Source organism: Bdellovibrio bacteriovorus, from assembly GCF_041888015.1.
In the GTDB taxonomy this organism is placed as follows: Bacteria; Bdellovibrionota; Bdellovibrionia; order Bdellovibrionales; family Bdellovibrionaceae; genus Bdellovibrio.
In genome coordinates, this window is the sequence record NZ_CP168968.1 from 171,099 (window position 1) to 284,378 (window position 113,280).

The window sequence follows — 113,280 nt, forward strand, 5'->3', positions numbered from 1 at the left end:
CAAAAGACGGCGTCTGAGGACGAGCTTTTGACTGTGATCTGGTCTAAAATTTTGAAGATTCATGATGATGATATTTCTGCCGGTTTGGGAATCACCGCAGGCACCATTCGCTATCGTTTGGGCCGGGCGCTTCGCAAACTGGGAAGTATGACCCAAGGTGTGAGTAAAATAAAAAATGGCTCAGCAGGAAAATAAGATTCCTCTTTCAAAAAAGAACAAAAGAGAAATGTCCCCGTTTATCGGGCATGAACTCTTATATGACTTCCTGACTGACAGTTTGGATCCGGAACGTCGCGCTGCCGTGGCGGATCATGTGAAGTTTTCGCGGGATGCGCAACTGGATCTCAGCAAGATTGAAAACGGTCAGAAGTATGCTGAGCGCCTTGCAGACACACGGGTTTCAGAGCCTATCATCGAACAAATCAATGCGCCGTCCAGCTATCTGACGGTTCTGATGCAAAAATCCAATTTCGACAAATGGCCCCAGGGTTTGAAGTGGGGATTGGAAGCTTTGGTTGTTGTGGGTGTTATTGTGACCTTGCTGTCGGTGACCCCATGGCAAAAGGTTATGCAATTGGGAACTTTGGGCGGATCTAAAGACGTTATCCTGGCTGAAGTTTCCAAAACCGAAACGACGACTGTGGTTGAAGAAAAGCCCGAGTTCGTGGATGAGGGAGTAAAAGAAGCTCCAACGGTAGCGGCAAAAAATCCGGAAAAGACGCCAACGACTCCAGAAGTGAAGACCTCTCCAGCTCCAGTGCCGACGCCAACGACGGTGGCAGCCAAAGCTCCTGAAAAGGCGGCAGATGTTCCCGCAGCCAGTGGTGGCGGTGGCTTCCTTTATCGTGGAGAAATCGAAGCCACGAATATCGATACGATTGGACCGAAATTCTCGGACAAAATCATTGAGTTGGGTGGTCGTAAAGCCGGATCTGTGGAGTTGGGTTGGAAGAAGACTCCGACTTCCATGTACTATCACTTTACAATTCCTGAGGCGAAGTATCAGGACCTGATGAATTATATGGCGGCTTACGGGAAGCCTAAATTTTCCAAAGAAAAACACCCGCGTGTGATGCCAGATGGAATCATCCGTTTGATCTTTACGCTGGATGAATCGAAAAAGTGAAAACACTCAGAAAGAAACCTAAACGATCACTGCGCACGATCTTGATTGTCTGGTTTGTTCTGTTTTCTGTTGTGCCCCTGGCTTTCGTCACGGGCTATTCCATGATCAAGTACGAAAAAGCCATCGATCACGAGTTGTCCCAACGCCTCAGTGGCAATGCCCGGGAAATTGATCTGATGCTGAATGATCTGCGTTCCAGCCTTGCGCAAAAACGAGATCGCTATGTTCGTGATCCCAGTCTGATCTATCACATGTCCGAAGGGGACAGTGGCACCATTCGTAATATTTCATCTCAATGGATCAAGTCGGACAGCCTGTCCAGCCTGACGTTCTTCAATCGTGAGGGGCGTATGTTGGCATCTGTCTTCAAAGACGAAAAAGACAATGTGCGAAGCTTTGTTCCGGTTCAAGATGCGGTCTTTCTTTCTGCGAAATACATGGCGCAGGTAAAAGATGAAAAAGAGATCGCCCTGGCTGAATTCGGCGACAAACAGAAGGTGAATCTGATCCTGATTTCCAAAGTCACAGGGGCCGGCGGGCGCCTTGTGGGCTACATGGAACAGATCGTGGATTTGAACAAAGCATTTGTTGGAAAGATCAAAAGCCGTTTGAAATTGGAGCTGATCGTTTTCTCTGACAACGGTCAGGTGGTGGTGGCCAGTCATCCAGACTTCCACCTTTATAAAAAAGATTTCTTTAAGCCTTATTTCCGTCCGGGTGTTGAGCCCTTCTTTGACCTGAATGTGCGCAGCAACCCTTATGGCTTCCTGATCTACCCAATTGACTGGGGTATCACAAAGTTCTATGTGGCTTTGGGAGCATCCAAGATTGAAGCCAAAGCGGTCTTAAAGAACGTAAACTATGCCTTCATCAGCGTCGTGGGCGCGGTCATTATTCTTCTGATTCTGACAATTCTGGTTACCTCCAGTTGGGTGCTAAAACCTTTGTATGATCTGGTGGAAGCTTTGCAGTCGTTTGAATCCCAAGAACAGGCCGTGACCATTCCCGTTAAGAACGACACTGAAATCGGTCTTCTGACTGAGTCTTTCAATGAGATGAGTAAGAAGATCTGGGTGGCGCGTTCGGACTTGCGAAAAAAGATCACCGAACTTGAAGCGGCCAATAAAGAACTGAAAGACACACAAACCAAGCTGGTTCATTCGGCGAAGATGGTCAGCCTGGGGCAACTGGTGGCGGGTGTCGCACACGAACTGAATAATCCCATTGGCTTTATCTACAGCAACATGACTCATCTTAAAGAGTATTCCGAAAAGCTGATCGAACTTGCCGAGGTCGCAGAAAAAGATCCGCCAAAACTTCCGGCCCTTAAAGAAGAGTACGAGTTTGACTATATTGTGAAGGACTTGCCGAAGCTGGTGGCATCTTGCCAGGATGGGGCTCGCCGCACTCGCGATATTGTTTTGGGCCTGCGCAACTTCTCTCGTTTGGAAGAGGCGAAGCTCCAGGAAATCGACGTCCATCAGAGTTTGGATACGACTTTGAATCTTCTGCAGGGGGAAATCAAAAACCGCATCGAGATTCACAGGCAGTATGAACCAACTCCGTTGATTCACTGTTATGCCAGCCAGATCAATCAGGTGTTCATGAACATCCTTTCCAATGCCGTGCAGGCCATCGAAGGGGGCGGTCACATCTGGATTTCCACGACAGCGCTGAAGGATTTCAAAGGATCTAAAGACAAGCGTGGCTGGGTGCAAGTCTCAATTCAAGACAGCGGCAAAGGAATGTCTGCGGATGTTCTGGAAAAGATCTTCGATCCATTCTTTACCACTAAGGGTGTGGGGCAGGGAACGGGCTTGGGCTTGAGTATTTCCTATGGCATCGTTCAGAATCACGGCGGGGAAATTCAAGCGCGCTCTGAAGTGGGCGTAGGCACTGAGTTTATCGTTGTCATTCCGGTTTATCCTCCCATTCAGGAAAAGAATCCCCAACTATTGTCCTAAAGCTTTAGTCCAGCTTCACCGACAAGAAGAGTATGAAACTTCTTGTCGCAACTGCAATTCTGACATTGTCCTGCTCGCTGGCTTGGGCGGGTGGTGGAAAGATCCGCCTCAGTGGAAAGGTTCCTGAAAAAGTGGACGTTAAAGCCGAGAATGGAAAGTTGCGCATCTCAAAAAATTCTCCTCACCTGAAAGTCGTAGTGGATAAGCGTGCCCCGGCTTCTGTGGTGCGGGTTGAAGCGCCTTAAGACCAGTTGTTAAAATCTGATTGATGAGTTCTTCATCGCATTGAAAACACCTCCTATTATTAAGAGGTATGACAAAAATCATTCTTCGTTCGGTCGTTGCATTCCTTCTGCTTCCTTCTTTGGCTGCTTGGGCCTTTCGCTTTTCACCCATGGTTGTGGAGTTCGCTCCTTCCGGTCCGCGTTCCACACAAGTGCTGATAATTGAAAATCCGGGTGACGAAAAGTTGCCTGTGCAGATTGAGGCCTTTGCACGTTCAACCAATAAAAAAGGCGAAGAGATCCGAACCAAAACCGAAGACTTTGCCATTTATCCAGAGCAAGTCGTACTGCTGCCGAAAGAAAAAAGAAATGTGCGCGTGTCTTGGTCCGGAAAAATTACGGACGGAAAAGAAAAAGCTTATCGGCTGGTCGCCTCACAGCTTCCTGTGGATTTCCGCGAGAAAAATTCTGCACCGAAAAAGACCTCTGTAAATTTGAAATTTCTTTTGCAATATGTGGCGTCCGCCTATGTGACTCCGGAAGGGGCGCAGGCCCAAGTGGTAGTCAAACAGGTGAAGAGGATTGGACCTAAAAAAGTCTCTGTCACTTTTGCAAATGAAGGCAAAGCTCACCGGGTTTTGCTTTTTAAGAGCTTCCGAATCAAGGCGGCAGACACAGTTTTACTGGATCTGACCAGTAAGAAGGAAATTGAATCCATCAATCTTCTTCCGGGTGATGTGGCTTCTGTTGAGATGGAGACCGTCAAAGAGGTTCCTGCCAATCAAGAGCTGAAAGCGGAACTGACTCTCAAGGAATCAGATAATTGACGAGATTTTTGTACGTTCTTATTCTGTTGATGGTTTGGGCGTTTGGAAATGCCGCTCAGGCACGCCCGAATCTGGGAAAGCCATTTTTGATGGCGCCTTTGGTGTTGGACGGACGATCACTTTCTGAGGCCTGGCTATTCCCCCGTGATGAGGCCGATAAGTTCTCTGTTGAAGCAGCTCCACTTCTGGAATCGGTGAAACCCATCTTGAAGGATGATCTGTTCTTAAGACTGCAACAAAGTGTGAAGCCCGAAGGGGTTCTGACTATGAAAGATCTGGAGGCTGCTGGCTTCACAGTTTCTTTTGATCCTCCCAGTTTGGAACTGCGTTTGGGACTGCCTTCAAAATACCGCAAACCACAAACCGTGGATTTGAATTTTGTCGAGTTCGAGAATCAGAAATACCTGCGCCCGCATGAGCACAGTGGATACTTGAATCTGCGTACTCAACAATCCTGGCAGTATGGCAGTGATATAGAAAATAAAAGACGTGGCATGACCGGAAATGTGGAGCTGGTGGAGAACGTGCGAGGTTTCGTACTGGAATCCAGTGCGGATTTTCAAGAGGACGGCACAGACAAATGGCGCCGTCAGGACACACGACTTCGCCATGATGACGAAGAGAATATGATTCGTTATACGTTAGGGGATCTGACTCTTCGTTCGGTCGGTTTTCAGATTTCACCTTCTCTGGCGGGCATGGCCGGCAGCAGAGAGTTTTCTATTCAGCCCTACAAGACGCTGACCCCATTAAGCAGCACGGAAATTATTATCAAAAGATCTTCCATCGTTGAGATTTATGTGAACGGACTTCTTTTCAGTCAGTTGCGCCTCAGTCCCGGTGTTTTCAATATCCGTGATTTCCCTTTGGCAAGCGGCCAAAGCAGCGTGCGTATCAAGGTGAAAGACGATCTGGGCCAGGAGGAAGTTTATGACTTTTCGCTGCTTTATGAAAACAGTCTTTTAGCCAAAGGAATGCAGGAGTTTTCATATGCCGCAGGTTTGCCATGGCAGGTGTCCGGCGAGGACAGGGCTTATGATGACAAGGCTGTCTTTGTCAGCCTTTTCCATCGTCATGGAATAAGTGATCAGCTGACTCTGGGATTGAACTATCAAAGCTATTATTCTCAGCTTTTATTGGGGGGAGAAGTCTCGGGCGTAAGTCCTTGGGGCTATCTGTCGTTGCAAGTGGCGCAGGGGTCGGAGTCGTCACAGAATGTGGGCTATGCCCAACGTTTGACCTACAGATCTTTGGACAAGATTATGGGTCATCAGATGCCCGTGCTGTTTATGCTTGAAGCTGAAAATCAGGATCGTGATTTCCGTCCCGTGGTGGCAGGAATGTCCTCTTTAGACCCTCAGAGATATCTAAGACGCTATGATGGTCAGGCGAACTATCGCTTTGCTTCGTCCTGGTTGTTGGGGATTGGAGCTGGAACCTTGCAGTTCGCTAATCAGGAAGATCAAAGAATCTATCGTGGCAATCTGATGATTCCACTGCGCCGACAAATGCGTGTGGAGATCGCTTACAACAAAACTGTGCAGAGCGAAGAAGAAGACCGGGTCCTGTTGTCCTTCTTCTGGAACGAATCACAGGGTTTGCACAGTGCCAGCGCCTATCATGATTCGCTGGAGAAAACGACCAATCTGACGGTTCATCGGAACAATCGCTATCAGTATGATGACTATCGCTGGAATGCCTCGGTACAGAACAGTGACAGCCGAAATTTTCGCAGTATTTCCGGGGAATACCTGACCCAGCCTGCCAGTGTACGGCTGGATCACTTCAACTATGATCAGAATGGACAGCAGTCCAATGTGACTTCGTTAGGGCTCAACACCGGAATTGCATGGGTGGGCACGCGAGCGGCATTCACTCAACCTGTTAGTGATAGTTTTGTGCTGATTCACTCGGATCATTTGGACAAGGGCCAGGCCTTGATGATCAATCCGACAGGAGATCGTGGGCAGGCTCAGTTAGGTCCGCGAAAAACAGTGGTGTTGCGTGATCAATCGGCCTATTACCGCAACACGCTGAACGTGGATTCAACATCTTTGCCGGTAGGATATCTGATGGATCAGGAGTTCTATGGCACTCAGTTGACCTATCGAAGTGGCTTGCTGTTAGATCTGAAGATCACCAAAAAAGTCATGGTAAAAGGTCAGGTTCTTTTGCCATCCGGAGATCCACTGATTTATGCGGCCGGGGATGTTTTCGATGTTCAGGGAAATCTGGTGGATAACTCGTTCTTTACGAATAAGGAAGGCCGCTTCCTGATAGAGGGACTGGCGCCAGGCACATATAAAGTCATGACCGATCGGACGGGGTTGGGAGGCTTTGTGTTCGAAGTACCTTCTCAGGCTGAAAAGATGATAGTGATTGAAGCTGTGAAGTTGCAACCGCAGGAGAATCAATGATGAAGAAGTATATTCTTTCCCTGTTCATGCCTCTGCTGTTTGCTGGTGAAGTTACACAGGCTTGTTCCGACATGGGTTTTTATCTGACTCAGCCTGCGCCCTACTTTCAAACTGGTGGCAGTATGAAGGAAACATTTGGTATTGTTGTAAATGGCAATACCACTCAAGGGGCCTGCAATTATTTTTTAACTTTTGATTATGGTTCCTCGACTTCTTATACGACACGGTCGATGAAATTTGGATCTAATACCTGGCCCTATCAAGTCTCCCAAGATGCCGCTGGAATGCAGATCCTGAAGAAGTTTCCGGAAGGGGCTTCTTGTAATGACTTTATCTGTGACAAACTTCAGGGAAATAACTCGTACAATACCAAGTCCCATTCCTACACGATTTCAATAGACACCACCAATGACTGGCGAGCTGCTGGCACCTATGTCGATACCCTGACAGTGCGCCTGTATCGGGGGCCTGTGAATAATGCGACTTTGGTGACGTCACATACGCAGACGCTCACTTTCGATTCTCATCGTAAAGCTGATATCTCGGTGGTTTCTTCCGGTGGATCTTTTGACATTAGTAAGACCACGCACACGATGAATTTTGCCAGTGGGCTGACCACGGGGGCCAAGGGAACGGCGGATATCATCCTGAAGTATAATGCGGGATACTCTTTGTATGCCTGGACAGATAATGGTGGAAAATTGAAGAAGGTCGGTGGTACAGACACCATTGATTACACCTTTAAGATCAATGGCAATGTAATCGCCATTCCGTGGTGGACCCTGATTGCCTCGGGCTCGGGAGCGTCCCCGGCAAGTGGCCGGGTGAATCCGGTGGAAATCACTATCGGCAACACCACTGGAAAGTCGCAAGGGTCCTATCAAGATACAATCAATCTGACTATTCAATCCAACCAATAAAAAAAAGCCGATCTAAAAAGATCGGCTTTTTGCGTAGTCAGATTATTCAAAGCTGATTAAAGAGCTTCGATCGTCACAGTCACAGTGTCAGAGTAAACACCGGATTGCAAAGCTGCGATTTCAGACGCAGTAGAAGTGGCTTTCACATTCACAGAAACAGCGCTGCTTGTTTTTGCAGTCAAAGCACCAGAAGATGCCGTGCAATCAGCAGTTAGAGCACAGTTAGAGATACCGATTTTCGCAGAAGTATAATCCAAAGAGTATTTTACCTTGCTTGTTCCAGGACCTTGCAATTCACCCGCGTTTACAGAAGACAAAGTAATCTTGTAACCCGCTGTTGAGTTTGAAATCTCATGCATGATATTTGCGAACGACAACTGAGTTGCTGCACCACTTACGATGTCGTCAACATTCAAGGTTTGATCTACGTTCTCAAGAGGATCTGTGCCCGTTGCCGTCAAAGACAGATAGGTCGTTTCGGCAACCGTACCGGTAATAAGAAGCTGACCGGAGCTTGCCGCAAACGCGTTTGCAGAAACAACCAGAGCACTGACAGCAGCCAAAGTTTTAAACATTTTCATGGTGGGGGATCCTTTCGATATATTGGGGGGGGGACTAGTCTTATTGACAGTTTCTTTACTTCACGTTCCATGCCTGACATGGCTTCAAGGTAATTTGATTAATAGGTCACAATTACTGTCTAAAATTTTGACGTCTGTGCCATTATTCCAAATCACCTGTTCGGGTTAGCCATAAATCTGCACTGCTTTTGGACTTTCTTATGTAATGAGAACTCGTATTTTAACCGAGTCTTGATATAGAGAAACCGGAAGACACTGGAACGGTTAGAAAAAAAGTGTTTCAGATTGAGATGCGGGGATCTTTAGATTTGTGGTCAGAACTCCGATAAGGTTTTTATGGAATCGCAGAAGCCTCAAAAAGAAAACTCTATGTTTTTGGCTTTGCTGCTCTTTGTTGGAGCGGCGGCGATGATTTTTGTTTATTTAGGAACATCCGATCCCCCCAAAAAAGTTGCAGGCGCACCAGCGGCTGCGAAATCCGAAAAATTTGAAAAGTCCGTGAATAGGCATCTGATGTTGACCAACGAAAAAATGGAGATGGCTCGTCAGCGTATGCAGGTTGAAAATGCACGACTGATGAACAGTGACTTCAGTGAAACCAAAGCGCAGGCCGCTTACGAAAATGATCGCCGTCTGGATCTTTCAACGGACACCCGGGCCCAGGAGTTGGCAGAAGAATTGGGTCGTGGGTCCCGTCGTGAAGAAGCCATGTCACCCCATGATATTGTTCAAAAAGAATTGTTCAATGCAGAGCAGGCTCAGGAATACTCACAAGCCTATAAAGAAGAATATGCACGGCAGTTTATCGAAAATGCCCGCCGCGGGGGCTATAACATTATTCTCAGTGAAGACCTGTCCCGCGTTCTTTCGGTGACGCCGATTCGCAATCCAAGCAACAGTCAGTATCAGAGCACTCTCGAGGCTATTCAGTAAAATCTTTGAGAGCTTCGGCCTCGTTTCCACTTCTTAAAATAGCCATGATCAGCCATGCTGAAATAGCTATCTGTGCAGATCACCAGGTGATCATTCAAAGGGATTTCAAATAACATAGAAAGCTGATGAATTTTGCGGGTCAGGATCAGATCTTGTTCTGATGGTGTGGAGCTGTTGCTGGGATGATTGTGCGCCAGAATAAAAGAACTCGCGTTGGATGTGATCAGAACACGGAAAATATCCCGTGGATGAATAAGGCAAAAGTCGGCAGTGCCTCGAAACACCATTTCTTTTCGGATCAAATTCATTTGTGAGTCCAAAGCGAGAAGCCAAAGTTCCTCGGCATAGGGATTGATGTGGGTCCGGAGAGATTCATAGGCTTGCAGACTCGTGGAGACTTCTTTCATATTTGGCCTGTATTGCAATATACAAGGGAAGCAGGGCGTAAGTAGGAGTAAAATGAGGGTCGGATTTTGGACAGCCGTCCTGAAACGGAGGGGCATGACTTGCGTCTGAAAATCCCCGAGCATAGACTTTTGATGTGTCCTTAAGGGACAGGAAGGTAATATGAAAAAGAATCTGACTTTTGCAGCTGTGGCTCTTTCTTTCTTGGCGGTGACCAGTTGTGGTCCTAAAGCCTTCGTTAAAGGCCAGTATGATGATGTGAACCGCGAAAATCTGTTGAATGATCAATGGTCTGAAACAGATATGCAAAAAGCTGTTCAGGATCTGGTTGGCAGCCTGATGAGTTCTCCTGCTATCAACAGCGCAAAAAAAATGCCGGTTGTGATGGTGACAAATCTTCAGAATAAAACCAGCGAACACATCGACACTCAAAGCATTATGGATATGGTGCGCGTGGAATTGATGAAATCCGGCAAAGTAGGCTTCATTGATAAAGAAGCTCGTCAGGACATCGCTGATGAATATAACTACCAAAATTCAGGCATGGTTGAAGAAACCAGCAAAAAGGGCCCGGGCGGCCAGGTGGGTGCGGACTTCATCATCAACGGTCGTTTGGATTCCATCGTTCAGGAAGTGGGTAAAGACAAGTCTGTGTACTACAAACTGACTTTGAACCTGACGAATCTGAAAAGCAGCATGATCACTTGGTCTGATCAAAAACAGATTCGTAAAACCTTCAAGAAGAAATCCATCGGTCTTTAATTGATGAATCGGATTGCTCAAAGACTCACGCCTGTCGTGGGTCTTTTTTTAGTTTTGCCGTTAATGGGTTGCGCCACTTATCAAAGTAAGGTGCAGCCTGCCCGCGAAGCATTGGTTCGACACGAATACACCAAAGCCATTGAAGATCTAAAACCGCTAGCGGAAAAATCCAGTGATGATCAGTTGGTGTATCTGCTGGATTATGCGGTGGCTTTGCAGGTGGCGGGGCAGCTAAAAGAAAGCAGTCAGGTCTTCATGCAGGCAGACCGCTTGGCGGAGCTGATTGATTATCAGTCTATCTCCCGTATCGCAGGGTCTTTGGCATTGAGCGAGGAAATGGTTCAGTACAAAGGCGATACCTTTGAAAAGATCTTCATCAATGCTTATCTGGCGATGAACTTTCTGCAGATGGGTCAACTGGATGACGCTTTGGTTGAAGCCCGTCGTATCAATGAAAAATACCTGAAATACCGAGCGGACGAAAAGCAAGCCTTTGAACTGAATTCGTTCAGTAAATACCTGTCCGCTGTAATCTGGGAAGCCAGTCGCAGTTACGATGACGCCTATATCGCGTATGCTGAAGCCTATAAAATTGATCCGACGATCTCGACGATTCGTGAGGACCTGATTCGCTCTGCGAAGCTGGCTCGACGTATGGATTCCTATCAGGATTGGAAAAAGAAATTTCCGGACGTGGTTGAAAAGAAGGAATGGTACGAGCGTGGACTGGGAGAGCTGGTCATTATCTATCAGCAGGGTTGGGGGCCACGTAAAGCACCAAGCCCGAACGGACAAAGTCTTCCGACTTTGTATCCGGTACGCAGTGAAACTCAGCAGGCGCGACTGTATCTTTCGGACAACTTGAACTATCTAAGTCATCAGGTTTATGACGTGCAGTCCGCGGCGATCAAAACCCTGCAAGAGGACTACGGAATTCTTCTGGCGAAACGTGTGACGGGGATTGCAACCAAAGCCGTTTTGGCAGATCAAATTCGACAGAAGAATCAAGCCTTGGGTGACTTGGCCTATATTGCCATGCTGGTTTCGGATCGTGCCGATGTCAGACAGTGGTCTTTCCTGCCACAAACAATTCAAATCATTCGTGTACCGCTGACTCCGGGAAAATATCAGTTCCGCCTGGAGGGCTTAGATTATGGTCAGTCTCCAACGGGGGAAGGGCTGGATCAGCGCGAAGTGGAAATCAAATCCGGCCAGAAGAAATTCGTGATCTGGAGATCTTTGAAGTAATTCCGGAAATAAAAAAGGCCCCGCATTGCGGAGCCTTTCTTTGAAACCCGATTTTCGAGGTCTTCTTAGTTGTTCAACAAAGAAGTGCCTGGAAGATTTGGAGTTTCGTCGTCTTGTTGAAGACCAGGAAGAACAGTCGCTTTTTCAGCAGCTACTTTAGCAGTAGTGTCTGTGTTGTAGCGAGTTGCTGCAGTTGCAACGCGGTTTTCCAAGTTTTGTTTTACGCTGTCAGTAGAAGCGTTTTCAACAACAGTGTTAACTTGTTGCTTAGTCATGTAATCCTGAGGGAACGCGCCAAGCTTAGCCAAGTAACCAGAGATGCTTCCGTTACCGTTTTGGATGATTTCGCGAAGAGTGAAAAGAGGAGCGTATTGAGATGCTTTCTTTTCAGCTTCGAAAATGATCTGAGTCAAAGTCGCAGCAGTGATATCGTTTTTAGACTTATTATCGATAACCATTACTTCTTCGTTTGTGCGGATCATTTTAGCGATATCGTCCAAAGTCACGTAGCAGCTTTGTTGAGTGTCGTAGAGTTTGCGGTTCTGATAGCGCTTGATGATTTTAACTTTAGAATTTGGCTTCGATGTCATTGTTTCGTTTTGGTTGATCAAAAGTGCCTCCCAATTTGAAATTTCCCCAAAGTCTCAAGGGGTTAACAGTGCCTTATGATTCAGCGTCCCCTTGCAGATGGGCGCAACCTATCCCTGCCGCCACCCCTTGTCAAGGGGTCCTCAAATCAAAAGAAAAGACTCCAGGCGTTATTTTTTACGCAAATAGGCATTCGTTTTTTCGAATTTTACCGACCTTTGTCTAAAGTTTTCTCTAAAGGACGCCGAAATGTTAAAGGACGACCCTTATTTTCGGAAAGAAAATTAATGAAAAACGAGCAAAAACAAGAGTTTAAGTCCTCTGGAGTCTTGGCCCTACTGGGCCTGGTGGGCTTTTCCACGGCGATCATCGCGACCCCTTGGAACCGCCAGATTCAGGACTCTCGAAGTGAGAACGCTCGTCAAAAAGCAGAGGTCGTTGGTTACCAAGTTGTACAAATTTACCGCGAAGCATCAAAAACTCAGGCTTCTGGGGATAAGTCTTCAGGACGGCTTCCAGCTTCGGTTTCCGGGGAGCACGGCCTATCCGCAGAGAATCTACGCAGCACAGGAACGATGGGTATGGACCCCTGGGGTCAACCCTATCGCTACCGCATTCTGTCTACGGAAGCAGCAACAGGAAAGATCCGCATCTTGGTGTGGTCAACCGGACCGAACCAAAAGATCGAAACCGCGTCTTTGGATGATGAGGATAAACCTCTGGAGAATCAGCCCCTTTATGAAGGGGACGACGTAGGGGTTCTTTTGAGTGTGTCTCATAACTAGACAGCGGGTGGAGCGCGATCTTAGTCGTGATTCCTGTCTGCTCGTTTAAGTTGCATCAAGCAAATCTCATAAAAAGCCGATCAGCCTAGTGACCAAGGAGATCTAATGTTTCCACACACTAGGATTGCGATAATCGCCCCGCTTCTACTTTCCCTTACGGCTTGCGCGACATTCACTTCGAATGAATCTGAAAAAGCACCGTATTACGAAGCCTCCTTCGATGATAAAAACCGGGCTCCCGCTTCCTTCGCTCCTGCTGTGCTTTCCTTGGATGGCGGCAGCACTTTGGATCCACTCTACATGCGCACTCAGGCGGATTACTACTTCGCGATGGGTGAGGCTTATGCCTTGGAAGGTAATTCTCAGAAAGCGATTGAATCCTTCAAGCTGGTTTTGGTCTATGATGCAAATTCTCCAGCCGTGAATATGCGCCTTGCTGCTGAATACCTGAAGCAGGGCATGATCACAGAGTCTTTGGCTCAGGCGGAAGAGGCTGTGAAGAAAGATCCGAAGAATGTGGATGCACACCTGTTGTTGGGTGGTTTGTATTCTTCTTTGAAAGTATATCCGAAAGCGATGGAGCAATATCACACTGTGATGAAGCTTCAGCCGGAAAACACAGAAGCTCCGCTTTACATTGGTGCTTTGTATTCCGAGCAGAAACAGTCTGACAAAGCCGTGAAGTACTTTGAGACTTTGTTGAAAAATCCGGAATACACAACGCCGTACCTGGCTCATTACTATATCGGCCGTGTTCGTATGGAACAGTCCGAAACGAAATATGGCAAGGTGGCTGAGGCTTCTTTCAAGAAAGCGTTGGATCTGAAGTCGGACTTTGCAGATGCGGTCTTGTCCTTGGGTGTCTTGTATTCCAAACAGAAAAATGAAGATAAGGCGATCAGCTTGTATCGTGCGTTCCAGAAAGAAAACACTCCAAGTCCACGCGTGGCCGAAGTTCTGGCGCAGATCTATATCGAGCGCGGGGACTATGAAAATGCCTATGCACAACTGGAAGTGATGGAAAACGATTCTGACGAGCCACTGAATGTGCGCATGAAGATGGCTTTGATCCTGATCGAACAGAAACGCTATGAGACGGCTGTGCAAAAGTTGGAAGAGATTCTGAAGGATGCTCCAGAGTCTGACAAAGTACGCTTCTATCTGGCCGCGGTTTACGAGGAAACTCGTCAGCATGAAAAGGCTGTGAAAGAGTATCGCAAAATTCCGACTTCCAGTACTTACTATGGTGAAGCTGTGGTGCACGCGGCTTATCTGCTAAAAGGCTTGGGTCGCTTGGATGAAGGTATCGAAGTGGCGGCAGCAGGTTTGAAGACTCGTCAGGATCAGCCGCAAGTTTTTGCAATGTATGCATCTTTGCTGGATGAAAAAGGCGACTACAAAAATGCCTCCAAAACTTTGGAGCAAGGCCTGCAGAAGTTCCCGGATAATGCGCAATTAAGATTCTACTATGGAACGATCAACGACCGTATGGGTAATAAAGATGTGGTTGTGAATGAAATGCAAAAGGTTCTGGAGCTTGATCCGAACCATGTGCAGGGCATGAACTATCTGGCATTCACTTGGGCCGAGATGGGCGTGAAACTGCCAGAAGCTGAACAGCTGGCTCGCCGCGCTTTGGAGTTGGAACCGACGGATGGCTATATCCTGGATACGTTGGGCTGGATTTTGTACAAACAAAGCAAGTTTTCAGAATCCATCAAATTCCTGGAAGCGGCTCACAAACATCAGTCCACAGTGAGCATTATTGCTGAGCACTTGGGTGATGCTTACTACAAGCAGTCCATGGTGGATAAAGCCAAGAAGATGTACAAGAAGGCGGCTGATCTTGAAACTGACACTAGAAAAGTTCAAGAGATCCGCAGCAAAATCACAGCGATTGAAAAACAAGAGTTGAATGGTACGCCTCGTTTGCCGGCGTCTGTTGACAAGCCGATTGCTGAGCACGCTGAAAAATAAGCATTGAAATACAATCAAACTAAAAAGCCCGCAGGACAGCGGGCTTTTTGTTTTAGGCATTGGCCTTCTTATCCAGAGAGCCTGATTCCTTGATATGTCTATATATATAGTTAGTGGCGAAAAAGACAAAGGGCAGGGTGACAATAAAACCAAGTCCCCCCAACAATCCTGACACCAAAATGGCGATGCTCAGATAGAAGCTGACCAGAAAGTATTCTTTGAAATTCTTCATAGATCCGAGGGCGACGATATCAATAGCCTTGGCCAAGGACGTTCCGCTTTCCATATTCAATCGCAAAGCGTGATTGAGGATCAGATAGAAATATAAAGCTAAAATTAAAAGCCCTAAAGAAAGCGGGATTGTTTGCAGGAAATCCTGAGGGCTTTGCAGCAGGCCCATCGCGGAACCCAGCAGGGCGCTGGTGGGTAAAAGAATCAAAGCGGTGACCACAAAGGACAGCAGATGTTGTTTAAAGAAGGCAAACTGCTGGGGCCATTTACGGTTTTGAGAATACTGATTGCTGACTTCCTGGAGGAACAAAAGTCCCAAAGAAATGAAGAAGGCGCTCAGATAGGGAACAAAACGCACCAGCAGAACGAATATGGTGGCAATACACCCCAAAAGAAGGCTGTTGCGCCAGTCTTCTTTTAATTGAATCAAGGCTTGTTTAAGGGAATTCATTTCTCTATGCTAAGGCAATGATGAACAGGTTCAATGCTTTTTTCATGATCGTATTAACCCTTTTCCTTTCCGGCTGTGTCACAAAGACGGTGAAGGAGGGTTCTTTCCAGAAAGCGCAGTGGGAAACCAAGGCGTTGATCAAAAATCAGAAAGAAAACAAAACCCAGTCTCTGAATATAGATATCTTTGCGATTAAGAACGAAAGAGCACGTTTTGAAATCACAGCGCTGCTGGGATTTCAGGTTGCCAGCCTCGTGATGAGTCCGTCTGAGATCTCTTATGCTGTTTATCCTCAGAAGGCCTTTTACTATGGCCGCAATTCCGAACGTGCTTTCCTGAATGTGGTGGGCATGCCTTTGCATCCTATGAATCTGACAAATATCGCATTTGACGAACCTGTGCGCGGTCCCGGATGGAAATGTGGATTGGACCCTGCGGGTTTGATTTATCAATGTGAGAATCTGGCAAAGAAAACCCGTGTCGAGTGGTTAGATCGAAAAGAAGGACAAAAGAAGGTTGTGATTACGGCACCGCAATTTGAAATGCAGTGGCTTTTCTCTGCGCCCAGGACTGAGGTCCAGTTCAAATCGGACCTTTTCACCTTGAGACAACCTCAAGGGTTCAAAGCAATACAACTAAATTAAAAAACTCGTTAACCGTCTAGTAATGAGGCATACTCTAACAGAGTAGGTGTGTCACCAATCACCTTGGGGAGAGAATATGGCCTCTAAGTTTGATCTGCATTCACTGGTCGCCAACTGGCAAAACTCAAGCACTCATGCCAAAGAGCATTGGAGTGGCACCTTCGAGGAATATCTCGACCTGGTAAAACAAAATCCCAAAATTACGCGAAATGCCTATCAGCGCATGTATGACATGATCGTTGAGGAAGGCACTGAAAACTATATCGATTTCAAAAAAGAAGTCATTCGCTACAAGTTCTTCGACGACGTTCACAACAACGGCAAAGACGCGGTCTTCGGTCTTGATGTGCAGTTGATGAAATTGGTGAATGTTCTGAAGGCGGCGGCTCTTGGTTACGGAACCGAGAAGCGTGTGATTCTGTTGCACGGCCCGGTGGGAAGTGCGAAGTCCACAATCTGCCGCATGCTGAAAAAAGGCCTTGAGCGCTACTCGCACACGAAGCAAGGTGCCGTGTACACCTTCGAGTGGATTGATGAAAAACTCGAGCTGGATGGTTTGTTAGGAAAAGGTGTAAAGGTCTTCCATTCGCCAATGAATGAAGAACCTCTGCTTTTGATTCCGGAAGAATTGCGTGGCTCTGTATATGATTCCATCAACAAAGGCCAGGAAGGCAGCTTCCGGGTGCATGTGGATGGAGAACTCAGTCCGCCTTCACGCTTTATCTTTAAAGCTTTGATGGAAAAGTATGACGGCAACCTGATGCAGGTTCTGTCGCACGTGCGTGTGAAACGCCTGTTCATCTCTGAAGCGGACCGTGTGGGTATTGGCACCTTCCAACCTAAAGACGAAAAGAATCAGGACTCCACAGAGCTTACTGGTGACATCAACTACCGTAAGATTGCTGAATACGGATCGGATTCCGACCCTCGTGCGTTCAACTTTGACGGGGAGTTCAACGTTGCCAACCGCGGTATGATTGAATTCGTCGAGGTTCTGAAGCTGGATGTGGCCTTCTTGTACGATCTGTTGGGTGCTTCGCAAGAGCACCGCGTGAAACCGAAGAAATTTGCACAGACCCATATCGATGAAGTGATCATCGGTCACACGAATGAACCGGAGTACCGTCGTTTGCAAGACAACGAATTCATGGAAGCTCTTCGTGACCGTACCGTGAAGATCGACATTCCGTACATCACTCGCTGGAGAGATGAAATAAACATCTATAAACGTGATTTCAATTCCCAGAAAGTGCGTGGAATCAGTATTGCTCCGCACACGGTTGAAATGGCCGCGATGTGGGCGATTCTGACTCGTCTGGAAAAACCGAAGAAGGCCAATTTGACTCGTTTGCAAAAACTGAAACTGTATAACGGCAAAACATTGCCTAACTATACTGAAGACAACGTGCGTGAGCTTCGTAAAGAAACTCAGCGCGAGGGTCTTGAAGGTATTTCTGCTCGTTATATCCAGGATAAACTTTCCAACGCCCTGGTGGCGGCACAGCAGTCCAACAAAGGATCTGTGAATCCGTTCATGGTGTTTAAGGAGCTGGAGTCCGGTCTTAAGAGTCACTCGTTGATTGCCAACGAAGAGCTAAAGACCGAATTCAAAGAGCTTCTGGGCGTGGTTATGCAGGAGTACGAGGAAATCATCAAAGCTGAGGTGCAAAGAGCCATCAGCGCCGATGAAAGTGCTATGCAGCGCCTGTGTGCTAATTATATTGATAACGTCAAAGCCTATACGCAAAGAGAACGAGTTCGCAATCAGTTCACTGGAAATGACGAGGAACCCGATGAGCGTCTGATGAGATCCATCGAGGAGAAAATCGAGATTCCAGAGTCCCGTAAGGATGATTTCCGTCGCGAGATCATGAACTATATCGGGGCCCTGGCTTTGGAAGGCAAGAAGTTCAATTACAAGATGAACGAACGCCTGCATAAAGCCATCGAGTTGAAACTCTTTGAGGATCAGAAAGACAGCATCAAGTTGACCACTTTGGTGAGCAACGTCGCTGACAAAGACACTCAAGAGAAGATTGATATCGTTAAAACCCGTCTCATCAAGGACTTCGGTTACGATGAGATCTCTGCGACGGATGTATTGCATTACGTGGCAAGTATCTTCGCCCGAGGGGACGTAAAGAATAAATAATGTCGATACGTGAAGACCATAATAGATTTAGAGAGATCGTTAAGGGCAAGGTTAAAGAGGACCTGCGCAAGTATGTCTCTCAGGGTGAGATGATCGGGAAGCGTGAAGATGAATTCGTAAAGATTCCGCTTCCTCGTATCGATATTCCCAATTTCCGTTACGGCCCCAAACAACAAGGTGGGGTCGGCCAAGGGGAAGGACAGCCTGGTCAGGATGTCGGAGACCCGGGTGAAGGCGGACAGGGACAAGCTGGCGAAGCTCCAGGAGAACATCTTGTCGAAGTCGAGATGTCGATGGAAGAGCTTGCCAACATTCTGGGTGAAAAGCTGGAACTTCCTTTGATTCAGCCCAAGGGTTCCAAAAATATCGATTCCTTAAAAACCAAGTTCACAGGCTTGGCTCCGGTGGGGCCGGAAGGTCTTCGTCACTTCAAGTCTTCTTATAAAAGAGCTTTGAAGCGTATGGTAGGTTCCGGAACTTATGATGCTGAAGAGCCGTTGGTTCTGCCAATTCGCCGGGACATGCAATACAAGTCCTTTAAGCGTGTGGAAAAGCCCCAAACTCAGGCGGTGGTCATCTATATGATGGACGTCTCGGGAAGTATGGGTGACGAACAAAAAGAAATCGTTCGTCTGGAAAGCTTCTGGATCAACACGTGGTTGCGCAAGCACTATAAGGGTCTGGAAACACGCTTTATTATTCACGATGCTGCTGCCAAAGAGGTGGACGAAGACACCTTCTTTAGAACGAGTGAATCGGGTGGAACCCTGATCAGTTCAGCCTATAAGCTTTGTCAGGAAATCATCCAGACGGACTATCCCACGAATGAATGGAACATTTATCCGTTCCATTTTTCAGATGGCGATAACTGGTCGGGCGAGGATACGCGTCTATGTGTTAAGATGCTGCAGGAATTCTTCCTGCCGAACTGTAACGTTTTCAGTTATGGCCAGGTGGAAAGCAAATACGGCAGCGGGCAGTTCTTAAAAGACCTGCAAAAGGAATTTGGCGAGGACGAACGACTGACGCTAAGTCAGATCGAAAACCGCGACAAGATCCTGGATTCAATCAAAGACTTCCTTGGCAAGGGGCGCTAATGGCTAATCTGACACCCGAACTTGAAGCCGAAAGAAAAAGAATCTGCCAGATCGCGAAAGACGCGGGCCTTGATTTCTTTGAGACGATCTTTGAGCTGATCACCTACGATCAGATCAATCAGTTCGCCGCTTACGGTGGATTCCCGGTGCGCTACCCGCATTGGAAGTTCGGGATGGAGTACGAGCATCTTTCCAAGAGCTATGAATACGGCCTTTCCAAGATCTATGAAATGGTGATTAACACCGACCCGTGCTACGCGTATCTGATGGAAGGTAACGCCATGATGGACCAGAAGCTGGTGATGGCGCACGTTTACGGGCACTGTGATTTCTTTAAGAACAATATCTGGTTTTCAAAAACAAACCGTAAAATGATGGATCAGATGGCCAATCATGCCACCCGCATCCGTCGTTATATGGATCGCCATGGGCAGGATGTGGTGGAAAACTTCATCGACGTCTGTTTGTCTTTGGAAAATCTGATCGACCGCTACAGTCCATATGTGGAAAAGTCTGTGGTTAAGCCGCAAGAGTCGCGCCCACAGCAGGAAACAAATTATCTGTTAAGAGTGGACCGCTCCTACATGCGCGACTATATCAATCCGCCGTCCTTTGTGGAGGAACAACGTCGTAAAGCCGATCAGGAGGCTCAGGCCAAAGCGCAAAGATTCCCTAGCGAGCCTGAAAAAGACGTTTTGAACTTCTTTATTCACCATGCGCCGCTGACAGACTGGCAGCAGGACGTATTGTCGATCATTCGAGATGAAGCTTACTACTTCTCTCCGCAGGGCATGACGAAGACGATGAATGAAGGCTGGGCTTCGTACTGGCACTCCAAGCTGATGACGACCAAGATTTTGGATGATTCCGAGATCATCGACTTTGCGGATCACCATGCCGGAACGATGGCGATGGCCCCGAACGGATACAATCCCTACAAGGTCGGCATCGAACTAATGCGCGATATTGAAGACCGTTGGAACAAGGGTCAGTTCGGCCGCGAATGGGAAGAGTGCGACGATGTGCGCGAAAGAAAGCACTGGGATCGCAAGTTGGGCCTGGGGCGTGAAAAAATCTTTGAGGTTCGTAAGGTCTGCAATGATGTGACCTTCATTGATCAGTTCCTAACTGAGGACTTCTGCGTTCGTAACAAAATGTTTGTCTATAAATTTAATAAGAAGACCCAGAAGTTTGAGGTGGATACCAAAGACTTTAAGGCGATCAAGGCTCAGTTGTTGTTCCACATGACCAACTTTGGCCAGCCGATTATTCGCATTGAAGATGCGAACTTTGAAAATAGGGGCGAGTTACTTCTAACTCATTTGCACGAAGGCATTGATATGCAGCCGGACTTTATGAGCGAGACGCTGAAAAACGTTTTCAAACTCTGGAAAAGACCGGTGAACATCGCGACAGTGATGGATGAAACTCCGCAGCTTTTTAGATTCGACGGAAAAGAGTACACTCAGCATAAGTTGGGTGAGGAGCCCAGCCCTAATCCATCCAATCAAGAGAGCTCAGGTTCGTGAAAAATACTCGCTTAGTTTTTAGTACTGATCCCCGGGACAATGTCATTTGTCCCGATTGCAAAGAGTTGAAGGCTGAATGCCGCTGCCAGCCTGAAGAAGCTGTGCAGGATGGTCAATTTACTGTGATTTTTCGTATGGAAAAAAGCGGGCGGGGCGGTAAGATTGTCACGGTGTTGGATGGATTTCCCAGAAATGAGACCTATCTAAAGACCTTGGCAAAAGAACTAAAGGCCAAATGCGGAGTTGGTGGAACCCACATCCTGGGCGAGAAATCCGGGATGATCGAAATTCAGGGTGACAAACGTGATCAATTGAAGAAAATCCTAGAGAGTAAGCGCATCAAATTTAAGGGAATGTAAAACTGGACCCTGAGCCGCTTGCACTTTTCACCTGAACGGGGGATGCTTCAAATATGAACATGTTTACAACCTCCACTCCTTTAAGGGGAACGGACTTGGGCGCAAAAAAAATCGTAATTGTAGATGACTATGAAGAGAGCTGTAAGCTTCTCGCAGAGATTCTCAGCTCCACCTACGAATGTTCCTACACTTCGGACAGCACTTCTGCGTTTCGTTTGATCAATGAAAAGCGTCCTGACCTGATTCTGCTGGATTATAAAATGCCGGGTGTGATGGGTGTTGATGTGTGCCGTATGGTGCGCGAAAGCGACTCTACAAAAAACACACCGATCATCTTTGTATCTGGTGCGGCGACCATTGATGAACGTATCAAGGCTTTTGAAACAGGTGCGGATGACTTCATTTCCAAGCCTTTCCATGTCAAAGAACTGATTTTGCGAATTAAAGCTCGTCTTTCTGAGAAAGAGACAGAGACTGCCTCTGAATTGAATGCGGCGAACCTGAAGATGAACCTTCTTTCCCGCCAGGTCTTTGTTGACGGTGCTGAAGTGAATCTGACGCCGAAGCAATTCGATATTCTGAAGCTGTTGGTGGCTGGCAAAAACAATCTTGTCACTCGTGAAAAATGTCTTTCTGAAATCTGGGGAGATACAGAAGTGACATCTCGTAACGTGGACTCTCAAATCAACTATTTGAAACGAAAAATTCAAAAGTTTAATGGCCGAATCGTGGCAGTGCCGTCTCTAGGTTACCGTTTGGAAGCTCAAGAATAGAGCATGGCCTGAGGTCGTAAAATGTCTGCGATCGGACAAAGTCTATCGACTTCAATTCTTTTTGGGTCCACACTTAGAGTGTGGACGCAGTAAAACCTTTACTCATTGGTCTTTCTCCTCGTCTTTTGCACAAGACGCCTGATGGTTTTGAAATTAAAAGCAAAACCATTCAGTATCTGGAACAAAGCTTGGCGCACTTGATTGCCAAGCATGGCGGCCTTGTCTTTATGGTTCCCTCTTTGGAATCCTCCGGTCTTTTGGAAAAAGATGATCTGAATGTGCATCAGTATGCGGAAATACTGGATGGCTTGGTCTTGCAGGGCGGGGTGGATATTTCTCCGACTGTTTACGGGGAAGAACCTATCGAAATCATGGCGAAGCATCAGATTGATCCCATTCGTGATCGCTATGAGTTGAAACTTCTAAAAGCCTTTGTGACCCGCAATAAGCCGGTGCTGGGAATCTGCAGGGGCTTCCAGCTGATGAACGTCTTTAAAGGTGGCACTTTATTCCAAGATCTGCCGACTCAGCTTCCCAGCAATCTGTCGCATTTCAAATCTGAGCTTTATGAAAAGCTGACTCACACCGTGGATATTGAGCCGGGTGGAATGTTGCAAAATATGTATTCGTCCGGCGGAGAAATCGTCTCTATTCATCACCAAGGGGTGAAAAAGCTGGGGCACGGATTGCGTGTGGAAGCGCGTTCTCCAGATGGCCTGGTCGAAGCTTTCAGTTCAACGGAAGATGGGTTCTTTGTAGGAGTGCAGTGGCATCCAGAATTTCATATTGATGATGAGGCTCGCTTCTTGTCGTCAGAGCCTTTGGTGAAAAAGTTCCTGGAGGCCTGCCGAGGTCTCCAGAAACCGGTCGAAAAATCTTACGATCTTTAACTTTTTTGCTGCTTCTTTTTGGCAAGCTCGGTGCACAGGGCTTTCATACGATCAAATTCCTTGGTCGATGTGATAGCGCGTGGGTTGCGGGTTTGCTCGGAAGCCATTTGATTCATCTGAGTCACACGTTCACGACTTGGTGGATGGGTGCTCATCGCGTCCGCCAGTGAAGTCATCATGGCGTTTTGTTGCCCTTTGTTCTGCTCTTCCATTTTTAGAAGTTTGTCATAGAAAAGGCCGACTTTGTCTTTGTCATATCCGGCAGCCACGGAAGTTCTGAAGCCGATACGATCTGCTTCCATTTCATCTTCACGTGAATTGGCCATGAAAGCATATTTTTGAATCAGCAAACCACCGCCAGCTCCGGCAGCAGCTCCATACAAGGTGGCTTTCTGCATACATTCATCATCGCCCTGCTTGCACAGCATTTTGCCCAGGCCATATCCCAAAGCACCGCCCAGCAGGCCGCCGCCCGCCGCGTACATCCAGGATTTGCCTTCGGCTTTTTTAGCGGCATCCATGCGAATGGCTGTATGACGAGCTTTAATGTGGCCGACTTCATGGCCGATCACCCCAGCTAATTCCGCCTCGGAATCAGCCATGGCAATCAGAGGAGCTGTGACAAAGACAGTTCCTGCCGGCAATGCAAAGGCATTCACGTAGCCCACATCCACAGCTGTGAAGTTGTAGTTGTAGGGTTGGCCTTCAAGCTGATTGGCTGTCACGATCCTGCGACCCAGCTGGCTGATATAAGATTGAAGTTGGGGGTTTTGAATGGCGGGATAGTCTTTGCGCATTTGCGGAAGAACTTCCGAAGTCATGCGCTTTTCATCAGCCACGGTCAAAGAGGTTTCGTCCCCGCGCAGATTTCCTTCACGTTGGCGGTGCTGTTCAGTTGCACAGGCCGCCATCAGAAGTGGGAGCGAAGCCAAGAAAGTTCTTCGTCCCATCGGGGTGCTGGTCCATTGTTTCAATACATCGTCTAATTTTTGGATCGCTTCCTTTTGTGCCATGGAGTCGATTTTACGCGAGGGCCTTCGCCTTTGGCAACAGGGCGTTTGTTCCCACCGGAAGGTCTGTGTTTTGCCTTGTTTTGCAAACGCTGACCTTCCAAAATCGCTTTGGCTTTTCCAACCGTCATAACGGCAGCATTGGCGGCGTCATCAGAATGGAAAGGCTGATCTTCCACTACGGTGACTTTAGTGCGGGTTGTTTTTTCAATCGCGAACAGGAAGGACTTTTCTTCTGCGGTACAGAAGGAAATGGAAATACCCTCGGCGCCAGCGCGGGCCGTTCTGCCGATACGATGCACATAGCTTTCAGGAATGTGTGGCAACTCCATATTGATAACGTGAGTGATGCCGTCGATGTCGATTCCGCGGGCAGCGATATCCGTAGCGACCAGGACACGCACATCTCCGTTTTTAAAATCCTCTAAAGCTCTTTGGCGTGCGTTTTGAGATTTGTCGCCGTGAATTCCGGCCGCTGTGACGCCAGCCTTAGTCAGTTTATCCACAACTTTATTGGCGCCAAACTTCATCGCAGAGAACACCAGAACTTTGTAGAGTGCTGGATCTTTCAAAAGATGCAGCAACAGATCCAGCTTTTGAGGTTTTTCCACGAACATCACACGCTGCTCGACTTTTTCTGCGGTTGAGGAAACCGGAGTCACTTCCACTTTTCTGGGATTCACCAGAATACGATTGGCCAAGGTCTGAATTTCATGCGGCATCGTCGCAGAGAAGAAAAGGTTGTGACGTTTCTGTGGCAGCAGAGGAAGGATTTTTTTAATATCCTGCATGAAGCCCATGTCCAGCATGCGGTCAGCTTCATCCAGGACAAAGATTTCCACACGATCCAGCTTCAGATGTTTTTGCTCGTGCAGATCCATCAGACGACCTGGGGTTGCCACCAGAATATCCACGCCACCCTGCAGGGCGCGCACTTGCGGGCTTTGTCCGACACCACCAAAGATCACAGCGTGCTTCATTTTCAGATGCTTGCTGTAGGCCTCGATGTTTTCATGAATCTGAATCGCCAGCTCGCGAGTGGGTGTCAGAATCAGGCAGCGCGGAGACTTGGGTTCAATCTTGCGTGTATACTTGGAAAGGTTTTGCAAAATCGGCAGTGAAAACGCGGCCGTCTTGCCTGTGCCGGTTTGGGCGATCCCCAGCAGATCGTGCCCTTCAAGAATAACAGGAATAGCCGCCAACTGAATCGGAGTTGGGGTTTCGTAACCTGCTTCTTTTAAAGAAAATTGAAGAGGGGCAATTAGGGGAAGATCAGTAAATTTTGTAGTAGTCATTGGATCAGACTTCTAACAGGGGGCCTGCGCCCTGTAAATTTAATTCTGGTTTCGAGGGGTTATCGTCGGGATTGATTTTTCTTTTTGGCGGTTTTCAGAAGTTTTTGCACAGCCCAAAGGATGTCTTTGTTGTAGGAAAAGACCTGTGAAGCGGTCTTTTCGTCAATCCACTCCACACCCCGATGATAAGAGGCATCCTCAACTTGTGTGGGGGCAACCCACTCCTGATCCAGAACACCCACGAAGAAGGTGGTTTTGCAGGCGTGAACTTTTCCATCCCAGGGGAAGTCGTACTTTCTTTCAAAAGCTGTTTCTTCCAGGATGCGCACACGATAGCCGGTTTCTTCCAGGCATTCGCGCGCTGCCGATGCGGCAGGCGTTTCGCCTTCTTCAATCGCTCCACCAGGAAGGAAGAAATAAGGAACTTCCGAGGTGGGATCAACGGCATGAAAACCAAGAACTTGATTCTTGTGCAGAACCACCGCAGAAGATCTTTCGCGGTAAATTTTCTGGGTCTTGTCGATCTTCTTTTCGTCGCGACGGTCTTTAAAAAAGCTTTGCAGCAGATCGCTGCATTCATTTTCCAGAATGCCGCCAGTGACCTCCACCTGATGATTCAGGCGGGAGTCATTCAAGATTTGATAGAGGCTGTCAACGCCACCCGCTTTGGGGTCGGTGGCGCCGTAAACCACGCGTGCAATGCGGGACTGTTGAAGGGCCCCTGCGCACATGATGCAAGGTTCAAGAGTGACATACAAAGTACAATCACTCAGTCGCCAACTTCCGCGTTTTTGTGAGGCTTTGTGCAGAGCCAGAATTTCAGCATGTCCCAGTGGGGTCTGCTGGCGTTCGCGCGTGTTGATGGCGTAAGAGATCAAACCTTCAGGTCCCACGACAATGGCGGCAACGGGAACTTCATCCCGTGAGGCGGCTTTGCGGGCCAGTTGCAAAGCCTTTTTCATCCATTTTTCGTGGTGGGCTGAGTTCACTATGCTTCCTCGGCAATTCTTTCGCGCAGTTTGACGGGTTCTTTTGGTTTCTTGCGACGCATACGAATGTTAAGCATCTCCACGCCGACAGAGAAGGCCATCGCGAAGTAAACATATCCTTTCGGGATATGAACTTCCAGAGCTTCAACGATCAAAGTAAAGCCGATCATCAGAAGGAAGCTCAAGGCCAGGATCTTCAAGGAAGGGTGTGAGTCCACAAAGTTGCTGATGGTTTTAGCTGAGACGATCATAACGGCCGCTGACAAGATGACGGCGGCCACCATCACAGCAATTTCATTTACCATACCCACGGCAGTGATGACAGAATCCAGGGAGAACACGACGTCCAAAAGCAGAATCTGCACAATCACAGCACTAAAGGAGTGAGCGACAGCATTGGATTGGCTGCCTTCGGCGCCTTCGAGTTTGTGATTAATTTCCATGGTGCTTTTCACGATCAGGAACAGACCGCCTAGCAACAAGATGAGATCGCGTCCGGAAATTTCCTGACCGAAAACCTCAAACATGGGCTCGGTAAGTCCGATGATCCAGGACAGGGAGAAGAGCAGAATCACACGAGTGATAACCGCCAGTCCCAACCCCACCATGCGGGCTTTGTTTTGCTGCTCTTGGGGGAGCTTGCCAGCCAGAATGGAGATAAAGATGACGTTGTCGATACCCAGAACAAGTTCCAGGGCAAAAAGGGTGAAGAAGGCGATCCAGATTTGTGGGTTCGCAAGCATTTCGGTCATAAAAAAAGAGAACTCCTGTTAAGTCGTTCTCCTTTTTGTAAACTATTTCATCGGGCTTGGGTATTTCAGATCGCGGTTCAGGAAGTCCTGCATCCAGATTTTTTTAGGCCCGATCTCCCGCCATTTGGTTTCAAGGGAATAGGACGCATAGGGGGTTTGGATCTGATACTGGAAGTCGCTGTGTTCGGCCATCACAGCAAAGGTCAGACTTTCGGCAAAGTCTTCAAAAGGGCTGACCGCAGCGTAAGTGGATACGAAATTTGTAGGATGCAGCTGGTGATAGAAGGCCTCAATATCCTCCAGGCCCAGTCGTTCCGAGCAGCCATAAAAACAAAGCTTGCTCCACAGCGGAAATTTTTGTTCCGGGAGGGGAGCCAGGGGGCTTTCCCAGCTCAGTGCGCCCCAAGAACCTTCTTTTGGAACCAGCTTTTTGAATTCTTCCGGGTTCCAATCAGAGAGGTCGCAAGTGACGCCTTCCGGGCAGATAAAATGATTGGCCGAGTTTGAGAAATCCAGAATATGCGCAAATTCATGCACGATAATATAGTGAAGTGCAGAGAGTGAAATCGGCAGGGTGACATCCACGCGAGGCCCTTCTGGCAGGTGAACGAATGGAGGTGCCTTGATGCCGAAGGCTTTTTGTTCTTTCCAGCCAAAGACGGAAGTGGCGTCATAGTTTTGCTCAATGAGAGAGCGGCGAATTCCCATGAAAGACCCCCGCACATTTCCTTGGGCATCGGCTTGGATGACTCCGGCATAGGCCAAAGACTCCAGTTCGTTTTCGATGTAAATCACATCCAACCCGCAGAAGACCTTTTGCAGTTTCGGCGGCAGAATATCGTAGATTTTTTCCAGGGTCGGAGCGGCAGCAGGGCTGTCGGCCTGACACTGGCGGGATTCCTGAGGATTCTGAGAGGGATTCACGATGCAGGTGATTTGCTGGATGCGAGAGCGGCAGTCAGACTGGGAAAAGTGGGAGAATTTTTGGGAGGGGGCGCGTTCAAAGCGCAGTTGTCCGGGTTTTAGGATGTAAAAGTCCTCCCAGGCGTGGGCGTGACTAGTTCCGACGAATATTAGTGATATCAAATAGATAAGTAATTTCATAGGGTCCCCTCTGTTGCAATTTCCGCATTCCTTTGGGGGTGTTTCAATCAAATTGTGCAAAGGCGTGAATAATTCTCTGCGTCAGGACCCCGAGACTTGCCCCTTTTGTGCTGCTTTGTTATACACTCTTTCTCTCAAATTCATAATTCCACACGGGAAGGAAGGTGATTGTCGTGGCAATGGTTAAGATCAAAGACGGTGAGTCTTTTGAATCTGCGTTCAGAAAATTCAAAAAGTCTTGCGAAAAAGCAGGTATTCTTTCTGAAGTTAAAAAACGCGAAAACTTTGAAAAGCCTTCTGTAAGACTTAAAAAGAAGTCTCTCGCGGCTCGTAAGCGCGCTGTAAAAAAATCTAGAAAAGGTTGGAACGACTAGTTCCCTTTTTGAAAGTTTGTTTTTTCAAGAGGCGACCACTGGTCGCCTCTGTTTTATGACCGAATCTCTTCTTAAGTCCCTTTGGAGGCGCTATGGAACTCAGAGATAAAATCGCTGCAGATGTTAAAGCTGCAATGATCGCAAAAGAATCAGCAAAGTTGGGAGCTCTTCGTATGCTCCAGGCTGCGATCAAAAATCGCGAAATCGATATGAGACCAGATCCTATCACTCCAGACGAAGTGATGAATGTGGTAAAAAAGCTTGTTAAGCAACGTAAAGAATCCATCGAGCAGTTTCAGGCCGCAGGCCGTACGGATCTGGTTGATCAGGAAACAGCGGAACTGAAAGTTCTGGAAGTTTATCTTCCAGCACAAATGGGCCGTGAACAAATCGAAGCTCTCGTTACTGAAGTCATTGCAGCATTGGGTGCTAAAACCGTGAAGGACATGGGTCCAGTGATGAAAGAAGTCATCGCGAAATCCGGCGGCGCCGCAGACAACAAAGTAGTGAGCGAAGTTATTAAATCTAAGCTTTCTTAATTTGTTGGAGAGGCATGCGATTTTCTCAAGACTTTATCGAGAAGGTGCAAGAGGGTAACAACCTCGTTGACATCATCTCTCAATATACTCAGTTGAAACCTAGTGGTAGCGGCCTTATGGGCCGCTGTCCGTTTCCTGATCACGCCGAAAAAACGGCGTCGTTCTCCGTTTCTGAAACCAAACAGGTCTATCACTGTTTCGGTTGTCACAAGAGTGGCAACCTGTTTTCGTTTTTGCGTGACTATCAGGGGATGAGTTTCCCCGAGGCCGTGGAATACCTTGCGGACCGCGCAAGTATCCCGATGCCAGCGCCGGAAAAAGAAGATGCACAACGAGACCAGGCACACGACAAAAAGAAGTTGTTGTTAAAAGTAAATAAGCTCGCGGCTGATTATTTTTCAGAGCAACTTAAACGCGTTCCCCATGATCACCCGGTGAAAAAGTACATTGCCAGTCGTGGTTTGTCTCAAGAAGTGATTGAGGCTTTCGGTGTGGGTTATGCCCAGCCTGAGTGGGACGGGTTGGAACAATACCTACTGAGCAAAAATGTTCCGATGGCCCTGGCGGAAGAAGCGCGTCTGGTGAAGGCTCGCAACAACAAGTCCGGGCATTTTGATATTTTCCGTGATCGTTTGATGTTCCCGATTTTCTCTGCGATGGGGGAACCCATTGCATTCGGTGGACGTTATTTAGAGAAAAAAGAAAACGAGCCGAAGTATTTGAACTCTCCGGAAACGCCGGTGTTCGTTAAAGGCCGCGTGTTGTACGGTCTGTCGCAAACTGCGCGTTACATTCGCAGTGAAGACATGGCATTGATCGTGGAAGGGTACATGGATCTCGTGTCCTTGTATCAGGCTGACATTCGTAACGTGGTTGCCACGATGGGTACGGCTTTGACGCCGGATCATGGCAAGATGCTAAAGCGTATGACCAAGAACGTGGTTGCCCTGTTTGACGGGGATCCTGCGGGAATGGAAGCGGCCGAGCGCAGTTTGCCGATTTTGCTGGCGGCGGATTTATATCCAAAAGGCCTCACATTGCCGAATGGCATGGATCCTGACGATTATGTGAAAAAATACGGATCTGAAGCTCTGAAAATCGAGCTGGATCGCGCTCCGGATCTATTTGTGATGATTCTGTCGCGTTGGATGGAAGGATACCGTGGCGAGGCTTCGGAAAAAGTAAAATTGGCCGATAAGTTAAAGCCATTGTTTGAGTCCATTCCTGACCTTCGTTTGCGGGATTTGTACTTGGCAGAGGCCGCTCAGAAAATGGGCGTAGGCCTTCCTTGGCTGCGTCAGGCTGTGGGAATACAGGGCAGTGGCCCTGTAAATTCACAAAGTCGCCCGGGAATGACTAGGACGGTGCAGCCAAACCCTTCTGCGGGCGCAGCTAACCCAAAAGCCTCTTCCGAGGTGTCCCAGTCAGTGGATGGAGGTAAAATCAGCCTTCAGGGAGCCTCTAAAGCGGAGCTGATGCTGTTGGGATTGGTACTCAAAAGTCGTGCCAATTTCGAGTCGTTTGTGAGTGAAAATCTCCTCGAGAGCACGGCCCATGAAGGAGTGAAAAAGATCCTCGAAAAAGCCACGGATGTGTATAGACAAGATCTTAGTAAGTTTGATAAATTGACCAGTCTCCTTGTCTCTTACGTCGATCAGCCTGAATATTTATTCCAAGTGAGCCCAGCGAATGAGGGCGATCCAGGGTACGACGAAGAGGCAGAATTGAAACTCCTGCGCGATTGCTTTAAGCGCGTAAAAGAAAATTTCCTGCGCGATCAAGCAAAGCGCCTGGCACGAGATCTTAAAAACGAACCTAGTTCGGAAAAGTTGGAACAGATTATGAATATTCAGAGAAACCGAATCTCTCTGAATAAAGGGTAAAAGGCGGGGTATTGATGAAACCGAACCTACCAAATAAACAAGAGAAAGAACCTGTAAAGGTGCTTTCTTTGCAGGAACAGGAAGCTCTGATTAAAGAAGAAATCCAGAGATTCCTGAAGCTTGCAAAGGAGAAGGGTGCACTCACGATCGAAGAGATCAATGAGCTCCTTCCCCCTGAAATTATCGCTCCGTCTGTCCTGGACATGTTCATGCATGGCCTTGAGGGCGGTGGTGTAGTTATTTCAGACTTGTCTGAAAGTTCGAAAGAGGAAGAAGGCGAAGGCGCCTTCCTTGAAAACGTCGATTCTGAAGACGAAGAAATTGATGATGAAGAAAAAGCGGAAAGTGAAGACGTTAAGGGGAACGACCCTGTACGCCTTTACCTGCGCAAAATGGGTAGCGTTTCCCTACTGACTCGTGAAGGGGAAGTGGAAATTGCTCGTCGTATTGAAAAAGGGGAGCGCGAGATCGTTCGTGCGATCCTTTTGTCCCCATTGGGTACCTACGAGATCATCCAGCTTGGTAAGCGTCTTGATGAAGGCCGTATCAAAGTTAAATCGATCTTCCGTGGTCTTGAGGACGAGGACACTCAATACGACGAAAAGGAATACATCGATAAGATCCATGAGCTTATCGGTCGTGTGACTGAGTACCAAAAAGCGGCGGAAAAGCTGTTCCTGACTCTTCGTAAAGAAGAGACGAACACTCCGGCTCGTCAGGCTGCCATGAAAGAACTTGTTGTGATGAACGACAAGTTGATGGCGAACTTCGAGTCCGTGAACTTCAACCGTAAGACAATCAACCGTATCGTGATCAAGTTCAAAAACTTGGTGAGCCGTATCGGAACTCTTCGTCGTCGTATCAAAGACGGTGTGGAGCGTACGTTCTCTAAAGACGTTGCTGCAATGGCAGAGCGTATGAAACTGATCGATGCGAACGAAAAAGAACTGACCCGTATGACCCGCGATACTGGTTTGAACTATCAGAAGTTCAAATCCTACGTATTGCAGGCTCAGGAAGCAGAAAAGCGTATCAGCCGTTTGGATTCAGAAACAGAAATGAATCACAACTGGGTTAAAGAAACCTACACAGCCATCTGGAAAGGTGAGCGTGAGGCCGATGCTGCGAAATCCGAGTTGGTTGAAGCCAATCTTCGTCTGGTTGTATCCATCGCAAAGAAGTACACCAACCGCGGTCTGCAATTCCTGGATCTGATCCAGGAAGGTAACATCGGTTTGATGAAAGCCGTTGATAAGTTCGAATACCGTCGTGGTTACAAATTCTCGACTTATGCGACTTGGTGGATCCGTCAGGCGATCACTCGTGCTATTGCCGATCAGGCGCGCACGATCCGTATCCCTGTTCACATGATCGAAACCATCAACAAACTTGTTCGTACATCTCGTTATCTGATCCAGGAACTTGGCCGTGAGCCGACCCCTGAAGAGATCGCAGATAAAATGGACATGCCAGTTGATAAGGTTCGTAAAGTTCTGAAAATCGCGAAAGAGCCTATCTCTTTGGAAACTCCAGTGGGTGAAGAAGAAGATTCGCACTTGGGCGACTTTATCGAAGACAAAAAGGTTATCAATCCTGCAGAAGCGATTGTGAACCTGAACTTGGCTGAACAAACTCGCCGTGTGCTTTCGACATTGACTCCAAGAGAAGAAAAAGTTCTTCGTATGCGTTTCGGTATCGGTGAAGAATCAGATCATACTCTTGAAGAGGTGGGTCAGGACTTCAACGTGACTCGTGAGCGTATCCGTCAGATCGAAGCGAAGGCGTTGCGCAAGCTTCGTCATCCGTCTCGCAGCAACAAACTGAAAGCGTTTGTTGATTCCTAGTCCGCGGACGCGGGCAGAGCGCAGCCGCCCACCGGGCGGCGTAGCTGAAGCAGCAAATTTCAAAGGCTCCCTTCGGGGAGCCTTTTTTCGTTTAAGGCCTAATGCGATGTGCGTTTGCCAAGGTGGGGGAGGTTTGATAGGCTTTTCCCATTCCAGATCGTGGGGGGCTAGCTTAGTTGGTTAAAGCACGGTGCTCATAACACTGGGATCGGGGGTTCAAGTCCCTCGCCCCCTACCATTCCCTCTGTTTCTTCTTTATTGCCGATAGTTTTGATTTTTAAATGAGTTTGGTGCTGGCTTTGTCGGGACGCGAAAGCCGAGGCATCGAGCCTCGTCTTTCTAAGCGTTCGGCATTTGCGGCCTTCGCCGCAAGAGCCTCACGCATGCTCCACACTAAAAAGTGCTACTAGCACTTTTTAGCGCGGGCACAACCTCGCCCCCTACCATTTTTGCCAAGCAAAAATCCGTTAGTCTCCAATTTCCAATATCTCTGCCGGTTTGCCAGTGTTAAAAATGTAAATGGGGGCACTCATGAAACTACTAACTATGTTTTTTGTATTAATTCTTGGCGGCGCAGCGCAGGCGATGACGGCAAAGGTTGTGAATTCAACGGACGTGCGATTTATGGCTGACTTGATTTTAACTCGAACGAGCGGAGGGGCTCCGCTCAGTGTTGTGGACGACAAGATCTTGGCGCCCGGTGAAGCCTTCGAGAAAAGCTACGGGGTGTTGGATACCAACGAACTTGTTCTTAGATACGAAATCATCTCCACCGACAATAAACCCATCTGTTTGGGCAAAGTGGATGTGACCTCTAAAAGCAACTTCAAGCTGGTCGTCGATGGCCACCCTGGGATGGCTCCTGTGGATTGCAAAGTCACCCAATAAGGGTGTCGCAACAACAAGACCCGCAGAGCTTTTATTGGGCGACGAACTCAATGGGCTGCGTGTTCCCAATAACTTTTCCTTCGGAACCCAAGTCATAGCCATAACGAAATGCTGCCGGGAATTTCACCTTTATCAGAGCCAACGAAGTTGGCACTGATGACCAGAAAACTCAGGTAATTACAGGAACAAGAATCCCGCCGAGATCACAAGGCCTGAGTACAAAAGGACGATCAAACAAAAGCCCATGATGTCGCGGGCGCCAAGGCCTGCGATTCCCAAGGCTGGCAAGGCCCAGAAGGGCTGGATCATGTTTGTCCATGCGTCACCCCAGGCAATCGCCATCGAGGTCTTGGCTACGGACACGCCCAGCTCTTGCGCCGCAGGCAGCATGATCGGAGCTTGTACGGCCCACTGACCACCGCCGGAGGGCACAAAGAAGTTCACAATACCCGCGCTGATAAAGGTAAAGAACGGGAATGTTGTGACGGTGGAGATGTTCACAAACACATTGGACAGGGCTCCGGCCAGCGAAACACCGCTGCTGCCGCTGGCCACCATCAGACCCATGATTCCCGCATAGAACGGGAATTGCAGGATGATCCCGCTGGAGCTGATCACGGCAGAACGAATCGCCAGAATGTAGCGACGTGGAGTCCCGTGCAACAGAATGCCCAGGAACAGGAATATGAAATTCACAATGTTCAGATTCAGATCCAAACCTTTTTTGAAGAAATAGTTTACGATGTACACGCTGGCAAGGGCGCACAAGATCAAAGAAACCCATCTGCTGTTTTCAATGCGATCTGCCCACGTCCTGTTGCCGTTTTCCGTGTCTGAAACTTCGTCATTTAGCAAAGCCGGATCCACAGTCACGGTTTCTTCCGGACGTGGGTGCATGAACATGTTCAGCAGGGGCACTGTCACCAAAAGGACTATCACGATGGCCAGGTTGTAGGTTGAAAACAGGGTTTCAGATACCGGGATCATTCCGGTGACGACATTGTTAGAGGCCTTGGCCAGATTCCCGTCCGTGGCAATCGTCAAAGGAATAGATCCGGAAAGACCGCCGTGCCAGATTAGAAAGCCGGAATAAGCAGAAGCGATCAGCAGGCGGTAGTCGACAGTTTTTACTTTTTTCGCGATCTCTTTGGCAAAAAGAGCACCGATCACCAGGCCAAAACCCCAGTTGAACCAGGAACCCAGCAGCGAGACCAAAGAAACGACAACGATCGCCTGACCAGGGGTGCGCAGGTGGGAGGCCAAAGATGACAACAAGCTGGAGCAGGGGCGCGAGTTCGCCAACGCATGGCCGAGCACGAGCACCAGGACCATCTGCATCGAGAATCCCAACAAGCCCCAGAAGCCTTCATACCAACCGTTCACAGTTTCAAGGAAGCTCATGCCAGTTACGGGCATTGCCGCGGCAAATACGATAAAAGTCAAAAGCGCGCAGAAGATAAAGGGATCAGGCAGGTATTCATTGACGAGCTTCACACTGAATCGAATGAGTTTTTGAAAGGCATTGTCGCGGGCTGGGTTCATTGCTGCTCCTTGGTGAAGACTAAATTAGAGCGGCAAAGGTCGTGGTTGTCATCTTAAGAAGAGCTAAATGGGGCACTGGCGAACGTGTGCCCCCGGGCATGCAGCCTTTGATGTTTTCGTCCCAAGAGCAGCAAATCGCAGCTGGGGTTAAACGCTGGCTTCGGGCTCTGTGGTTTTTTCAGTTTCTTGGGTCCACTCCAATAGCGACAATTCTGAGGTTTTGGACCAATCAACCTGTTTGCGGTTGATGATGCGGATAGAGACCTCGTTCCCATTCACGGTCCACAACAAGGTGTCGCCTTTGGCGATTCCTAGGGCTTGGCGGACGCGGGCGGGGATGGTGGTTTGGTTCTTGCGGGAAGCTTTGGATGTTGCACCTGATTTGCTCATGCTGTTGGATCTCCGTAAGTCTATCTTAAAGGCTAAACGGGCGTTTTGTCCCCATTCCGACTGCCATAAGGCTCTACAAACAATCCTTCGTCCAGTTAGGGCTTTGAAGGGCCTGCCTTTCTGATAAGTAACAGACCTGAACTCTTCGCAACTGGCGTTCGGCAGTGGAATTCACTAGAAAGTGACCTTTAACAATTCGCAGGTGAATGTCATGAATCGCTTTTTGTCCCTTTTAATCCTTGTCCTTTCCGTACCCCTGTCTGTCCTGGCGACAAGCCCGTACTCTCCGTCAGAGGGTGTCCTTGAAAAAGGCCATGATCCGGCCCTGCAGCTTTATCGCAATAAATTCTTTTACAATTCAGACGGCGCCTTATCCCCGCGCAAGCTCGAATCTTTGGTGCAGTTTCTGGAGTTTCAAAAGTCCCTTTTGATGGATTCAGCCAAGATGAACCGCAAGACCAATTTGATTTTGGTGCATGGCTATGAAAACGACAAGGCCGAGAAAGAGGGCCTAGAAGCCCAAAGCAGCGAGTCCGAAACCATTGCGCCTTTGATCTTTGCCCTAGAGCACACACGGGATCTGCAGGCGCGCTCTTCGAGGATGAGCCCCAATGAAATCCATGAAAAAGTCGAACTGATTCTTCTTTTTATTGCCGCTGGTTACACCCCTTATCCGATGACGATCTTTACATCTCTGGTCGAGAGAGTGAAAAATCTGGCAGAAAATTTCTTTGAGTTTTCCATAGATGATTCGGCCAAAACCCAAGCCAGCAATTTACTTTTAAACGGACACTTCGCAAATCAAAAAGAACTGCGAGCCTATCAGCAAGCGGGGAATGATCTTTCAAAGCTGGATCCCCCCTCCTCGGCGATCTGGACGGACAACGATATCGCCGCGTACGATCCTTATTTAGAAATCTATTGGAAAAGAAAGTTCTTTCCTCCTAGGAATAATCCGCTTCCGGTCTTTCGCTATGAGCGCATGGGGAATGGAACGATCAAGTTCAAAACCCACTGGTTTGACGATCAGGAGCTAAATAAAAAAGGCCTTCCTAAAAAGAAAGACGTCACCTTGCGTGTGGGCTTTGAAGCCTACAATGCCTCTGTGGTGAATCATCTGGCGCGTATCGTTGGATATCCTGCCAATCCCACAGCATTTCGACCGGCGATCAAGCTGGAACTGGGGGATTCCTCGTTTGAAGAGTTCTTGACTCAGTGGCGCAGTGTGCACGGTCTGGAAATGGGTTCGGCGATGACTCATGTGGAACGAATTCCAGGCGAAAATGCCGTCATCATGAAGAACGTGACCTTGGAAGCTTATCCAGACAAGGACGACTATCGTCGCATGGGTCCGTTCCGTATGGGGGACAATGGTTTGCGCAACCGCCGCGAGTACCGGGCCATGGTTCTTTATAATGCTTTGATCTCGTTGCAAGATCAGTTTGAATACCAAGCCCGTGTGGACGCCGTTCGCGACGAGCAGCGAGGCTGGCTTCCGATCTTTTTCCTGTCCGACACCAGCTCGGCCCTGGGGTTGCCAGCGATGCTTGGAAATGTGGGGGCCGTGAATGAGTTCACGTGGGAGTTCACAAAAAGAAACAACGGAGAGGTTCGTCTGTTCTGGTTCTCGGTCTTTAATTCGCGAACCTGGAAGGACACCACTTACAGTGATGTGAAGTGGCTGGCCCGTCGTATGGCGCAGATTCGCACGGATCAAATTGACGGGATCATGCAAACTTCGGGATTCCCCGCGCCCGCACAAAGATTGTATGCAGAAAAGTTCAAGTCTCGTCTGAATAAGATGATGGTGGACTTTGACTTGCTCAAAGAGGGTTTTAAGATTCATCCGGTGCAGTCAAAGCAGGACCTGGCGTCGGCTTATCCAGAATACATCAACGAGCACGGCTTTCTGAAAGAAGGCGCGCAAGAGTATCCCGGCAACACGTTACCGATTTTGGGAAATCGTTTTACTCCTTTTCAAGGGGCGATAGTTCTTACTATTAATGCTCTTCAAAATAAATTTTTGTCGCTGTTTAATCCAGCAAACTATGGCAAGGCGGACTTCATCGTTGATTTGGGTAACGGGACTTTGGATGGCGGAATTGGCTTTGAGGCTTCCAGGGGCGTGAGCGTGAATCCCGAGCTGGGGCCCGGCCAGAAGCGGTATCTTTTGAACGACAAGCTGAGTATCAGTCTGCCAGTAGGTATCTTTAACGATCGAATCACAGCGCCAGTGGGGCTTTACTACACCTACACTTTCGAATACCTTCACAGTGTTTCCACAATGAAGGAAGTCGGCACCAGTCGCTTCTTTAGTCTGCTGAATCCATTTAGTATTCGCGAGATTCGAAGATCTTTGGCTATCGGCGAACAACTGCGAGTCAGCCATTCCTTTGGTGCTTCGGTCGGCAAGACCAAGTTGAAAGTAATTGAGGACGTGCAGATCGAAGCGGCCTTGATTGGTCTGGGGTATGCCTCAGTTAAAACAGTGTATTATTCCAAACCTCATCCGACGCTTTTTGAAATCAGCACGGATCATGTGGACGTGGCTTCTGCGTACAGCGGCATTGATATACGAACCTATCTTCGTTTGGCCGCCAATGTGCGGGCCGAGCGAACGAAGAAGGTCTATCGCATGTACCGGGTGGATTTGCTGAATGAGTCATTAGAAAAACAGCTCCAGTTGCAGGATGCCGTGGAAGCCGCTTTGGTGGACACGGATTTTACATCCCTTGCCAAGGTGGTCAAACCCCATGAGTGGATTGAGTCAGCGAAAACCAAAAGTTTCAACTTGGCCTTTATGGTCTGGAAGCGATCTTCAAATACGGGAGTCAGTGATCTTTTGGTGGATGGAAAGAAACTGGTGCTGGGGCATAAGTCACGATCTTATGATCGGGCGCTAAGTCGTCTGTGGGACGATAAGCTTGATATTGGATTCTTTAAACCAGCGACAGATGTCGTTACCAGCTTCTGGGGCGAAGGCATACAGATTGGTACGGTTCTGGAGGCTGTCGTGGATGATAAGGCAAAGCGTTTTTCTGAAATCGAAGTGACGCTGACCCAATCCATTTTTGACAACTATTGCACTCGCAAAGAATTTGAAAAGACCTTTAAGAAGTTCTTTAACAAACGGGCGGGGCTGGACGGGTACATTCGCTTCCAGATGCCTGAAGAACTGGACGCCTATCCCGAACTTGTGGGGACCATGCGCTGGCAAATCTCCAAAGCAGCTCTGCGCGATATTCTGACGGCGGCCACGAATATCAATAATCTGGATTACCTTGTTCCTGGCGCTCGTTACGGCGACGACTCTGTCGGCAGCGATCCGCGTGAGAGCATCAGTCAGAAAGCGCAAAAACTTCTGAAGGCTATGGATCGCGAGGTGACGACATTCGGCAAGCTCTATACGTTGGAAGCGCAAGCCAAAGATCTTCTCAGTCTTTTCGAGGATCTGACCGGAAAGAAAGGCGAGATGGTGTCTTATCTGCGCAAGTTTACACGCGATGAAAACATCTGGCTGACCACTAATATTGCGAACATGCTTGAGCTCAGTCATCCGACATTCCGCAAACAGAAAAATGGAGAGTTCTGGGCTCGAGAGATTGGCAAATATCAAGGCCACAGCTATCTGGACCGGTTCCGCCGGGCTAATCTGTTGCAACCCGTTTACTGAGCTTGCTGCTGTATTCAAACATATTCCCTTGGGCTGGTCGTCAGTTCAGTATTGAGTCCAGCAACCTTTAAGGAGGAAAGATGGAGACACAATCGGAAGCCCTGAAAGTGGGACAAAAGCTGGTGGAGTTATGCAAAAAAGGTGAGAACCTGCGGGCTGTAGATCAGCTTTATTCTGATAGAATCGAAAGCCATGAGGCGGTATCAATGCCGGGAATGCCCGAGGGTGTGAATGGCATCGAAGCCATTCGCAAGAAAAACCGAGAGTGGGACAAAACCATGGATGTTCATTCGATGGAGGTGGATGGCCCGTTCCCTTGCGGAGACCGTTTCGCGGTTTATTTCAAAATCGATGCGACTGATAAAAAAACGCAAAAACGCATGAAGATGAACGAAGTGGGTCTTTACACTGTTCACAACGGAAAGATCATTAAAGAAGAATTCTTCTATGCTATGTAAATAAACCGGGGACTCTTCTGAAAGAATGCGGGAGAGTCTCTGAGCGGAAGACTTTTTAACAACAATTCAGTTGGTAGTGTCCCTTTTTGGACTTCACACGGTCTAATTCGGACAGCAGAACCGCCATACGGTCATATGTGACGACAGAAGAGTCCCGCCAGCGAGGGGATGCAATTATTGTTTCTAACGGCAGATCTTCCATCTGCTGACCGTTTCTAAAATACAGAGTGAAGCGGGGGCCCTTGCTGGAAAGGGCATACTCGATATCCGTGTTCAGTAACTTTGTTAACTTGCGTGCTCGCAAATAAGCCTGCGCCGCTCGTTTGAAATGCCGCTCGAACTTATCGGCAATGTCTTCAGCAGTCAGCTCGACTTCGATTTCCTCTTCCTCTGAAATTTCAACATCGGACTCAAGTTCTTCCAGGGCCTCTTCCTCTTCCGGGGGAGCATTTTTCACAAAATACAAACCCAGTGCAAAGATGGAACGCATGGAAGTGAATGTTTCCATACGTTCTTGATGACGGTTACAGAAGATTTCAAATCCGGCTTTAAGAAGTTCTGAATCCAAAGGCTCGTAGAACATGTTGGGATCAAAAGTCTGTTCTTCAGATCGCAAAGATTCATTGAGTTTTAAAATGGAATCAAAGACCAGAGCATTCGAGAAAGGACCAATTGAATGTTCCTCGTCCTGCTCAGGGCTCATGGAAAGGAAATCACGACTAAAGAAGATGAGGCTGCGTTCCCCGGCCTTTAAGCTGATATTATAGCGAGGGTTGTGCTTTTTGATTTCATCTGTTTCCAGCAAGGCCGCTTCCAAAGGCGTGCGACAAGGGGTCACCACCAAGTCATAAGCCTGAGTCAGCATTTCAAGCTTAAAGGAATCCCGCCCCTTTTGCCCACGGAAGTAACTATTCACACGATCGTGCAGGGACGTGGCTTTGCCGACATAAAGGATCTCACCCCATTGGGAAATATAGCGATAGACTCCGGGAACCTTGGGAAGATTCAGGCGCTTTTCCTTGGGCATGGGATATTCGTATTTGGTTTTCTTCGGAGCTTCCTGATTCAGCCAGATATTTAAGTCTTCCAGCGTTTCAACCTGCTGTTTCTCAAGTTCATTTAAAAGCTGATTCCAAATCACTTGAGTTGCTTCGACATGACTGAAGCCGCGCTTAAATTCACCTGACGCGTGACCAAAATAGCCAGCCAGCCCCTTGATGCCTTTGGCCGGAAGATTCGGGAAGAGCCTTTTCGCAATCGCATGGGTACAGATCACCGGGAACTCACGAAGCTTTAAGGCTTCAAAACTGGAAGCCAGAAACGGTCTTTCAAACTGAGCAAAGTGAATTACCGCTGGGCGGTCCGAGATCTCTCGGTAAAGGATTTCAAATATTTGATCCAAGGGTTTTGCGTCTTCAAGCTCTTCACTGCGGATGCCGGTCAAAGACAGAATTCTTTTCGGGACCGGCTGATCTTCCGGCTGCGCAACCAAATGGCTGCGAACGTCGGGAACATCTGACAAAGCCCAGGCGATTTCCAAAATATTAGCCGTGCCTGGCTTGGCTCCGGTAGTTTGCAAATCCAGAAAGAAAACTTGCAGGTCCTTTAATCGCACGAAGATTTCTCCGCACTTTTCCAGAAGGATTCAAGGTCGGATATAATCTTCTGTGACACCAGCTCTTTCGGACTTTCCTTGAACCAGCCGCCGGGCATGGCTTCCGCATAGACGGGATTTAAGAAGCGCGAATCCATCAGAATAATCACACCCTTGTCTGTTTCAGAGCGGATCACACGACCCGCGGACTGAATGGCCTTCGCCATGGCCGGGTACACATAGGTGTAATTAAAGCCGTGTTCTTTTCCATAGCGACTATCGAAATAGGAACGGATTTGCTCGCGCTCAAAATCAAAGCTGGGTAAAGCCGGACCGATAACAAAGGCACCAATCAGCATATCCCCAGGGAAGTCCACGCCTTCTGAGAAAACTCCGCCCTGTACACCCAAAAGCAAAATGGGCTCAGTCGCGGATTTCAATTCCTCCAGATAGATCTGCACATCAAGTTGTTTCATGTCGCGCTCTTGGCGCAGAACCCGCAGGTGCGGGACTTGCAACAGCTTTTCAACTTGGGCCAGAAATTCAAAGCTTGGGAAAAGGGCAATGTAGTTTCCGGGCTTCACACGAGTGACTCGGGCAATGACTTCCGCGACTTTGCCTGAGTTCAATGCCCGATCATTCAGTTTGGTGGAAATCTGCGGGATGATCATCAGTTGACGGTTTTCAGTTTTGAACGGGGACTGGAATTCCAGTGTCTGACTTTCATCCGGGAATCCTAAGAGTTCCTGATAGTAGGCAAAAGGTTTTAAGGTCGCAGAGAAAGCCACGACGTTTTTAAATTCTTTATAGGCCAGCTTCAATTGTTCAGAAGCATCACAACAAGTCACCTTCAGCATTTCGCTGAAGCGGGTGTTCTGATAGGTCGTGAAGAACTCCGGTCCGTGATAGTCTAAGGCCGCAATGAAATCGCTCCACATATTCATCATGCGCAACATCGGATCACGCTGAATAATCTCGGTTTCGCTGTCTAGATATTCGGTGGTCAAAGCCCGGATGGATCTTTCCAGATCCAAAAAAGGTTCAATATCAATATCGACTTTGCGGGAACCACCATCTTCACCGTATTCCTGAATCAAAGATTTGGCTTTGCGAATCAGGGTTCCGGCTTGCAGTGAAAAAGTCGCAGGCAACTTGGTAAAGTCTGACTCCAGAATATCCAGGTCCTGCACACTCAAGGAAGGGGAAAAATAATCCTGCGCACGGCTGGGTAGGTTGTGAGCCTCATCGATCACCAGATTGGGCTTTTCAGCGGACTCTAAAAGGGGTTCTGAAAGCCGCCCCAGCAGACTGCGTGGAGAAAAGGCATAGTTGTAATCGCCAATCACCACGTCGGCCTGTTCAATGGCTTCGACCGAAAGCTCAAAAGGGCAGACTTCGTATTCTTTCCCCATCTCGATCAGCTTTTCTTGAGTCAGCTTGCGTTTTTTACTGAGTTTGTTGACCACATCGTGATCGGCAAGTTTGGTGTAATAGCCCCGGGCAAATTCGCAGTAACCGGGATTGCACAGGGTTTCAGCCTTCAGGCACATCTTGCTTTTTGCCGTTAACGTCAAGGAACGCAGCTTGCTGCCTTGTTCTTGCAGCTTTTCAACAGCTTCTTCGGCAACAATGTGCTGGGAATTTTTTGGAGTCACATAGACGGTCTTCTGCCCTCGCGCCAAAGAGTCTTTCAAATTCGGATAAAGAACGCCCACGGTTTTTCCCAAACCTGTAGGGGCCTGCACAAGTAAAGGATGCTTGCTTGCCACTTGAGCTTCAATGCTTTCAATCAGCTCGCGCTGCCCAGGGCGAGGGGTGGGAAACGGAAAAGTCATTTCCTCTGCCATCTTCTGACGGGACTTGAACAGCTTTTCTTTGACCTTGGTTTCTTCGACCAGTTCTTCCAGACGTAAAGCCAACCACAGTTCATAGTGGGCAATATCCAAAGTCACACGCAGATCCATGGATTTGAAATTGCGTGAGGAAACCAAATGCAGATTCAGAAAGGGAATATGACCGGTGTCTTTGTAGTGGAAATAGCCATAGGTGCGCAGTTGCCAGATGTAGGGATGATTGTCGTCGGCGCGAAGTTTGCGCCACAGCTCCTCTACATCGAAAGCAGTTTTAATCTCTTCGATTTGAACAGGATTTGCGGTGATGCCATCGGCGCGGCCCGAAATATGAAACTCGTAAGGGCCAGCTTCAAATACCCAGCTCAAACGTTTTTCAGGGGTGTAGTCGTCGAATTCTTTTTGGCGACGGCGCTGAATAGCCAGATGAATTTCTTGCCCGCTCATTGGAGGCGCACCATAGCCAGAGTGAAGCTCGATGCTTCCACGGCGAGGGCACGGCAGGGCAAATTGTCGGACATCCAAAGACACTTTTCTCACAGGCTCTAATCAATCACAAACCAGTGCTAAACGCGACTGCAAAAAAATAAAATGAACTCGGTTTTCCTTGCCCAGAGCGCGACTTGAAACATACCTTGTTTATATGTGGCGTCTTCTCCCGGTCCTTTATATTGCATTTATCCCGTTTGCCGGGGCCCAAGTCGAATCAGAGGCCTTGCCAGAAGAATCTGTTGAGCAAAGCACATCGGCACAAAAAGCCACCGCTTATTTGGAAGGCACTCGGGAATTGCTGTCTGCGCGCGTAATTCGTCTCTCTGAAAGTGTGGATGCCTTGTTCGGCAATACTCGCGCGGATGACCAAAGAAACACCAGCACCTTGCGCGTAAGCCAGACCTACTATATTCGCCGGGGAAGTCTGGGAGCTGACGATCCAGGAACATCTTTGAATCTTTTTCTGCCCAATTTGAAGCGCTGGGAAAAGGCGATGCAGGACAAGATGCAGTTGCCTCAGCGCGGAGATGAATCGGATGTGTCAGTCACACCTTCAGCGGTCGCTGATGAAGAACGTTTGTGGGATTTGAACAGCGAGACGGGGCTGGTGGTGGCGATTCCGGTGAATTACTTCGCACGCCTGCGTCTGCGCCGAAGTTTTTTGCTGGGATATTTTGAAAATTCTTTTTTTGAACAGTTAGGCTGGTCCAAAAAGAACGAATGGGAAGAGCGAACTTCATTGACGACGGACTATGCATTTTCCCGTGATGTCTTATTCCGCTTTGTCAATGAAGCCAACTGGGCGATGACCAACCGAGATTTTGATACGCATCACGGCCCCTCGGTGATTCGCACTTTAAGCGAACACTCAGCGCTGTCCCAGGATTTTCGCTATAATACGAAGCTGATCGGTCGCGCGATGTACAGCGAGAGCTTTGTATTGTCTTCGACCTTTACGCAAAGACTGCCGATGCAGTGGATTTATCTGAAAACAACACCGTCATTGTCCTGGTCTCGTGAGGATGGTTTTACGCCAGCGTGGGCTTTGTATATGACAGTGGAGCTGGTTTTTGGAAATGAAGATTCCTAGTTGCGGAATTCCTCAATCCCTTTGTCTTTGAGAAGTGTGGACCACGATCCGTCATTGAGGATCATATCAATCAGACGATTTACTTCCGCGACAGAGATGATCTTTTGTTCTTTGGATACCAAAATGCCCAAGTCATAAAGCTGGTCGTACTTTGTAGAAATCACTAATTTCGGTCGCTCTTCAGGATGATTTTTCAGATAGATATCCAGATACTCTTTGGTCACCATGGCGATATCTGCGCGCTTCATAACGACAGAACGAATATTGCCATCCAGGGTGTTGGTGAACTCGACATTGAAATCTTTTAAGGCCTTGTTGCTGGTGGAAAGCCCCAGAAATCCGTAATGATATCCCTGCATGCCTTTGATGGTCTTATTCTGAAGATCATCGAAATAACTTTGGCTTTTGGCTTTGTCTTTATGAGCAACAAAGACCTCTGCACCGTGACGGAATATTTTAGAAGCTTCCACGGTTCCGACGGCCCATCCCCAAGTCTTGCTCTCAAAAGCCATGATTTGGTAGCGGGATGATTTCAGATCGTGGTATCGTCGATAGGTCGTCGTGGGTACAAAGGAAAAGACGTATTTGGTCTGCTTCTGATTTAACAACGTGATCAAGTCCAGCGTCAGGCCTTCATAAGTGCCGCCGCGGTTGATGACGTAGGGCGGAAACTCATATCCCCCCAGTTGAACGGGGATAGGCTTTGCCCAAGTCGTCAGACTTGTTAGCAGTAAAATTAAAGTAGTCTTCACATTGACGACCTTAAGGAGTCTTTCTGGGATCGTCAAATTAAAAGGGAACTTATGAGAATTAGAGCCAGTCATATTTTGGTTAAAAATCAGTATGAAGCCGAGGATTTAATCAAAAATTTGAAAGATGGAAAGAGTTTTGAGGACTTGGCTCAACGTTACTCGCAATGTTCATCGGCGAAAGCAGGCGGCGACCTGGGGGTTTTCGGCGAAGGACGTATGGATGCGGACTTCGAAGAAGCGGCATTTGCCTTGAAGGTCAATGAAGTGACAGCCAAACCCGTGCGCACACGATTTGGCTATCACATTATCAAAAGAACTCAGTAATCTAAGCATTGATCTCTTCTGTATTGATGCTTTTCCAGTATCGCAAGGACTGCTCGATCAACTGCATATCATATTGAATGCGTTTTTTCTCGTTTTCCAACAGCCGTTGATCCTCTTCTGGCGAGGCTCCCACACTGCGTGCTTCCACTTTCATTTGTGCAGAGGCTTTGTCATACAAGGACTCCCACAGTCGTTGCGCGGTCGTTTTGTCGAACTTTTCCTGTGGCTGTTCATCGGCGGGAAGTTGGCGTCCTTCGTAGTCCACCAGACCCCGGGACTTAAATTCGATCTTGTTACGGAAGCGCAGGCGTGCGATCGCATCAATTTTTTTGATGTACTTCATGGCCTCTTCAAGTTTTCCGACGTTATCGATGGACTTCGATAAAATACTTTCTTTCAAAAGCACATCGCGAATGAACATGGTTCTAAGCATCAGGAAGGAATAAGTGGTGTCTTCAAAACGACGTCCCCCCTCAAGAGTTCCGCCGACCACATAGTTTTGAATCATTTCTTGCACGACCGTCTGGGGAGCAAAACCCGCGATGATTTGCAAAGCAGTGAGCTTCGCGATTTTTTGCGTATTGATGCGCTGGATTTGCTTTTTGCTGTAAGGAAGCTCTTCACCCGTAGTTTCATCGATGTCCTTTGCTGGCAAAGCCTCATCAACTTCCTTAAGCCAGAGGTAAGTGAGTTCCACCAGTTCCTCGGAGGTCGCTGCTTCTGCGAACTTCTTTCCATAAGGCATCAGCTTAAAGGGAACCGGCGCCAAGGTGTCTTGATTTTCTTCTTTGAGAAGATTTTCCAACGGAATCAGCAAGGACTGGTCATGCACACCTTTATTGGTGGTTTTCATGGCGTCGAGCATGTTTTCCATTTTTTGGTTGGTCTGATTCATTTTATCGGGAATCTGTTTGGTGCTGTCGATGGCATCCTGGGCATCACAGGCAACCAGGCCTGTGATGAGTGTCGCGGATAGAAGTACCTGAGATAGCTTATTCATCTGAATATCCATGTTTAAGGATTAAGAATATCGTTCTTTAAAGAGGCCACACCATCGTCGGCAGGGGTGCCCAGCCAGATAGAGAAAATCTTGTGCGCAAGACCCTTGTCGCCATTGATGCGAGTCTGATGGCCAGCGGTGTCTTCGTAGATCAAAGACTCTGAACCGTCAGAATGCTTAGTCACAAGAATAGTCAGGCTGGCTCCGGCATCGGCGTCACCACCCATGCGAACGGCGTCCAGAAAGGTTTTGACGGAAGGATTTTGCATATCCACTTTGTTGGCGCTTAAGGCGTCACGGAAAGAGCTTTGTACAGTGTCTGCATCCACCGAACGCAGGAAGCTAAGTTGAATAGCCACGCTTTCGCTGTCCTCCAGGGACTTAAGCGCTTCCGTGGATTTTCTTACAAAGCGCTCCGGGCTGCTGATCAGAAGTTGGGCGACATAGACCTTCACTTTCATCAGCAAAACTTTTTTCCAGCGCAGACCTGCACCAACAGAACCCAGTTCGATCTTTTTATTGTCCAGAGCGCCTTGTGCGGACTTGGCAACGTTAACACCTTCGATTGTGCGGGTGCCTTTTTCCAGTTGTAAAAGGGCGGCGTTCGATGACAGGGACAGCATGAGCAGGGAGGATAGTAGGGCGCAAGCAATGATTCTCATAAGTAAAACTCCTTCTTGATCGGAGCTAGATACGGGAGAAAACAGAGCGAGTCCCTTTATTTATCAGTAATCAATATTTCCATCAGGTAAGGCGGACTCCCGACACAAGACGCGTAAACAAACAGGTGCTGCTGTTCTTTCCAATAGAACTTCAACATTTGAATGCAAACCACTGAACAGAATTTGGACACTACAAAAAATATTAAATTCCTAATGCGAGTTGGCCGAAGACCTCTCTGAACGGAGGTCCCATGGCTGGAACCAAAAAGATCACCTTATCATTTTTTGCTGCCGGACTGCTGGTGCTGGCAGCCTGTGCTCCTTCCAATGATTTTCCTGCTATTGATGAAAGCGGAAACGAAAGTGCATCGATCGTAGAGCCCACTGTTCCCAATCCTGATTTGGGAACACCCAATATCGATCCAGCGCCGACCAGTCCCGAAGTTCCCGCTGTTACAAGTCAGAAGCTGCTTTTGAATCAGGCGATGACTTTGCGTTATGAAAAGTCAGGTGTTTTGGAAAATAAGATCGAACTGCCCGAAGGAACGCAAATTGAAATTCCATCAAATTATGAAATGAAGCATCTGGACTATCGCACTTCCAATGGCAGTGTTGAACGTTCCAGCACGGGTTTTATCTATCCGGTAAAAGTGGTTTCGGTTCTAAGTCAGTATCAATCGCAATTTACAGCCGCGAAGATTGCCGAGATCAATAAAACCTCCGGCGGCCTGTTCATCTTTGCCTCAATCGTGGGAAATCTGGAAGGCACCGAAGGCAATTTTGCGGTGGTGAAGGCATCAGCTTTGGGTGATGGATTTGTGAAGAACTTTGAGGCCAGCGGCAAGCCCAAGTTCAAATACACATCCTCTGTGACCAAAAGATTTGGCGAACGCTTAAATAAAGGCGTGAATCCGGAAAGCTTGAGCGCTGAAACGCGTACCAAATATCAGTCTATCTTCAATGAACTAAAGAAAGCCGTGAACAGAACTGTAGCGACGCCAAAGTCCTATTTGATGATGGACAAGGCGGCGGCGACTCAGTTGTCGATTAATTTTGAAAAGACTGGTGTGATTTCAACCAGCGGCGCATGGAGTATTGCGACCCAGGGAACAGCAGTTCGTCATGGGTTCCCGAATGTTCCTTGTGCAGAGTTTCAGTCAGAGCTTTTACGCCAGGCTTATCAGCGTGCGGGCTATCGCGTGTCAGATGATTTCAACAAGAGCAAAGGCAATCAGTTGATCTGGTCCAGCACTGCGGCCGTGGTGAATTATTCCATGGCTTTGTATAAGGCGGGATGGGTTCCTTGGGATGCAACCAAGTATCGTCCGATTCTGGGTTCCATCATGATGAACGGTGCGGGGTATACTCCGGGTCATACCTATATTTCTGCCGGAGACGACGGAATGATCATCGTGGATAACGGCGCTCCTCAAGGACGCGATCTGCGTAAGACAACCGACAAAACGATTTCAATTATGTTCCAAGTGGGCGTGTTCTTCCTTCCTCCGGGGATCAGCCCGCCCGCTTGGTAAGAGTCAGGACATTTCCCAGCAAACACAGCACGACACCCAGAACGATATAAGGTGTCCAGTGGAAGCCTTCAAAGAAGCTGGAAAGTGTCAGGGCAATCACCGGAGAAAGCACGCTGGTATAGGCGGCTTTCTCCGCTCCTATTCTGCCAGCCAGTGACAGATACGCACCAAAGGCAATGACCGATCCGAACAGGGCCAGATAAGTTAAAGCTCCCAGGAATTTCGCAGTCAGAGGAATGCTCAGGTCATGTCCAAGAATCAGCGCGATCACTAAAGTAAAGAGACTTCCGTACATCATGCCCCAGGTGTTGGTGACGACAACCGGAATACGCAGCTGATAACTTTTTTGTGCAACCATATTCCCCATTGAGGCCGACAGCGTTGCCAGGAATCCGATCAGAAGGCCCCAGATGGTTTTTGAGTTCGGATCAAAATGCAAAATTTCATTCAAGAAGATGAAGATGATTCCGACTCCGCCCAGCGCGGAACCCCAGATTACATTGCGAGTGATGGGCTTTTTGAAAAACAGGCTCATGCCGAACATGTTGTAATAGACCAGCGCCGTAAAACTCAACGCCACCAAGCCAGAGCTAATCATGGTTTCAGCAATATAGGTCAGCATATAGTTAATGGAAAACATCAAAATACCCTGGCCCGCAAACAGCAGGTGTTCGCGGCGCGAATATTTCAGATTCTGTTTTTTCCAGAAACAAAACGCGAAGAGCATTCCAGCAGCCAGCAAAAAACGCCAGAACACCGATGTCACCGGAGAAGCCGAATCAATTTGGAAGGTGATCACAAGCCAGGTTGATCCCCAGATCACGGTGCAGATGGTGTAAAGAATAAGGTTTTCAAATCTTGCAGGCATACGGGGAATTTAGCAGAAGGTCCAGAGGGGGTCACTGCAGTTCTTGTGGGTTCGCAGAGAAACAACTGAATCTTGTCAAAGTTCGAGAACTCTTCTGCTTTGCCCTCGCATCCGGCGGCATAATGAGAGAGTGAAACAACAAGGAGCATCTTATGGAACCGCAAAGACCGGATTTAGAGAAGTTACCGAAAGAAGAGAGAGTCTCAAAACCCACTCCTCCCAAAGTTGAAGGCAAGCCGGTGGTTCAAGTGGAATCCGAAACCAGTCCGGCACAGTGGGTGTGTATGGTTTTGGGGGTGGCGTTCGTCTTGGTGGGAATGTCAGGATTTGTCCTGCCGAATCTTTTTGGAATGCATTTGGGCTGGGGGCATAACATTGTTCATATTCTTTCCGGTATCGTCGCTTTATGGTTCGGAGTTGGGAACTCTATTATTACAGCGGAACGTTTTAGCTATGTCTTTGGAGCCATATACGGAATGCTGGGATTGGCGGGTTTTCTATTTGGCTCCAACACCAGCATGATTCCGCCGACTATGGACTATGACTCATTTTGGTGGCGATTGATTCCGGGGTATTTGGAGCTGGGCACGGCAGACCATATTGTGCACGTGCTGATTGGAGCGGCATTTGTGATCGGAGCCTGGCTGACCGCCAGAAAACTGGATCGGATTGCCCCGAAGGGAACCACCTGGCATTAGAAGAATAAAAAAAGCCCCGGATTTCCGGGGCTTTGCTTAAGGACTAGTCTTCGTCCTCATCGTCATAATCGTCGTCTTCGTCCTCATCCTCGTCGTCCTCATCATCTTCATCTTCGTCTTCTTCATCCTCATCGTAGTCCTCGTCGGCTTCGATGCGAATCAGCCAACCTTCTTCATAAGGATCTTCCATAATAAGGGAAGGATCGTCGATGACCTGAGAGTTCACTTCAACCACAGTTCCTGCAATCGGAGTGTAAATATCCAAAGGACCATCATTGGTTTCAAGAGTTCCGATGACGACGTCTTCTTCAACCTGTTCATTTTCTGCAGGCAAATCTACAGAAGCAATGGATTCGAAGTCTTCAAGGCCGTCTTCGTTGATTCCGATGGTGATGACGCCATCTTCCTGGCGCACCCAAAGATAGCCCATAAAATTTCTAACGTCGTCTGATGCCATAATCTTTCCTTTTCAAAGCTGATCTAGTCCAGTGGCGCGGGCAGGCCCGCACCACATCCTCCGCAGGGCGGCTTAGCAATCGTAGTATAAATGGAACTCGTAGGGAACTGGTCTTTGCTGAATTGGACGTACTTCTTTGTCGATTTTGTACTGAACCCAGGTTTGGATCAGGTCGTCACTGAAAACATCGCCTTTTTTCAGGAAGCTGCAGTTGTTGAGCAGGGCATTTAAGCTTTCTTCCAGTGTTCCTGGAACAGAAGGAATTGCCGCTGCCTCTTGAGGAGGCAATCCATAGATGTCTTTATCCAACGGATCACCCGGATTGATTTTATTGATAATACCGTCCAGGCCAGCCATCAGAATCGCCGCTTCGGCCAGGTAAATATTGGCAGCAGGATCTGGAGTGCGGAATTCAATACGTTTTGCCTTCGGATTTGGCCCGGAATTCGGGATGCGCATAGCTGCGGAACGGTTTTTAAAGCTGTAAGCCAGTTTAGTTGGGGCTTCAAAGCCCGGCACCAGACGCTTGTAAGAGTTGGTTGTCGGGTTGATGATTCCACAAAGGGCGGGAGCATGCTTCAAAACACCGCCGATATAATGCAAGGCCATTTCGGAAAGACCGGCGTATTTGTTGCCCGCAAAAAGATTTTTCCCGTCTTTCCAAAGGGACATATGGATGTGCATTCCAGAACCGTTATCACCAAAGATCGGTTTTGGCATGAAGGTCGCAGTTTTACCATGGCGTTGTGCCACGTTCTTCACGATGTATTTGAACCACATCATTTTGTCGCCCATGTTCAGGGCTGTATCGAAGCGGAAGTTGATCTCACTTTGTGCGGCAGCGACTTCGTGGTGATGACGTTCCACTTGCATGCCACATCTTTCAAGCTCCAGGCAGATTTCGGTTCTTAGATCCTGCTGGGAATCTGTTGGTAAAGCCGGGAAGTAGCCCTCTTTGGAGCGGATCTTGTAACCCTGATTATTACCCCCTTCGTCGCGACCGGTGTTCCACGCAGCTTCATCACTGTCGATCATATAGAAGGCAGAGCTGTTGGTCTGTTCGTAACGAATATCATCAAAGATGAAGAATTCCGCTTCAGGACCGAAGTAAGCCGTGTCAGCAATACCGGTGGATTGCATGTAAGCGATGGCTTTTTTGACCACCTGACGAGGGTCACGGTTGTAGGCTTGAAGGGTTTCTGGAAGGCAGACGTCGCAAATCAAAGACAGGGTAGGCACTTGCATGAACGGATCCATCATGGCTGTGGCCGGGTCCGGAAGAATGATCATGTCTGATTCTTCAATGCCTCTCCAGCCGCGGATAGAGCTCCCGTCAAAGCCGAAGCCCTGTTCAAAAGCCTCATCAGTCAACTGGTGCAGTGGCACTGTCAGATGTTGCCAAGTTCCGACCATGTCGCAGAACTTCAGGTCCACCATTTTCGCGCCCTTTTCGTTGGCGAATTTTAAAACGTCTTTTCCGGTCATCGTGAGCCTCCCTGGGGGGTTAAAAACTTTTTAAAGTGCCTGCTCGTCCTTCTCACCGGTGCGGATGCGAAGGGCTGACTCCACAGGAATAACGAAAATTTTCCCGTCACCAATTTTTCCTGTGCGTGCTGTTTTCTGTATGGCTTCCACGGCGCTATCAACAAGGGCCGAAGGAAGAACCACTTCAATTTTTATTTTTGGGAGAAAGTCGACGACGTATTCCGCGCCTTTATAGACTTCAGTGCGACCTTTTTGACGTCCAAAGCCCCGGACTTCTGAGACAGTGATCCCTTCAACGCCGACCTCAGAAAGAGCATCGACCACATCATCGAGTTTGAAGGGTTTGATAATGGCCTCAATTTTTTTCATGTACTTCTTTGTTCAGAAAAAGAAATTCTACATCAGATTTTTAAAAGGATAGCAAAGCAGCTGAAGAATGCAAAAACTAGAAAGGTCATTTTATTTTTTTAATTTCTTCATAACGCATTCCAGTAAGTGTCACTCTTTGGAAAAAAAGAAAAAGCCCTCGTAAAGCGGCTTGCGGGGCTATGTGGTTTTTGGTACACACGGGACCTCATTTTCGGAAAATCACTATTGTTGTCGTGCTCGGGGGGGATAATGACTACAACACGTTTTTTCGTTTACGGTTCTTTTTGCGAAGGCATGGTTCACTTCAGCAAGATCCAAAATTTCGTGGAATCTTCAGTATTTGCACGAGTTAAAGCCACGGCTTACCGCCTAAAAGTGGGCTTCCCGGCGCTGGTCAGAGGGGGATCTGACCTGATTCCAGGGCAGCTCATCGAGCTTAAGGGATCCGATCTATTGTTGAATCTGATGGACGAGTTTCACGGGTACAACCGCCTTGATCCGGACAAGAGCCTTTACTCCAGAGAAGAAATTGATGTGCATCCAGAAGGTGCTTCTGAGTCTGTGAAAGCTTGGATTTACTTCCTGAATCCATTAAAACTTCCGGTGAATGCCACTGTGATTGCGGGGGGAGACTGGAAGCGTTCCATGCAGGAACAGCCAGCTTTGACTTCCAAGCTGAGTGACAAGCAGGCTATTTATATTCAAAGACTGGGACGCTCTTCTGGCCGTGAGATTGTTCCGATTGATCTGACGCTTTATCGTGAGCTGATGAATCTAGAGCTGATCGTCGATAAAGGTCGTCGATTGGCGCTGTCTAAACTGGGCCAAGAGGTTTACAGACACCTTGCCTAATACAGAAAAGCTTTTCCGCATTGTTCTTATTGAGCCCGAGATTCCGCAAAATACCGGAAACATCGGGCGCACTTGTGTGGGTACTAACTGCGAGCTGCACATTGTGGGAAAAATGGGGTTCGAAATCAACGATACGAACCTGAAAAGAGCGGGGCTGGATTACTGGCCCCATCTAACCTGGCATCGCCACGAAACATTCGAACACTGGTGGAAACAGGTTGAAGATCCTAGCCGCATCTGGCTGTTCACGACTAAAACGCAGCGCACATATTTCGAGCCCCAGTACCAAGCGGGGGACTGGCTTGTCTTTGGGAAGGAAACCAAAGGGCTGGACCCTGATTTCCTGATGAAACATCCCAATCAAACAGTGACGATTCCAATGATTGGCGAAGGCGCTCGCAGCCTGAATCTTGCCACCAGCGTGGCCATCGCGGCCTATGAAGGTCTGCGCCAGCTCAAGTATCCATTGCGATAGTTTAAGGCTTTGGTCGGGGTTTGACCGACCCAAGTCTTTAAAATTCCGAATGAAATCGCGTCAATGACGCATCCAGAAATTGCCCCCTTGCCTTGCCGCTTGCAAGTATTTGGGTCTATTCTCATAGGCTATGGTTACACAAATTCTCACAAAAATGTTCGGAACGAAGCACGACCGTGAGATGAAAAAGATCCAACCTACAGTGGATCGTATCAATGCCCTGGAATCTCAGATGGCAGCCCTGACGGATGATCAACTTAAAGCCAAAACTCCAGAGTTCCAAGAACGCCTGAAGAAGGGTGAAACTGTTGACGATATTTTGCCTGAAGCCTTCGCGGTCTGCCGTGAAGCCTCCAAGCGTGTCTTGGGCATGCGCCACTATGATGTTCAGTTGATTGGTGGCTATGTTCTGAATCGCGGCAACATCGCCGAAATGAGAACAGGTGAAGGTAAAACCCTTGTGGCAACTCTGCCGGTTTACCTGAATGCTCTTACTGGTCGCGGTGTTCACGTTGTGACTGTGAATGATTACCTGGTTCGTCGTGACGCCGAACATATGGGTCGTCTGTATGGCTGGTTGGGTCTTACTACAGGTATTATCGTGCATGGCTTGAATGATCAGCAACGTAAGCAGATGTACGCTTGTGACATCACTTATTGCACGAACAATGAATTGGGCTTCGACTATCTTCGTGACAACATGAAGTTTGACCTGAACGACTATGTTCAGCGCCCGCATTACTATGCGATCGTGGATGAGTGTGACTCCATCCTGGTCGATGAAGCGCGTACGCCGTTGATCATTTCCGGTCCTGCGGAATCTTCCACAGATAAATACTATGCCGTGAATGCCATCATTCCTCACTTGAAGCGCGATGTGCATTTCACGATGGAAGAAAAAACGAAAACGGCTTCTTTGACAGACGAAGGAAATGCGAAAGTCGAAGAGTTGATGGGTCTTTCAAACCTTTACGATCCACAAAACATCGAAATCCTTCACCACGTTTACCAAGGTTTGAAGGCTCACTATCTGTACCGTCTTGACGTTGAATACATGATCAAAGATGGCGAAATCGTGATCGTTGATGAGTTCACAGGCCGTTTGATGCCGGGTCGTCGCTGGAGTGATGGTTTGCATCAGGCTATCGAGGCCAAAGAAGGCGTTGAAGTGAAGTCTGAGAATCAGACTTTAGCAACGATCACCTTCCAGAACTACTTCCGTATGTACGAAAAGCTGTCCGGTATGACCGGTACTGCAGATACAGAAGCCGTGGAGTTCAAAAAGATCTATAAGCTTGATGTGAATGTGATTCCAACCAACCGCCCGATCATGCGTAAAGATCAGGAGGACGTGGTTTATAAGTCTGAACTGGCGAAGTTCAAGGCGATCACAGCGGACGTGAAAGAGCGTATCGCCAAAGGTCAGCCGATTCTGGTGGGTACTGAATCCATCGAAAAATCAGAATCTTTGAGTTCTTTCTTGCGTAAAGAAGGTGTGAAGCACGAAGTTCTGAATGCAAAACATCACGAACGTGAAGCTGAAATTATCGCTCAGGCAGGTCGTAAAGGTGCCGTGACTATCGCTACGAATATGGCGGGTCGTGGTACGGATATCATGTTGGGTGGTAACGCCGATATGTTGGCGAAGGCTCAGGTCGGTAACGATGATTCTCCAGAATTCGCGGAAGCGGTTCAGAGAATCAAACCTCAGGTTGAAGCGGAACGTGCGGAAGTTCGTTCGTTGGGTGGTTTGTATATCATCGGTACTGAACGCCATGAATCCCGTCGTATCGACAATCAGTTGCGTGGTCGTTCTGGTCGTCAGGGGGATCCGGGTGAATCCAGATTCTACCTGTCTTTGGAAGACAAACTGATGCGTATCTTCAACGGCGAGCGTATCCAGAAAATCATGGAAATGCTGAACATCCCTGAAGATGAACCAATCACGGCTAAAATGGTGACCAACGCTATCGAAGGTGCACAACGTAAAGTTGAAGGACACAACTTCGATATCCGTAAGAACTTGATGGAATACGATTCCGTGATGAACGCACAAAGAAATGCGATCTATGGAATGCGCCGTAAAGTTTTGGAAGGCCAAGAGATCGAAAGAACCACTTTGGACTGGTTGGGTGATGTGGTTTCCACGATTCTGGACACTCATATCCCTGAAAACGGTAAAAAAGAAGAGTGGAGCCTGGATGGTCTGAACAATGCTTTGGCTCAGACATTTGGTTTCAAGGTTGATTTCTCCACGATGTCTGTCAACACCGACACTGTGACCGAGGCGGTTAAAGCCGGAGTAAAAGAGGTTTGGGATCGTCAGAAAAATTCCATGGGTCCATTCTTTGAGCAAGTTCAGAAAATGATCCTGCTTCAAAGTATCGACAATCACTGGAAGAACCATCTGTATGTGATCGACAAATTGAAAGAAGGTATCGGTCTGCGTGGTTATGCTCAGAAAGATCCTTTGCTTGAGTACAAAAAAGAAGCCTTCAAGGCTTTTGAGACTTTGAACAACACAATCAAAGCTGACGGCATTGAAAAAGTGATGCGTGTTCAATTGGTTGCTCAACAAACTGAAGAGCAAGTGTTGGAAAGCCTGCGTCCGGAAGAAGCAGACTTGGATGAATTGGACTATTCTTCTCCAAGCGAAGCGGACATTGGTCACAGCCTTCCTGATTCTGAAGAAGCACCCAAGCGTAAGATGACTTTCCAAAGTGGCCCGCGCGATGATCGCCCGATGAATCGCGAAGAACGTCGCCGTTTGGATAAAGATTCGAAGGGAAAAAGATAATTGATCCCTTGTCCGAATTGCCATCAGTCGGTAGAGATTCTGGATAAGCACCTGGGGACGCTATACACCTGTCCCCATTGCAATGCAGTTTACTTTATCGACTGGAATGGCCAACCTGAGATGGCTCAGCATGAACCTGAGCCAGAACCGGTGCTAGAGCCGGTTGAAGCTCCTGTCGAGCAAAACTACCAAGAACAAAATTTCCAAGATCAAAGTGGCTATCCTGAACAGTCCTATCAAGGTCAGGATTATCAAGCGCAAGAATATCAGCAACCTGAAGTTCCAAATGAGCAAGAGCCAGCCGCTTTTGATGGCGGTTTTAATGAAGCTCCGAACATGGCTTATGAATCTCCGGCTGAAACATCTTTTGAAGCGATCTCCGAAGATCAGGAAGTGCATGGTGAAGTTCCTGCGGTGGAAGAAGCCCCGTACGATTTCAGTCAGACTTTGGACTCTGTGGGATCTCCTCTGACGCCAGAGCCTTTGGCCCCTGCGGGTGTCAGCGACACACCGGATTTTTCGGATGTGACTGACTTTGCAAATGCCGATACGGTCAGTGGGCCCCTGGCTTACACGCTGACGATTGAAGGCATTGAATCCAGTCTGCTGGTCAGCCAATTGCGTGAGGCGATGACGGATTCCCGCTTTGGCTGGGATGTTGCCACGATTCTGTCTCAGATAGGCGGAGGGCGGCTGGTTATCAAAGGCCTGAGTCCGGCTAAAGCATCTGTCCTTATCAACCGAATTAAATATCTGCCTTTTAAAATTTCCTGGAGGCAAGATGTACTCTCTGGTTCCTAAAAAAACGTTGAGCTTTTTTACAGTCCTTTTGTCGGCCTCGTTGGCATTTGCCAATGAAGGGGGCGGGGAAGCGGCTCCTAAAGAGGGTGCCAAAGAAGTTAAAAGCAGCGAGGAATCTTTTGCAGTGGTGCAGGCGCGTGTGGCTGCCTTGGAAGCCAAGGTTCGTTCCGGGGAAACTGAAATCCAAAAGTTGATCCTGGAAAAGCACACCAGCAAAGACCCCGCTCGTGTCAGTGAAATCATTTCCAGTATGGTGGCCTTGCACAAGGACATGGAAAAGAACCTGAAGGACTACGATCAACAGCGAACTTTGTTAAAGTACCGTTACCCTGAAAAAGGGGTGGCGGCGAAGCGGGAATACGAGCGTATTGACCTTAAATCCATTGAAGAGATGGAAAATCAGATGAGCCTGGGGTCCTCAGTCAAAAGAACTCTAAAAAAAGTGCGCAGTCAGTACAGCTCCGCAGAAGAGCGGGAACAGCATAAAGCTGCAGAATCCCGTGAAGGGGCTGGTAAAGTGGCTCCGACTCCGGCGCCAAGTCTGGTTGATCCGGTCATTTTGAAAAAATAATTTTCCTTGTCTCAAAGTGAGACAAAAGAAAGTTGCTCACTTTGAGAGATCCGTGGATGCTGATACCTTAGAAGAGTGGGGGAAGTATGCTCCGATATTTTGCTATTCCGTTGATTTCGCTGAGCTTGCTGCTGACCGCGTGTCAGACATCCATGCTGAAGCAGTTTAATGAAGTCACTCCAGGAATGGAAAAAGATGACGTTCTGAATCTGATGGGGAGCCCCACTCGCACCCAGCGCTTTCATGGCAAAGACCGCTGGACCTATGTTTTCTATGACAAGCGTATTCGTTTTGAAAAAGAAGTGCAGTTCTTTGAGGGGAACGCTGTGTACATCGGTGACACTTGGCAGCCTGCCGTTGAGCGCACGGCCGTAGCGATGGATTCGCGCAATGATCAGAAGAATCGTGAGATTGACGAGATGTTGGCGCGTGAAGTGGAAGGCCACCGCAAGTCTTATGAGGATTATGAAAAGAAGGCCAAAGGTGAAGACAAGGTCCGCTATGTACCAGCCTTCGAGCCGGTTCGTTAGTTGGCAGTTGGGAGAACCAGTGGCTCTCCCAGAACTGAAATCACTTCGTAGCCATTGATTTCCAAAGTGTCTGAAGCATCCTGACCATAGAATTTCACACCAATCCAGGTCCATTCCTGCGGCCATTCATCAACGACATTTTTGAAGAAGACCTTTCCGCCTTCGCGAATGCCGGGGGCTGTGGTGTTGAATTCAAACTGGCTGACCGGACTGTTGAAGATCTGCTGAAAAGGGATCGGGAAGGCCGCGATATGGTTTTGGTCTTCACTGACCGTGCAGGGAATTCGCACGACCATTTTTGGAATTTCACCCGAGATGGCAATGCCTTCAGCGGCAAAGTAAAGATCCAGCGTGGGATAGCGATCACAGACAAACACGCGTGAACCCGCAGGGCTTTTCATCAGGAAAAGCCCCAGTTTGATGCCGGGTCCGGTGCTGAAGGAATCCAGCTCGACATTTTTCAACACTTGATACTTGAAAGCTTTACGGAACTCTTCCGGAGAAGCTTCAGATAAATCGAAGTTGTCGCTTTGGCTTCCGACGGTGCTGAGTCCTCCGTCAGAGGCGACATTTCTTTTGGGCAGGAATTTTTTGTCCAGAAGATGCAAGGCAAATGGAAGAGCAGCCATGAGCAGAATCAGGCTCATCATGCGGGACATTTTTTGTAATGGCGTCCGGTTCTTCTTCATATTAATACTCGCACTTTATAGTATCACGATCCGCTTTCTGTAGCGTATCGCGAATGGCCCCACCATTGAGCACTTCCCACATCACGCTGGGAACAGCTTTACGGTGTTTGAGTCCCAACACATGTCCTAGCTCGTGTACCAGCAAGCTTTCCAAATGGATGTCTTTAATGGTCGTATAATTAGTACCCGTAAAGTAGTTGAAGTGCTGATTGTTAATCGCAACATCGGCTTCGTAAAGTTTGTTGGTTTTCCAATAAAGCGATGTCAGGCCCTGATAGTTGATATTTTTGTTGGGCCAGTTCAGATGCCAGTGAATCGTGTTCTTGCTGTCTTTGGTGGCGGCATCCGGCAGGGTGTCGCTGACGTGTTCAAAGAGGAATAAGGTCATGCCTGCGGCTTCATTCCAGTGAGCGGCAGCTTTGTTAAGGGCGTCTTCGTAATCCGGGGGGAAGTCTTTGTGAAGCTTCAGGCGTACTGGAATGTTTCCCTTCCAGGAAACGCGTTGGCCATAAGAGTTTTGCACGAAGCCGCAGTCATTTTCTGCGGCGCTGGCTAAAAGATCTTCGTCGCCGGGCCCAAGCGTGGGCCCTTTCTGGCATGAGCACAGAGCTAGCAATGTCAGAGGCAAGACGAGAAATTTCAACATACTTGTCAGTTTACACGAGATTGCCTCGGACATCCTGACAAGTATTGAATACTCGACCTTTGGAGAGGCGCTTAGTTGTAGAACTTAGCGATATCGTCGGTATTGCGAATGAAAGTTTTGAAGTCCGGAGACACGAAGGAAGATTCGTGGATCTTGCCTTCTGGACAGCCCACCAATGTGGAAACATTTACGCCATCCCATTTGCAAGCGCCAACGTACCAGGCCTTTTCGCTGTAATCGATTCTGTAAGCAACCAGATTGGTAGCTTTAAAGATCGCCACAACTTCTTCCAAAACAGTTTGGCCGTCAGAGTGGAAGTCGCCCTGAAGGACTGTGTCCATCCAGATGTAGGACTGCTTCTGGGAAATTTGCTGCAGCTTTTTGACTTCGTAGTCAGACATCAGAACGGTGCGAACACCATCAACATAAATAGGAATTTCGCGGTAAGGTTTTGTGCATTCAGAACGAACGCAGGCACCTTTGTAATCTGCAATCAAGTCATAGAATTTATCAGCGCCCACGAAGTGCTTGTCAGCAGAGGCGTTCAAGGAAATCAAACTTGTGGCCACAAGAAGGCCCAACATAAATTTTTTCATACACAATCTCCGACTTCGAGGACCCTGTATAACTCTAGTGGGGGCCGTTGTATAACTTAAAATGCTTATGGGTGACCGGCGGCAGACTCGGTGAGCTGGCGTTTCAGAATCTTTCCACTGTCGCCTTTGGGCAGGGTGGCTAGAAACACGAAATGCTTGGGAATTTTGAATTTTGCCAGATTTTTGGCGCAGTGGTTAAGAAGCTCATCTGCGGTCAAATCAGATTTTTGACGCACAATAAAGGCCTTCCCGACCTCGCCCCATTTTTCATCAGGAACTCCGATGACAGCGGCTTCCAGGACGGAGGGGTGGGATCTTAGGATTTGTTCCACTTCTGGCGGATAGACATTTTCGCCGCCGGAAATGAACATATCCTTCTTGCGGCCGACGACATAGAAATAGCCTTCCTCATCACGACGAACCAGATCGCCGGTATGAAGCCAGCCATTTTTGATGGTCTCTTCTGTGGCCTTTTCGTTTTTCCAATAGCCCTGCATGATCATGGGGCCACGTAAAATAAGCTCACCGACTTGATTGTTTCCCAGCTCATTTCCTTCGCTGTCCACGACTTTGGCGTCGATATAGAAGTTCGGGAAGCCGATAGAGCCAATTTTACGAAGGGCATCTTCTTCGTTTAAAGAAAACACATTTGGGCCGAATTCCGTCAGGCCATATCCTTGACGGATGGGCACGCCTTTTTTGCCCCACACTTTGATAAGCTCCAAAGGCATAGGCTCACCACCGACAATCGCATAGCGAATGCGGCTTAGATCCGTGGATGGGAAGCGAGGCGATTGCGCCATCATATCCATCGTTGTCGGAACACCAAACAACAAAGTAGCTTTTTGCTCTTCGCTGAGACGAAGAATCTGATCGGCGTCGAATTTTTTTATGAACACCACTTTGGCGCCACGATGAATGAATGGAGTCGTCAGAACATTCCAGCCCCCGGTGTGGAAGAAGGGAAGGAAGATCACAGTGCAGTCGGTTTGAGAAATGTTCAGGCGCAAAGTTGTGTTAATGGAATTCCAGAACAGCATTCGATACGTCAACACCGCGCCCTTGGGGCTTCCCGTGGTTCCGGAGGTGTAAAGAATCATCACCGGGTCAGTTTCTGTCGGAAGGAATGGCATTTCGCTGTTATCGCTGAAAGCTTCCAAGGCCGAGGCAAAACTGTGGGGTCCTTGCAGGAAAAGTTTTTGTGGAACTTCGTTTGTGGAAAGGCCTTCCAGAACGCCGTTCAAGTTTTCCTGCAAAACAACCAATTTGGGAGCCGAGTCTGTCAGGATGTGGCGGACTTCTCTTTGGGTCAGTCGGAAATTGATGGGCACCATGACGGCGCCCAGTCTTTGCAGGGCAAAGAATAAGAACACATATTCCAGTTCGTTAGTGGCTAAAACCGCCACGCGGTCGCCTTTGTTAACTTGGAACTGGCTTTGTAAAAGCTGAGCCCCTTTGTTTGCAAGTTCAAACAAACGAGCATAGGAAAACTCCCGCCCGGTATCGCCATCTTGAATAGCGATACTTTGCGGTGAATACAGATTCCATCTTTTCAGCCAATCCAGTTCCATGTGTTCCTCTTGCTTAGGCGACTATGTGTCGTATCCCCATTCCAAGGCCAAGGCAGCCATGCTCATACCACCACCGGAGCCCAACATAAAGACCAAGTCGCCTTTTTTCATTTTCTTTTGGTAAGCCGCATCCGCCACCGCCATGCCGATAGAGGCAGAGCCTGTGTAGCCATAGCGATCCATAACGTAGTGGGCGCGCTCGCGAGGCAGGGACAGTTGATCCATGGTTTCGTAGATACTTTGCACGTTGAACTGCGTGATAAAGAAATGCTGAATGTCGGAAGGGGACTTCTTAATACGATCCAGAATTTGATGAGCCAGGCGCGGCCAGTGAATCCCGTTGGTTTCAGGTGGAATGCGCTTAGGGAACGCCAACAGATGGCCTTTGTTTTCAATGACTTGATGGCTGACGGGTTGAGCCGTGCCTCCGGCGTAAATGCCCATATAGTCGTGATACTGACCGTCGGTGTACATCTGACTGTCTATGAAGCCCGAGTTGTCTTTGGAGGGTTGCAGAATAACAGCGCCTGCGCCGTCGGCAAACAGGGAGGCGATTTTGTAATCATCAAAGTTCAGATACTTACTCATGCCGTAAGCACCGACCACCAGAATGTTTTTGTATTTGCTGTCAGCAGCAATGTATTTGGAGGCGATGTCGCAGCCGACAACAAAGCCCGCGCAGGCCGTGTTGATGTCATAAGTTCCGGCGTTGGCAGCGCCCAGGCGGTAGGCCACCACCGAGGCGGTGGAGGGGGAAAGATAATCAGGTGTGTCGGTCGAAACAATAATAAGATCCAGATCCTTGGCGGTGATGCCAGCGACCTTCATAGCTTCTTCCGCAGCAGGCAGAATCAGATCGGAAGTGCGCTGTTCTGGATTCATCCAGCGGCGTTCGCGGATGTTTCTTTGTTCACTTAAGAAAGTCCCGATGTCTTTTTTGTAAAGATCATTAAAGTATTGATTGGTGATCACGCGTTCAGGCGCGTACATCCCGGTTCCTACAATTGTCGCTTTTCTTATCGTGTTCATCGTTTATTCCTTTGCGATTTCGCTTATCTACAAATCAGTTTTGGAACTTTGGCAAGAAAACTTTTTTAGAGCTTTAGCTCTATACTCCGAGCGAAAAAGTGCTTTTTCCTTTGACGGGTGGGGGGAGAGTCGGGGTACTCGTGACGTATGAACAATATTAATTTTGATTTCAAAAATAAAAACGCAATCGTCACTGGCGGTGCTTCTGGTATCGGTTTTCAAATCACTCGCAGCTTTCTTGAAGCGGGTGGAAATGTTTCCATCTGGGATTACTCCGAGCAGGCTTTGCAAAACGCAAAAGCGGAACTTTCCCAATACTCAGCGCAACTTCATTTGGCGCAAGTGGATGTTGGCAATCGTGACTCCGTAAGTAAAGCAGCGGCTTCTTTGCCGTGGGCTGTGGATATTCTTGTGAACAACGCAGGAATCACGCGCGACAAGTCTTTCGCGAAAATGGCTCCGGAAGATTGGGATGCGGTGATCTCTACCAACCTGACGGGCTTGTTCAATGTTACGAAAACTCTTTTGGAAAAATTCAACCCGCAGTCTACGCACAAACGTATCATCAGTATTTCTTCGGTGGTGGGTTTGTATGGAAACTTTGGTCAGACCAACTATGCAGCGGCAAAAGCGGGTGTTATTGGTATGGCGAAAACATGGGGTAAGGAATTGGGTCGTAAAGGCTTTACGTCCAATGCGATTGCTCCGGGCTTTATTGCAACGGCGATGACCAAGGCAATGCCGAAGGAAGCTTTGGACGGCATGGCCGCAAAAGTTCCGGTGGCTCGTCTGGGTGAAGTTGAAGATATTGCAAACGCATGTTTGTTCCTTGCCAGCGAGCAGGCAAGTTATATCAATGGCACCGTCCTGAGTGTTGATGGCGGTATTGTTCTGTAGTTAACAACAACCTTTTGTAAGGAGTGACTTCGATGAGATCTCTGTTCTTGGCTTTCTTTGTCTTGGTATCAGGTTTCTTGGTGTCCTTGGAATCTTTGGCAAGTGTCGAAGCGACCAAAGGATTTGTTCAGGTTGCTCCGCAAAAAGAATTGTATGTGGACTATGTTCCGGCGAAGGAAAAACAGCCGACGGTTATTTTGATCAACGGTCTGACTTACAGCACCCGTCAATGGGAGCGTTTTGTTGATGCTCTGCTGGCAAAGGGTGTAGGTGTTCTTCGTTATGATCCAATCGGTCAGGGGCAGACTCTTTTGAAGTATGCGCCTGTTGTAGCGCCGGTTCCTGTTCAGGATCAGGTGCAGGACTTGAAGGTCCTTCTTGAAAAATTGAAATTAAAAGGTCCATTTAATATTGCTGGACTGTCTTATGGCGGTGGTGTGGCCGCAGGCTTCACCGCCGCTTATCCATCGCTGGTGAAAAATCTGATCATGATGGCGCCGTTCACGCGCCCCCTTGAAGGTCAGGATCGTTGGATCAAATCCCAGATCTGGGCGACTCGTCAGATTTTCCCTTACAACAAGATGACGGATGATGAGCTCTATGATCACTATCTGCATCAGATTATCTATGCCACCTATCCGCAGGCCGAGCCCGTGGTTCTGGAAAATCCTTTCAAGCTCGAGGCGACTTTCCGTCTGGTGCAGGGGATTCGTAAATTCCGTCCCGTGGATTTGACTCACACCATTCCTGCCAAGGCATTGCATCTGATGATCGCACGCCAGGATCAGTATATTGAAACAAGTGTGCTGGATGAATACTGGAATGCGGTTCCGGCGGCAGCTCGTGCCAGTCGTTTGTATATCAATGGCTCTGAACACAAAATGGTCGAAGCGGTTCCGTATTTCACGGCGTCGTGGGTTTATGAAATCCTGATGGGCAATAAATTGCTTTCTTCCGGCCGTGATTTCGAAGGTTATCCTTTCCGTGGCGAAGCTCGCAGCGGTCAGGATCAGGTGACAGTGGGGCGTGAATGATTCATCACGAGGTTGTTTCCGGCGTTGTTCCTGAAAGTGTCTTCTTCATTCATGGAAATCTGGCGTCCAATCGCTGGTGGTATCCGGCGGAAGAAGTTTGGAAAAAACAAGCTGCTGGAAAGAACTACTCCGGATCATTAATCTATGGTGAGTTCCGTGGTTGTGGGCAAAGTACAGCTCCGAAAAGCAGCGAGGAAGTGGATCTGCATTTGTTTGCCGAGGACTTCATCGCGTTGCTCAAGTCCCTGGGGGCTGGGCCTTATCATGTTGTTGGGCATTCCACCGGGGGGCTAATTGCAGCCTTGATGTTGGCCAAAGAGCCGACTTTATTCCGCAAGGCTGTTTTGCTGGACTCTGTTGGGGCGCAAGGGGTGACCTTTGATTCTTCCATGATCACGGCTTTTGAAAAGATGAAGTTGGACAAGGATCTGACGGCGGCCGTGATTGGATCTACGATTCATAATAATAATGCCGAGGCCGATTTCTTCCGCCAAGTGGTGGTTGAGGATGCTTTCAAGGCTGTGAAGGCGGTAGGGCACTGGGTGCTTGAAGCTCTTGATGGGCTTGATGTTCGTGGCGATTTGAAGTCCGTGAAGCATGAAGTTTTGGTGCTTCACGGAGAGCACGACAAACTTCTTCCTGAGGTTGATTCTCAGGCGCTGGCGGGTTTGTTTGCGAACGGTAAGTTTGAGCGTATCGCCGAACTGGGGCATTGCCCAAACATCGAAAACCCCGAAAAGTTTGTGAACATCACTCGGAGTTATCTGTTTTCTTAAGGCCACACTCTTTTGCGGCGCATAATATCATCTAGTCCGGGGTGGCTTAATAGGTTGCCCATCGGTCTGTTTTCGGTTAGTTATCGTTTAATATATTACAATACTGTGACAAAACTACTTTGCGTCCCCTAGGGAGTGCCAACCTATGTCTGAAGCTAGAGATGAGTATAATCGTGGTGGTCTGCTGGCGTTTGCCTTTTCAATGGTATTCGTCTGCGCATTCTTCGTTTACATCGTTGTGATCAATAAAGGTGTTGATCTTGGTGAAAACGTTGTAGATCCAAATGCCCCTGTTGTAGAGGGTGCGGTTCCTGTTTTCGACATCACGAAAGTACAAGAGCCATGGGTTTCCACTCCTGAAATGGTTGCTTACGGTAAGAAGTTCTTCGCAACAAACTGCGCTATGTGCCACGGTAACGAAGGCAAAGGCGACGGTGCTGCGGGTGCAGGCTTGAATCCAAAGCCTCGTGACCTGGTTGCTGGTAAGTGGACTCAAGGTGAAGGCGTTATCTCTCACTATAAAGTTCTGCAAAATGGTATCAAGGGTACGTCTATGGCGGCATACTCTCACTTCAAGCCAGCTGACCGCTGGGCTGTGATCCATTTCATCGACTCTATCACTGAAAATAAATCTAAAGACGATCCTGCTAAAGTTGCTGAGTTTGCAAAAACCGCACAATAATTAAGGGTTTATTCATGCTTGCTGTTGAGCTTGTATTGAAAACAAAAGCAATGAGAGCGGCGCTGGTGGCGTCCGTTCTCGTTTTGTTTTCAGCTCAGGCTCCTGCTTACGACGGTAAGCCAGCTCCGATGGTGGCTAGTGAAAAGCCCCAAGAGCTTGAAGGTGTCGGCATCGACGAAAAGTTGGGTTCTAAAATCGACCTGACTATGAAAGTGAAAGACGACAATGGCCAGGAAGTGGCTTTGGGATCTTTCTTCGATGGTAAGCATCCGGTGGTTATTTCGCCAGTGTATTTTTCGTGTCCGGGTCTTTGTAACTTCCATTTGAACGGTCTGACAGATGCGCTCAAGTTGATGGATAAGGATTGGACGGTAGGTAAGAAGTTTAAGCTGTTGTCTGTGAGTTTTGACTCAAAAGAGACTCCTGACTTGGCGGCTAATAAAAAACTGACTTACATGAAGCTGTATGATCGTGCGGGCGCCGAAAAGGACTGGCACTTCATTACGGCGGACGAGTCCACAGTGCAGGCGATGATGCAGGCTCTGGGGTTCAAGTTCAGATGGGACGAGAAAGCTCAAGAGTGGGCACACGCTTCGGCGGCCATTGTGATCACTCCTGATGGAACGATCTCGCGCTATCTGCCGGGGATTATGTTTAATCCTCAGGACATCAAGATCGCTCTGAACGAAGCGACCGATGGGAAAATCGGAACCTTCGTCGACAGCTTGGTGCTTTATTGTTTTAAGTATGACCCACACCAAAGCAAGTACACGCTTGTTGCCTTCAACGTAATGAAGATGGGCGGAGCGGTGATGGTTTTGGTGATGGTAATTTGGTTATTGCCTGTATGGATTCGTGCTCGCAGAGAGCAGGACAATACGGCGGGGAGATAAAGGTACATGATGTGGTTTAATATTGCGAAGGCCCAATCCTTCATGCCCACGCAAGGAACCGAGATTGCGAAGCAGGTCGACAATCTTTACGGATTCTTGCTTGTAACAAGTTTCATTGCCTGCGTGCTTGTCATCGGTGGGATGATCTATTTCGTCTGGAAGTACAGACGTAAGACTCCTAATGATAAAACAGCGTATATCTCTCACAACACCGCTTTGGAGTTCTTGTGGTCATTCATTCCACTTGTGATCTTCCTGGCTGTGTTCGGTTGGGGTTGGTACATCTATCACCAAATGCGCGCGATGCCTAAAAATGCGTTGGAAATCAACGTATTGGGTAAACAGTGGGCTTGGGAAGTTGAATACAAGAACGGTTACAAAGCGGTGAATGAAATCGTGGTTCCAATCGATCAGGATGTTAAGATTCTTCTGACTTCCTCTGATGTGATCCACTCCTTCTTCGTGCCATCTTTCCGTATTAAGCAAGACGCGGTTCCAGGCCGTTACACAGCTTTGTGGTTCAGAGCGGACAAACTGGGTGATTTCCATTTGTTCTGTACAGAGTACTGCGGAACTTCTCACTCTGCCATGATCGGTAAGGTGAAAGTCGTATCTCGCGAAGAGTTCGACAAATATATGGAGCAAGGTCAGGAAGAAAGAAATCTTCCACTTGGCGAAAAAGGTAAGAAACTGTTTGCAGTTAAGGCCTGCGCGTCCTGCCACGCGGTAGACAGCCCTGCAAGAATGGTCGGTCCTTCATTGTTCCAGAAATTTGGACACGAAGAAGAAATGGATGATGGCACTAAGATCGTGTTCGACGAAAACTACATCCGTGAATCCATCCTTGAGCCAAACAAACACATCGTTAAAGGCTTCCCTAAGGGCGTTATGCCCACCTTCCAGGGTCAGCTGAACGAAAACGAACTGAGTGCTCTAGTTGAGTACATCAAGAATCTGAAGTAAGGAGTTGGGCATGGCGAAAACTACAGCTCACGGCGACAACTATATTAATTTTGAAAAAGGCCTTTGGTCTTGGTTGACCACGGTCGATCACAAACGTATCGGCTTGATGTACTTCATCATGGTTATGTTCTTCTTCTTCGTTGGCGGGGTTATGGCTCTGTTGCTTCGTTTGGAGCTTTTTGCTCCAAATGCAGCTCCAAACGTGGGTCAGATTCTGGCTAACGGTGATATTTACAACCAGGTGATGACATACCACGGGGCGATCATGGTCTTCATGGTTATCGTTCCTGGTATCCCGGCGATTTTGGGGAACTTCTTCCTGCCGCTTCACATCGGAGCGAAAGACGTGGCCTTCCCGAAGATCAATCTTCTGAGCTGGTACTGCTTCATGGCGGGTGCGATCCTGGCGATTGCAACTTTCTTCACTACGAAGATTGATACAGGCTGGACGTTCTACACGCCGTATTCTATCAGAACGGGGACTGCGACAGCGATGATGGTTCTTGCGGCCTTCATCATGGGTATGTCTTCCATCCTGACAGGTCTGAACTTCATCGTGACCGTTCACAAACTAAGAGCTCCTGGCATGACTATGCACAGAATGCCTTTGTTCGTGTGGTCTTTGTATGCGACAGCGATCCTTCAGATGCTGGCGACTCCGGTTTTGGGTATCACATTGCTTCTTTTGGCGGTGGAAAGATTCCTGGGTATCGGTATCTTCGATCCTAAACTGGGTGGTGACCCGGTATTGTTCCAGCACTTCTTCTGGTTCTACTCTCACCCTGCGGTTTACATCATGGTTATTCCGGCGATGGGTATCATCTCTGAGCTGATCACGACCTTCTCCAAGAAAGTCATCTTCGGCTACACGGCGATTGCATACTCTTCTTTGGGTATCGCGGCGGTGTCCTTCTTCGTTTGGGGTCACCACATGTTCGTATCCGGTCAGTCTGGTACAGCGGGTATCGTGTTCTCCTTCCTGACAATGTTGGTAGGGGTTCCAACGGCGATCAAGATGTTCAACTGGGTTGCGACCTTCTATAAAGGTTCCGTCGAGTTCCGTTCTCCGATGTTGTATGCCTTGGGCTTCATGTTCTTGTTCGCCATCGGTGGCGTGACAGGGATCATGCTGGCAGTTCTTCCAATTGACGTTCACTTCCACGATACTTACTTCGTGGTGGCTCACTTCCACTACGTAATGGTGGGTGGTACATTGATGGCGTTGATGGGTGGTTACTACTACTGGTTCCCGAAAATGTTCGGCAAAATGTACAGTGAAGCGGGTGCTCGCATCTCTTTCGTGTTCATTTTCATCGGCTTTAACGTGACCTTCTTCCCTCAGTTCGTTTTGGGCGCAATGGGTATGCCTCGTCGTTACTTCGACTACATCCCAGCTTACGAGACTCTGAACAAGATCTCCACGGTCGGCTCTTGGCTGATCCTGATTGGATTCTTGGTCGGTCTATACACAATCGTTCAGGGTCTATTGAAAGGTGAGAAAGCTCCTATGAATCCTTGGGGCTCTAAAACGTTGGAATGGCAAACGTCATCTCCTCCTCCTCACGACAACTTCAGTGTTGAACCAGTAGTAACAGCGGGGCCTTATGAGTACAGATAATCACGCACAGGGCGCTCACACAGCGCACGTCGCTCACCACTTTAAAACAGCCGAGCAACAGTACTCCTCTGGTAAAGAGGGTATCTGGTTGTTCATGCTGACAGAGATCCTGATGTTCGGTGCGATCTTTGTCGGTTACTTCTACTACCACAGCATGTATCCGGAGATGTTCGCAGAAGGTGCGAAATCTTTGGATTGGAAGATGGGTTTCGTGAACACTTTGGTGTTGATCTTCTCATCCTTCACAATGGCTATTTCGATTTCTTTCATCCAGAAGAACGAACAAAAGAAGGCTGTGCTGGCTTTGGCCACCACGATTCTTTGTGCGGCGATCTTCATGGTGATCAAGTACTTCGAATACCAGCATAAGTTCCACTTGGGCTTGTACCCAGGTAAGTTCCTGGATGCTGCTAAAGTAGGTGCGGAGCACGCAAACCTTGGTTTGTACTTCGGCTTCTATTACACAATGACAGGTCTGCACGGTATCCACGTTATGATCGGTATCGGATTGATCACTTGGTGCTTGATCCGTACGGTTCGTGGTGACTTCCACAGTCAATACTGGATCCCGGTTGAGGGTGTTGGTTTGTTCTGGCACATCGTCGATTTGATCTGGATCTTCCTATTCCCTCTTTTATATTTGGTGGGGTAATACATGGCTCAAAATAACGACAACAACGCAAATGTTCTTCATCCACACATCACGCCAATGGCAACTTACTTCAAAGTTGCCCTGGCTTTGTTTGGTCTGACTTTCCTGACTGTATTTGCGCACCAGTTCCATCACCAGATGGGTTCCTGGGCAGCTCCAGTGGCATTCTTGATCGCCCTGGTAAAAGCAGGCCTTGTGATCCTTTGGTTCATGCACTTGAAGGACGACACTAAGATGAATCGTTTCATCTTCGGTATCGGATTCTTCTTCCTGGCGTTGCTATTTGCTATCTGCGTTTTGGACTTCGCAACTCGCGTTCCAGAGATCAGCCCTCTTTAAGATCGTGTTACGTACATACGCGGATCTTACCAAGTTTGGCATAGTCGTTTTTTCAGTTCTTGCGGGACTGGCCGGCTATGCCACCGGTTTTCAGATCGAAAACACATTTGATTGGAAAATCTTTTTAGAGACTCTGGCGGGGATTTATTTCCTTAGCTCGGGATCTCTTGCGCTTAATCAAGTGCAAGACTGGCAGATGGACGCCAAGATGCCTCGCACGGCCAAGCGTCCAATTCCGTCTGGTAAGATCAAACCTGCGGCGGCGGGTATTTTGGCTGTCTGCCTTTTGGTTGTCGGCTTGAACTTCCTTTTCACCTTGGAACCTGTGGCAGGTTGGGTGGGGTTGTTCTGTGTGTTTCTTTATAACGGTCCTTACACCTTGTGGTGGAAGCGTCGTTGGGCCTTTGCGGCTGTGCCGGGGGCAATTCCTGGTGCCTTGCCGGTGACAATCGGGTATGCGGTGGCAAATCCTGATATCTGGAATTCTGAATCCTTGTATTTGTTCCTGATCATGTTCTTGTGGCAGATGCCGCACTTCTGGGTGTTGGCAATTCGCTATAAGGATGATTACGCCAAGGGTGGTGTTCCGACCTTGCCTGTGGCTTTGGGGATGGACCGCACTTTGTTCCAAGTGGGTTTGTACACCTTCGTTTATGTGGGTGTGGCTTTAGCGGCACCGATGTTTGTTCACGCCAGCTGGATGTTTGTTCTTCTGACGTTCCCGTTCTGTTTCAAAGTACTTCAAGAGTTCTACCGCTACTATAAATCCAACGGCACTGAGCGCTGGTTGGCTTTCTTTATGTGGCTGAACGTATCGATGCTGGTGTTCCTAATTATTCCCGTCATCGACAAATGGAACTTCCTCTTCATTAGTCATAACTAATAGGCTGAATGCGGCGGGCAGCAGGGAAGAAGGTGCCTTCGCCAAAAGGGCATTGGTCTTTCTGTCCGGGATTCGGCAAGACCGACCTTGGTCCTGTTGTACACGTCAGAAGCCAGCAGGAACCTCTAAACCAACTTCAGAATCTGCAATACTCCCAGAATAAGTCCGGCAATAATCACAATCTCTTTAGTAATTTTTAGAATTCGCCGAAAACGTAAATAGGTTGATTTACGCATATCGGATCTCCTGTTTTTGTACGGACAGGAGGACCATCAAAAGCGAATCTGGCGAAGGCTTGATTCGCTTTTGCATTTTTGGTGCTATTTCCTTTTGAATTCTTCTGGGGTGTCGATTTGTACGAAGGGGTGGGCTTTTTGGAAGCTTTCCAGTTTGAGGCAGTTTTCGTTGATCTTTACCAGAGTGGGATATTTGGAAATATCCACTTTGTATCTTTGTGACGTCAAAAGCTGTGGGATCAGGAACAGGTCGGCCATGGTGATCTCGTTACCGAAGCAATAGGTTCCCGAAAATTCTTTTAAAGTTGTTTCCAAAACTTCCAAGCCTTGGCTGATCCAGTGCTGGGCCCATTCGTCTTTTTGGTTCTGGTCATAGCCATGTTTGGTTTCCATGTACTTCAAGGTCTTCAGATTGGCCATCGGGTGCATGAAGGAGTTGATGACCTCGCACACCTGGCGGATGCGCGCTTTGGTGTAAGCATCTTTGGGGAGCAGGGGGCTATCCGGGAAGACCTCGTCCAGATATTCCATGATCGCAAAGGATTCGGGGATGATCTTTCCGTCGTGAACCAAGGTGGGAACGCCACCCAATGGATTGATTTTTTTGTAGTCAGCGGAAAGCTGTTCACCCTTTAGAAGATTGATCGGTTTATATTCAAACTGCAGGCCTTTGTAATGTAAAGCCAGGCGAACACGGTAAGAGGTGGAGCTGCGAAAATAGTTGTAAAGTGCCATCGAGGCCATATACTGACTCCTGTTGAGACTCATTTTCATTCTGCTTTTGATAATCAGTCAAAGGACTTTTCGATGCCGAATCGTTTTATCTTCTCCCTGCGTTTTTCAACGAAGATTTTCTTTAAGTTAGGTTTTCTGGCAGTAGCCCTGATTGCCTTTATGACTTTGTTCCGCATGAATTTGTATTTTCTTTCAGTGTTTCATGCGACTCCGAACGCGGCCTTCGTGGAAATTGCCCAGTCCTTCTTTGCTGGTTTTCGGTTTGATCTTCTGATCTTTGGATTTATCTTTTTACCGGTTTATTTTTTGCTCATGCTGCAGGCGTTTACACAAAAATGGCCCAAAGCTTTGTTTGTACTCTACAAGCTTTATTTCGTGGCAGTATGGTTTGCCATCTGTGCTTTGACCTACATGGACTTCTTTCATTTCGCAAAGTTTGGTCAACGCATGCGTTTTGCCGAATACAGTCAGTGGAATTTTGAATCCTGGCTGCAGCAGTTCCAAAGTATGCCGACGAATCAATCTTGGATATTCACAGTAATCACGGTTTTGCTATTCAGTCTGGGATACATGTTGATCAAAAGCCTGAAGTTCGGCGACTGGAAGGATGAATACTCACCACAGCCGGGCGGCAAAATAGAGATCGTGCTAAGAATTCTTCTGCCTTTGATTGTCATTGTTCTTGCGGCGCGTGGCACGGTTGAGGCTCATCACCTTGCGTTGGAGCATAGCGAAGTGTCTTTGGATAAGGTTATAAATGAGATGGCATTGAATGCCCCCTGGTGCTTAGACAAATAACCCGCGCGCCGGATCATTAGTTTTTAGCTGCGTTGCTGCGTCGGCGGCGTACGGGGAGTACGCCTTTCTCCTTGCGCCTTGTAAAAACTAATGCTTCGGTGTGCTGGTGTTGGTAGTATATTGCGTGGATATTGAATGATTCTGAATTGGATTTTCTTCTGGAGGATATAATGAAGAAGTTAGTGGTAATGGTTGCGGCGGCTTTGGGGATGATGTCTTCGGTGGCTTTGGCTGATATCGATTATGGTTTGGAAGTGGGTATTCGTCAGCAGTCTGGGGAAGTGGATGCGGCTGCAGCTTCTGCTAAATCTCAGATGGGCTTCCAGTTTGGTGCGACAGCGCACTTCCCAATTTCTGGTCCTTTGCATTTGCGCACAGGGATGTTGTTCACACAAAGACCGTTGATCGTAAAAGACGATGCTTCTGGTGAAGAAGCCAAGGTCAGCATGAACTACCTGGATATTCCAGTGGCTCTTATGTACAAATTTGAAGAATACGCGGGTGTTTTTGCCGGTGTTTCTTTGGGTATGAACCTGGACAGCTCCTGTGATCAAACTGGCTGTAAAGTGACAGATGTTAAATCTCCGCTGATTCCTTTGTTGATCGGTGCAAGCTTTAAGTTTGCTCCACAGTTGGGGGCGACTTTGTATTATGAATCAGCAAGTGGTGAAGCGGCGAAAGGTCTTAAAGACTATCGCGCTGTTGGTGCTAACTTGATGATTACTTTTGATTAAGGATTTGACGTGAAACTAGGTTCTTTGAAGTCTTCTGAAAGCAAGGACGGGCAACTGTGCGTGATCAGCCGTGATCTTAAAACCGCGGCAAAAGCGACCCATATTGCTCCCAACCTGCGCGAAGCAATGGAAAAATGGTCTGAAAAAGAGTCTGCCTTGCAGAAGCTCTATACAGATCTGAATGAGGGTAAGGCCTCCGGGGCCTTTGCGGTGAAAGAAGAAGACTTCCATTCCGCGATGCCTCGCACATGGCTTTTTGCTGATGGCTCGGCATTTATCTATCATATTAAACTTGTTCGCATGGCTCGTAAGGCGGCGTTGCCAGAAACTCTGGCAACCGTTCCTTTGATGTATCAGGGCGAATGTGGTCAGTTCCTGGCTCCAACTGAAGATATCCCTCAGCGTGACTTTGCTCACGGCACGGACTTCGAGGGCGAAGTGGGTGTTATCACGGATAATGTCCCAATGGGAGTGACTCCGGAAGAAGCCCTGAAATACATCCGCCTGTATGTTTTGATTAACGATGTATCTTTGCGCGGTCTGATCCCAGAAGAGCTGGCCCAAGGCTTTGGTTTCTTCCAAAGTAAGCCAGCGTCTGCGCTGTCTCCGTTTGCGGTGACGGCTGATGAATTGGGTACGGCTTTGAAAGACGGGCGTATTCATCTGCCATTGCATGTGAAATACAATGGTGAGTTCTTCGGTAAAGCCAATGCGGGGGCAATGCACTTCCACTTTGGGCAGTTGATCGCTCACGCGGCGAAAACTCGCAACCTGGCGGCTGGAACTATTATCGGCAGCGGGACTGTTTCCAATGAAGAACACGGCAATGGCTCAAGCTGTCTGGCGGAAAAGCGTATGATCGAGCAGATTGAAGCTGGAGCTATTAAAACTCCGTTTATGAAGTCTGGTGATACGGTCGAGATGCAGATGCTGAACGAAAAAGGCGAAAGTATCTTCGGAAGAATCTTCCAAAAGGTGAAGGCCGTTTAAGCCTTCACCCTTCTTAAGAGGTTCTCTAAAACTAGAGAGCCTCGATCACTCCACACGCGATGCGTGCGCCGGAGTTGCCCGCAGGCTGGGATTTCAAATCATCTTTGTCTTTGTGAATAACCACGGCTTTGCCGATGATGCTTTCTGCACCTTTCATGGTCATACCATCAATGATCAAAGTGGAGTTGGCTTTACTTTTGTTATCTGCCACTAGATTCCCCAAGTCGCCCACATGGCGGCCAGTCACATCGTGACCTGCATGGTTGCCTTTGCCTGGATTGAAGTGGCCCCCGGCAGAAGAGAAGTCGGCAGCAGAGCAGTCACCCTTTTCATGGATATGGAATCCATGAGGTCCTGGTTTGATGCCTTCAACCAGGGTTTCAATTTTCATCTTACCGTTTTCTTCAGTGAAGTGGATGATGCCTTTCAATTTGGAACCTTTGACAGTTTTCAATACCGCCTGGGCCTTTTGAGGCGCTGGCGTCGTCGCTGCCGCTTCATGATTGTGATGATCATGGTTGTGTGTTTCGGCTGCTTTTTCCTTTTGAGCGCAAGCTGCCATGGAAAGAGATACAAGCCCGATGAGTAACATGTTTTTCATATGAGATCCCCTTTCAGTGATTTATATGCAAAACAGTTTACTCATCGACTCTTGGTCGTGTCATTATCCATTCGCAAAATAGGCGACAATACCGACCAAGATGAAAACGCCTAGATAGAAGTAGATGACCACACGGCCCAAGCGTATTTTAGGAGCCAATCTGGCTCTGGTTTCAAGAGTCGTCATAAGGCCTCCTTACTTATTTGTATTATCTCATGTTTTTAGAGCCTCTCTCCAATAGATAAAAGCTAAGATGCCTATAGAGAAAACCTTCAGATGGCGCGTCCAGACTGGTCTAGTTTTTAGTTGAAGAGCCCTTCCGAGGCATCGTCATAGGGCATCAAGCGGTGACCATTTCATGATAGGCAGACAAGCTTAGAGGACTGAAGGAGTTCTTCTTATGTTCAACGTTGTTGCCGCACTTATTTTTTCGTTGGGATTTGCTCAGGAAAAAGCTCAAGTAAATACCTTCACTCCACAAGGATACGTAAAATCTGTCGAGCAGGTGAGAATTGAATTTGCCAAACCTATGGTGAAGTTCGGCGAGCTGAATTTGGAAAGTCCGGCACAGAGTTCCTGTTTTGATATCAAGAAGGGACAGGGCCGCTGGATTGATACGCGAAACTGGGTCTTTGATTATAAGGAACCACTGGCCGGTGGTGTTTCTTGTGAGGTTACAGTCTACGGGCAAAAGTACCGCTTCAATACGGGGGGGCCTCATGTGAAGCAAATTTTCCCGCAGATGTATCGCCCCATGGATCCGGAGCAAAACTTTGTAGTCGTTCTGGATTCACCAGTAAAAAGAGAAACTCTGAAAACGGAAGCCTATTTTGTCGCAGAAGGCTTGGGAGATCGCTTGCCAGTAGTGGAGATAACTGGCGCCGAGGCGGAAAAAATTCTAAAAGCGGCTCAGGAAGAATACCAATATGAAAAAGACGAGTTCAAAGGTGACTTCGTTGTTCTGAAGGCTCAGCGCCCTTTCCCCGCAGGTGGTCGTGTCAGTCTTGTCTGGTCCAAGTGGGTTCAATCTCCTTCGGGTCATACGTCTCAGGAAGACGAAACGTTCGAGTTTCAAGTTCGTGAGCCGTTCAAGGCCGAATTTGGTTGTGAGCGTGAAGGGGCTGGGAAGCCTTGTGTGCCTCTGCTGGGAATGCGCTTGTCCTTCAACTCATCGATCAGTATTCAAGATGCCCGTCAGATCTATATAGAGACTTTTGATAAAAAAACAATCAAGCCAACGGGCTTGGATGATGAAAATTCCAAAGAACGTATCAGCTATCTGGAGTTCAAAGGTCCGTTCACCCAGAAGTCTCAATTCACTGTCGTGATTCCTAAAAACCTTAAGGATGAAGACGGACGGTTGTTGTCGAACCAAGCGCAGTTCCCGTTAAAGGTAAAAACTGGGGATGATCCGGCATTGCTAAAATTTGCCTCCAGCTTTGGTGTGATTGAATCCGGCGCGGATGCGGCGATGGCAGTAACTTTGCGACGTGTGGAAAAAACTGTGGACACACAGTTTGCCGGGTGGACGGGGCAGTTTAAGGCCGCTGATTTTAAATCTATTATTTCCATGCTCAGTGAAGTTCAACAGCGACCTTATGGTGAAGAGCCTTTGAAGTGGAAAAATAAACCGACACAAAAAATTCAGATAAAGAAACCTGCCAGTCCTGCAGAAACTGAAGTGATTGGGGTGCCGTTGAAGGGCAACGGATTCTATGTTGTGGAAATGAAAAGCCCTCTTTTAGGGGAAAGTCTGCTGGACAAAAAGAAACCGTTCTTTGTGCGTTCGGCGGGACTGGTCACAAATCTTTCCGTGCATGTGAAATTCACCCAGCAAGAGGCCTGGGTGTGGGTGACCGAACTCAAATCTGCGAAAACCGTGGCTGGTGCCAAGGTGCAGATTTTTGATAATGCCGGGAACTCGATGGCGACAGCGACCACTGATGCCAAAGGTTGGGCGTCCTTCAAGTTCGCCAAACCCACCAGTGACTGGAAAAGAGATGAAACAGGCAGCTTCTATAGCGGCTTTTTTGCAGTCGCGGAAAAAGGGGATGACTTCAGTTTCACTCACACGTCATGGGATAAGGGAATTGAAAGCTGGAGATTCCAAATTCGCGGAGGAGATGTCGAGACGCCCATCCTGGGACATGCGATTTTGGATCGAACTTTGTTGAAGCCGGAAGAAAAGCTGTCTGCCAAGATTGTCCTTCGTAAAACAGCGGGTACAGGATTGGATCTTCCGGCAGAAACCGAGTGGCCGACAAAGATCTCGTTGACTCATGATTCGGGTTTGCAGTCGTTTAAGCTGCCTTTGAAGTGGGATAAAAAAACAGGCGTGGCATTGTTCTCGTGGGCAATCCCTGCCGGAGTTAAACTGGGGCGTTGGTCCTTAACGCTAGAACGTGAAAAGCCTGCCATGCAAATTCCTGTGGGCGATGTGGCGGTTGAAAGCTTCCGTGTTCCCTTGATTCAGGTTCGTGTGGATGGTCGTCAACCGTCTTATGTTCTGCAGAAAGATATTCCAGTGCAGGTGGCGGGGACCTATTTCTCGGGCGGCCCCACGGGCGATCTTCAGGCAAAAATGCGCTGGAGTGTTGAGCCGGGGTATTTCTCGCCTCAAGATGATGATTTCAGTGACTACTCTTTTGCCAATGGGGCTGTGAAGGAAGGACTGTTCCGTCAGGGAGAGGGCGATGGCAATCGCTATATTCCACAAAGTGGGGTTAAAGACTTCCGTTTGAATAAGCAAGGTGTGGCAGAGGAAGTGGTGAGCGGCATAAAATACGCCGCAAGCCCGCAAAACTTGCGTGCCGAAGTGGAATTCAAAGATCCTAATGGTGAAATCCAAAGTGTCAGTCGTACCTTCCCGTTGTGGCCTTCTTCTGTTGTTCTGGGAATTAAAGCCCGCGGATGGTCAGCGACTCAGGATTCTGTCGAGTTCGATGTGGTGGCGTTGGACCTGCTACAAAAAGTTTTGAAGGGTCAGTCCGTTCAGGTTGATCTCTTTACAAACAGATACTACTCCCACAGAAAACGTCTGGTGGGTGGTTTCTATGCTTATGAGGACTTCCAGGAATACAAAAAGGTCGGAGAGCTTTGTAAGGGCACCACCGATGCCAAGGGTCAGTTTCTTTGCCGTGGAAAATCCAAAATCGCAGGAACTGTTATTGCGGTGGTTTCAGCGAAAGATCCTCAAGGGCGAGTCAGCTATGCCAATGTTTCCCAATGGATTCTCAAGCCGGGGGAAACTCAATGGTTCGGGGCTGATGACAATGATCGGGCGGATCTGATTCCGTTTAAGAAAACGTACGAACCGGGTGAAGTGGCGGAGTTTCAGCTTCGAACACCATTCCCTCACGCCAAAGTACTGGTGACTGTCGAGCGTGATGGGGTTGTGCATTCTGAAGTCGTAGATGTGTCAGGGGAAAGACCGACGATAAAAATTCCGATCAAGAAAGAATATGTTCCCAATGTCGTGGTGTCGGCCTTTGCGATTCGCGGACGTTTGGCTGATCCCAAACCTACAGCCTTAGTGGATCTGGCAAAGCCAGCATACAAACTGGGTCTGGCACAAATCAAAGTGGGCTGGAAAGAAAACACTCTGAAGGTGTCCGTCAATACGGATAAGAAAACCTACAAGGCTCGCCAGAAATCGCAGGTCACGGTCAGTGTTAAGGATCATCTGGGGCGCCCAGCCTCCCAAGCAGAGGTGGCTTTGGTCGCTGTGGATGAAGGACTTTTGGCGTTGCGAGACAATGGCACTTGGGATCTTTTGTCGTCGATGATGCGCTTGCGCCCGCACACAGTGCAGACGGCGACTTCGCAAACTCAAGTGGTGGGACGTCGTCACTTTGGTTTGAAGGCCTTACCGATTGGTGGGGATGGCGGCGGGGGAGTTCGCCGGGAACTGTTTGATACATTGTTGTACTGGAATCCATCCGTCAAATTGAATGCCCAAGGTGAAGCCAAGGTGGATGTGACCTTGAATGATTCCACCACCAGCTTCCGTATTGTGGCGGTGGCTTTGCAAGGCAAAGATCAATTTGGAACAGGGTGGACTTCGATTCAGTCATCACAGGACCTGATGATTCTTCCGGGGCTGTCTTCAGTGGTGCGCGAGGGGGATGATTTCCGTGCAGGCTTTACAGTGCGTAATGCTTCATCGAATGGGCAAAGTTTGAATCTGACGTTGGCCGTGACTCCGAATCAAGCGGGGCTGAAAGCGCAGGAACTTCGTTTGAATTCCGGGGAAGCCAAAGAAGTCTTCTGGAATATCAAAGTGCCACAGGCGGGAACCTTGACCTACATTATGACGGCCAAGGATTCTCAAGGCCGCGTGCTGGATGAAATCAAGAAAACGCAGACTATTCTGCCATTGCGAGTGGCAAGAATCTATCAAAGCCAATGGGGCTCTTGGCCGGACTTCAAGAAGTTGTCGTTGCAACAGCCACAAGGGGCCGATCCAGCGAAAAGTTCAGTGCAAGTGGAAGTGGCGAGTTCCCTGGGCGGCTCGATCGCCGGTATTCAGGATTTCTGGAAGAACTATGTTTTCACCTGCCTTGAGCAACAGGTGTCCCGCACAGTTTCTTTAAATGAAAAGAAATCCTGGCAGAAGATCGAAGAAAAGTTGGACGCTTATATTGATGGCAACGGCCTGCTTCGTTACTTCCCTGGAAATTCACCTGGAAGTGTGAATCTGACGGCTTATATTCTGAGTGTGGCGCATGAAGCGGGCTTTACCTTCAGTGATGATCACGAAGCTCGCTTGCTGGATGCCATGAACGCATTTGCAGAAGGACGTCTGAATGATGGTGGCGAGTTTAACCGGGCCGATACGGTTCTGAAAAAAATCTCAGTCTTTGAGGCTCTTTCCCGTTATCGTCGTTTGAATGTGGATCTTCTTTCAGGTGTGGACTATCAACCCAATCAATGGCCGCTGTACAGTCTGGTGGAATGGTATCAGATTCATCTTTGGGAAAAAGATCTTCCGGGCCGTGATCAAAAGCTTGCAGAAATAGAAGCTGTGCTTAGAAATCGGTTCTATTTCTCTGCCAAAAAATTGCAGCTTCGCGAAGAAGGTCTTGAAAATATGCCTTGGTTGATGAGGGATTCGGAAAGTTCCATCCTGCGCTTGATCCTGACGACAGTGTCATTGCCGCAATGGAAGCAGGATGCTCCTCGTTTGTTCCAAGGAGTATTAAGTCGTCAGGAGCAGGGCGCATGGGCTTTGACGGCGGCGAATGCCTGGGGATCATTGACGGCAAGAAAGCTTCAGGAAGTTTATCCGGAAAAAGTCGAAGGAAGCTTCGTTGCGAATTTGAATAAGAATTCTCAAACTTGGAATTGGGCAAAAGGCGGAGCTGGAGTGCTGACCTTGCCATGGACAACGGCCACAGGAGAGCTGGCCCTTGAGCAAAAGGGCGCAGGTCATCCTTGGATTACGGTCTCGGCGAAAACCGCCATACCACTGAGCAAACCTGTATTTGCCGGATTCAATGTGGAAAAGAGCATCACGGCTATTGAGCAGAAAAAGAAAGGTGTCTGGAGTGTCGGGGACACTGCGAGGGTTCAGCTTAAGATCAAAGCGAAGGCCGCTCAGACTTGGGTTGTTGTGGAAGATCCGATTCCAACGGGAGCGAGTGTTCTTCAGGCCTCTTACGCGACGTCTGTGGAAAGAAGGCCTGAGTTGATTCGCTTCTATCATTCCTGGTTCCCACAGGAAGAACAGGTAATTGAATACACGGTGCGCTTTAATCAGGTCGGCACCTACCAGTTGCCAATCACACGCGTGGAAGCCATGTACAGCCCGGACCTGTTTGCAGAGCTGCCGGAATCCGTTTGGAAGGTTCAAGAGTGAAGAAAAAGGTCGCTGCGGGAATCATCGCTGGAACCTGTGTGCTGGGGCTTGCCGGGGGGCTTGGGTATTATGCCGTTACGTCCCCGTCCGTGCCGGATTTTTCCAAGGTGGAAAGCTCTTATAAAAGCTCGGACCTTTTCCTGGTGGATCGCAAAGGTCAGCCGCTGCAGCAATGGCGTCAGGATCTTTCCAAGCGTTCGTTCTTATGGGTGAAGTATAAAGATATTTCCCCCGACGTGATTTCAGCCGTCCTTCTTTCAGAAGATAAGAACTTCCAGCAACATCATGGTGTGGATTGGAAAGCTTTGGTGGCTTCGGCCTATCAGCGAAACTTCAAAGACTCTTCACGTGGGGGAAGTACGGTTTCCATGCAGCTTCTGAAATTGCTCCATCCCCGCAAAGAGTTGTGGCAGGGTTTTTCAGGAAAGCTCCGCCAGGTGGTGGCGGTGACGGCGCTGGAAAGACATTGGAGCAAAGAGCAAATTTTAGAGGCCTATCTGAATTTGGTCGGATTTCGAGGTGAGGCGCGAGGTCTGAGTGCTGCTGTCTGGAATATGTATGGCCAGACTCCTCGGGATGTCTCGCGTCTGGATGCAACTTTGTTGGCGGTTTTAATTCGCTCTCCTAATGCAGATGCCAAACAGTGGGAAAAGCGTGCTTGTTGGCAAGCGCCGGATTTATGTTCCGCTTTTGAATCGCGTATTCGTCATGCCAATAACCTTAAGATGAGCACCAGCAACGAGGCTCTGCATCTGGCGCAAAGAATTTCCCGCGAAGGGCAGCGGGGTTTGATTCAAACGACGTTGGATCGGGACCTGCAAAATTATATTCAGGAACAGATCACGGGTCAGATCCGCAGGTTGAAAGAGCAAAACGTCAACGATGCCGCTGTGCTGGTCGTTGAAAACGCCACTGGCGAAGTATGGGCCTATGTTGGTGGCTCCGGCGCTTTGTCATCAGCACCTTATGTGGATGGAGTGCAGGCTTTAAGACAGGCGGGTTCGACTTTGAAACCTTTCTTGTATGCGACCGCCTTTGAAAAGAATTTGCTTCATGCGGACTCCTGGATTGAGGACTCGGCTGTGGATATTGTTTTTGATCGTGGCGTCTATAAACCTCAGAACCATGATCGTCAGTTTTATGGCTGGGTGATGGCCAAGACCGCTTTGGGATCTTCATTGAATGTTCCGGCCGTGAAAGTGTTTAAGCTGCTGAATGATGATTCTTTCTGGAATAAACTGAAAAGTTTGAACTTCAAAAATCTGGAAGACCCGGAACACTATGGCCCGGCTCTGGCATTGGGAGTGGCTGACGTGACGCTGGAGGATCTGACGCTGGCTTATCGCAGTCTTGCCCGTGACGGATACTTTGGCCCGATGAAGTGGCAACCGCAAGAGACACTGCCATCATCACAATCAGTTTTTACTGTGGAAAGTGCTAAGGAAGTGCGAATGATTCTGACAGAGAATCAAAACCGCGCATTGGGGTTCGGTCTGGATTCGGCGCTGGCTCTTTCCGGAGCGGCAGTTAAAACCGGAACCAGCAAGGATATGCGTGACAACTGGTGCGTGGGTATGAACGACCGATTCACGGTCGGGGTGTGGGTTGGTAACTTTGGTGGTGAACCCATGTGGAACGTGATGGGTGTCACCGGAGCTGCGCCTATTTGGAAAAAAACCATGATGTGGCTGCAAGAGCATTATCCTTCCGATGAAGTCACTCTGGCTGAAAATGAAAAAAAAAGAAAGCTCAAAGCCTCAGGCCTATCCTGGAGCACGGATTCTTTATCCCCAAGATGGAATGATTTTGGCTTTGGACCCGGCTATTCCGGCGGCCAATCAGAAAATGCCTTTGCTGGTTGAAAATATTCAGCACCGGGATTTGTACTGGCAGATCAATGAAAAGGAAAAAATAAAGGCGACCGATTCATATCTGTGGTCGCCTTCATTGGGTCGTCACCGCTTTTCTCTTTATGAAGGAGAAAAAAAAGCTGGGTGAAGTTTCAGTTTTGGTCAAATAGCTAAATGTCATAGTGGAACAAAACCGGCACTTGCATATCCGGGTGCACGCTTTGCTTCACCGGGCAGGTCATCGCGATCTGTTCCAGCTTTTTGCGATAGTCGTGAGGGATGTTCTGGGGCATGTGCAGAACGACGTTGAGTTTCACGATACGGCGTGGATTGATGCCCATTTCTTTTTCCACTTCAACGCGAGCACCTTTGAGTTCCACACCATCTTTTTCTGCCGCGATAGCCATCACGGTCATCATGCAAGAACCCATGGCGGCTCCCAACAGATCTGTAGGAGAGAACGCTTCGCCCTTGCCATTGTTGTCTTTAGGAGCATCTGTTTCAATGCACGAAGAAGACGGGCCGTGAGTGATTTCACAATGTTTTTCACCTTGATAGACTGCAGACATTTTAACCATGAGGTAGCTCCTAGGGCTTTAACATGGCCTCAAATTGCAGGAAGGTCAATATTGGGGACAGAGCTAAGAGGACATCTCTTCGATAATTTTACGCAGACGCATCTCCGAGGACTTGGACATATCTGCATAAATCTTGCGAAGGTGAGTGGATCTCACAGGGTCATTTTTGGAGGTCTTCATTTCGCGTCCGAATTTCAGTGCCGCGCACACACTCTCAATGACAACCTTGCGTTTGGAATCTTTGGTGATGAAGTCAAAAGCACCCAGAGACAGAGCCTCAAGAGCGCGGGAATGGTCCCCGTGTGCGGTCAGAACCACAAACGGAGTCATCTGGCCCAAAGAGCGAACATAGGCCAAAAACTTAAGTCCATTCATATGGGGCATTTCAATATCAGACAGGATTGTATCAAATTCTTGGGCTTTGACGAACTGAAGGGCCGCAGAGCCATCTTCCGCTTCTACGATTTCATCAACAAATTCTTTCAGGAAGTGTTTGAGCAGTTCGCGGATATCAGAATCGTCTTCTACAATCAGTAAACGACTTTTCTCTTCTTGTCCCGCCATCCTGGTTCTCCCTACAAAGAGTACTTGTTAATGACTCCCAACAGGGTGTCCTTCTTAAAAGGCTTGGCAATATGATCATTGCACCCGGCCTTCAGAGATTTCTGTCGATCCTCAGAGAGCGCATGAGCCGTTAAGGCTATGATAGGCACCGGGCTTTTATGTTCATCCCGTTCCCACTCTCGAATTCGATCTGTGGCCGCATAGCCATCCATCTCAGGCATTTGCACGTCCATAAAGACAATGTCAAACTCACCTGACTTTATCTGATCTATAGCCTGAAGTCCATTCTCTGCTTCAATTATTTCATAAGGTTCGTTCTTTAAATAATGTGTGAACAAAGTCCGGTTGTCCTCAGTATCATCAGCGATAAGGATGCGGATCTTTTTGTTGGGGTCTCGTACTTTAGGGTGAGTGAAATCCAGCTCCGGAGTTTTCATCACCAAAGGCTGATGCGTCACGGGATTATAGATTTGCTCACGATAGGGGATCGTAAAGAAGAATGTTGTTCCTGTGCTGGGTTTGCTTTTAAACCAGATCTGTCCACCCATGAGTTCTACCAAGCTTTTTGAAATAGCCAATCCCAACCCAGTGCCCCCGTACCTCCGAGTGATGGAGTTGTCTGCCTGGGAAAACTTCTGGAAGATAACATTCTGTTTTTCTTCAGGGATTCCAATTCCGGTATCAGTCACGCTGATAAGCAAAGTGTCTTTTTTAGAAGGGTTTTTGCCGATAAGAACGCGCACATGTCCTTTGTTTGTGAACTTAATGGAATTACCAATCAAGTTGATAAGTACCTGGCGCAGCTTCGTGGGGTCCCCCATCAGATACGGCGAAATTCCCGGAGCAATCTCGCAAGTGCATTGAAGTCCCTTTTCCATGGCTCGGGGTTTGATCATATCCTCCAGATCAGTGAGGATTTTCTTAAGATCAAACGGGATATTTTCAATTGAGACTTCGCCAGCTTCAATTTTCGAAAGATCCAGAATGTCATTGATAAGTGCCATCAGAACTTCACCGGCCTTGCAGAAGATCGTCACATAGTACTTTTGATCTGCGTCCAGTTTGGTTTCTTTCAGTAGCTCTGCCATCCCCATAATAGCATTCATGGGTGTGCGGATTTCATGGCTCATTTGGGCAAGAAATTCGGATTTGGCTTGTGAGGATTTTAACGCTTCATTTTTGGTGGCAATCAGGGACTGTTCCGCGCGACGAAGTTCTGTGATGTCCTGGGTAGTCACATACATATAAAGAGCATTGCCATAGTCATCATATTCCGTGCGACCTTTGCAGCGAACCCAGATAAGTTCATTGGTGTCCTTCTTCATGCGCAGGTCCACATGGAAGGGCAGAATATTTTTGTGGGCTTCGGCAATGGCCTTATCAAAAAGAGGAAGATCATCGGAATGGATCAATGAACGGAAAAGATCATAACTGGGAACAACATTTTCAGGAGTCAGGCCCAGAAGATGGAATTCCTCCTCCGACCACAGACAGCGGCCCGTCTTGACGTCCCAGCGGAAGGAGCCTGTTTTGGACAAAGCCTGGGACTCTTTGAGAAGCTCTTCTTTCAGTCTCAATTCCTTTTCAATATCCTTCTTCCACGTCATGTCGGCGCCAATCAGCGCCAGAATAACTTTATTGGAGCGATCACTGCGAATACGAGCCCAGGAAATCTCCAAAGGAATTTTTTCTCCGGTCACTTTCTTCAGAATAGCTTCCGAGCTGTAGAGATTTTTGATGCTGACATTGCGGTGAAGGGAATCCTCAATTTTTTTGTAGTCCGTGTCCACCCAGTTGCGAAGATCAGTGCTTTTGAGGGATGTTGCGCTGGTGCCAAGAAGATTCTGGGCGGCTGGATTAAAGCCGCGAATGCGAAAGACATTTTTGCCGGGTGTGGTTTCTTCAACTTCCACCACAAAGAACACTTCATTCAGAGAGTGCACAACATTTTCCAGGAAATCGCGTGCCACCTGGGTTTTGCGGAATTCTTCAGAGACTTCGTTGAATTTTTTGTAGATATCCTGAAACTCGTCTTCTTGGGGAAGGGGCAGGGTTTCAGTGAACTGGTGGTCTTTCAGCTTTTCCAATCCCTCTGCCAAAACAGCCGTGGGGAAAAAGATGCGACGGTACAGTAGCCAGGCCCCAGCCAGCGCCAAGCTCCAGATCAGGAATCCACCAACGAAGAACCAGGGAATTTTAAATGATAAAGGAGCCAGAATTTCATTCAGGCTGGTCTTACTGATAAGAATCCAGTCGTTGTTATCCAGGATGTTAACGCGACCGATGGATTGCAGGCTGGGAGTTTCCAGATAGTCATCCGAGGATTCAAACAAGGTGGCTTTGTCCATGTAGCGTTTGACCTGATTGCTGGGTAGAACCACGGACAAGGCGGCATTCTGGGAACGGAGGATATTGTCGAGCACGACCAAAGAGTCATCATGACTTCGAACTTTCTTCAGGAAAGCCTCTGGTGATTGCAGGAAAAGGCGTGGATTATTGCGAATAAACCCATCGGGACCAAAAGCGACAACTTCACCGGTTTCGGCCAGCCCCAGGTCCTTCCAGTTTTTATTGTTGGAAAGAATGCGATCAATTCTTTCCAGGGGAATCTGGAAGATCAAACTGCCGACAAACTTTGTCTGATCAAAAAGAGGCATCGCCATCAGGCCCACCGGGATATGCCAGAAATGACTTAATGAAGTGAAGTCAAAAAACTTGGTGGCGCCTTTCGGGGCATTTAAAGACCAACGATAAGCCTGGGACAGGCGCGAGTTGGCAAAGACTCCAACCATCAGGTTTTCGCCGAAGTTCAGTCCTTTCAAGGCTGAATAGGCCACAATCCCCTGTGGGTCCACCAACAGGATGTCACCAAGGTGAGCGCGTTCAAGAATTTCAAAGAGTTTGCTATGCAGGGACTCATAGCTTTTGAAGTAAGCTAGGTCTGGAAAACCCTGAACCGTGGCAACTTGAGAAAGGGGACGACCGATGTTTTTAGAGCTTTGCAGAAATTGATACTGCAGGAACAGTGGCAGGGGGGTCATTTGGGCAAGCACTTTTTCAAGATCTGAAACCTGAGAAAGTTGAGAATTTTCGGCCAGCCCCTTGCGCCATTGATTCTGGCTGGGATGGCGCCGCATCCAATCTTGAATCTGCTGAAGCTCGTGGGGGAAGCGCTCCAGAAATTTCAGGGCCGGAGAATACTCCGACGTCAGCGCCAGGGTATTTTTAAGATAGGCGAACTCTCTTTGCAGTTCCTCTGCCTTGGATTGACGAATTTGTACAAGGCGTTCGCGAGTGGTTTGTTCCAACGAAGAACTGCCCATCTTATAACCCACGGTTCCAGCAACTAGGAGCGTGCCCAGCACCAGTACCGAGGTAAAAAGAAACAGGCGGTTTTTGTGGTTCATAGACTCCTACATTGGAACGTAATGGATATCGATGTTAAGGAAGTGGATTTTCATTTTCTTCAAAAGATCCGACAGTGGATTCGGATCATTCTTTTTCGCTGCAACTTCCATTTGAGCGGCCAGCTCACTGAGTTCAGCGAAACCATATCCGGCGGCAGCGCCTTTGATTTTGTGAGCCATTTGGGCAATGGCTGTGAGATCATTTTTTTCTACAAGGACTGACAAAGACTCAATGTCCTTTTTACGGTTCTCAACAAATTGAGGAACCAGATCCTGTAGATCAGCATCAATTTCAACCTTCACTCTAGACATTTCCATGCCCTCCTTATCCTCGATAATGGCTCATGTTTTCAATTCATATTAGTTTATGACAGTGTTTATTGCATACATTTAATACCGAGAGTAGATTTGAAAAAATAGAATTCAGGAGAAGGTCTTGTGTTGAAGAAAGTACTCATCATTGCATGCTCTGCCGTTATGATTACATGCACGTCACAAAAGGAATTGGGCTCTTCAGAAAGACCCGTTCGTCTTGCGTTGGTGCCGGGTCAGGACTCTGCTGTGCTGATGGAAAATGGAAAAATTCTTGAGAAATGGATTTTGCAGCAAAGTGGAGTGCACGTTCGTGTGCAGGTGCCGGTCAGCTTTGTCGCCGTGGTTGAAGCCATGGGCTCTGAGCGCGTGGATGTGGCGATCTTAAATCCTTTTGGGTATATCCTGGCTCACGAAAAATACGGGGCGACGGCAAAGCTGATGGGAGTCAATGGAGAGTATTCCCAATATTGGGGGCAGATTATCACCGCAAATCCGAACATTAAAAAATTGCAGGATTTGAATGGAAAGAAGTTTGCGTTTGTCGATCCCGTTTCGACTTCGGGATATATTCTTGCTGCCAAGCTTATTCAGGATGAGAAGATCAAGCTCAGTGAAACCATTTTTGCCGGTAAGCATGACAGTGTGGTGACGATGGTTTACCAGGGACGTGTGGATGCCGGAGCGACTTACAACTCGCCATCTGAAAATGGAGTGCCTCAGGATGCGCGCCGCTTGGTGACAGAACAGTTCCCTGATGTTTATGAGAAAGTGCGAATTTTGGCTAAGACCGGGCCGATTCCCGGCGAACCTGTGGTTTATCGCAAAAGCTTCCCGCCAGAATTAGAAAAGAAAATCAGTCTTGCTTTGAAGAGTTTTTCGTCAACCCCTGAAGGGGGTGTGGCCTTGAAGAAACTGTATCATCTGACAGGATTCAAAGATTGCTCTGATAAGGACTATGACAGTGCTCGCCAAATATTGCTGGATCTGGGGCGGAAGGTTCAAGATCTTGTAAAGTAATCAGCAACTTAGGCTCTTTTCGCAGTCAACCTTGAAAAATGCTTAAATCTAGGGTCTAATGGACCCATGCGCCGTTCAACGTTCATGAATCTTATTCTAAGATTTTGTTGCAGCAGAGAAGATCTGCTGAAGGCCTAGTTCTATTCTTTTTGTTCTCTGAACATCTTTTTTTAAAAATTAAAACATACACAACATCATTCTCTCTTGAGGAGGAATTTATGAACACAGAACCTCGTATTTTTATTACTGATCAAGATTTCCATCGTTTGTCTGCACTCGTGTCTCAAGTAGAAGGTCCGTTTGCTGAAGCTTTGGAAGAAGAGCTTGGCAGAGCCAACGTCATCGCACAAAAAGAAATTCCCAAAGATGTGGTGACAATGAATTCCCGCGTGCAATTCCTGGATGAAGTCACAGGTCAGGAAAGTGAAATGACTCTGGTCTATCCACAGGACGCCAATCTGGAGTCCGGCAGACTTTCTATTCTGGCGCCGGTCGGTATTGCCTTGCTGGGTTTGAGCGTTGGACAGGAAATCAACTGGAAGCTGCCAAATGGGCAGACTAAAAAGTTGAAAGTAAAAGCTGTGGTATATCAGCCAGAGTCTTCAGGTCAGTTCGAGCTTTAATCCCGAAGCTCTCTGCAAACCAAGGTCTTCTTGGTTTCATTTTTCGTATAGGTGGCCCGGAATTCGCGGCCACCTTGCGAATAAGACAACTGCGCATCCACGCGCACTTCTTTTGAATTCCATAATTGCACATAGGTTTGATTGTCCAGCAGAGGGATCTGATAGACCCGCACCGGCGTACTTTCAACGACGGTCAGATTTTGCAGGACGTCCACTTTTCCCAGATACATGTTCTCGGCGGGATCAAAATACTTTTTCATTCGAACAGACGAAAAATTATTGTAGTCCTCTGCAAAGTTGCAGCTGTAAACCGAGCTGGTCGGCGTCTGAGTTTGTGCCTGCGTCTGGATTGCCGTACTTAAGATCAAATAAACAAACCATTTTCCCATAAGTAACTTATCGTTTTTCCGCATTAAGACTTAACGCCGGAAAGCTTGTCTTTAGGCCAGTTTGCCCGGCTTGACTGGCAGAAGTTCCAAGAGCATTTTGAAACTTTGAAGGAGCTTCTATGCGAGTGATTGAAATTAAGACACCCGGTGGTCCAGAGGTATTGCAGATAGCAGAAAGAGCTCGTCCGGAGCCGGGTGCTGGTGAGGTTCTGATTGAAGTGCAGGCTGCGGGTATCAATCGCCCGGACTGCGCACAAAGGCAGGGAACTTATCCGCCACCTCCGGGGGCTTCTGATATTCCGGGCTTGGAAGTGGCCGGTCGGATTGTGGCTTTAGGGAAAGATGTCACCCGCTGGAGACTGAATGACGAGGTTTGTGCTTTGGTGACAGGCGGCGGATATGCCGAGTATGTCAGTGCGCCGGAAGGGCAGTGTCTGCCGATTCCCTCAGGCATGAGTATGGTGGAAGCGGCGGCCTTGCCGGAAACATTCTTTACCGTCTGGACAAATATTTTTGAAAGCGGAGCTTTGAAGAGGGATGAAACCATTTTGATTCATGGTGGGGCCGGGGGGATTGGCACGACCGCCATTCAAATGGCTTCCGCGATGGGGGCTCGTGTTTTTACAACGGTCGGCAAGCGCGAATCTGTCGAGATCTGCAAGGGCCTGGGCGCGGAGTGGGTGATTCTTTATAAAGAAGAGGACTTTGTCAGCGTCGTGAAAAAGGAAACTCAGGATCGCGGTGTGGATGTGATTCTGGATATGGTGGGCGGTGACTACTTTGCCCGAAATCTTGAAGCTCTGGCGACCCAAGGGCGTCTTGTGCAAATTGCAACTTTGCAGGGAGCCAAGGTGGAGCTGGATTTGCGCAAAGTGATGTTCAAGAGACTGACTTTGACAGGTTCGACTTTAAGAGCGCGTCCGGTGGCAGAGAAGACACGCATTGCTCAGGCTTTGGAGAAGAACATCTGGCCGATGTTAAATCAGGGACAGATGAAGCCGGTTATTTTCAAGGTGTTGCCTTTGGATCAGGCTTCACAAGCCCATGTGCTTATGGAATCCAGTCAGCACACGGGCAAGATTGTTCTTCAGGTCAGGTAAAGGCCGTTATTCCAAGTGCTCTCTTTGACGGGAGCTCTTGTCACATTTTCCTGTGAAGGCGTGGTTCGTGGCGCGTTGTTTTGGTGCATTTTCAAAGAAACGGCGCAGTCCTGGAACATTCACATCAATCATCTGTTTCATTTGAGCCTGGGATGGGGAGTGAGTTGTGCCCATCTCAAACAACAAAGACCAGATTCCGTGCTTCCAGTAGGCATAGTCTTCAAAAGCACCATCTGCGGCATACAGAAGCTCTTTGGAGTTTCCAACCTGATAGCCACTTTCAACGACAGCGTCTTTGGAAAGACCTATGAACGTGCTGTCATATTCTGTTTGAATGTCCCGTGTAGAGAATCCCCAAGGGTATAGAACCGCTGGCCAGTGCGTATGCAAAGTGGCGGAGCTGACGATGTTGGCTTGTTCTAAAAATTCTGCCAGGGCTTTGGTAGCTTTGGACTTATGAGGCATTCCGGATACGCAAGGACCTGGATAGTCACGGTTCTGATCGACAGTTCCGTTGGATGTTCTTTCGTAGCGGTTGCGAGAGTTATATCCAGAAACATTCAGCACAGGAATCACATACACGGTATGGCCCGGAATTGGATTGCGAGCAAAGGCTTCGGCCGCTCCCAACGCAACGGCGGTAGAACCGTACTCGTTACCGTGATGGGTGGCGATGATCAGATCGGCTACTTCGCCGTTTCCAATCTTCAGACCTGAGATCATCTGGCCGGAATCGGAAAGACCGATATCGATCCATTGAGTTGTTGTGGGGTTCTCCTGAGTAATTCTGCGAAGTGTGTCTTGAACACTGGTGTAATTGCTTGCAGGAGCAGCTTTCGTCATTAAGAAAAGGGACAAAATCATTTCTAGCATGGAACTAGGCTCGATGTGTTCTGGCACGAAGTCAAAATACGCCTCTGGACCACTTCGACAAACTGGATTAAGGTCTTAGGTGATGAATTACTCGGACGCGTTCACCAAGAATATTCAGGATACTTTTGGCACCACAGGGAAAGTGTGGTTGCAAAGTCTGCCATCGTTGATTTCCGAGTTGGAAACCACATGGCAATGGAAGTTCTCGCATCCCGCCAAAGATCTGTCTTATAATTTCGTGGGCTTTGGGAAGAAAAATGTTGATGGCAACGAAGTTGTCGTCAAGATTTTATGCCCGGATGGAGTTCTTGAAAAAGAGCTGCAATGGTTTCAAGTGTATCCCGACGTCACGCCAAAAATTTTGGGATACGATCCGCAGATCAGAGCGTTCCTGATGGAAAAGATGTCCCCGGGGCAATCACTAAAGTATCTGGTTCAGCGGGGGCAGGATGCGGAAGCCACCCGCATTCTGGCCAAAGTAATTCAGCATCTGGGGAAGCCTGTTGATTCAGTCAAGGCTCCCTTTCGTCATGTGCGTGACTTTATTCCAACGCTTTCCAAACTGCATGGCAAAGTTCCTTCAGAGCTGGTTCATCTGGCGGCCTTTCTTTTTCAGGATCTTTGTATGACGGCTTCGCAAGACGTGTTGCTACATGGGGATCTTCATCATGACAATGTTTTGTCATCTGGTGATTCTTGGAGTGTGATTGATCCACATGGCTATGTTGGTGATCCGGCATTCGAGGTGGGTGCGATGATTGGCAACCCGCTGGATTGTTATCCTCAGGGAGATTTGCAGGGGATCCTGGAGAAGCGCCTGCAGATTCTGAGTGAAGAACTTTCTTGGGATGCTCAGAGGATCTTGGGATGGTGCTTTTGTTATTCAATGCTGTCGGCGGCATGGAGCGTGGAAGACCAGCAAGAGATCCCGGAGACCCTTCTGCGTATTATCTGGATTCTGGGGCAGAAGCTGAGCGACGTTTAAGTTGTTTTTCAACTGTGGCCTCTTATTTTCTCAGACTTTTTGAAATGAACAAATTAAAATTGAGTCAGATGGGGGTTCTATGTTGAATGAACATCCTCTGAACGAAATTCAAAAAGTGGAAAATGAGATCTATCGTCTGCATCGCCGGTTGGAGTCTTTGCGTAAGGAGTCCCCGGCCTTGGAGGTGAAGAACTATATCTTTCACGGTCTGAACGCTGAAATCACCTTGCACGATCTGTTTGCTGATAAAAACCGACTGATTGCCATTCATAATATGGGGCAGGGCTGTCGTTCCTGCACTTTGTGGGGGGACGGGCTGAATGGTTTTTTGCCGGCCCTTGAAGACCAGTTTGCAGTTGTGATGCTGTCGAAGGATGCGCCGGATGTACAGCGGAGCTTTGCCAACTCGCGGGGCTGGCGTTTTAACATGGTTTCTCATGGGGGAGGCTTGTATATCCGAGAGCAAAGTGTTCTGGCCGGGCAGAACAATATGCCTGGGATTGTCTGCTATGAAAAAAGGGGCGAGCGCATTTTCAGAAAGAACAGCAGTGTCTTTGGGCCCGGAGATGATTTTTGTTCGATGTGGAGCATTCTGAGTTTGGCCGGAGTGGGATTGGAAGAGTGGACGCCGCAGTATTCTTACTGGCGTCGCCCAGAACGGCTGGACGACGGCGGCAATAATTTGTCGCTGTGATTAGCGATACATGGACTCTTCAAGGTCCTCTTGAGCCAGCCAGGCGCGGGCGATATCACGTTCTTTGCTGGTAAAGACCTCGATGTCCATATCGACAATGGGGTCCAGAAAGTTGCTGACATTCTTTACCCAGTGAATGTCTGTGACAATAGCAGCCTTGGGAATTTTGCTCAGATTTTTAAGGCCAAAACGAAGGTCTTTCCAGAAAGCGGCCAGTTCCACTTTGCCGATGTCGCGGACTTCTTCAAGAAGATTCACCTCACCCCACTCGTCAATGCGCTTTTGAATCAGGTTCAGAAGGATGGTGACGGATTCAGTATTGATATCACCATCGACCAGAATTTCGATATACCTAAACTTGGGGTGTTCGGCTGTTACTTTCAGCATACAGGCTCCTTCTTTCGTAAAAGATGATTTTAGGAAGAAGCCTGGGGGTGACAAATTAAATTGCGATACGTTGTCGATACGCAAAGAAATTAAATAAGGACTAAATGGCGCTCGACTTCAAGGACTGGGGAGGCCAGGGGTTCAATGGTGACCTTAAGATCTTTGAACTTTTTGCGGGCCAATTCGACTTCTTCGTCGATCTTTTCCTTGCGAGCTTTCAACAGGAAGTACTTACCGCCTTTTTTGTAATAGTCACGACTGAACTCCAGAATAACATCAACCGGCTTAAAGGCTCTGGAGGTAACCACTTCGATCTTTTCCAGCTTCGGAGGGATTTCTCCATGAATACGCAAATTGGGGGCAATGGCCACGCAACGCTTTAAGAAATCCTGCTTCAAATTGCTCTTTTCAAACAGATGATATTCGACCTCGGGGAATTGGATGGCGTAGATAACACCCGGAAGTCCGCCACCAGATCCAAAGTCCGCAGCCACTTTGACGTCTTTAGGGAATTGTTTAAGGGGCAGCAGGCAATCAATGACGTGATTGTCGATAAGCTCTTCGTAAGTCATTTTACGGCTGATCAGGTTGAGCTCTTCATTGGAACTCCAAAGAAGGTCCAGATAGGCCTTTAGCTTTGGTAAGGCCGCTTCGTTAAAACCCAGTTGCAAAAAGACAGGAATGCGTTTTTCAAAATACATATCTTGTTTTAAAGAGTTCCGGGCAAAAAGGGAAGGTCTTTCCGAGACCGACCTTAGGCGGAGCCCGGTTGCCAATAGACATCCAGTAAGCCAATATTTGTATATGAGAAAACTCGTACTTTCTTACTCTCAGCTTTTGGTGGCGGCCTTGCTGGTATGGCTGCCTTTCGGGGCGATGGCAAATGAGCAAAAGGTGGTTTTGGTCAGTGGTTTTGATGATGTTCTTCGTCAGGCCCATAATACCAATATTTTTTCCGCAGGTTTAAAGCTGATGGATAAGGATCAGTCCTATGCCGGCATGCCAGAGCTTTATCGGCGTATGATGGCAAGCGGTGGTACCGGGCAGTTTTATATTGTCTCTGCGCTGACCAACTGGTTGGAGCCCCGGGTTGAAAAGCTTCTGAAAGACCATCAATATCCACCCCGTTCCATCTCTATGCGGGATTGGGTGACGGAATGGTCGATCTCCAAATTTAAGATTCATCATATTGAAGAGATCATGAGGGTGAATCCAGACAGTCAATTGATTGTGATTCTGGATAATTCCACGGCCAGCGTAGAACTGGCCGATCTGCTGAAAGCGATGCATCCCGGGAAGATTGCCGAGATCTATCTGCGCCAGACCGTGGAGGGGAAGACCTCGCCTCATGCCAAATCTTTTGTGACGGCCTTTGATATTGCCTTTCGCGAGTTTGTGAGCGGTCGCTTGAGTGAAGATGATCTGGTGGCCGTTGGACGTTCACTTCTGAGTGACAAGAAAATGGAAAACTGGATTCCTTCCTATTCCTACTGTCCGAAGAACTATGACCCCTGTGCGGGGTTTTCTTTGGGGGCCCGAGGTGTATGCGAAGAGGTCAAAAAAAAGGTTTCTGGTTTCTGCCAAAGTCGTAAATAATCATTCTGTATTTACGGCGTTTGGCCCAGTTAAAGTCTGATTTTATCACCAAGATTTCGACATTTTTTTCAACAGTAAAGAGCGGCGATTTTCTGCCGATCTGTTACTTATGAGAAACGCCACAAACAAACTTATTTTTATTGTTGCCGTTTTGTTCGTTGTTCAAATCATGGCAGGTTGTAAAACTTCAGAAACCTCTCAGACAGAGGCATCTTCTGACAATTCCTCTGCGGTCATAGAGCCCACTCCGACTCCAGAGCCGATTCCTGAACCAGAACCTATTCCGACACCTCCACCAATAACAGAAGAGGTTCTGCGTGAAGTAACCCCCTTGTGGGAAGGTAAGATCAGCGGTGCGAAAGAATGGACAACGCACGTGGATCGTGAGCTGGATCGTCTGGGGAAAAATCTTCTGGATGTGATTCCCGCTGACAGAAGTCTTTTCTGTCCAATGTATCAAAGCCTTTCTTATGCACAACGAAAGCAGTATTGGGCCTTCATGCTGTCTGCGATGGTGCGCTTTGAAAGTAACTTTAAAACTGAGACCTCCTATAAGGAAGCCTTCAATGACAGCCACGGCAACAGAGTGATCAGTCGTGGCTTGCTGCAGATCTCTATTGAAAGCGGCAACGCCTATGGTTGTGGATTCAAGACGACGAAGGATTTGCATGATCCGAAGCAGAATCTCAGTTGCGGTATTCGCATTCTGGATCGTTGGGTAGGACGTGATGGCCGCATTGCAGGCAAGGTGAATGGCGCATGGCGCGGAGGGGCGAGATATTGGTCGGTGCTGCGCGCAGGAGATAAGACCAGCTATAAATCAATTCTGAGCTGGAGTCAGAATCTATCCTTCTGCAAGTAGTTTGATCTTGGGGTGAACGGTGCTATGCTGGTTCTCGTTTCTATTCTTACAATGAAAAGGAGAACTCATGGCATCAATCACTCTTCAAGGTAATCCCGTAAAAACATCCGGCTTCCTTCCAGAAAAAGGTACGCCAGCAAAAGATTTCTCATTGGTGCGCAATGATTTGTCTGAAGTGAATTTGGCGACATACGCTGGTAAAAAGAAAGTTTTGAATATCTTCCCAAGCGTGGACACGGGCACATGTGCGGCCTCTGTAAGACGTTTCAATCAAGAAGCGGCAAAGTTGGATAACACGGTTGTATTGAATATTTCTGCCGACCTTCCTTTTGCGCAAGCTCGCTTCTGCGGCGCTGAAGGTATTAAAAACTGCGAAACGATTTCCTCTTTCCGCAGCGACTTCGGTACAGCCTGGGGTGTTCAGATCGCAGATTCTCCGCTGGCGGGTTTGCTTTCACGTGCGGTTGTGACTCTGTCTGCAGACAACAAGGTTCTGCATGTAGAGCAGGTGACTGAGATCGTGGATGAGCCTAATTACGAGGCGGCTCTGGCGTCTTTGCGCTAATCCAGGTCTGTTTTAATTGCAATGGCGGCTTGAAACCTTGAGTTTGAAGCCGCTTTTTCTGTCTCCTTTCAGCAGTTTGTGGTAGATCTGCCTCTTATGAAACTGCATACATCTTCGCATAAGGCTAAGAGCTTCCAGGAAATGAATCTGGCGCCGGCACTTATGACAGTTCTTCAGAAAATGAAAATATCCAAACCGACTCCGGTTCAGAGTCAGGCGATTCCTGCGGGCCTGGAAGGTTCAGATTTGATTGCTATTGCCCAAACCGGCAGTGGGAAGACCTTGGCCTTTGCCTTGTCCTTACTGACGACTCTGCATCAGAAGCCTCAGGCGCGTGCTTTGATTTTGGTGCCCAGCCGGGAGATGGCTCAGCAGATTTATAAGGTTTTTTTGGAGCTGTGTGTGGAGATGCCGGTCTCTGTCTGTTTAGCTATTGGCGGAACCACGGGCTCCAAGCAGGCCAATCAGCTTAAGAAGAATCCACGTTTGATTATTGCGACTCCGGGACGCATGAATGACCATCTTTCGACGAACAAGCTCTTGCTTCAGAATGTGCAGGTCATTGTTCTGGATGAAGCAGACCGTATGCTGGATATGGGTTTTGCACCTCAGCTTAAGACCATTCAAAACACTTTGCGTGGGCCGCGCCAGACGATGATGTTCTCTGCCAGTTTTGGATCGAACGTCGAAGCAATGGCAAAACTGTTCATGCGTAACGAAGTTATGATGATTCGCTCTGAAAAGGCCGAGGCTCCGGTTTCCAGTTTAAAACAAAAGGTGCTGTTCCTGGATCGCACCATGAAAAATGACCGTCTTTTGGACGAACTCAATGCGACCCGTGGGGGCGTTATAGTTTTCACCGGCAATCAGGACTCTTGCGAAGCGGTTGGTAACTATCTTCAAGAATACGGGTTTTCGGCAGATCTGATCCATGGGGGCTTGTCGCAGGGTCAAAGAAACCGTGTCGTGCGTGCTTTCCGTGAAGGCGAGTTGCGCATCGTTGTAGCGACGGATCTGTTGGCACGGGGTCTGGATGTTCCGCACGTTGATCATGTGGTGAATTTTGATCTGCCATTCCAGCCGGAAGACTTCTTACACCGCATCGGGCGAACGGCTCGCGCGGGGCGCTCCGGCGAAGCGATTACTTTTGTGACTCCGTCAGATACAAGAATGTATGGTCGTATCAAGGGCTATCTGAAGGATGCGGAAGAGATTAAAGTGGACCCTCGTTTCAGTTTCATTGACCGATCTAAAAAAGATCGCCCGGCAAAAAGGAGATAGGCATGAGTTCCTGGATCATCTATCACAACCCTAAATGCAGCAAAAGCCGAGAGGCCTTGGCACTTTTGCAGGCTCAATCCATTGACGCAAAAGTTGTCGAATATCTGAAAGAGCCGTTATCTGAATCTGAGCTTTTGGAGCTTCAGAGCAAACTGGGAGCAGAAGCTTCTGCTTTGGTTCGCACCAAGGAAGAAGAGTTTCAGGCGGCTCCATTTGATGTGAACTCGGCAGCGCTTGTGGCTAAAAATCTTGCGGCAAATCCCAAGCTGATGGAACGTCCTGTCGTTGTGAAGGGTGCGGTAGCCGTTGTGGCACGCCCGACAGAGAATTTGAATAAGCTATTAAGTTAAGTACATGTACCAACTTCGTTCCTATCAGCAGGAAGCTGTTCAAGCGACACTGAAACACTTTCGCGGAAGCAAAGATCCGGCGGTCGTAGTTTTGCCGACAGGGGCCGGTAAAAGTTTGGTCATTGCTGAACTGGCAAGGCTGGCACGGGGTCGTGTGCTGGTCATGGCGCACGTCAAAGAGCTGATTGAACAAAACCACGCCAAGTACCTTAGCTTCGGTCTGGATGCTGGAATCTATTCCGCGGGGCTTAATCGCAAAGAATTTGATCAAAAAGTTATCTTTGGAAGCATTCAATCCATTGCCCGGGCCCCGGAAGAGTTCTTCGCCAATTTTTCGCTGGTGGTGATTGATGAATGCCATCGAGTTTCCGTGGACGGAGACACTCAATACAATCAGGTCATTTCAAAGTTGCGGGAACTGAATCCTGAGATCTGTATCCTGGGTTTGACAGCGACGCCGTATCGCCTGGGCTTGGGCTGGATCTATGAATTTAATGCTGCAAAGAAGCTAAGACATAGTTCCACCGAAAGATTCTTTAAGAAATGCATCTATGAGCTATCGATTCGTTACATGATCCAGAACAAGTATCTGACTCCGCCAGTGAAGATTGATTCTCCGGTGGCTTGTTATGATTTCTCCAGCTTAAAGCTGCATGGCACGCACTACGTGCATGCGCAGGTTGAACAGCTTCTGAAGGATCAAAAGCGCATCACGCCGTTGATTATTAAAAATATTGTGGACATGTCTGTGGATCGTAAGGGCGTGATGATCTTTACCAGTTCGGTCAGTCATGCCGTTGAAATTATGAAGTGTCTGCCTCCATATGTTTCAGCTCTGGTTGTGGGGGATACGCCCGGCGAAGAACGTGACGAAGTGATCGAGGCCTTCAAAAGTCGACAGTTGAAATTTTTGGTGAATGTATCTGTTTTGACCACAGGCTTTGATGCCCCTCATGTCGATGTCATTGCTATTCTGCGACCAACGGAATCAGTCAGCCTGTATCAGCAGATTGTAGGGCGGGGGCTGCGCTTGAGTGATGGGAAGACAGATTGCCTGGTGTTAGATTATACAGGGCAGGATCACGATCTGTTTTCGCCCGAAGTTGGGAACAGTAAACCGGTGAAAGAGTCTGTCCCCGTAGAGGTTCCATGTCCGCAGTGTGGGGCTACAAACACCTTTTGGGGCATCGTTGATCCGGATGGAGAACTTTTGGAGCACTTTGGACGACGTTGCCAAGGCGCTTTCGAGGATCCGGTCAGCCGTGAGATTCAAGAATGCGGATTCCGCTTTCGTTTTAAAAGATGTGACAAGTGTGGTGAGGAGAATGACATTTCAGCCCGTGCCTGCGGCTCTTGCAGTCATTTGCTGATAGACAATGACAAAAAACTCAAGGAAGCCATGTCTTTGAAGGACGCTCATGTGATGCGGGTTGAAACTATGGTTTTTCAAAAAGGGTGGGATAAGAAAGGTCATGAGCGTTTGGAGGTAAAGTACTACGATGCAGATGCTCAAGCCCTGACTGAGTACTTCTATTTGAACAGTCCTGAGGACTGTCAGGCTTTTTATTTTAACTTTATTCGGATGCACAACCGCGTGCCTGAGAAAAAGATCTTCGTCCGCAATGCCGACGAAGTTTTACGAATGCAGGAGCGATTTAGAATCCCCCTGTTTGTGGTGGCGCGTAAGCAAAAATACTTCTGGAACATTCGCGAGAAAATCTTCAACGACTAAGCTCCCTGTGATATAAACAAATAATGGGCAACAAGGTCAGCGCGTATTGGAAATACCTAGTGAATAGAGGCATATCCACAAAGGATACGCCCAGTCGTAAGACTGCGATTCGCGCGTCCAATGTGGTTTTCCTGACGGCTCTGCCTGCCTATCTTTCCTATGACATCATCTATTTTCTGACGGGCGATTATGTGATGATGTCGGTCAATGTGTTCTTCTTGCTTTGCTGCATTTTACTTTTGTTAGTTGTTGGGAATCCTAAGTGGAATGCCCTGACTCGTGTGGCCTTTTTAATTCAAGGAAATCTGGCGATCTTTACAATCTCGTATGTCACCGGGAGGAACTCGGGGGCCGAGTTCTTCTATTTCATGCTGATCTGTGTGACCTTTATCATGTTTGATAAGGAAGAAGAGAAAAAGTACGCAACGCCATTTGTGATCTACACCATGGCTCTGTTTCTGATTGGGCAGTTTGTGTTGCCGGAATCCAATATCAGTTTGCCTTCTGTCGAAGCCGTCGGGGTCAGCAACTATCGCAAGCTGTCGTTTCTGATCTCGGCCATTATGATCTTCTTTATCATTCGTTATCTGCATACGATCTATACCTTGGCTCAAGCGGACCTTGAAGAAGAGGCCGGACGAATTATTCATAATGAAAGAATGGTCGCCTTGGGGCAGATGGCCAGTAGTGTGGCCCACGAAATCAACAATCCATTGTCGGTCATTAAAGGATTAAGCGAAGTGACTTTAGAGGGCTTGGGCGAGGATGCTTTGGATCGTCCTACCATGACCGAATATCTGACCCGTGTGGTTTCGATGTCAGAGCGGATCAATAAAATTGTTCGAGCCTTAAGCGTTTATTCTCGCAAAAACGAAGCCGATCCCTTCTTGCCGGTTCCCGTGGAAAAAATAGTGAGTGATGCCTGCGTGTTATTCGAGGATCAGTACTCGTCCAAGAATATCCAGTTCTTCATGGAGTTGCCTCGAAAGGATGTTCAGATTCTTTGCCGGGAAGTTCAGATACTTCAGGTGTTGGTAAACCTGCTGCAGAATGCAAAGGATGCGGTTGAAGATACCAAGACCCCATGGATTCGCTTGCAAGTCCAAACCGCAGGTGGCTTGGTCGAATTCAGCGTTACGGACAGCGGGCGTCTTAAGGATATCCCGGGTTCTGCCAAGATTTTTGAGCCTTTCTATACCACCAAAGAGGTTGGCAAGGGTACGGGGCTTGGCTTGAGTATCAGTCAGGGGATTGTTCTTGCCCATGGGGGAGAAATCCATTTGGACACTCAGTCAGAAAATACCCGCTTTGTCTTTACGGTGCCTCAAGCCTAGTAAAAGTAGGGGTGCATTTTTTTATAAGTGACAGCCACCACGAAAGTGGCCAGCACCAGCCATAAAAAACCTTTCCAGGTTCCTTTCAGATCGGCTTTGCTAAGCTCCATATGAAAGATGGTTGCCACAAACAGATAAATCCAAATTCCCAGCTGCCAACTAAAGCCCGGAAGAGATGACCAGTTTGGATACTTTAAAAACGTCCCCCCACCGGGAACGAAGTGCAAAGCCCCAGCAAGAAGGGCTGGTCCGACAATCAGAGGCGCGATGCCGATAAACAGATCTCCCATGGAAATCCAAATCTGAGGAATAAAGAGAATATTAGGAACCTGGCGGGGCCGACTGACCACATGTCCATGGCTGCCGTTGCGGGCCTTGGGATCAAAAAGATTAAATCCGACAATTTCGTGCAGAAACGCCAGAGCCGCCAGCATATGACTGATTTCGTGAATCATGATTCCGGGAGCGAAAATCCACAGAAAGGTTTTTTCCCCCAGCTTGTTTGCGATCCAGTTGCGAAGGCCGTAGGACAGCCAGTGCAGAATGAAACCGACAACAAAGGCCGCGGCTGAAAATAGCAAAAGTTTTTGAACAGCCTTAAAGCCAAAAGTCAGAAGGATATGCATGTCTTCATATTTCCATATCCCACATTTGTCAGACAAGGCCTGAAGATGTAGCATGGGATTATAAAAGGAGAATTGAATGAAATCCAAACTGACATTGGCGGTGCGTATTTTGTTGGGCCTGATCTTTTTTGCAGCGGGATTGACCGGGCTTCTGAACCTGGTGCCGCCGCCAACAGATTTACCGGAGCGTCTGATGACTTTTAATGCCGGTCTGGCTGCTTCTGGCTATTTCTTTCCACTTTTGAAGGGGACAGAGACGATTTGTGGACTGCTATTGATTAGTGGCTTTTTTGTTCCGTTAGCCCTGGTGGTGCTTGCTCCGATAGTTCTGAATATTCTTTTGGTTCATGCGTTTTTGGCCCCAAGTGGGCTTCCCTTGGCAATCATTATTGGAATGTTCATGGTGCACTTGGCTTTCTTTGCAGAGCCATATTCCCATGTGGTGAAAGGTCTGTTCCGTCGTAAATAGGCCCAACTAGGGGTGATAACGTGTAGTAATCACAGGCTTTCTGCCTTTTTTGCTTTAAGGTTTCACCCCTGTCGCCTTCTGTGGTAAATGCTTTCATCCATTTGACCTGTATCCACAGCGAGGTTTGCGTTGAAATTTGAAAAGTTCCACCTGTCCGAAGATCTATTGCGCAACCTGCATGATAATGGATTTTTCCGTACCACCGATATTCAGTTTAAGGCCATTCCGTCCATCCTGAAGGGCGAAGATGTTCTGGCGATTGCCCAGACCGGAACAGGTAAAACGGCGGCCTTCGCGATTCCGATCATCGACAGTATTCACGCCAGCAAAAGCAGTAAACGTTCTTTGGGCATCCGTTGCCTGGTGATGGTACCGACACATGAGCTGGCTCAGCAGATCGGTGAAGTCTTCAATCGTCTTTCCAAACACACCAAAGCAAAGCCTTTCGCATTGTTCGGTGGGGTGGAGCAGGATGCCCAGATCAAGAAGCTTCAGGATGGCATTGATATTTTGATTACAACCCCGGGTCGTATGTTTGATTTGATCAGCCAAGGCTATGTGGACATCAGCCACATTGAAACTTTGGTGCTGGATGAGGCCGATCACATGCTGGATTTGGGCTTCATCGAGGATATTGAATCCATTAAGCGCAAGCTGACTCGCCGTCATCAGACTTTGTTCTTTTCAGCAACGATCAACCCGGAAATCAAGAAGCTGGCATTTTCACAAGTGCGCAGCAGCGCCATTCGTATTCAGATTTCTCCGGAAGATCCGGTTTCCAAAAACGTGTCTCACTATGTGATGTTCGTGGAAATGGATGATAAGCGTTTCTTCCTGGCCGAATACATTCACCAGAATCCGGATGGGAAGTTTATTGTCTTTGTGCGTACGCGTGTGCGCGCTGAACGTGTTGCCAAGGCCTTGGAGCGTGCTGACATCAAGTCTTTGACGTTGCACGGGGAAAAAGATCAGACAGACCGTGCAGAAGTGATGAAAGCCTTCCGCAACGGGGATTGCAAGATCATGATTGCCACGGACCTCAGTGCGCGCGGTATTGATATTCCTGATGTCACCCATGTTATTAACTATGATCTTCCGGAAAAGTCAGAGAACTACGTTCACCGTATCGGTCGTACAGGACGCGGCTTCAACAAGGGTATTGCCGTTTCCTTCTGCAGTCAGGATGAAAAAGAGCTGCTGGCGGAAATTGAAGAGCTTCTGACGAAAAAAGTCGAAGTCATCAACGTCAGCAAGGGTGACTACCAGGCGGTTATTTCTGCTCCGTTGGAAGATGACATTGATCGCAGTCTGGCGGCAATGCTGGCCAGCGAAGATGAGTATAAGAAATCAAAAAAACGTAAAAAATAGGGGCGCGAGTGAGCACCAGTCCAGCACTTGTAAAACCATTTCTGCGAGGCCACTTTCATCAAGGAGCTTTTTACTTTGCTCTAGGGGCTTGTGCGATGCTTATCGCGGGCTGCAAGACTTCTTTGGAATTTGTGGCAATGACCATTTATTCTGTGGGCCTTGTGACCTTGTTTGGGGTGAGCTCTCTTTATCATCGTATTAATTGGAAAGAGAACTCCCGCCTGTGGATGAAGCGAATGGATCACGCTGCCATCTTTGTTATGATTGCGGCGACGGGGACGCCCTTGGGACTGTTGGCGCTTAAAGACAGTGGCCAGAAGTTTTTGATCGTGATCTGGGTGGCGGCTTTTCTGGGAGTTATCCAATCTTTGTTTTGGGTTAAGGCGCCAAAATGGTTATCCGCAGTCTTGTATGTGGCGATGGGCTGGCTGGCGTCACCGTATATTTCTGAAATCAAGGCGGCAGTTGGTTTCCCCAGTTTGATTTTAATTCTGATTGGTGGTCTGGTTTATACCCTTGGCGCTGTTATCTATGCCGTCAAAAAACCAAATCCATGGCCGAAGACTTTTGGGTATCATGAGATCTTTCATATCCTGACGATTGTCGCAGCGACCTTGCATTTTATTGCCATCGTGATGCTCCAAAAAATGGCTATTTCTTAGTAGGACTTCAAGATTCTTTCCAGTGTGCCATTCCTTTTTATAGTGTCGATGGCGCGGTTGAGCTGGGATAAGGAAATAGAGGATTTTTTGGAAAGTGCGCACTTGGTTGTGACCGAGTCGTGGGCGAAGTCGGCGAACTGAAGTGCTGGAAAAGACTTCTTAAAGTAATTATATTCCAAGTTCGACATCAGGACATAGTTCACACGTCTTTTCAGAAGTTTTTGAATATTGCTGCCGATATTGGGCCCATCTTCACGTAAGACGAGATTTTTATGGAACTCCTCTTCGAGGCCGGTATAGATAAAGTTCAAAACCGTGCCGATGCGTTCGCCGTATAAGTCCTTTTTTGATTTGGGCGCTTTGTTCTTCAGAAAGGCCACAAAATTTGTGCTGTTATACAGATCGTGGCTCCAGAAGACCTGGTTCTTGATTTTAGGCTGCCAGATCTCGTTGGAATGACAGATCAAGCTGATTCGGCCAGAGAGCAGCGCGGGGGCAATACGCTGTTTAGGGAGTAGGAGTATTTTAAAAGTAATTCCTAACTCCTTAGAAAGGGCTTCGCCAACGTCTTTTAAGATGCCCTCTTTTAAAGTCGTTGAGGCCTCGGTTCTTTCGATATCCACCAGGGGCATAGCATAGTCCGAGTTCACTCCGTAAACTTCAGTATCTGTAGATTCCCCATAGACGTTAAGTGCGATGAGCTTAAGAAGTAGCAATAGCGTGGCGGCCAGTATCCTCATGATGTCAGCATAGAGGAGCCGTGCTTAAAGTAGAACAAATAAAATTATCAATTCGTGATGAAGTTCTGCTGTTCCGTAGCACTTGCACTTTCCTGATTGAGTTTGCGTAAGCCTGGAGAGAGGAATCCCAGCAGTGTGATGATTCCGGCCAGTGCCCCAAGAATGATAAATAGCCAGCGAACACCGATCAGTTCCCCTAAGGGCGACGTGATAGCTAAGCCCACTGGAGCAGCAAATCCGGCGAAGGTCCCCAGCAAAGCCAGGGCACGTCCCTGAAGTTGGTTGGGAATTGTTGTTTGAATCAGAGCTGTCAGGGGGCCGTTACCCAAAATATAAAGCAGACTGCTGAAAGACCACCAGAATGCGGCAAGCAGGAACATATTGCTGGCTGCAAGTGCCGTCAGTGAAAGTGTGAAGCAGGAAAGAGCAAAGCCCCAAAGAACCCACAGGACTTTTCTTTTGGGATTAAAAATTGTGATCAGGGCTCCACCGACAATCATGCCTGCGCCGCCAAGACCTTCAATAAAAGCCACTTCCAGGGCGCCTCCACCAAAGTGCTCTTTCACCAGCAAGGGCACCAGTGTCATGGATGGCATAATCACTAAAGTGACCGCAGCTAAAAGAGTATAAAGGATTCGCAGGCCCGGATTCTTCCAAACGACCAAGCAGCCTTCGTGGAATTCATTCCAAACACTGCTGCGTTCCTCCACTTTTACGGAAGGCTGTGGAATGCGATACAAAAACAGTGGCAGGATTCCCAGCAAGGCGGTGGTAACGTCAATGGAAAGCGCGTAGCCGATAGGCATAAAGCTCATAGCTAGGGCCCCTAATGGAGCGGCTGCAATCAGCATAATACCATTTAAGGTTTGATTCAGTCCCGCAGCCCGGGAAATAAAGCTGGCGGGTACGAGCATCGCGGTGCTGGCATTGGCAGCGGGTTGTTGAAAGGCCTGCATCGCACTTCGGATGAACATCATTGTATAGACATGCCAAAGTTCAATCTGATGTGTAGCAAACAGTGTGATCAGAACCAGCATGCAAAGCGCACTGATGACGTCGGCAGTAATCATCAAAAAACGACGACTGTAGCGATCTGCAAATGTACCACCGATAGGGCCCAGCAAGGCTTGTGGCAACAGGGCAAACAGTCCAGCCATGGCCAAAGCTGAAACACTGTTGGTGGTATCCGTGATCCACCATAATAAAACAAACTGAGTTAGTGCTGAACCGATCAGAGAAAGCGCCTGTCCGGCAAAAATAGACCAATAGCGAAGCTTCCATGGGGAAGCTTCGCTGATAGAGAGGGCAGAATAAATATCAGACTTCTCTGTCAGGGGTGTAGAATCCACGTATTTAGTCATCTCAGTATTGCCGCCTTCGTGTTGAAGAAGCCATCGTAGTTTACTTTAAACTGCGGAGCTATTTCTAAATCTTTAACAGGCGAACTAGCCAAGGTCTTGGCGGGGCGACCCGTTGTGAGACGTTGTATGGGGATTTTGCATCTTCTGATCTTGTAAAAGAATGGACTTCGTCATGTGACGCAGCCACACACCCTGTGGTCTCTAGCGCGTACCATGTTCAGCGTGTTCTGACTTTGCAAGGGGATACCGGGTATAGCTATGTTGAATACTGGTTTGCTGGTTCATGTTCCCCGATAAATTATAAAGTGGTTCACGTTGTCGCTGGTACCTGGGCATTAGCTGGATCGACGATCTCATTCCATGTGGCGAACTCAAGCACCTCTACGATCATGGCCATGACTGAAGCTGTGCAGGTGGACTTTAACAATGCCTGTGGCGGGACCACGCCTTATCAGACGAACGGAGATGCCGCCGACAACGGCGAGCATAAAACCACTTACACGATGGATTGTGCGAATATCGAAATGCCAACCTCTGCCGACGACGATATTTATAACACCATCAGTTACAGCGGTGGTGTCCTGAGTTTGGGTGCAAGCTCCGCAGGGCTGCCGGGTGTGTTTGATGTGGGCTCTGTACCTGCAACAGCCACTGTAAACTTTAACTAAATTCAATGAAAAGCGCAGAACCCAGTTGGGGTTCTGCACTTGTTTGGAAATGTCTTAGATTTTTTCTTTGATCTTCGGAAATAGGGCAAATGACAAGCCGAAGACGATATGTGCGGCCCAGTCCCAGAACATCGGAACTTCCTGATTCCAGAAGTCAACTCCGTGAAGTGTCTTCATCAGGAATGGAATCAAAACATAAGGTCCTGACATCGCAATCACACCCAGAATCATTCCGGCAATAAGGGATTCTTTGGTGGTTTCGATGGAAAACCTTGTTGCAGCAAACCCAAAAAGAACTCCCCACAGCAGTGAAGGTCCCAGTTGATGCAGGATAAGGCCGGCAAGAATGGCGCCTATATGCACTCCTTCAAGCGCCGCTTGTCCAAAGACCATTGAACCGATGACCTGTACCGGATACAGCGGATTTTTTCCAAGGAAGACCGCGAAGACGAGCATTACGACCACCGCCATGATAAGTCCTGCGACTTGTCCGGTGATGATCGCGGAAATAAGCGTCTTCTTGGATGCGACTGTTCCATTGTGGATTTTATGAACTGAACTTGCGGTGGATGATTGCATGATTGATCTCCTTGATAAGGGGTGGCTTTCTTTCTGCTATTTTCTCAGGCATAATATAAATGGTAAATACTGTTTAAATTGTTTAAATAGGTGGGCTTCGTATGAGAACTTTGCATTCAAATCAGCAACTGATCCTGAAGTATCTGTTGGGCTATAAGGACGGGGCCACGCTGGATGAAATCTCTGAGCATATCGGGATTACGAAAACAGCGGTGAAAGAACATATTCTGAAGCTGGAAAATTACGGCTATCTGACGTTCACGGATGCGCGGGGAGCCGTGGGGCGCCCACGCCGAAGATACCAACTGACCAATGATGGACATGATGTTTTTCCGAAGCAGTATTCGTGGCTTTCCAATGTCTTGCTGGAACTTCTGGCTGAGGATCTTGAGCGTGACGGTATCGCGAAGCTGATGAAGAGCCTTGGTGAAAAAGTGGCTCTTTCCATGGGAGATAAGTTTAAAGACTTAACCCCGAAAGAGCTGATCATCAAAATCAATGAAGTGATGAACGATCTTGGCTATCAAACGGCCATCAAGCAAAGTGATATTCGAAAAGGCGTGGTGCTGGAGGCGACCAATTGTGTTTATCATGCCATCGCACAAAAGCATCCCGAACTTTGCAGCTTTGACGTACATTTCCTCAAGAAAGCCTCTGGGATGTCGGTGAAGCTTGAAAGCTGTATTGCCCGCGGTGGTTCTGTCTGCCGATTCTGTTTAACCAAAGAGCGTTGAGCGCAGCATCTGGCCTTAATTTCCCCGCATGTATCGACTATTTCTTTCACGCTCTATTTAATTTATTTATTCTGCCAATAGCATTTTTGTAAGGGGACGAGGTGTTAAACTGAATCATTCGTCCTCGAGTCCACTTTCCGTACCAGGGCTTGGAGTGAACCCCGATTTTTTGGACACGGTTTAAAAGTTCACGGACTCCTTGTACTCGACTGGGCTCTTCATGCCAAGTACTGAGTGCGGAGCGACGTTGTTATAATCTGCAAACCACTGCGGTAAAAGCTTAAGAACGGTCTCTGAGCTGTCGCAGTCCGCTTGATAAACGTAATCCCTCTTGATCGTTTTAACGAAAGCTTCAGCTATGCCATTGGACTCAGGGCTATAGGCTCTGGTGTAACAGCAATGAAGATTTAGCTCACGACCAAGATCCTTCACTGATTTCGCTCTGTAGATCGACCCGCGATCTGACAACCACTGGATTTCACGAGGACATCTCAACGACTCACCAAATCTCGCTTCTACGGCCTTGATCATCAACTCTTCGATATCATAGGCCGACAGTGGCTCTGTTCTTGCGACGTAAGCAAAGGCTTCACGATCACAACAGTCTAAAGCGAAAGCCACAAAGACTTTGTCGCCGTTAAAACAACGTATTTCCATTCCATCTGAACACCAACGTAGATTCGGGAACATCGTCATAACAACGCCCGTGTGCGGTCGCTTCTGCTGGGGCATTGTTTGTGGCAACGAAAGGCCATTCATCCGCATGATCCTCTGAACACGCTTGCGATTGATCTTGTTGCGGCCCTCAAGGGCCCTCTGGCGATTCACCATTGTTGTGACTCGGCGATAGCCATACGTGGATCGGAGAGCGATAATGGCTTTGATTTCTTCCAAAATTATTTGATCTTCTGATTTTTGATAAAAGCGAGGCATGCCAATTTCCTCCTGAGAAACTGGTTCATAATAAAGTGAACTTCGACTGACGTCGAAGACTTCTGCGATGTGGGTTATTTCATACCGATCAAGCGCTTTGACTTCTTTGGCGGTTGAAGTGCTTTTAAGATCGCTTTTTTTTGAACAATCTCAAGACCATCTTTCAAGATGTCGTTCTTGATCGCCAACTCACCAACCTTGGCTTTGAGATTTTGATTCTCAGCTTTGAGCTTGTCGTTTTCTTCGATCAGCTTTTGGATGTATTCCGCATTGACTGGTGATTCGTCTTTTTTGTGGTTCATTTGCCTCTTCCAACTATAGAGAGTGATAGCATGAACCCCGTATTTCCTGGCAAGCACTGGGATCGAAATTCCCTGTGAATAGTGCTCTTTGATGATTAATTGCTTCTTTTCCTGTGTAAATACTTTCCGTCTGCTAGACGTTGCTTCCATAAAGACCCCCTAGGTTGGGTGTCCAAATCAAATCGGGGTCAGGAACAATTGTGAATACGGTGACCTAATCACTTCGTGGACGCCCTGTAAATCTATCGAAGGTTGGTCTGACCTATTTAATTGAGTTCAGTGGTGCTTAAAGTTTCATAGCGAGGTCAGCTAAGTCTCTAAGTTTTTTAGAGAGTACGGGATTCTTTGCAAGCTTGGATATTTCTCTGAGTTGACTTGCTATGATTTTCGAATTGGTCTCTGGACTTTGTTTCTGGGCCTGAGTAGTCTTCTCAGCAAGCTTTATGAGATCGGATGCGCTGAACATAAGTCCTCCGGCGAAAGTAAAACGCTATGCGTTACAATGGACGGATATTGAGATATGTCTTGAAAGTTGGACAATTTGGCATCAAAATTTCCAGACATGGGACATACCACACGGAGGTTACATGTTTGGTAAAGAGATTTTGGGTCAGATTAGAACAAACGAAAAGCTAAATGAGTTCTTGGGTGATTTGGTCGTTGGGACTAAGGATTTCCACCAAGACACACGAAGAACAGTCGATCGACTCTTTCCAAGTCCAGAGGCCAAGGATCTACTTCCAACCTTTAGAAGAGCTTCTTTTGAAACCTTGATCAGCAAGGCCGCTGATGCTCTTGGTCTACCCCAGACACCGGTTTTAAATCAGGCAAAAAACTCCACACATCGTGAAATCAAAATTGATGACTTTCTCTTGGTTAGTCATCACGTGAGTTCGCCAGGCTTTCTCGTTCGTGATTCGAACTTTAGAAAGACCCTTGCCGCAAACTCTCAGATGTCTTTCTTTGATGAAGATGAACAGGAGAGTGGCCACGTTTTTGGAGTTCTGCTGTACGGCGAGTTCTTCAACAAAGAAGAGGATATGTCTTATCCTTTTCTCCAGTTGGCATTTCCAAATAAAGAGTTGTCAGACTATGTTCTAAAAGTGGATCTTTTGGAAATGTTTAAAGGCAGATCAAAACTTGATATCGCGAATGATGTAGTGCAAATTGCAGATGACGTTCAGCCTATTTTCATCAACGTGGATTTGCAAAAGGAACTTTAATGCGAGTTGGAACGCCTGGTTTTATTCCAGAGAGATTGAAAGAAGCACGAGAAGCTCGTGGGTTTTCCGTGACTCAGCTTGCAGAGCTTCTTTCTATTTCAAAGCAGTCTATTTCAAGCTATGAGAGAGGCGACTCTACACCTAGTCCTGAAGTAATTAATGTTTTATCGACGAGGTTGAACTTTCCAAAGATGTTCTTTTTATCATCTCCGGAGAGATACGATCTGAATCCGGTTTTTTATCGTTCAATTGCGAGTGCTACTAAAACATCTAGAGATATGGCGAAGTGGAAGCTGCGATGGTTCAAAGATATTATACATTATCTTAAACAGTATATTGTCCTTCCAGCTCATCAGCTTCCGAATTTTTCGGACTTGGATATTGCTTCGCTAAGTGATGCGGAGATTGAAGGCATTGCGGTAGAAACAAGAAAAGCATGGGGAATCGGGTTGGGTGCAATTTCAAACCCTACTCTTCTTTTGGAAAGCAAAGGAATTTTTATTGCTCGAGGATTATTCAGTACTTCTTCTATGGACGCTTTGTCTGAGTGGGATCAGAAGCTCGATATTCCAATGATTCTTTTATCTTCGGATAAGGGAAATCCCTTCCGATCTCGTTTCGATTTGTGTCACGAGTTAGGTCACCTCATTCTTCATAGGAATGTATCTCAAGAGTTTATTAATAGCCCTGCACACTTTAAGCTTATTGAACATCAAGCTCATCGATTCTCATCTGCATTCTTGTTGCCAGAGGAATCATTTGCTAGGGATATAAGAAGGTTTAGTGTTGATAGCTTTCTTGATTTAAAAGGTAAATGGAGAGTTTCTGCAAAGGCTATGATCAAGCGCTGCTCTGATTTAGGGATGGTTTCTGAAGAACAGGAGAAGCAGTTATTCGTCTCGTACAGCAAGCGTGGCTACAACTCAAAAGGTGAGCCTGGAGATTTCTCGGAGTCATTAGAAATGCCTAGGTTTGCAAAGCGCTGTTTTGAAGGCCTTGCTGAAAGAGGAATTCAAACACCAGATGATATTCTTGCGAACTTGAATGTTCCGAAGGAACACATTTGCGAGC

The 113,280-nt window shown here is 48.0% G+C and carries 113 protein-coding genes, 1 tRNA gene and 2 pseudogenes (2 of these 116 running past the window's edge); 72 read left to right on the forward strand and 44 right to left on the reverse strand.

Going from position 1 to position 113,280, the window contains the following annotated elements:
* The 7 genes from ACES2G_RS00875 to ACES2G_RS00905 form a co-directional block, all read left to right on the forward strand.
* Positions 1–195 carry the 3' portion of a hypothetical protein gene (locus ACES2G_RS00875; RefSeq protein ID WP_374001029.1) on the forward strand. 285 nt of this gene lie to the left of the window's left edge, so only the last 195 of its 480 coding nucleotides appear in the window; its start codon lies beyond the left edge, outside the window; it ends in the stop codon at positions 193–195.
* A complete protein-coding gene (locus ACES2G_RS00880; RefSeq protein WP_374001030.1) occupies positions 176–1,126 on the forward strand; it encodes a hypothetical protein in 951 nt (316 codons plus the stop codon). Before ACES2G_RS00875 ends, ACES2G_RS00880 begins: the two co-directional genes overlap by 20 nt.
* Positions 1,123–3,090 carry an ATP-binding protein gene (locus ACES2G_RS00885; protein WP_347358024.1) on the forward strand — a complete coding sequence of 656 codons (1,968 nt, stop codon included), beginning with the start codon at positions 1,123–1,125 and terminating at the stop codon, positions 3,088–3,090. Before ACES2G_RS00880 ends, ACES2G_RS00885 begins: the two co-directional genes overlap by 4 nt.
* 32 nt (positions 3,091–3,122) lie before the next feature.
* Positions 3,123–3,335 carry a hypothetical protein gene (locus ACES2G_RS00890; RefSeq protein WP_347358025.1) on the forward strand — a complete coding sequence of 71 codons (213 nt, stop codon included), beginning with the start codon at positions 3,123–3,125 and terminating at the stop codon, positions 3,333–3,335.
* Positions 3,336–3,403: 68 nt separating this feature from the next.
* A complete protein-coding gene (locus tag ACES2G_RS00895; protein WP_374001031.1) occupies positions 3,404–4,141 on the forward strand; it encodes a fimbria/pilus periplasmic chaperone in 738 nt (245 codons plus the stop codon).
* Positions 4,138–6,558, forward strand: coding sequence for a fimbria/pilus outer membrane usher protein (locus ACES2G_RS00900; protein WP_347358027.1), 2,421 nt, complete (start codon positions 4,138–4,140; stop codon positions 6,556–6,558). The genes ACES2G_RS00895 and ACES2G_RS00900 overlap by 4 nt, the downstream gene beginning before the upstream one ends.
* Entirely contained in the window at positions 6,555–7,478 is a 924-nt protein-coding gene (locus tag ACES2G_RS00905; protein WP_347358028.1) for a hypothetical protein, read from the forward strand. Before ACES2G_RS00900 ends, ACES2G_RS00905 begins: the two co-directional genes overlap by 4 nt.
* Positions 7,479–7,534: 56 nt before the next feature.
* Here ACES2G_RS00905 and ACES2G_RS00910 read toward each other — a convergent pair whose 3' ends face one another.
* A complete protein-coding gene (locus ACES2G_RS00910) occupies positions 7,535–8,059 on the reverse strand; it encodes a hypothetical protein (protein ID WP_374001032.1) in 525 nt (174 codons plus the stop codon).
* 336 nt (positions 8,060–8,395) lie between these two features.
* Between ACES2G_RS00910 and ACES2G_RS00915 the strand changes: the two genes are divergently transcribed.
* Positions 8,396–8,992: a hypothetical protein gene (locus tag ACES2G_RS00915; protein WP_374001033.1), complete on the forward strand. Its 597-nt coding sequence runs from the start codon at positions 8,396–8,398 to the stop codon at positions 8,990–8,992.
* Here the strand turns inward: ACES2G_RS00915 and ACES2G_RS00920 are convergent.
* Positions 8,986–9,522 (reverse strand): JAB domain-containing protein, encoded by a 537-nt coding sequence (locus ACES2G_RS00920; RefSeq protein WP_347358031.1) that lies wholly within the window; start codon positions 9,520–9,522, stop codon positions 8,986–8,988. The two genes, ACES2G_RS00915 and ACES2G_RS00920, sit on opposite strands and share 7 nt — an antisense overlap.
* A gap of 37 nt (positions 9,523–9,559) precedes the next feature.
* Between ACES2G_RS00920 and lpoB the strand changes: the two genes are divergently transcribed.
* A complete protein-coding gene (gene lpoB / locus ACES2G_RS00925; protein WP_374001034.1) occupies positions 9,560–10,159 on the forward strand; it encodes a penicillin-binding protein activator LpoB in 600 nt (199 codons plus the stop codon).
* Between the two features lie 3 nt (positions 10,160–10,162).
* Complete coding sequence (locus tag ACES2G_RS00930; protein WP_347358048.1) at positions 10,163–11,407, forward strand: hypothetical protein; 1,245 nt, start codon at positions 10,163–10,165, stop codon at positions 11,405–11,407.
* 65 nt (positions 11,408–11,472) lie between these two features.
* Here the strand turns inward: ACES2G_RS00930 and ACES2G_RS00935 are convergent, their stop codons facing one another.
* A complete protein-coding gene (locus tag ACES2G_RS00935) occupies positions 11,473–12,018 on the reverse strand; it encodes a polyhydroxyalkanoate synthesis regulator DNA-binding domain-containing protein (RefSeq protein WP_011162824.1) in 546 nt (181 codons plus the stop codon).
* 264 nt (positions 12,019–12,282) lie between these two features.
* On the opposite strand from ACES2G_RS00935, the gene ACES2G_RS00940 reads away from it, so the two are divergent.
* Both ACES2G_RS00940 and ACES2G_RS00945 read left to right on the forward strand, forming a co-directional pair.
* A complete protein-coding gene (locus ACES2G_RS00940) occupies positions 12,283–12,780 on the forward strand; it encodes a hypothetical protein (protein ID WP_347358033.1) in 498 nt (165 codons plus the stop codon).
* A 105-nt stretch (positions 12,781–12,885) separates the two neighbouring features.
* Positions 12,886–14,757: a tetratricopeptide repeat protein gene (locus ACES2G_RS00945; protein WP_347358034.1), complete on the forward strand. Its 1,872-nt coding sequence runs from the start codon at positions 12,886–12,888 to the stop codon at positions 14,755–14,757.
* Between the two features lie 52 nt (positions 14,758–14,809).
* On the opposite strand, the gene ACES2G_RS00950 is transcribed toward ACES2G_RS00945, so the two are convergent.
* Positions 14,810–15,439: a hypothetical protein gene (locus tag ACES2G_RS00950; RefSeq protein WP_374001037.1), complete on the reverse strand. Its 630-nt coding sequence runs from the start codon at positions 15,437–15,439 to the stop codon at positions 14,810–14,812.
* A gap of 44 nt (positions 15,440–15,483) precedes the next feature.
* Between ACES2G_RS00950 and ACES2G_RS00955 the strand changes: the two genes are divergently transcribed.
* The 7 genes from ACES2G_RS00955 to ACES2G_RS00985 all read left to right on the forward strand — a co-directional run bounded on the left by ACES2G_RS00955 (position 15,484) and on the right by ACES2G_RS00985 (position 22,883).
* Positions 15,484–16,083 carry a hypothetical protein gene (locus ACES2G_RS00955; protein ID WP_374001038.1) on the forward strand — a complete coding sequence of 200 codons (600 nt, stop codon included), beginning with the start codon at positions 15,484–15,486 and terminating at the stop codon, positions 16,081–16,083.
* 76 nt (positions 16,084–16,159) lie between these two features.
* On the forward strand, positions 16,160–18,235 hold the full coding sequence (locus tag ACES2G_RS00960) for a serine protein kinase (protein WP_347358037.1): 2,076 nt from the start codon (positions 16,160–16,162) through the stop codon (positions 18,233–18,235).
* Positions 18,235–19,332: a DUF444 family protein gene (locus ACES2G_RS00965; protein WP_347358038.1), complete on the forward strand. Its 1,098-nt coding sequence runs from the start codon at positions 18,235–18,237 to the stop codon at positions 19,330–19,332. Before ACES2G_RS00960 ends, ACES2G_RS00965 begins: the two co-directional genes overlap by 1 nt.
* The gene (locus ACES2G_RS00970) at positions 19,332–20,861 is read left to right on the forward strand and encodes a SpoVR family protein (RefSeq protein WP_347358039.1); all 1,530 of its coding nucleotides are present in this window, start codon (positions 19,332–19,334) and stop codon (positions 20,859–20,861) included. Before ACES2G_RS00965 ends, ACES2G_RS00970 begins: the two co-directional genes overlap by 1 nt.
* The gene (locus ACES2G_RS00975; protein WP_347358040.1) at positions 20,858–21,220 is read left to right on the forward strand and encodes a translation initiation factor; all 363 of its coding nucleotides are present in this window, start codon (positions 20,858–20,860) and stop codon (positions 21,218–21,220) included. Before ACES2G_RS00970 ends, ACES2G_RS00975 begins: the two co-directional genes overlap by 4 nt.
* A gap of 53 nt (positions 21,221–21,273) precedes the next feature.
* A complete protein-coding gene (locus ACES2G_RS00980) occupies positions 21,274–21,993 on the forward strand; it encodes a response regulator transcription factor (protein ID WP_374001040.1) in 720 nt (239 codons plus the stop codon).
* An 80-nt stretch (positions 21,994–22,073) separates the two neighbouring features.
* Positions 22,074–22,883 carry a gamma-glutamyl-gamma-aminobutyrate hydrolase family protein gene (locus tag ACES2G_RS00985; protein ID WP_347358042.1) on the forward strand — a complete coding sequence of 270 codons (810 nt, stop codon included), beginning with the start codon at positions 22,074–22,076 and terminating at the stop codon, positions 22,881–22,883.
* Here ACES2G_RS00985 and ACES2G_RS00990 read toward each other — a convergent pair.
* From ACES2G_RS00990 to ACES2G_RS01010, 5 genes are read right to left on the reverse strand one after another with little or no spacing between them, the layout of a single operon-like run.
* On the reverse strand, positions 22,880–23,896 hold the full coding sequence (locus ACES2G_RS00990; RefSeq protein ID WP_347358043.1) for a M48 family metalloprotease: 1,017 nt from the start codon (positions 23,894–23,896) through the stop codon (positions 22,880–22,882). The two genes, ACES2G_RS00985 and ACES2G_RS00990, sit on opposite strands and share 4 nt — an antisense overlap.
* Positions 23,866–25,188 carry a DEAD/DEAH box helicase gene (locus ACES2G_RS00995; protein ID WP_347358044.1) on the reverse strand — a complete coding sequence of 441 codons (1,323 nt, stop codon included), beginning with the start codon at positions 25,186–25,188 and terminating at the stop codon, positions 23,866–23,868. The genes ACES2G_RS00990 and ACES2G_RS00995 overlap by 31 nt, the downstream gene beginning before the upstream one ends.
* Before the next feature lie 59 nt (positions 25,189–25,247).
* Entirely contained in the window at positions 25,248–26,177 is a 930-nt protein-coding gene (gene tadA / locus ACES2G_RS01000; RefSeq protein ID WP_374001041.1) for a tRNA adenosine(34) deaminase TadA, read from the reverse strand.
* Complete coding sequence (locus tag ACES2G_RS01005) at positions 26,177–26,929, reverse strand: TerC family protein (protein WP_347358046.1); 753 nt, start codon at positions 26,927–26,929, stop codon at positions 26,177–26,179. The genes tadA and ACES2G_RS01005 overlap by 1 nt, the downstream gene beginning before the upstream one ends.
* Positions 26,930–26,971: 42 nt before the next feature.
* Positions 26,972–28,033, reverse strand: a complete 1,062-nt coding sequence (locus tag ACES2G_RS01010) for a hypothetical protein (protein WP_347358047.1) — start codon at positions 28,031–28,033, stop codon at positions 26,972–26,974.
* Between the two features lie 179 nt (positions 28,034–28,212).
* Between ACES2G_RS01010 and rpsU the strand changes: the two genes are divergently transcribed.
* The 6 genes from rpsU (at position 28,213) to ACES2G_RS01040 (ending at position 33,561) form a co-directional block, all read left to right on the forward strand.
* Entirely contained in the window at positions 28,213–28,407 is a 195-nt protein-coding gene (gene rpsU, locus ACES2G_RS01015) for a 30S ribosomal protein S21 (RefSeq protein ID WP_374001877.1), read from the forward strand.
* Between the two features lie 92 nt (positions 28,408–28,499).
* Positions 28,500–28,946 carry a GatB/YqeY domain-containing protein gene (locus ACES2G_RS01020; RefSeq protein WP_374001042.1) on the forward strand — a complete coding sequence of 149 codons (447 nt, stop codon included), beginning with the start codon at positions 28,500–28,502 and terminating at the stop codon, positions 28,944–28,946.
* 14 nt (positions 28,947–28,960) lie between these two features.
* The gene (gene dnaG / locus ACES2G_RS01025) at positions 28,961–30,829 is read left to right on the forward strand and encodes a DNA primase (RefSeq protein WP_374001043.1); all 1,869 of its coding nucleotides are present in this window, start codon (positions 28,961–28,963) and stop codon (positions 30,827–30,829) included.
* 14 nt (positions 30,830–30,843) lie between these two features.
* Positions 30,844–32,673: an RNA polymerase sigma factor RpoD gene (rpoD, locus tag ACES2G_RS01030; RefSeq protein WP_374001044.1), complete on the forward strand. Its 1,830-nt coding sequence runs from the start codon at positions 30,844–30,846 to the stop codon at positions 32,671–32,673.
* Between the two features lie 161 nt (positions 32,674–32,834).
* Positions 32,835–32,911 (forward strand) — tRNA-Met (locus ACES2G_RS01035).
* Positions 32,912–33,204: 293 nt separating this feature from the next.
* Positions 33,205–33,561, forward strand: coding sequence for a hypothetical protein (locus tag ACES2G_RS01040; protein ID WP_374001045.1), 357 nt, complete (start codon positions 33,205–33,207; stop codon positions 33,559–33,561).
* A gap of 177 nt (positions 33,562–33,738) precedes the next feature.
* Here ACES2G_RS01040 and ACES2G_RS01045 read toward each other — a convergent pair whose 3' ends face one another.
* Positions 33,739–35,103, reverse strand: coding sequence for a short-chain fatty acid transporter (locus ACES2G_RS01045; protein WP_374001047.1), 1,365 nt, complete (start codon positions 35,101–35,103; stop codon positions 33,739–33,741).
* Positions 35,104–35,250: 147 nt separating this feature from the next.
* Positions 35,251–35,493, reverse strand: a complete 243-nt coding sequence (locus tag ACES2G_RS01050) for an AbrB/MazE/SpoVT family DNA-binding domain-containing protein (RefSeq protein ID WP_374001048.1) — start codon at positions 35,491–35,493, stop codon at positions 35,251–35,253.
* Positions 35,494–35,704: 211 nt separating this feature from the next.
* Between ACES2G_RS01050 and ACES2G_RS01055 the strand changes: the two genes are divergently transcribed.
* Both ACES2G_RS01055 and ACES2G_RS01060 read left to right on the forward strand, forming a co-directional pair.
* A complete protein-coding gene (locus tag ACES2G_RS01055) occupies positions 35,705–39,166 on the forward strand; it encodes a hypothetical protein (protein ID WP_374001049.1) in 3,462 nt (1,153 codons plus the stop codon).
* Positions 39,167–39,246: 80 nt separating this feature from the next.
* A complete protein-coding gene (locus ACES2G_RS01060) occupies positions 39,247–39,624 on the forward strand; it encodes a SnoaL-like domain-containing protein (protein WP_374001050.1) in 378 nt (125 codons plus the stop codon).
* 55 nt (positions 39,625–39,679) lie between these two features.
* On the opposite strand, the gene ACES2G_RS01065 is transcribed toward ACES2G_RS01060, so the two are convergent.
* Together ACES2G_RS01065 and ACES2G_RS01070 are read right to left on the reverse strand one after the other, a co-directional pair.
* Positions 39,680–41,239 carry a GIY-YIG nuclease family protein gene (locus ACES2G_RS01065; protein WP_374001051.1) on the reverse strand — a complete coding sequence of 520 codons (1,560 nt, stop codon included), beginning with the start codon at positions 41,237–41,239 and terminating at the stop codon, positions 39,680–39,682.
* Positions 41,230–43,608: an ATP-dependent DNA helicase gene (locus tag ACES2G_RS01070; protein ID WP_347358677.1), complete on the reverse strand. Its 2,379-nt coding sequence runs from the start codon at positions 43,606–43,608 to the stop codon at positions 41,230–41,232. The genes ACES2G_RS01065 and ACES2G_RS01070 overlap by 10 nt, the downstream gene beginning before the upstream one ends.
* Before the next feature lie 103 nt (positions 43,609–43,711).
* On the opposite strand from ACES2G_RS01070, the gene ACES2G_RS01075 reads away from it, so the two are divergent.
* Entirely contained in the window at positions 43,712–44,650 is a 939-nt protein-coding gene (locus ACES2G_RS01075; RefSeq protein WP_374001052.1) for a hypothetical protein, read from the forward strand.
* On the opposite strand, the gene ACES2G_RS01080 is transcribed toward ACES2G_RS01075, so the two are convergent.
* A complete protein-coding gene (locus tag ACES2G_RS01080) occupies positions 44,647–45,402 on the reverse strand; it encodes a PhnD/SsuA/transferrin family substrate-binding protein (protein WP_347358675.1) in 756 nt (251 codons plus the stop codon). The genes ACES2G_RS01075 and ACES2G_RS01080 overlap by 4 nt on opposite strands.
* A 51-nt stretch (positions 45,403–45,453) precedes the next feature.
* Here ACES2G_RS01080 and ACES2G_RS01085 point away from each other — a divergent pair, with 51 nt between their 5' ends.
* Positions 45,454–45,726, forward strand: a complete 273-nt coding sequence (locus ACES2G_RS01085; RefSeq protein WP_347358674.1) for a peptidylprolyl isomerase — start codon at positions 45,454–45,456, stop codon at positions 45,724–45,726.
* Position 45,727: 1 nt separating this feature from the next.
* Here the strand turns inward: ACES2G_RS01085 and ACES2G_RS01090 are convergent, their stop codons facing one another.
* Both ACES2G_RS01090 and ACES2G_RS01095 read right to left on the reverse strand, forming a co-directional pair.
* On the reverse strand, positions 45,728–46,726 hold the full coding sequence (locus ACES2G_RS01090; protein ID WP_347358673.1) for a hypothetical protein: 999 nt from the start codon (positions 46,724–46,726) through the stop codon (positions 45,728–45,730).
* Between the two features lie 14 nt (positions 46,727–46,740).
* Entirely contained in the window at positions 46,741–47,388 is a 648-nt protein-coding gene (locus ACES2G_RS01095) for a chalcone isomerase family protein (protein WP_374001053.1), read from the reverse strand.
* Between the two features lie 251 nt (positions 47,389–47,639).
* Between ACES2G_RS01095 and ACES2G_RS01100 the strand changes: the two genes are divergently transcribed.
* Complete coding sequence (locus tag ACES2G_RS01100; protein WP_347358671.1) at positions 47,640–48,920, forward strand: hypothetical protein; 1,281 nt, start codon at positions 47,640–47,642, stop codon at positions 48,918–48,920.
* On the opposite strand, the gene ACES2G_RS01105 is transcribed toward ACES2G_RS01100, so the two are convergent.
* On the reverse strand, positions 48,901–49,788 hold the full coding sequence (locus ACES2G_RS01105; RefSeq protein ID WP_374001055.1) for a DMT family transporter: 888 nt from the start codon (positions 49,786–49,788) through the stop codon (positions 48,901–48,903). The two genes, ACES2G_RS01100 and ACES2G_RS01105, sit on opposite strands and share 20 nt — an antisense overlap.
* Positions 49,789–49,940: 152 nt before the next feature.
* On the opposite strand from ACES2G_RS01105, the gene ACES2G_RS01110 reads away from it, so the two are divergent.
* Complete coding sequence (locus tag ACES2G_RS01110; protein WP_347358669.1) at positions 49,941–50,486, forward strand: DUF4383 domain-containing protein; 546 nt, start codon at positions 49,941–49,943, stop codon at positions 50,484–50,486.
* Between the two features lie 43 nt (positions 50,487–50,529).
* On the opposite strand, the gene ACES2G_RS01115 is transcribed toward ACES2G_RS01110, so the two are convergent.
* From ACES2G_RS01115 to ACES2G_RS01125, 3 genes are all read right to left on the reverse strand, one after another.
* Complete coding sequence (locus ACES2G_RS01115) at positions 50,530–50,943, reverse strand: glycine cleavage system protein H (protein WP_347358668.1); 414 nt, start codon at positions 50,941–50,943, stop codon at positions 50,530–50,532.
* A gap of 72 nt (positions 50,944–51,015) precedes the next feature.
* The gene (gene glnA, locus ACES2G_RS01120; protein ID WP_347358667.1) at positions 51,016–52,428 is read right to left on the reverse strand and encodes a type I glutamate--ammonia ligase; all 1,413 of its coding nucleotides are present in this window, start codon (positions 52,426–52,428) and stop codon (positions 51,016–51,018) included.
* Positions 52,429–52,458: 30 nt separating this feature from the next.
* Complete coding sequence (locus ACES2G_RS01125; RefSeq protein ID WP_374001057.1) at positions 52,459–52,797, reverse strand: P-II family nitrogen regulator; 339 nt, start codon at positions 52,795–52,797, stop codon at positions 52,459–52,461.
* Between the two features lie 249 nt (positions 52,798–53,046).
* Between ACES2G_RS01125 and ACES2G_RS01130 the strand changes: the two genes are divergently transcribed.
* The 6 genes from ACES2G_RS01130 (at position 53,047) to bamE (ending at position 58,823) form a co-directional block, all read left to right on the forward strand.
* Positions 53,047–53,649 (forward strand): gamma-glutamylcyclotransferase, encoded by a 603-nt coding sequence (locus tag ACES2G_RS01130; protein ID WP_374001058.1) that lies wholly within the window; start codon positions 53,047–53,049, stop codon positions 53,647–53,649.
* Entirely contained in the window at positions 53,642–54,124 is a 483-nt protein-coding gene (locus tag ACES2G_RS01135) for a tRNA (cytidine(34)-2'-O)-methyltransferase (RefSeq protein WP_374001059.1), read from the forward strand. Before ACES2G_RS01130 ends, ACES2G_RS01135 begins: the two co-directional genes overlap by 8 nt.
* A gap of 130 nt (positions 54,125–54,254) precedes the next feature.
* Positions 54,255–56,921, forward strand: coding sequence for a preprotein translocase subunit SecA (gene secA / locus ACES2G_RS01140; RefSeq protein WP_374001061.1), 2,667 nt, complete (start codon positions 54,255–54,257; stop codon positions 56,919–56,921).
* Positions 56,922–57,041: 120 nt separating this feature from the next.
* Positions 57,042–57,722 carry a hypothetical protein gene (locus ACES2G_RS01145; protein WP_374001062.1) on the forward strand — a complete coding sequence of 227 codons (681 nt, stop codon included), beginning with the start codon at positions 57,042–57,044 and terminating at the stop codon, positions 57,720–57,722.
* Positions 57,703–58,293, forward strand: a complete 591-nt coding sequence (locus ACES2G_RS01150) for a hypothetical protein (protein WP_374001063.1) — start codon at positions 57,703–57,705, stop codon at positions 58,291–58,293. Before ACES2G_RS01145 ends, ACES2G_RS01150 begins: the two co-directional genes overlap by 20 nt.
* Before the next feature lie 86 nt (positions 58,294–58,379).
* Positions 58,380–58,823 carry an outer membrane protein assembly factor BamE gene (gene bamE, locus ACES2G_RS01155; protein WP_347358660.1) on the forward strand — a complete coding sequence of 148 codons (444 nt, stop codon included), beginning with the start codon at positions 58,380–58,382 and terminating at the stop codon, positions 58,821–58,823.
* Here the strand turns inward: bamE and ACES2G_RS01160 are convergent.
* The 6 genes and pseudogenes from ACES2G_RS01160 to ACES2G_RS01185 all read right to left on the reverse strand — a co-directional run.
* A complete protein-coding gene (locus ACES2G_RS01160) occupies positions 58,820–59,512 on the reverse strand; it encodes a hypothetical protein (RefSeq protein WP_374001064.1) in 693 nt (230 codons plus the stop codon). The genes bamE and ACES2G_RS01160 overlap by 4 nt on opposite strands.
* A gap of 1 nt (position 59,513) precedes the next feature.
* The gene (locus ACES2G_RS01165; protein WP_374001065.1) at positions 59,514–60,158 is read right to left on the reverse strand and encodes a matrixin family metalloprotease; all 645 of its coding nucleotides are present in this window, start codon (positions 60,156–60,158) and stop codon (positions 59,514–59,516) included.
* A 71-nt stretch (positions 60,159–60,229) separates the two neighbouring features.
* A complete protein-coding gene (locus ACES2G_RS01170) occupies positions 60,230–60,754 on the reverse strand; it encodes a hypothetical protein (RefSeq protein WP_374001066.1) in 525 nt (174 codons plus the stop codon).
* A 65-nt stretch (positions 60,755–60,819) separates the two neighbouring features.
* On the reverse strand, positions 60,820–62,325 hold the full coding sequence (locus ACES2G_RS01175) for a long-chain fatty acid--CoA ligase (RefSeq protein WP_374001067.1): 1,506 nt from the start codon (positions 62,323–62,325) through the stop codon (positions 60,820–60,822).
* A gap of 21 nt (positions 62,326–62,346) precedes the next feature.
* Complete coding sequence (locus ACES2G_RS01180) at positions 62,347–62,571, reverse strand: 3-oxoacyl-[acyl-carrier-protein] synthase III C-terminal domain-containing protein (RefSeq protein WP_374001878.1); 225 nt, start codon at positions 62,569–62,571, stop codon at positions 62,347–62,349.
* 273 nt (positions 62,572–62,844) lie between these two features.
* Positions 62,845–63,354: pseudogene (locus tag ACES2G_RS01185) on the reverse strand (ketoacyl-ACP synthase III); the annotation flags it as partial.
* A gap of 147 nt (positions 63,355–63,501) precedes the next feature.
* On the opposite strand from ACES2G_RS01185, the gene fabG reads away from it, so the two are divergent.
* From fabG to ACES2G_RS01235, 10 genes are all read left to right on the forward strand, one after another.
* Positions 63,502–64,251: a 3-oxoacyl-ACP reductase FabG gene (gene fabG, locus ACES2G_RS01190; RefSeq protein WP_347358654.1), complete on the forward strand. Its 750-nt coding sequence runs from the start codon at positions 63,502–63,504 to the stop codon at positions 64,249–64,251.
* 32 nt (positions 64,252–64,283) lie between these two features.
* Positions 64,284–65,285: an alpha/beta fold hydrolase gene (locus ACES2G_RS01195; protein WP_374001068.1), complete on the forward strand. Its 1,002-nt coding sequence runs from the start codon at positions 64,284–64,286 to the stop codon at positions 65,283–65,285.
* Positions 65,282–66,061, forward strand: coding sequence for an alpha/beta hydrolase (locus ACES2G_RS01200; RefSeq protein ID WP_347359747.1), 780 nt, complete (start codon positions 65,282–65,284; stop codon positions 66,059–66,061). The genes ACES2G_RS01195 and ACES2G_RS01200 overlap by 4 nt, the downstream gene beginning before the upstream one ends.
* Before the next feature lie 145 nt (positions 66,062–66,206).
* Positions 66,207–66,743, forward strand: a complete 537-nt coding sequence (locus tag ACES2G_RS01205) for a cytochrome c (RefSeq protein ID WP_347359746.1) — start codon at positions 66,207–66,209, stop codon at positions 66,741–66,743.
* Positions 66,744–66,778: 35 nt separating this feature from the next.
* Entirely contained in the window at positions 66,779–67,636 is an 858-nt protein-coding gene (locus ACES2G_RS01210; protein WP_374001069.1) for an SCO family protein, read from the forward strand.
* Positions 67,637–67,642: 6 nt separating this feature from the next.
* Positions 67,643–68,599: a cytochrome c oxidase subunit II gene (gene coxB / locus ACES2G_RS01215; RefSeq protein WP_347356716.1), complete on the forward strand. Its 957-nt coding sequence runs from the start codon at positions 67,643–67,645 to the stop codon at positions 68,597–68,599.
* 10 nt (positions 68,600–68,609) lie between these two features.
* Positions 68,610–70,217 carry a cytochrome c oxidase subunit I gene (gene ctaD / locus ACES2G_RS01220; RefSeq protein ID WP_347356718.1) on the forward strand — a complete coding sequence of 536 codons (1,608 nt, stop codon included), beginning with the start codon at positions 68,610–68,612 and terminating at the stop codon, positions 70,215–70,217.
* Positions 70,204–70,869: a cytochrome c oxidase subunit 3 family protein gene (locus tag ACES2G_RS01225; RefSeq protein WP_347356719.1), complete on the forward strand. Its 666-nt coding sequence runs from the start codon at positions 70,204–70,206 to the stop codon at positions 70,867–70,869. The genes ctaD and ACES2G_RS01225 overlap by 14 nt, the downstream gene beginning before the upstream one ends.
* A 3-nt stretch (positions 70,870–70,872) precedes the next feature.
* Entirely contained in the window at positions 70,873–71,208 is a 336-nt protein-coding gene (locus ACES2G_RS01230) for a cytochrome C oxidase subunit IV family protein (protein ID WP_347356720.1), read from the forward strand.
* Between the two features lie 4 nt (positions 71,209–71,212).
* Positions 71,213–72,091, forward strand: a complete 879-nt coding sequence (locus tag ACES2G_RS01235) for a protoheme IX farnesyltransferase (protein WP_347356722.1) — start codon at positions 71,213–71,215, stop codon at positions 72,089–72,091.
* 320 nt (positions 72,092–72,411) lie between these two features.
* Here ACES2G_RS01235 and maiA read toward each other — a convergent pair whose 3' ends face one another.
* The gene (gene maiA, locus ACES2G_RS01240) at positions 72,412–73,071 is read right to left on the reverse strand and encodes a maleylacetoacetate isomerase (protein ID WP_347356723.1); all 660 of its coding nucleotides are present in this window, start codon (positions 73,069–73,071) and stop codon (positions 72,412–72,414) included.
* 63 nt (positions 73,072–73,134) lie between these two features.
* Here maiA and ACES2G_RS01245 point away from each other — a divergent pair, with 63 nt between their 5' ends.
* The 3 genes from ACES2G_RS01245 (at position 73,135) to ACES2G_RS01255 (ending at position 75,584) form a co-directional block, all read left to right on the forward strand.
* On the forward strand, positions 73,135–73,860 hold the full coding sequence (locus ACES2G_RS01245; RefSeq protein WP_374001070.1) for a hypothetical protein: 726 nt from the start codon (positions 73,135–73,137) through the stop codon (positions 73,858–73,860).
* Between the two features lie 170 nt (positions 73,861–74,030).
* Positions 74,031–74,594 carry an outer membrane beta-barrel protein gene (locus tag ACES2G_RS01250; protein ID WP_347356726.1) on the forward strand — a complete coding sequence of 188 codons (564 nt, stop codon included), beginning with the start codon at positions 74,031–74,033 and terminating at the stop codon, positions 74,592–74,594.
* A gap of 9 nt (positions 74,595–74,603) precedes the next feature.
* Complete coding sequence (locus tag ACES2G_RS01255; RefSeq protein WP_347356728.1) at positions 74,604–75,584, forward strand: fumarylacetoacetate hydrolase family protein; 981 nt, start codon at positions 74,604–74,606, stop codon at positions 75,582–75,584.
* Between the two features lie 31 nt (positions 75,585–75,615).
* Here the strand turns inward: ACES2G_RS01255 and ACES2G_RS01260 are convergent, their stop codons facing one another.
* The gene (locus tag ACES2G_RS01260) at positions 75,616–76,185 is read right to left on the reverse strand and encodes a superoxide dismutase family protein (RefSeq protein ID WP_347356729.1); all 570 of its coding nucleotides are present in this window, start codon (positions 76,183–76,185) and stop codon (positions 75,616–75,618) included.
* Between the two features lie 63 nt (positions 76,186–76,248).
* Complete coding sequence (locus tag ACES2G_RS01265) at positions 76,249–76,371, reverse strand: hypothetical protein (protein WP_347356730.1); 123 nt, start codon at positions 76,369–76,371, stop codon at positions 76,249–76,251.
* Positions 76,372–76,585: 214 nt separating this feature from the next.
* Between ACES2G_RS01265 and ACES2G_RS01270 the strand changes: the two genes are divergently transcribed.
* Genes ACES2G_RS01270 through ACES2G_RS01280 form a run of 3 tightly spaced genes read left to right on the forward strand, consistent with a single transcriptional unit; the run spans position 76,586 to position 84,040 of the window.
* Entirely contained in the window at positions 76,586–82,042 is a 5,457-nt protein-coding gene (locus tag ACES2G_RS01270) for an alpha-2-macroglobulin (RefSeq protein ID WP_374001072.1), read from the forward strand.
* Complete coding sequence (gene pbpC / locus ACES2G_RS01275; RefSeq protein ID WP_374001073.1) at positions 82,039–83,904, forward strand: penicillin-binding protein 1C; 1,866 nt, start codon at positions 82,039–82,041, stop codon at positions 83,902–83,904. Before ACES2G_RS01270 ends, pbpC begins: the two co-directional genes overlap by 4 nt.
* Positions 83,843–84,040 (forward strand): hypothetical protein, encoded by a 198-nt coding sequence (locus tag ACES2G_RS01280; protein ID WP_374001074.1) that lies wholly within the window; start codon positions 83,843–83,845, stop codon positions 84,038–84,040. The genes pbpC and ACES2G_RS01280 overlap by 62 nt, the downstream gene beginning before the upstream one ends.
* Positions 84,041–84,062: 22 nt before the next feature.
* On the opposite strand, the gene ACES2G_RS01285 is transcribed toward ACES2G_RS01280, so the two are convergent.
* The 4 genes from ACES2G_RS01285 to ACES2G_RS01300 form a co-directional block, all read right to left on the reverse strand.
* Positions 84,063–84,470, reverse strand: coding sequence for an OsmC family protein (locus ACES2G_RS01285; protein ID WP_347356735.1), 408 nt, complete (start codon positions 84,468–84,470; stop codon positions 84,063–84,065).
* 63 nt (positions 84,471–84,533) lie between these two features.
* Positions 84,534–85,034, reverse strand: a complete 501-nt coding sequence (locus ACES2G_RS01290) for a response regulator (RefSeq protein ID WP_347356737.1) — start codon at positions 85,032–85,034, stop codon at positions 84,534–84,536.
* Between the two features lie 11 nt (positions 85,035–85,045).
* A complete protein-coding gene (locus ACES2G_RS01295; protein ID WP_374001077.1) occupies positions 85,046–88,441 on the reverse strand; it encodes an ATP-binding protein in 3,396 nt (1,131 codons plus the stop codon).
* Between the two features lie 6 nt (positions 88,442–88,447).
* Positions 88,448–88,753 carry an Hpt domain-containing protein gene (locus ACES2G_RS01300; protein ID WP_374001078.1) on the reverse strand — a complete coding sequence of 102 codons (306 nt, stop codon included), beginning with the start codon at positions 88,751–88,753 and terminating at the stop codon, positions 88,448–88,450.
* 126 nt (positions 88,754–88,879) lie between these two features.
* Here ACES2G_RS01300 and ACES2G_RS01305 point away from each other — a divergent pair, with 126 nt between their 5' ends.
* Complete coding sequence (locus tag ACES2G_RS01305; RefSeq protein ID WP_347356741.1) at positions 88,880–89,773, forward strand: phosphate/phosphite/phosphonate ABC transporter substrate-binding protein; 894 nt, start codon at positions 88,880–88,882, stop codon at positions 89,771–89,773.
* Between the two features lie 218 nt (positions 89,774–89,991).
* Positions 89,992–90,396 carry a nucleoside diphosphate kinase regulator gene (gene rnk, locus ACES2G_RS01310; protein ID WP_347356743.1) on the forward strand — a complete coding sequence of 135 codons (405 nt, stop codon included), beginning with the start codon at positions 89,992–89,994 and terminating at the stop codon, positions 90,394–90,396.
* On the opposite strand, the gene ACES2G_RS01315 is transcribed toward rnk, so the two are convergent.
* Positions 90,393–90,785 (reverse strand): cell wall hydrolase, encoded by a 393-nt coding sequence (locus tag ACES2G_RS01315; protein ID WP_374001079.1) that lies wholly within the window; start codon positions 90,783–90,785, stop codon positions 90,393–90,395. The two genes, rnk and ACES2G_RS01315, sit on opposite strands and share 4 nt — an antisense overlap.
* 119 nt (positions 90,786–90,904) lie before the next feature.
* Here ACES2G_RS01315 and ACES2G_RS01320 point away from each other — a divergent pair, with 119 nt between their 5' ends.
* Positions 90,905–91,885: an NAD(P)H-quinone oxidoreductase gene (locus ACES2G_RS01320; protein ID WP_374001080.1), complete on the forward strand. Its 981-nt coding sequence runs from the start codon at positions 90,905–90,907 to the stop codon at positions 91,883–91,885.
* 6 nt (positions 91,886–91,891) lie between these two features.
* Here the strand turns inward: ACES2G_RS01320 and ACES2G_RS01325 are convergent, their stop codons facing one another.
* The gene (locus ACES2G_RS01325; RefSeq protein WP_374001081.1) at positions 91,892–92,758 is read right to left on the reverse strand and encodes a M14 family metallopeptidase; all 867 of its coding nucleotides are present in this window, start codon (positions 92,756–92,758) and stop codon (positions 91,892–91,894) included.
* An 82-nt stretch (positions 92,759–92,840) separates the two neighbouring features.
* Here ACES2G_RS01325 and ACES2G_RS01330 point away from each other — a divergent pair, with 82 nt between their 5' ends.
* Entirely contained in the window at positions 92,841–93,743 is a 903-nt protein-coding gene (locus tag ACES2G_RS01330) for an aminoglycoside phosphotransferase family protein (protein WP_374001082.1), read from the forward strand.
* A 79-nt stretch (positions 93,744–93,822) separates the two neighbouring features.
* Positions 93,823–94,437: a DUF899 family protein gene (locus ACES2G_RS01335; protein ID WP_347356750.1), complete on the forward strand. Its 615-nt coding sequence runs from the start codon at positions 93,823–93,825 to the stop codon at positions 94,435–94,437.
* On the opposite strand, the gene ACES2G_RS01340 is transcribed toward ACES2G_RS01335, so the two are convergent.
* Positions 94,438–94,824 carry an STAS/SEC14 domain-containing protein gene (locus ACES2G_RS01340; RefSeq protein WP_347356752.1) on the reverse strand — a complete coding sequence of 129 codons (387 nt, stop codon included), beginning with the start codon at positions 94,822–94,824 and terminating at the stop codon, positions 94,438–94,440.
* A gap of 89 nt (positions 94,825–94,913) precedes the next feature.
* Positions 94,914–95,525: a 16S rRNA (guanine(527)-N(7))-methyltransferase RsmG gene (gene rsmG, locus ACES2G_RS01345; RefSeq protein ID WP_347356753.1), complete on the reverse strand. Its 612-nt coding sequence runs from the start codon at positions 95,523–95,525 to the stop codon at positions 94,914–94,916.
* Positions 95,526–95,628: 103 nt separating this feature from the next.
* Between rsmG and ACES2G_RS01350 the strand changes: the two genes are divergently transcribed.
* The 7 genes from ACES2G_RS01350 to ACES2G_RS01380 all read left to right on the forward strand — a co-directional run bounded on the left by ACES2G_RS01350 (position 95,629) and on the right by ACES2G_RS01380 (position 102,544).
* Positions 95,629–96,420 (forward strand): phosphatase domain-containing protein, encoded by a 792-nt coding sequence (locus tag ACES2G_RS01350; RefSeq protein ID WP_347356755.1) that lies wholly within the window; start codon positions 95,629–95,631, stop codon positions 96,418–96,420.
* Between the two features lie 109 nt (positions 96,421–96,529).
* Positions 96,530–97,282, forward strand: coding sequence for a transglycosylase SLT domain-containing protein (locus tag ACES2G_RS01355; RefSeq protein WP_374001085.1), 753 nt, complete (start codon positions 96,530–96,532; stop codon positions 97,280–97,282).
* Positions 97,283–97,349: 67 nt separating this feature from the next.
* Entirely contained in the window at positions 97,350–97,847 is a 498-nt protein-coding gene (tpx, locus tag ACES2G_RS01360; RefSeq protein WP_347356759.1) for a thiol peroxidase, read from the forward strand.
* A 96-nt stretch (positions 97,848–97,943) separates the two neighbouring features.
* The gene (locus ACES2G_RS01365) at positions 97,944–99,128 is read left to right on the forward strand and encodes a DEAD/DEAH box helicase (protein WP_374001086.1); all 1,185 of its coding nucleotides are present in this window, start codon (positions 97,944–97,946) and stop codon (positions 99,126–99,128) included.
* Between the two features lie 2 nt (positions 99,129–99,130).
* Positions 99,131–99,478 (forward strand): arsenate reductase (glutaredoxin), encoded by a 348-nt coding sequence (gene arsC / locus ACES2G_RS01370; RefSeq protein ID WP_347356762.1) that lies wholly within the window; start codon positions 99,131–99,133, stop codon positions 99,476–99,478.
* A 4-nt stretch (positions 99,479–99,482) separates the two neighbouring features.
* On the forward strand, positions 99,483–101,210 hold the full coding sequence (locus ACES2G_RS01375) for a DEAD/DEAH box helicase (protein WP_374001087.1): 1,728 nt from the start codon (positions 99,483–99,485) through the stop codon (positions 101,208–101,210).
* Positions 101,211–101,269: 59 nt separating this feature from the next.
* Positions 101,270–102,544, forward strand: coding sequence for a sensor histidine kinase (locus tag ACES2G_RS01380; protein ID WP_374001088.1), 1,275 nt, complete (start codon positions 101,270–101,272; stop codon positions 102,542–102,544).
* Here ACES2G_RS01380 and ACES2G_RS01385 read toward each other — a convergent pair.
* Positions 102,541–103,170 carry a hypothetical protein gene (locus ACES2G_RS01385; protein ID WP_347356767.1) on the reverse strand — a complete coding sequence of 210 codons (630 nt, stop codon included), beginning with the start codon at positions 103,168–103,170 and terminating at the stop codon, positions 102,541–102,543. The two genes, ACES2G_RS01380 and ACES2G_RS01385, sit on opposite strands and share 4 nt — an antisense overlap.
* 76 nt (positions 103,171–103,246) lie before the next feature.
* Between ACES2G_RS01385 and ACES2G_RS01390 the strand changes: the two genes are divergently transcribed.
* The 3 genes from ACES2G_RS01390 (at position 103,247) to ACES2G_RS01400 (ending at position 105,669) form a co-directional block, all read left to right on the forward strand.
* A complete protein-coding gene (locus ACES2G_RS01390) occupies positions 103,247–103,639 on the forward strand; it encodes a DoxX family protein (RefSeq protein ID WP_347356768.1) in 393 nt (130 codons plus the stop codon).
* Positions 103,640–103,768: 129 nt separating this feature from the next.
* Positions 103,769–105,007 carry a DEAD/DEAH box helicase gene (locus ACES2G_RS01395; RefSeq protein ID WP_374001090.1) on the forward strand — a complete coding sequence of 413 codons (1,239 nt, stop codon included), beginning with the start codon at positions 103,769–103,771 and terminating at the stop codon, positions 105,005–105,007.
* Positions 105,008–105,015: 8 nt separating this feature from the next.
* Positions 105,016–105,669 carry a hemolysin III family protein gene (locus ACES2G_RS01400; protein WP_374001091.1) on the forward strand — a complete coding sequence of 218 codons (654 nt, stop codon included), beginning with the start codon at positions 105,016–105,018 and terminating at the stop codon, positions 105,667–105,669.
* Here ACES2G_RS01400 and ACES2G_RS01405 read toward each other — a convergent pair.
* Together ACES2G_RS01405 and ACES2G_RS01410 are read right to left on the reverse strand one after the other, a co-directional pair.
* Positions 105,666–106,409 (reverse strand): substrate-binding periplasmic protein, encoded by a 744-nt coding sequence (locus tag ACES2G_RS01405; RefSeq protein ID WP_374001092.1) that lies wholly within the window; start codon positions 106,407–106,409, stop codon positions 105,666–105,668. The two genes, ACES2G_RS01400 and ACES2G_RS01405, sit on opposite strands and share 4 nt — an antisense overlap.
* Positions 106,410–106,456: 47 nt before the next feature.
* Positions 106,457–107,770, reverse strand: coding sequence for an MFS transporter (locus ACES2G_RS01410; protein ID WP_374001093.1), 1,314 nt, complete (start codon positions 107,768–107,770; stop codon positions 106,457–106,459).
* 194 nt (positions 107,771–107,964) lie between these two features.
* Between ACES2G_RS01410 and ACES2G_RS01415 the strand changes: the two genes are divergently transcribed.
* Entirely contained in the window at positions 107,965–108,438 is a 474-nt protein-coding gene (locus ACES2G_RS01415) for a hypothetical protein (RefSeq protein ID WP_374001094.1), read from the forward strand.
* Between the two features lie 54 nt (positions 108,439–108,492).
* Here ACES2G_RS01415 and ACES2G_RS01420 read toward each other — a convergent pair whose 3' ends face one another.
* On the reverse strand, positions 108,493–109,017 hold the full coding sequence (locus ACES2G_RS01420) for a hypothetical protein (protein WP_347356777.1): 525 nt from the start codon (positions 109,015–109,017) through the stop codon (positions 108,493–108,495).
* Between the two features lie 101 nt (positions 109,018–109,118).
* Here ACES2G_RS01420 and ACES2G_RS01425 point away from each other — a divergent pair, with 101 nt between their 5' ends.
* Positions 109,119–109,751 carry a helix-turn-helix transcriptional regulator gene (locus tag ACES2G_RS01425; protein ID WP_374001095.1) on the forward strand — a complete coding sequence of 211 codons (633 nt, stop codon included), beginning with the start codon at positions 109,119–109,121 and terminating at the stop codon, positions 109,749–109,751.
* Positions 109,752–109,797: 46 nt separating this feature from the next.
* Here the strand turns inward: ACES2G_RS01425 and ACES2G_RS01430 are convergent.
* The 3 genes and pseudogenes from ACES2G_RS01430 to ACES2G_RS01440 all read right to left on the reverse strand — a co-directional run.
* Positions 109,798–109,905: pseudogene (locus ACES2G_RS01430) on the reverse strand (ClbS/DfsB family four-helix bundle protein); the annotation flags it as partial.
* Between the two features lie 26 nt (positions 109,906–109,931).
* Positions 109,932–110,762, reverse strand: a complete 831-nt coding sequence (locus tag ACES2G_RS01435; RefSeq protein WP_374001879.1) for an IS3 family transposase — start codon at positions 110,760–110,762, stop codon at positions 109,932–109,934.
* The gene (locus ACES2G_RS01440; protein WP_374001096.1) at positions 110,759–111,136 is read right to left on the reverse strand and encodes a transposase; all 378 of its coding nucleotides are present in this window, start codon (positions 111,134–111,136) and stop codon (positions 110,759–110,761) included. The genes ACES2G_RS01435 and ACES2G_RS01440 overlap by 4 nt, the downstream gene beginning before the upstream one ends.
* 437 nt (positions 111,137–111,573) lie before the next feature.
* Between ACES2G_RS01440 and ACES2G_RS01445 the strand changes: the two genes are divergently transcribed.
* Entirely contained in the window at positions 111,574–112,209 is a 636-nt protein-coding gene (locus tag ACES2G_RS01445) for a hypothetical protein (RefSeq protein WP_374001097.1), read from the forward strand.
* On the forward strand, positions 112,209–113,280 hold the 5' portion of the coding sequence (locus ACES2G_RS01450; RefSeq protein WP_374001098.1) for a helix-turn-helix domain-containing protein. Its footprint extends 104 nt past the window's final position; only the first 1,072 of its 1,176 coding nucleotides appear in the window; it begins with the start codon at positions 112,209–112,211; its stop codon lies beyond the right edge, outside the window. Before ACES2G_RS01445 ends, ACES2G_RS01450 begins: the two co-directional genes overlap by 1 nt.

Bases quoted from the DNA above. Each gene is read 5' to 3' on its own strand.
- ACES2G_RS00880 (WP_374001030.1), top strand. From the start codon at position 176: ATGGCTCAGCAGGAAAATAAGATTCCTCTTTCAAAAAAGAACAAAAGA.
- ACES2G_RS00890 (WP_347358025.1), top strand. From the start codon at position 3,123: ATGAAACTTCTTGTCGCAACTGCAATTCTGACATTGTCCTGCTCGCTG.
- ACES2G_RS00895 (WP_374001031.1), top strand. From the start codon at position 3,404: ATGACAAAAATCATTCTTCGTTCGGTCGTTGCATTCCTTCTGCTTCCT.
- ACES2G_RS00905 (WP_347358028.1), top strand. From the start codon at position 6,555: ATGATGAAGAAGTATATTCTTTCCCTGTTCATGCCTCTGCTGTTTGCT.
- ACES2G_RS00910 (WP_374001032.1), bottom strand. From the start codon at position 8,059: ATGAAAATGTTTAAAACTTTGGCTGCTGTCAGTGCTCTGGTTGTTTCT.
- ACES2G_RS00915 (WP_374001033.1), top strand. From the start codon at position 8,396: ATGGAATCGCAGAAGCCTCAAAAAGAAAACTCTATGTTTTTGGCTTTG.
- ACES2G_RS00920 (WP_347358031.1), bottom strand. From the start codon at position 9,522: ATGCTCGGGGATTTTCAGACGCAAGTCATGCCCCTCCGTTTCAGGACG.
- lpoB (WP_374001034.1), top strand. From the start codon at position 9,560: ATGAAAAAGAATCTGACTTTTGCAGCTGTGGCTCTTTCTTTCTTGGCG.
- ACES2G_RS00930 (WP_347358048.1), top strand. From the start codon at position 10,163: ATGAATCGGATTGCTCAAAGACTCACGCCTGTCGTGGGTCTTTTTTTA.
- ACES2G_RS00940 (WP_347358033.1), top strand. From the start codon at position 12,283: ATGAAAAACGAGCAAAAACAAGAGTTTAAGTCCTCTGGAGTCTTGGCC.
- ACES2G_RS00945 (WP_347358034.1), top strand. From the start codon at position 12,886: ATGTTTCCACACACTAGGATTGCGATAATCGCCCCGCTTCTACTTTCC.
- ACES2G_RS00950 (WP_374001037.1), bottom strand. From the start codon at position 15,439: ATGAATTCCCTTAAACAAGCCTTGATTCAATTAAAAGAAGACTGGCGC.
- ACES2G_RS00955 (WP_374001038.1), top strand. From the start codon at position 15,484: ATGATCGTATTAACCCTTTTCCTTTCCGGCTGTGTCACAAAGACGGTG.
- ACES2G_RS00960 (WP_347358037.1), top strand. From the start codon at position 16,160: ATGGCCTCTAAGTTTGATCTGCATTCACTGGTCGCCAACTGGCAAAAC.
- ACES2G_RS00965 (WP_347358038.1), top strand. From the start codon at position 18,235: ATGTCGATACGTGAAGACCATAATAGATTTAGAGAGATCGTTAAGGGC.
- ACES2G_RS00970 (WP_347358039.1), top strand. From the start codon at position 19,332: ATGGCTAATCTGACACCCGAACTTGAAGCCGAAAGAAAAAGAATCTGC.
- ACES2G_RS00980 (WP_374001040.1), top strand. From the start codon at position 21,274: ATGAACATGTTTACAACCTCCACTCCTTTAAGGGGAACGGACTTGGGC.
- ACES2G_RS00990 (WP_347358043.1), bottom strand. From the start codon at position 23,896: ATGGCACAAAAGGAAGCGATCCAAAAATTAGACGATGTATTGAAACAA.
- ACES2G_RS00995 (WP_347358044.1), bottom strand. From the start codon at position 25,188: ATGACTACTACAAAATTTACTGATCTTCCCCTAATTGCCCCTCTTCAA.
- ACES2G_RS01005 (WP_347358046.1), bottom strand. From the start codon at position 26,929: ATGACCGAAATGCTTGCGAACCCACAAATCTGGATCGCCTTCTTCACC.
- ACES2G_RS01010 (WP_347358047.1), bottom strand. From the start codon at position 28,033: ATGAAATTACTTATCTATTTGATATCACTAATATTCGTCGGAACTAGT.
- rpsU (WP_374001877.1), top strand. From the start codon at position 28,213: ATGGTTAAGATCAAAGACGGTGAGTCTTTTGAATCTGCGTTCAGAAAA.
- ACES2G_RS01020 (WP_374001042.1), top strand. From the start codon at position 28,500: ATGGAACTCAGAGATAAAATCGCTGCAGATGTTAAAGCTGCAATGATC.
- dnaG (WP_374001043.1), top strand. From the start codon at position 28,961: ATGCGATTTTCTCAAGACTTTATCGAGAAGGTGCAAGAGGGTAACAAC.
- rpoD (WP_374001044.1), top strand. From the start codon at position 30,844: ATGAAACCGAACCTACCAAATAAACAAGAGAAAGAACCTGTAAAGGTG.
- ACES2G_RS01040 (WP_374001045.1), top strand. From the start codon at position 33,205: ATGAAACTACTAACTATGTTTTTTGTATTAATTCTTGGCGGCGCAGCG.
- ACES2G_RS01045 (WP_374001047.1), bottom strand. From the start codon at position 35,103: ATGAACCCAGCCCGCGACAATGCCTTTCAAAAACTCATTCGATTCAGT.
- ACES2G_RS01050 (WP_374001048.1), bottom strand. From the start codon at position 35,493: ATGAGCAAATCAGGTGCAACATCCAAAGCTTCCCGCAAGAACCAAACC.
- ACES2G_RS01055 (WP_374001049.1), top strand. From the start codon at position 35,705: ATGAATCGCTTTTTGTCCCTTTTAATCCTTGTCCTTTCCGTACCCCTG.
- ACES2G_RS01060 (WP_374001050.1), top strand. From the start codon at position 39,247: ATGGAGACACAATCGGAAGCCCTGAAAGTGGGACAAAAGCTGGTGGAG.
- ACES2G_RS01075 (WP_374001052.1), top strand. From the start codon at position 43,712: ATGTGGCGTCTTCTCCCGGTCCTTTATATTGCATTTATCCCGTTTGCC.
- ACES2G_RS01085 (WP_347358674.1), top strand. From the start codon at position 45,454: ATGAGAATTAGAGCCAGTCATATTTTGGTTAAAAATCAGTATGAAGCC.
- ACES2G_RS01090 (WP_347358673.1), bottom strand. From the start codon at position 46,726: ATGAATAAGCTATCTCAGGTACTTCTATCCGCGACACTCATCACAGGC.
- ACES2G_RS01095 (WP_374001053.1), bottom strand. From the start codon at position 47,388: ATGAGAATCATTGCTTGCGCCCTACTATCCTCCCTGCTCATGCTGTCC.
- ACES2G_RS01100 (WP_347358671.1), top strand. From the start codon at position 47,640: ATGGCTGGAACCAAAAAGATCACCTTATCATTTTTTGCTGCCGGACTG.
- ACES2G_RS01105 (WP_374001055.1), bottom strand. From the start codon at position 49,788: ATGCCTGCAAGATTTGAAAACCTTATTCTTTACACCATCTGCACCGTG.
- ACES2G_RS01110 (WP_347358669.1), top strand. From the start codon at position 49,941: ATGGAACCGCAAAGACCGGATTTAGAGAAGTTACCGAAAGAAGAGAGA.
- ACES2G_RS01115 (WP_347358668.1), bottom strand. From the start codon at position 50,943: ATGGCATCAGACGACGTTAGAAATTTTATGGGCTATCTTTGGGTGCGC.
- glnA (WP_347358667.1), bottom strand. From the start codon at position 52,428: ATGACCGGAAAAGACGTTTTAAAATTCGCCAACGAAAAGGGCGCGAAA.
- ACES2G_RS01125 (WP_374001057.1), bottom strand. From the start codon at position 52,797: ATGAAAAAAATTGAGGCCATTATCAAACCCTTCAAACTCGATGATGTG.
- ACES2G_RS01130 (WP_374001058.1), top strand. From the start codon at position 53,047: ATGACTACAACACGTTTTTTCGTTTACGGTTCTTTTTGCGAAGGCATG.
- secA (WP_374001061.1), top strand. From the start codon at position 54,255: ATGGTTACACAAATTCTCACAAAAATGTTCGGAACGAAGCACGACCGT.
- ACES2G_RS01145 (WP_374001062.1), top strand. From the start codon at position 57,042: ATGGCTCAGCATGAACCTGAGCCAGAACCGGTGCTAGAGCCGGTTGAA.
- ACES2G_RS01150 (WP_374001063.1), top strand. From the start codon at position 57,703: ATGTACTCTCTGGTTCCTAAAAAAACGTTGAGCTTTTTTACAGTCCTT.
- bamE (WP_347358660.1), top strand. From the start codon at position 58,380: ATGCTCCGATATTTTGCTATTCCGTTGATTTCGCTGAGCTTGCTGCTG.
- ACES2G_RS01160 (WP_374001064.1), bottom strand. From the start codon at position 59,512: ATGAAGAAGAACCGGACGCCATTACAAAAAATGTCCCGCATGATGAGC.
- ACES2G_RS01165 (WP_374001065.1), bottom strand. From the start codon at position 60,158: ATGTTGAAATTTCTCGTCTTGCCTCTGACATTGCTAGCTCTGTGCTCA.
- ACES2G_RS01170 (WP_374001066.1), bottom strand. From the start codon at position 60,754: ATGAAAAAATTTATGTTGGGCCTTCTTGTGGCCACAAGTTTGATTTCC.
- ACES2G_RS01175 (WP_374001067.1), bottom strand. From the start codon at position 62,325: ATGGAACTGGATTGGCTGAAAAGATGGAATCTGTATTCACCGCAAAGT.
- fabG (WP_347358654.1), top strand. From the start codon at position 63,502: ATGAACAATATTAATTTTGATTTCAAAAATAAAAACGCAATCGTCACT.
- ACES2G_RS01195 (WP_374001068.1), top strand. From the start codon at position 64,284: ATGAGATCTCTGTTCTTGGCTTTCTTTGTCTTGGTATCAGGTTTCTTG.
- ACES2G_RS01200 (WP_347359747.1), top strand. From the start codon at position 65,282: ATGATTCATCACGAGGTTGTTTCCGGCGTTGTTCCTGAAAGTGTCTTC.
- ACES2G_RS01205 (WP_347359746.1), top strand. From the start codon at position 66,207: ATGTCTGAAGCTAGAGATGAGTATAATCGTGGTGGTCTGCTGGCGTTT.
- coxB (WP_347356716.1), top strand. From the start codon at position 67,643: ATGATGTGGTTTAATATTGCGAAGGCCCAATCCTTCATGCCCACGCAA.
- ctaD (WP_347356718.1), top strand. From the start codon at position 68,610: ATGGCGAAAACTACAGCTCACGGCGACAACTATATTAATTTTGAAAAA.
- ACES2G_RS01225 (WP_347356719.1), top strand. From the start codon at position 70,204: ATGAGTACAGATAATCACGCACAGGGCGCTCACACAGCGCACGTCGCT.
- ACES2G_RS01230 (WP_347356720.1), top strand. From the start codon at position 70,873: ATGGCTCAAAATAACGACAACAACGCAAATGTTCTTCATCCACACATC.
- maiA (WP_347356723.1), bottom strand. From the start codon at position 73,071: ATGGCCTCGATGGCACTTTACAACTATTTTCGCAGCTCCACCTCTTAC.
- ACES2G_RS01245 (WP_374001070.1), top strand. From the start codon at position 73,135: ATGCCGAATCGTTTTATCTTCTCCCTGCGTTTTTCAACGAAGATTTTC.
- ACES2G_RS01250 (WP_347356726.1), top strand. From the start codon at position 74,031: ATGAAGAAGTTAGTGGTAATGGTTGCGGCGGCTTTGGGGATGATGTCT.
- ACES2G_RS01260 (WP_347356729.1), bottom strand. From the start codon at position 76,185: ATGAAAAACATGTTACTCATCGGGCTTGTATCTCTTTCCATGGCAGCT.
- ACES2G_RS01265 (WP_347356730.1), bottom strand. From the start codon at position 76,371: ATGACGACTCTTGAAACCAGAGCCAGATTGGCTCCTAAAATACGCTTG.
- ACES2G_RS01270 (WP_374001072.1), top strand. From the start codon at position 76,586: ATGTTCAACGTTGTTGCCGCACTTATTTTTTCGTTGGGATTTGCTCAG.
- ACES2G_RS01280 (WP_374001074.1), top strand. From the start codon at position 83,843: ATGATTTTGGCTTTGGACCCGGCTATTCCGGCGGCCAATCAGAAAATG.
- ACES2G_RS01285 (WP_347356735.1), bottom strand. From the start codon at position 84,470: ATGGTTAAAATGTCTGCAGTCTATCAAGGTGAAAAACATTGTGAAATC.
- ACES2G_RS01290 (WP_347356737.1), bottom strand. From the start codon at position 85,034: ATGGCGGGACAAGAAGAGAAAAGTCGTTTACTGATTGTAGAAGACGAT.
- ACES2G_RS01295 (WP_374001077.1), bottom strand. From the start codon at position 88,441: ATGAACCACAAAAACCGCCTGTTTCTTTTTACCTCGGTACTGGTGCTG.
- ACES2G_RS01300 (WP_374001078.1), bottom strand. From the start codon at position 88,753: ATGTCTAGAGTGAAGGTTGAAATTGATGCTGATCTACAGGATCTGGTT.
- rnk (WP_347356743.1), top strand. From the start codon at position 89,992: ATGAACACAGAACCTCGTATTTTTATTACTGATCAAGATTTCCATCGT.
- ACES2G_RS01315 (WP_374001079.1), bottom strand. From the start codon at position 90,785: ATGGGAAAATGGTTTGTTTATTTGATCTTAAGTACGGCAATCCAGACG.
- ACES2G_RS01320 (WP_374001080.1), top strand. From the start codon at position 90,905: ATGCGAGTGATTGAAATTAAGACACCCGGTGGTCCAGAGGTATTGCAG.
- ACES2G_RS01325 (WP_374001081.1), bottom strand. From the start codon at position 92,758: ATGCTAGAAATGATTTTGTCCCTTTTCTTAATGACGAAAGCTGCTCCT.
- ACES2G_RS01330 (WP_374001082.1), top strand. From the start codon at position 92,841: ATGAATTACTCGGACGCGTTCACCAAGAATATTCAGGATACTTTTGGC.
- ACES2G_RS01335 (WP_347356750.1), top strand. From the start codon at position 93,823: ATGTTGAATGAACATCCTCTGAACGAAATTCAAAAAGTGGAAAATGAG.
- ACES2G_RS01340 (WP_347356752.1), bottom strand. From the start codon at position 94,824: ATGCTGAAAGTAACAGCCGAACACCCCAAGTTTAGGTATATCGAAATT.
- rsmG (WP_347356753.1), bottom strand. From the start codon at position 95,525: ATGTATTTTGAAAAACGCATTCCTGTCTTTTTGCAACTGGGTTTTAAC.
- ACES2G_RS01350 (WP_347356755.1), top strand. From the start codon at position 95,629: ATGAGAAAACTCGTACTTTCTTACTCTCAGCTTTTGGTGGCGGCCTTG.
- ACES2G_RS01355 (WP_374001085.1), top strand. From the start codon at position 96,530: ATGAGAAACGCCACAAACAAACTTATTTTTATTGTTGCCGTTTTGTTC.
- tpx (WP_347356759.1), top strand. From the start codon at position 97,350: ATGGCATCAATCACTCTTCAAGGTAATCCCGTAAAAACATCCGGCTTC.
- ACES2G_RS01365 (WP_374001086.1), top strand. From the start codon at position 97,944: ATGAAACTGCATACATCTTCGCATAAGGCTAAGAGCTTCCAGGAAATG.
- arsC (WP_347356762.1), top strand. From the start codon at position 99,131: ATGAGTTCCTGGATCATCTATCACAACCCTAAATGCAGCAAAAGCCGA.
- ACES2G_RS01375 (WP_374001087.1), top strand. From the start codon at position 99,483: ATGTACCAACTTCGTTCCTATCAGCAGGAAGCTGTTCAAGCGACACTG.
- ACES2G_RS01385 (WP_347356767.1), bottom strand. From the start codon at position 103,170: ATGCATATCCTTCTGACTTTTGGCTTTAAGGCTGTTCAAAAACTTTTG.
- ACES2G_RS01390 (WP_347356768.1), top strand. From the start codon at position 103,247: ATGAAATCCAAACTGACATTGGCGGTGCGTATTTTGTTGGGCCTGATC.
- ACES2G_RS01405 (WP_374001092.1), bottom strand. From the start codon at position 106,409: ATGAGGATACTGGCCGCCACGCTATTGCTACTTCTTAAGCTCATCGCA.
- ACES2G_RS01410 (WP_374001093.1), bottom strand. From the start codon at position 107,770: ATGACTAAATACGTGGATTCTACACCCCTGACAGAGAAGTCTGATATT.
- ACES2G_RS01420 (WP_347356777.1), bottom strand. From the start codon at position 109,017: ATGCAATCATCCACCGCAAGTTCAGTTCATAAAATCCACAATGGAACA.
- ACES2G_RS01425 (WP_374001095.1), top strand. From the start codon at position 109,119: ATGAGAACTTTGCATTCAAATCAGCAACTGATCCTGAAGTATCTGTTG.
- ACES2G_RS01440 (WP_374001096.1), bottom strand. From the start codon at position 111,136: ATGGAAGCAACGTCTAGCAGACGGAAAGTATTTACACAGGAAAAGAAG.
- ACES2G_RS01445 (WP_374001097.1), top strand. From the start codon at position 111,574: ATGTTTGGTAAAGAGATTTTGGGTCAGATTAGAACAAACGAAAAGCTA.